This is a genomic window from Methanobrevibacter sp., from assembly GCF_017406825.1.
Lineage (GTDB): Archaea > Methanobacteriota > Methanobacteria > Methanobacteriales > Methanobacteriaceae > Methanocatella.
Genome location: NZ_JAFQXT010000027.1, coordinates 1 through 115343 on the forward strand (window position 1 = coordinate 1; position 115343 = coordinate 115343).

113 protein-coding genes and 1 tRNA gene (1 of these 114 running past the window's edge) are annotated in these 115343 nt (G+C 35.4%); 87 read left to right on the forward strand and 27 right to left on the reverse strand.

The genetic code is table 11. The features are described from left to right. The 4 genes from IJF99_RS04485 to IJF99_RS04500 form a co-directional block, all read left to right on the forward strand. Window positions 1–2472 (forward strand): ATP-dependent DNA helicase (locus IJF99_RS04485; protein ID WP_292792499.1); only part of this gene is annotated, 2472 nt, incomplete at its 5' end. A 37-nt stretch (window positions 2473–2509) separates the two neighbouring features. Beyond that, entirely contained in the window at window positions 2510–3475 is a 966-nt protein-coding gene (locus IJF99_RS04490; RefSeq protein ID WP_292792501.1) for a hypothetical protein, read from the forward strand. Window positions 3476–3647: 172 nt separating this feature from the next. Continuing rightward, window positions 3648–4850 (forward strand): DNA repair exonuclease, encoded by a 1203-nt coding sequence (locus tag IJF99_RS04495; RefSeq protein ID WP_292792503.1) that lies wholly within the window; start codon window positions 3648–3650, stop codon window positions 4848–4850. Between the two features lie 2 nt (window positions 4851–4852). Continuing rightward, window positions 4853–7600: an SMC family ATPase gene (locus tag IJF99_RS04500; protein WP_292792505.1), complete on the forward strand. Its 2748-nt coding sequence runs from the start codon at window positions 4853–4855 to the stop codon at window positions 7598–7600. A gap of 18 nt (window positions 7601–7618) precedes the next feature. On the opposite strand, the gene IJF99_RS04505 is transcribed toward IJF99_RS04500, so the two are convergent. Next, a complete protein-coding gene (locus tag IJF99_RS04505; RefSeq protein WP_292792507.1) occupies window positions 7619–8014 on the reverse strand; it encodes a nuclease in 396 nt (131 codons plus the stop codon). Window positions 8015–8111: 97 nt separating this feature from the next. On the opposite strand from IJF99_RS04505, the gene IJF99_RS04510 reads away from it, so the two are divergent. The 3 genes from IJF99_RS04510 to IJF99_RS04520 all read left to right on the forward strand — a co-directional run bounded on the left by IJF99_RS04510 (window position 8112) and on the right by IJF99_RS04520 (window position 11317). Next, window positions 8112–9392, forward strand: coding sequence for a Mur ligase family protein (locus IJF99_RS04510; RefSeq protein ID WP_292792509.1), 1281 nt, complete (start codon window positions 8112–8114; stop codon window positions 9390–9392). 65 nt (window positions 9393–9457) lie between these two features. Then, window positions 9458–10645: a hypothetical protein gene (locus tag IJF99_RS04515; RefSeq protein ID WP_292792511.1), complete on the forward strand. Its 1188-nt coding sequence runs from the start codon at window positions 9458–9460 to the stop codon at window positions 10643–10645. An 18-nt stretch (window positions 10646–10663) separates the two neighbouring features. Next, window positions 10664–11317, forward strand: coding sequence for an NTP transferase domain-containing protein (locus IJF99_RS04520; protein ID WP_292792513.1), 654 nt, complete (start codon window positions 10664–10666; stop codon window positions 11315–11317). On the opposite strand, the gene IJF99_RS04525 is transcribed toward IJF99_RS04520, so the two are convergent. The 3 genes from IJF99_RS04525 to IJF99_RS04535 are packed head-to-tail and all read right to left on the reverse strand — an operon-like array spanning window position 11309 to window position 15685. Beyond that, window positions 11309–11986: a DUF169 domain-containing protein gene (locus IJF99_RS04525; RefSeq protein ID WP_292792515.1), complete on the reverse strand. Its 678-nt coding sequence runs from the start codon at window positions 11984–11986 to the stop codon at window positions 11309–11311. The two genes, IJF99_RS04520 and IJF99_RS04525, sit on opposite strands and share 9 nt — an antisense overlap. Window positions 11987–12011: 25 nt before the next feature. Beyond that, a complete protein-coding gene (locus tag IJF99_RS04530; RefSeq protein ID WP_292792517.1) occupies window positions 12012–13232 on the reverse strand; it encodes a PD-(D/E)XK nuclease family protein in 1221 nt (406 codons plus the stop codon). A gap of 8 nt (window positions 13233–13240) precedes the next feature. Next, a complete protein-coding gene (locus tag IJF99_RS04535) occupies window positions 13241–15685 on the reverse strand; it encodes a DEAD/DEAH box helicase (RefSeq protein ID WP_292792519.1) in 2445 nt (814 codons plus the stop codon). Between the two features lie 198 nt (window positions 15686–15883). On the opposite strand from IJF99_RS04535, the gene IJF99_RS04540 reads away from it, so the two are divergent. Continuing rightward, window positions 15884–18742 (forward strand): DEAD/DEAH box helicase, encoded by a 2859-nt coding sequence (locus IJF99_RS04540; protein ID WP_292792521.1) that lies wholly within the window; start codon window positions 15884–15886, stop codon window positions 18740–18742. On the opposite strand, the gene IJF99_RS04545 is transcribed toward IJF99_RS04540, so the two are convergent. Beyond that, window positions 18739–19887, reverse strand: coding sequence for an aldo/keto reductase (locus tag IJF99_RS04545; protein WP_292792523.1), 1149 nt, complete (start codon window positions 19885–19887; stop codon window positions 18739–18741). The genes IJF99_RS04540 and IJF99_RS04545 overlap by 4 nt on opposite strands. Before the next feature lie 157 nt (window positions 19888–20044). On the opposite strand from IJF99_RS04545, the gene hypA reads away from it, so the two are divergent. The 10 genes from hypA (at window position 20045) to IJF99_RS04595 (ending at window position 26045) form a co-directional block, all read left to right on the forward strand. Beyond that, on the forward strand, window positions 20045–20422 hold the full coding sequence (gene hypA / locus IJF99_RS04550) for a hydrogenase maturation nickel metallochaperone HypA (RefSeq protein ID WP_292792525.1): 378 nt from the start codon (window positions 20045–20047) through the stop codon (window positions 20420–20422). A gap of 18 nt (window positions 20423–20440) precedes the next feature. After that, window positions 20441–21094: a hydrogenase nickel incorporation protein HypB gene (gene hypB / locus IJF99_RS04555; protein WP_292792527.1), complete on the forward strand. Its 654-nt coding sequence runs from the start codon at window positions 20441–20443 to the stop codon at window positions 21092–21094. Between the two features lie 24 nt (window positions 21095–21118). Then, a complete protein-coding gene (locus tag IJF99_RS04560) occupies window positions 21119–22150 on the forward strand; it encodes a DUF354 domain-containing protein (protein WP_292792529.1) in 1032 nt (343 codons plus the stop codon). A 53-nt stretch (window positions 22151–22203) separates the two neighbouring features. After that, window positions 22204–22276 (forward strand) — tRNA-Ala (locus tag IJF99_RS04565). Window positions 22277–22315: 39 nt separating this feature from the next. Beyond that, the gene (locus tag IJF99_RS04570; RefSeq protein WP_292792531.1) at window positions 22316–23398 is read left to right on the forward strand and encodes a hypothetical protein; all 1083 of its coding nucleotides are present in this window, start codon (window positions 22316–22318) and stop codon (window positions 23396–23398) included. Between the two features lie 13 nt (window positions 23399–23411). After that, a complete protein-coding gene (locus IJF99_RS04575; protein ID WP_292792532.1) occupies window positions 23412–23870 on the forward strand; it encodes a DUF1890 domain-containing protein in 459 nt (152 codons plus the stop codon). 1 nt (window position 23871) lies between these two features. Beyond that, entirely contained in the window at window positions 23872–24186 is a 315-nt protein-coding gene (locus IJF99_RS04580; protein ID WP_292792534.1) for a DUF1894 domain-containing protein, read from the forward strand. Then, entirely contained in the window at window positions 24183–25127 is a 945-nt protein-coding gene (locus tag IJF99_RS04585) for a methionine synthase (protein ID WP_292792536.1), read from the forward strand. Before IJF99_RS04580 ends, IJF99_RS04585 begins: the two co-directional genes overlap by 4 nt. Window positions 25128–25132: 5 nt before the next feature. Next, window positions 25133–25684, forward strand: a complete 552-nt coding sequence (locus tag IJF99_RS04590) for a zinc ribbon domain-containing protein (RefSeq protein WP_292792537.1) — start codon at window positions 25133–25135, stop codon at window positions 25682–25684. A 187-nt stretch (window positions 25685–25871) separates the two neighbouring features. Next, window positions 25872–26045: a hypothetical protein gene (locus tag IJF99_RS04595; protein ID WP_292792539.1), complete on the forward strand. Its 174-nt coding sequence runs from the start codon at window positions 25872–25874 to the stop codon at window positions 26043–26045. A 65-nt stretch (window positions 26046–26110) separates the two neighbouring features. Here the strand turns inward: IJF99_RS04595 and cobM are convergent, their stop codons facing one another. After that, complete coding sequence (gene cobM, locus IJF99_RS04600) at window positions 26111–26863, reverse strand: precorrin-4 C(11)-methyltransferase (protein WP_292792540.1); 753 nt, start codon at window positions 26861–26863, stop codon at window positions 26111–26113. A 97-nt stretch (window positions 26864–26960) separates the two neighbouring features. Between cobM and IJF99_RS04605 the strand changes: the two genes are divergently transcribed. Genes IJF99_RS04605 through IJF99_RS04620 form a run of 4 tightly spaced genes read left to right on the forward strand, consistent with a single transcriptional unit; the run spans window position 26961 to window position 28496 of the window. Continuing rightward, the gene (locus IJF99_RS04605) at window positions 26961–27353 is read left to right on the forward strand and encodes a hypothetical protein (protein WP_292792542.1); all 393 of its coding nucleotides are present in this window, start codon (window positions 26961–26963) and stop codon (window positions 27351–27353) included. Continuing rightward, window positions 27350–27847, forward strand: a complete 498-nt coding sequence (locus IJF99_RS04610; RefSeq protein ID WP_292792544.1) for a class III signal peptide-containing protein — start codon at window positions 27350–27352, stop codon at window positions 27845–27847. The genes IJF99_RS04605 and IJF99_RS04610 overlap by 4 nt, the downstream gene beginning before the upstream one ends. A 15-nt stretch (window positions 27848–27862) precedes the next feature. After that, a complete protein-coding gene (locus IJF99_RS04615) occupies window positions 27863–28243 on the forward strand; it encodes a carboxymuconolactone decarboxylase family protein (protein ID WP_292792546.1) in 381 nt (126 codons plus the stop codon). A 4-nt stretch (window positions 28244–28247) separates the two neighbouring features. Then, window positions 28248–28496: a hypothetical protein gene (locus IJF99_RS04620; protein ID WP_292792548.1), complete on the forward strand. Its 249-nt coding sequence runs from the start codon at window positions 28248–28250 to the stop codon at window positions 28494–28496. A 6-nt stretch (window positions 28497–28502) separates the two neighbouring features. On the opposite strand, the gene IJF99_RS04625 is transcribed toward IJF99_RS04620, so the two are convergent. Genes IJF99_RS04625 through mtxX form a run of 3 tightly spaced genes read right to left on the reverse strand, consistent with a single transcriptional unit; the run spans window position 28503 to window position 30755 of the window. Continuing rightward, window positions 28503–29264: a TatD family hydrolase gene (locus IJF99_RS04625; RefSeq protein ID WP_292792550.1), complete on the reverse strand. Its 762-nt coding sequence runs from the start codon at window positions 29262–29264 to the stop codon at window positions 28503–28505. Window positions 29265–29267: 3 nt separating this feature from the next. Then, window positions 29268–30032 carry a polyprenyl diphosphate synthase gene (uppS, locus tag IJF99_RS04630; protein ID WP_292792552.1) on the reverse strand — a complete coding sequence of 255 codons (765 nt, stop codon included), beginning with the start codon at window positions 30030–30032 and terminating at the stop codon, window positions 29268–29270. Window positions 30033–30041: 9 nt separating this feature from the next. Further along, window positions 30042–30755: a methanogenesis marker protein Mmp4/MtxX gene (gene mtxX / locus IJF99_RS04635; protein ID WP_292792554.1), complete on the reverse strand. Its 714-nt coding sequence runs from the start codon at window positions 30753–30755 to the stop codon at window positions 30042–30044. Window positions 30756–30868: 113 nt separating this feature from the next. Here mtxX and IJF99_RS04640 point away from each other — a divergent pair, with 113 nt between their 5' ends. From IJF99_RS04640 to IJF99_RS04650, 3 genes are read left to right on the forward strand one after another with little or no spacing between them, the layout of a single operon-like run. Continuing rightward, window positions 30869–32062, forward strand: coding sequence for a hypothetical protein (locus tag IJF99_RS04640; RefSeq protein WP_292792556.1), 1194 nt, complete (start codon window positions 30869–30871; stop codon window positions 32060–32062). 22 nt (window positions 32063–32084) lie between these two features. After that, entirely contained in the window at window positions 32085–32378 is a 294-nt protein-coding gene (locus IJF99_RS04645; RefSeq protein ID WP_292792558.1) for a hypothetical protein, read from the forward strand. Beyond that, window positions 32375–32665 carry a hypothetical protein gene (locus IJF99_RS04650; protein ID WP_292792560.1) on the forward strand — a complete coding sequence of 97 codons (291 nt, stop codon included), beginning with the start codon at window positions 32375–32377 and terminating at the stop codon, window positions 32663–32665. Before IJF99_RS04645 ends, IJF99_RS04650 begins: the two co-directional genes overlap by 4 nt. A 27-nt stretch (window positions 32666–32692) precedes the next feature. Here the strand turns inward: IJF99_RS04650 and IJF99_RS04655 are convergent, their stop codons facing one another. Together IJF99_RS04655 and IJF99_RS04660 are read right to left on the reverse strand one after the other, a co-directional pair. Beyond that, window positions 32693–33055, reverse strand: coding sequence for a hypothetical protein (locus tag IJF99_RS04655; RefSeq protein WP_292792562.1), 363 nt, complete (start codon window positions 33053–33055; stop codon window positions 32693–32695). Window positions 33056–33093: 38 nt separating this feature from the next. Continuing rightward, a complete protein-coding gene (locus tag IJF99_RS04660; protein ID WP_292792564.1) occupies window positions 33094–34185 on the reverse strand; it encodes a cation diffusion facilitator family transporter in 1092 nt (363 codons plus the stop codon). A gap of 91 nt (window positions 34186–34276) precedes the next feature. Between IJF99_RS04660 and IJF99_RS04665 the strand changes: the two genes are divergently transcribed. From IJF99_RS04665 to IJF99_RS04700, 8 genes are all read left to right on the forward strand, one after another. Further along, the gene (locus IJF99_RS04665; protein ID WP_292792566.1) at window positions 34277–34816 is read left to right on the forward strand and encodes a glutathione peroxidase; all 540 of its coding nucleotides are present in this window, start codon (window positions 34277–34279) and stop codon (window positions 34814–34816) included. A gap of 87 nt (window positions 34817–34903) precedes the next feature. Further along, window positions 34904–35332, forward strand: coding sequence for a universal stress protein (locus tag IJF99_RS04670; RefSeq protein WP_292792568.1), 429 nt, complete (start codon window positions 34904–34906; stop codon window positions 35330–35332). 8 nt (window positions 35333–35340) lie between these two features. Then, on the forward strand, window positions 35341–35727 hold the full coding sequence (locus tag IJF99_RS04675; protein WP_292792570.1) for a hypothetical protein: 387 nt from the start codon (window positions 35341–35343) through the stop codon (window positions 35725–35727). A gap of 125 nt (window positions 35728–35852) precedes the next feature. Continuing rightward, a complete protein-coding gene (locus IJF99_RS04680) occupies window positions 35853–36677 on the forward strand; it encodes a hypothetical protein (RefSeq protein WP_292792572.1) in 825 nt (274 codons plus the stop codon). Window positions 36678–36760: 83 nt separating this feature from the next. Continuing rightward, complete coding sequence (locus IJF99_RS04685) at window positions 36761–39445, forward strand: CDP-glycerol glycerophosphotransferase family protein (RefSeq protein WP_292792574.1); 2685 nt, start codon at window positions 36761–36763, stop codon at window positions 39443–39445. A 21-nt stretch (window positions 39446–39466) separates the two neighbouring features. Continuing rightward, window positions 39467–40552, forward strand: a complete 1086-nt coding sequence (locus tag IJF99_RS04690; protein WP_292792576.1) for an acyltransferase family protein — start codon at window positions 39467–39469, stop codon at window positions 40550–40552. A gap of 100 nt (window positions 40553–40652) precedes the next feature. Then, the gene (locus tag IJF99_RS04695; protein ID WP_292792578.1) at window positions 40653–41549 is read left to right on the forward strand and encodes a hypothetical protein; all 897 of its coding nucleotides are present in this window, start codon (window positions 40653–40655) and stop codon (window positions 41547–41549) included. Between the two features lie 98 nt (window positions 41550–41647). Next, the gene (locus IJF99_RS04700) at window positions 41648–42745 is read left to right on the forward strand and encodes an acyltransferase family protein (RefSeq protein ID WP_292792580.1); all 1098 of its coding nucleotides are present in this window, start codon (window positions 41648–41650) and stop codon (window positions 42743–42745) included. Between the two features lie 3 nt (window positions 42746–42748). Here IJF99_RS04700 and IJF99_RS04705 read toward each other — a convergent pair whose 3' ends face one another. After that, on the reverse strand, window positions 42749–44248 hold the full coding sequence (locus tag IJF99_RS04705; protein ID WP_292792582.1) for a glycosyltransferase: 1500 nt from the start codon (window positions 44246–44248) through the stop codon (window positions 42749–42751). 154 nt (window positions 44249–44402) lie between these two features. Here IJF99_RS04705 and IJF99_RS04710 point away from each other — a divergent pair, with 154 nt between their 5' ends. The 15 genes from IJF99_RS04710 (at window position 44403) to IJF99_RS04780 (ending at window position 62795) form a co-directional block, all read left to right on the forward strand. Continuing rightward, window positions 44403–45515 carry a glycosyltransferase gene (locus IJF99_RS04710; RefSeq protein ID WP_292792584.1) on the forward strand — a complete coding sequence of 371 codons (1113 nt, stop codon included), beginning with the start codon at window positions 44403–44405 and terminating at the stop codon, window positions 45513–45515. Window positions 45516–45535: 20 nt separating this feature from the next. Beyond that, window positions 45536–46576, forward strand: a complete 1041-nt coding sequence (locus IJF99_RS04715) for a glycosyltransferase family 2 protein (RefSeq protein ID WP_292792586.1) — start codon at window positions 45536–45538, stop codon at window positions 46574–46576. A gap of 42 nt (window positions 46577–46618) precedes the next feature. Next, a complete protein-coding gene (locus tag IJF99_RS04720) occupies window positions 46619–48004 on the forward strand; it encodes a hypothetical protein (RefSeq protein WP_292792588.1) in 1386 nt (461 codons plus the stop codon). A 10-nt stretch (window positions 48005–48014) separates the two neighbouring features. Continuing rightward, on the forward strand, window positions 48015–49109 hold the full coding sequence (locus IJF99_RS04725; RefSeq protein ID WP_292792590.1) for a glycosyltransferase: 1095 nt from the start codon (window positions 48015–48017) through the stop codon (window positions 49107–49109). 131 nt (window positions 49110–49240) lie between these two features. After that, complete coding sequence (locus tag IJF99_RS04730; RefSeq protein WP_292792592.1) at window positions 49241–50077, forward strand: amino acid ABC transporter substrate-binding protein; 837 nt, start codon at window positions 49241–49243, stop codon at window positions 50075–50077. 31 nt (window positions 50078–50108) lie between these two features. After that, window positions 50109–50759, forward strand: a complete 651-nt coding sequence (locus tag IJF99_RS04735; protein WP_292792594.1) for an amino acid ABC transporter permease — start codon at window positions 50109–50111, stop codon at window positions 50757–50759. An 8-nt stretch (window positions 50760–50767) separates the two neighbouring features. Next, window positions 50768–51451 (forward strand): amino acid ABC transporter ATP-binding protein, encoded by a 684-nt coding sequence (locus IJF99_RS04740; RefSeq protein ID WP_292792596.1) that lies wholly within the window; start codon window positions 50768–50770, stop codon window positions 51449–51451. Window positions 51452–51566: 115 nt separating this feature from the next. Beyond that, on the forward strand, window positions 51567–52220 hold the full coding sequence (locus IJF99_RS04745; protein ID WP_292792598.1) for a zinc ribbon domain-containing protein: 654 nt from the start codon (window positions 51567–51569) through the stop codon (window positions 52218–52220). 219 nt (window positions 52221–52439) lie between these two features. Beyond that, window positions 52440–53762 (forward strand): UDP-glucose/GDP-mannose dehydrogenase family protein, encoded by a 1323-nt coding sequence (locus tag IJF99_RS04750; RefSeq protein WP_292792600.1) that lies wholly within the window; start codon window positions 52440–52442, stop codon window positions 53760–53762. Beyond that, window positions 53756–54796: a LicD family protein gene (locus IJF99_RS04755; protein ID WP_292792602.1), complete on the forward strand. Its 1041-nt coding sequence runs from the start codon at window positions 53756–53758 to the stop codon at window positions 54794–54796. The genes IJF99_RS04750 and IJF99_RS04755 overlap by 7 nt, the downstream gene beginning before the upstream one ends. A 43-nt stretch (window positions 54797–54839) precedes the next feature. Then, on the forward strand, window positions 54840–56891 hold the full coding sequence (locus tag IJF99_RS04760) for a glycosyltransferase (protein ID WP_292792604.1): 2052 nt from the start codon (window positions 54840–54842) through the stop codon (window positions 56889–56891). Next, window positions 56891–59791, forward strand: coding sequence for a glycosyltransferase family 2 protein (locus IJF99_RS04765; RefSeq protein ID WP_292792606.1), 2901 nt, complete (start codon window positions 56891–56893; stop codon window positions 59789–59791). Before IJF99_RS04760 ends, IJF99_RS04765 begins: the two co-directional genes overlap by 1 nt. Window positions 59792–59800: 9 nt before the next feature. Next, complete coding sequence (locus tag IJF99_RS04770; RefSeq protein ID WP_292792608.1) at window positions 59801–59959, forward strand: hypothetical protein; 159 nt, start codon at window positions 59801–59803, stop codon at window positions 59957–59959. Window positions 59960–59988: 29 nt separating this feature from the next. Next, window positions 59989–61773: a glycosyltransferase family 39 protein gene (locus IJF99_RS04775; protein WP_292792610.1), complete on the forward strand. Its 1785-nt coding sequence runs from the start codon at window positions 59989–59991 to the stop codon at window positions 61771–61773. 50 nt (window positions 61774–61823) lie between these two features. Next, a complete protein-coding gene (locus IJF99_RS04780) occupies window positions 61824–62795 on the forward strand; it encodes a glycosyltransferase family A protein (RefSeq protein WP_292792612.1) in 972 nt (323 codons plus the stop codon). On the opposite strand, the gene IJF99_RS04785 is transcribed toward IJF99_RS04780, so the two are convergent. Together IJF99_RS04785 and IJF99_RS04790 are read right to left on the reverse strand one after the other, a co-directional pair. Further along, window positions 62776–63243, reverse strand: coding sequence for a DUF2115 family protein (locus tag IJF99_RS04785; RefSeq protein WP_292792614.1), 468 nt, complete (start codon window positions 63241–63243; stop codon window positions 62776–62778). The two genes, IJF99_RS04780 and IJF99_RS04785, sit on opposite strands and share 20 nt — an antisense overlap. Beyond that, entirely contained in the window at window positions 63240–63905 is a 666-nt protein-coding gene (locus IJF99_RS04790; RefSeq protein ID WP_292792616.1) for a histidinol phosphate phosphatase domain-containing protein, read from the reverse strand. The genes IJF99_RS04785 and IJF99_RS04790 overlap by 4 nt, the downstream gene beginning before the upstream one ends. A 64-nt stretch (window positions 63906–63969) precedes the next feature. On the opposite strand from IJF99_RS04790, the gene IJF99_RS04795 reads away from it, so the two are divergent. The 16 genes from IJF99_RS04795 to IJF99_RS04870 all read left to right on the forward strand — a co-directional run bounded on the left by IJF99_RS04795 (window position 63970) and on the right by IJF99_RS04870 (window position 77680). Beyond that, window positions 63970–65193 carry an FprA family A-type flavoprotein gene (locus IJF99_RS04795; protein ID WP_292792618.1) on the forward strand — a complete coding sequence of 408 codons (1224 nt, stop codon included), beginning with the start codon at window positions 63970–63972 and terminating at the stop codon, window positions 65191–65193. Between the two features lie 92 nt (window positions 65194–65285). Then, entirely contained in the window at window positions 65286–65795 is a 510-nt protein-coding gene (locus tag IJF99_RS04800; RefSeq protein ID WP_366931250.1) for a flavodoxin, read from the forward strand. Window positions 65796–65872: 77 nt separating this feature from the next. Continuing rightward, complete coding sequence (locus tag IJF99_RS04805; RefSeq protein ID WP_292792622.1) at window positions 65873–66718, forward strand: pantoate kinase; 846 nt, start codon at window positions 65873–65875, stop codon at window positions 66716–66718. After that, window positions 66711–67226 (forward strand): trans-aconitate 2-methyltransferase, encoded by a 516-nt coding sequence (locus IJF99_RS04810; protein WP_292792624.1) that lies wholly within the window; start codon window positions 66711–66713, stop codon window positions 67224–67226. The genes IJF99_RS04805 and IJF99_RS04810 overlap by 8 nt, the downstream gene beginning before the upstream one ends. Before the next feature lie 63 nt (window positions 67227–67289). Continuing rightward, window positions 67290–67703: a PadR family transcriptional regulator gene (locus IJF99_RS04815; RefSeq protein ID WP_292792626.1), complete on the forward strand. Its 414-nt coding sequence runs from the start codon at window positions 67290–67292 to the stop codon at window positions 67701–67703. Between the two features lie 223 nt (window positions 67704–67926). After that, on the forward strand, window positions 67927–68718 hold the full coding sequence (locus IJF99_RS04820) for a 2-amino-3,7-dideoxy-D-threo-hept-6-ulosonate synthase (protein ID WP_292792628.1): 792 nt from the start codon (window positions 67927–67929) through the stop codon (window positions 68716–68718). A 9-nt stretch (window positions 68719–68727) separates the two neighbouring features. Beyond that, window positions 68728–69858 carry a 3-dehydroquinate synthase II gene (locus IJF99_RS04825; RefSeq protein WP_292792630.1) on the forward strand — a complete coding sequence of 377 codons (1131 nt, stop codon included), beginning with the start codon at window positions 68728–68730 and terminating at the stop codon, window positions 69856–69858. A gap of 8 nt (window positions 69859–69866) precedes the next feature. Further along, window positions 69867–70424, forward strand: coding sequence for an RNA 2',3'-cyclic phosphodiesterase (thpR, locus tag IJF99_RS04830; protein WP_292792632.1), 558 nt, complete (start codon window positions 69867–69869; stop codon window positions 70422–70424). Window positions 70425–70428: 4 nt separating this feature from the next. Beyond that, on the forward strand, window positions 70429–71781 hold the full coding sequence (gene cca / locus IJF99_RS04835; protein ID WP_292792634.1) for a CCA tRNA nucleotidyltransferase: 1353 nt from the start codon (window positions 70429–70431) through the stop codon (window positions 71779–71781). Window positions 71782–71785: 4 nt separating this feature from the next. Continuing rightward, a complete protein-coding gene (locus tag IJF99_RS04840) occupies window positions 71786–73150 on the forward strand; it encodes an MATE family efflux transporter (protein ID WP_292792636.1) in 1365 nt (454 codons plus the stop codon). Window positions 73151–73154: 4 nt separating this feature from the next. Continuing rightward, window positions 73155–73499 (forward strand): hypothetical protein, encoded by a 345-nt coding sequence (locus IJF99_RS04845; RefSeq protein WP_292792638.1) that lies wholly within the window; start codon window positions 73155–73157, stop codon window positions 73497–73499. Between the two features lie 44 nt (window positions 73500–73543). Continuing rightward, window positions 73544–74095, forward strand: coding sequence for a DUF2284 domain-containing protein (locus tag IJF99_RS04850; RefSeq protein ID WP_292792640.1), 552 nt, complete (start codon window positions 73544–73546; stop codon window positions 74093–74095). Window positions 74096–74104: 9 nt separating this feature from the next. Next, window positions 74105–74788 carry an NADPH-dependent F420 reductase gene (gene npdG / locus IJF99_RS04855; protein ID WP_292792642.1) on the forward strand — a complete coding sequence of 228 codons (684 nt, stop codon included), beginning with the start codon at window positions 74105–74107 and terminating at the stop codon, window positions 74786–74788. Between the two features lie 11 nt (window positions 74789–74799). Then, window positions 74800–75276 carry a hypothetical protein gene (locus IJF99_RS04860; RefSeq protein ID WP_292792644.1) on the forward strand — a complete coding sequence of 159 codons (477 nt, stop codon included), beginning with the start codon at window positions 74800–74802 and terminating at the stop codon, window positions 75274–75276. A gap of 83 nt (window positions 75277–75359) precedes the next feature. After that, window positions 75360–76691 carry an FAD-dependent oxidoreductase gene (locus IJF99_RS04865; RefSeq protein WP_292792646.1) on the forward strand — a complete coding sequence of 444 codons (1332 nt, stop codon included), beginning with the start codon at window positions 75360–75362 and terminating at the stop codon, window positions 76689–76691. Window positions 76692–76708: 17 nt separating this feature from the next. Then, entirely contained in the window at window positions 76709–77680 is a 972-nt protein-coding gene (locus IJF99_RS04870) for an Mrp/NBP35 family ATP-binding protein (protein WP_292792648.1), read from the forward strand. On the opposite strand, the gene IJF99_RS04875 is transcribed toward IJF99_RS04870, so the two are convergent. Further along, entirely contained in the window at window positions 77672–78067 is a 396-nt protein-coding gene (locus IJF99_RS04875; RefSeq protein ID WP_292792650.1) for a hypothetical protein, read from the reverse strand. The two genes, IJF99_RS04870 and IJF99_RS04875, sit on opposite strands and share 9 nt — an antisense overlap. 508 nt (window positions 78068–78575) lie before the next feature. Beyond that, window positions 78576–79451 (reverse strand): peptide-methionine (S)-S-oxide reductase MsrA, encoded by an 876-nt coding sequence (gene msrA / locus IJF99_RS04880; RefSeq protein WP_292792652.1) that lies wholly within the window; start codon window positions 79449–79451, stop codon window positions 78576–78578. A 76-nt stretch (window positions 79452–79527) separates the two neighbouring features. On the opposite strand from msrA, the gene IJF99_RS04885 reads away from it, so the two are divergent. The 4 genes from IJF99_RS04885 (at window position 79528) to IJF99_RS04900 (ending at window position 81347) form a co-directional block, all read left to right on the forward strand. After that, window positions 79528–79722 carry a hypothetical protein gene (locus IJF99_RS04885; RefSeq protein WP_116591687.1) on the forward strand — a complete coding sequence of 65 codons (195 nt, stop codon included), beginning with the start codon at window positions 79528–79530 and terminating at the stop codon, window positions 79720–79722. 5 nt (window positions 79723–79727) lie between these two features. After that, the gene (locus tag IJF99_RS04890) at window positions 79728–79997 is read left to right on the forward strand and encodes a hypothetical protein (RefSeq protein WP_292792655.1); all 270 of its coding nucleotides are present in this window, start codon (window positions 79728–79730) and stop codon (window positions 79995–79997) included. Between the two features lie 301 nt (window positions 79998–80298). After that, window positions 80299–80751, forward strand: a complete 453-nt coding sequence (locus IJF99_RS04895; protein WP_292792657.1) for a hypothetical protein — start codon at window positions 80299–80301, stop codon at window positions 80749–80751. A gap of 23 nt (window positions 80752–80774) precedes the next feature. Next, the gene (locus tag IJF99_RS04900) at window positions 80775–81347 is read left to right on the forward strand and encodes a hypothetical protein (RefSeq protein ID WP_292792660.1); all 573 of its coding nucleotides are present in this window, start codon (window positions 80775–80777) and stop codon (window positions 81345–81347) included. A gap of 103 nt (window positions 81348–81450) precedes the next feature. On the opposite strand, the gene IJF99_RS04905 is transcribed toward IJF99_RS04900, so the two are convergent. The 4 genes from IJF99_RS04905 to IJF99_RS04920 form a co-directional block, all read right to left on the reverse strand. Continuing rightward, on the reverse strand, window positions 81451–81714 hold the full coding sequence (locus tag IJF99_RS04905; RefSeq protein ID WP_292792662.1) for a hypothetical protein: 264 nt from the start codon (window positions 81712–81714) through the stop codon (window positions 81451–81453). Next, window positions 81714–82157, reverse strand: coding sequence for a hypothetical protein (locus IJF99_RS04910; protein ID WP_292792664.1), 444 nt, complete (start codon window positions 82155–82157; stop codon window positions 81714–81716). The genes IJF99_RS04905 and IJF99_RS04910 overlap by 1 nt, the downstream gene beginning before the upstream one ends. A gap of 2 nt (window positions 82158–82159) precedes the next feature. Then, window positions 82160–82594 carry a hypothetical protein gene (locus tag IJF99_RS04915; protein ID WP_292792666.1) on the reverse strand — a complete coding sequence of 145 codons (435 nt, stop codon included), beginning with the start codon at window positions 82592–82594 and terminating at the stop codon, window positions 82160–82162. 177 nt (window positions 82595–82771) lie between these two features. Further along, the gene (locus IJF99_RS04920; protein ID WP_292792668.1) at window positions 82772–83716 is read right to left on the reverse strand and encodes a ketopantoate reductase family protein; all 945 of its coding nucleotides are present in this window, start codon (window positions 83714–83716) and stop codon (window positions 82772–82774) included. 198 nt (window positions 83717–83914) lie between these two features. On the opposite strand from IJF99_RS04920, the gene IJF99_RS04925 reads away from it, so the two are divergent. The 4 genes from IJF99_RS04925 (at window position 83915) to IJF99_RS04940 (ending at window position 97458) form a co-directional block, all read left to right on the forward strand. Beyond that, window positions 83915–88495, forward strand: a complete 4581-nt coding sequence (locus IJF99_RS04925) for a right-handed parallel beta-helix repeat-containing protein (RefSeq protein ID WP_292792670.1) — start codon at window positions 83915–83917, stop codon at window positions 88493–88495. A 14-nt stretch (window positions 88496–88509) separates the two neighbouring features. Beyond that, window positions 88510–91860, forward strand: coding sequence for a right-handed parallel beta-helix repeat-containing protein (locus IJF99_RS04930; protein WP_292792672.1), 3351 nt, complete (start codon window positions 88510–88512; stop codon window positions 91858–91860). Between the two features lie 41 nt (window positions 91861–91901). Beyond that, window positions 91902–95366, forward strand: a complete 3465-nt coding sequence (locus tag IJF99_RS04935; protein ID WP_292792674.1) for a C1 family peptidase — start codon at window positions 91902–91904, stop codon at window positions 95364–95366. 355 nt (window positions 95367–95721) lie between these two features. After that, window positions 95722–97458, forward strand: a complete 1737-nt coding sequence (locus tag IJF99_RS04940) for a Na+/H+ antiporter NhaC family protein (protein ID WP_292792676.1) — start codon at window positions 95722–95724, stop codon at window positions 97456–97458. A gap of 17 nt (window positions 97459–97475) precedes the next feature. On the opposite strand, the gene IJF99_RS04945 is transcribed toward IJF99_RS04940, so the two are convergent. From IJF99_RS04945 to IJF99_RS04955, 3 genes are read right to left on the reverse strand one after another with little or no spacing between them, the layout of a single operon-like run. After that, complete coding sequence (locus tag IJF99_RS04945; RefSeq protein ID WP_292792678.1) at window positions 97476–98183, reverse strand: PD-(D/E)XK nuclease family protein; 708 nt, start codon at window positions 98181–98183, stop codon at window positions 97476–97478. Beyond that, entirely contained in the window at window positions 98180–99205 is a 1026-nt protein-coding gene (locus tag IJF99_RS04950; protein ID WP_292792680.1) for a glycosyltransferase family 2 protein, read from the reverse strand. Before IJF99_RS04950 ends, IJF99_RS04945 begins: the two co-directional genes overlap by 4 nt. A gap of 2 nt (window positions 99206–99207) precedes the next feature. Next, on the reverse strand, window positions 99208–100329 hold the full coding sequence (locus IJF99_RS04955; RefSeq protein ID WP_292792682.1) for a glycosyltransferase: 1122 nt from the start codon (window positions 100327–100329) through the stop codon (window positions 99208–99210). A 74-nt stretch (window positions 100330–100403) separates the two neighbouring features. Here IJF99_RS04955 and IJF99_RS04960 point away from each other — a divergent pair, with 74 nt between their 5' ends. The 7 genes from IJF99_RS04960 (at window position 100404) to IJF99_RS04990 (ending at window position 106267) form a co-directional block, all read left to right on the forward strand. Beyond that, on the forward strand, window positions 100404–100946 hold the full coding sequence (locus IJF99_RS04960; protein ID WP_292792684.1) for a flavodoxin family protein: 543 nt from the start codon (window positions 100404–100406) through the stop codon (window positions 100944–100946). A gap of 92 nt (window positions 100947–101038) precedes the next feature. Continuing rightward, window positions 101039–102013, forward strand: coding sequence for an alpha/beta hydrolase (locus IJF99_RS04965; RefSeq protein WP_292792686.1), 975 nt, complete (start codon window positions 101039–101041; stop codon window positions 102011–102013). An 83-nt stretch (window positions 102014–102096) separates the two neighbouring features. After that, entirely contained in the window at window positions 102097–103542 is a 1446-nt protein-coding gene (locus IJF99_RS04970) for a sodium-dependent transporter (protein ID WP_292792688.1), read from the forward strand. An 85-nt stretch (window positions 103543–103627) separates the two neighbouring features. Next, entirely contained in the window at window positions 103628–103888 is a 261-nt protein-coding gene (locus tag IJF99_RS04975) for a 4Fe-4S binding protein (RefSeq protein WP_292792690.1), read from the forward strand. 222 nt (window positions 103889–104110) lie between these two features. Next, a complete protein-coding gene (locus IJF99_RS04980; protein WP_292792692.1) occupies window positions 104111–104803 on the forward strand; it encodes a hypothetical protein in 693 nt (230 codons plus the stop codon). 2 nt (window positions 104804–104805) lie between these two features. Beyond that, window positions 104806–105807: a GGGtGRT protein gene (locus tag IJF99_RS04985; protein ID WP_292792694.1), complete on the forward strand. Its 1002-nt coding sequence runs from the start codon at window positions 104806–104808 to the stop codon at window positions 105805–105807. Between the two features lie 46 nt (window positions 105808–105853). Beyond that, the gene (locus IJF99_RS04990; RefSeq protein ID WP_292792696.1) at window positions 105854–106267 is read left to right on the forward strand and encodes an NUDIX domain-containing protein; all 414 of its coding nucleotides are present in this window, start codon (window positions 105854–105856) and stop codon (window positions 106265–106267) included. 486 nt (window positions 106268–106753) lie between these two features. On the opposite strand, the gene IJF99_RS04995 is transcribed toward IJF99_RS04990, so the two are convergent. From IJF99_RS04995 to IJF99_RS05005, 3 genes are all read right to left on the reverse strand, one after another. Then, the gene (locus tag IJF99_RS04995; protein ID WP_292792698.1) at window positions 106754–107521 is read right to left on the reverse strand and encodes a V4R domain-containing protein; all 768 of its coding nucleotides are present in this window, start codon (window positions 107519–107521) and stop codon (window positions 106754–106756) included. 232 nt (window positions 107522–107753) lie between these two features. Further along, window positions 107754–108551 carry an amidohydrolase family protein gene (locus IJF99_RS05000; RefSeq protein WP_292792700.1) on the reverse strand — a complete coding sequence of 266 codons (798 nt, stop codon included), beginning with the start codon at window positions 108549–108551 and terminating at the stop codon, window positions 107754–107756. A gap of 14 nt (window positions 108552–108565) precedes the next feature. Then, on the reverse strand, window positions 108566–109216 hold the full coding sequence (locus tag IJF99_RS05005) for a hypothetical protein (protein WP_292792702.1): 651 nt from the start codon (window positions 109214–109216) through the stop codon (window positions 108566–108568). A 117-nt stretch (window positions 109217–109333) separates the two neighbouring features. On the opposite strand from IJF99_RS05005, the gene IJF99_RS05010 reads away from it, so the two are divergent. From IJF99_RS05010 to ung, 8 genes are all read left to right on the forward strand, one after another. Then, window positions 109334–110284, forward strand: a complete 951-nt coding sequence (locus tag IJF99_RS05010) for a malate dehydrogenase (protein ID WP_292792704.1) — start codon at window positions 109334–109336, stop codon at window positions 110282–110284. An 8-nt stretch (window positions 110285–110292) separates the two neighbouring features. Next, entirely contained in the window at window positions 110293–110733 is a 441-nt protein-coding gene (dtd, locus tag IJF99_RS05015) for a D-aminoacyl-tRNA deacylase (RefSeq protein ID WP_292792706.1), read from the forward strand. A 79-nt stretch (window positions 110734–110812) separates the two neighbouring features. Next, on the forward strand, window positions 110813–111703 hold the full coding sequence (locus tag IJF99_RS05020; protein ID WP_292792708.1) for a hypothetical protein: 891 nt from the start codon (window positions 110813–110815) through the stop codon (window positions 111701–111703). A gap of 8 nt (window positions 111704–111711) precedes the next feature. Then, entirely contained in the window at window positions 111712–112287 is a 576-nt protein-coding gene (locus tag IJF99_RS05025; RefSeq protein WP_292792710.1) for a zinc ribbon domain-containing protein, read from the forward strand. Window positions 112288–112296: 9 nt separating this feature from the next. Beyond that, window positions 112297–113436, forward strand: a complete 1140-nt coding sequence (locus IJF99_RS05030; protein WP_292792712.1) for a toxic anion resistance protein — start codon at window positions 112297–112299, stop codon at window positions 113434–113436. A gap of 1 nt (window position 113437) precedes the next feature. Beyond that, entirely contained in the window at window positions 113438–113878 is a 441-nt protein-coding gene (locus tag IJF99_RS05035) for a hypothetical protein (protein WP_292792714.1), read from the forward strand. Between the two features lie 5 nt (window positions 113879–113883). After that, on the forward strand, window positions 113884–114354 hold the full coding sequence (locus tag IJF99_RS05040; RefSeq protein WP_292792716.1) for a pyridoxamine 5'-phosphate oxidase family protein: 471 nt from the start codon (window positions 113884–113886) through the stop codon (window positions 114352–114354). A gap of 12 nt (window positions 114355–114366) precedes the next feature. Then, window positions 114367–115026, forward strand: coding sequence for a uracil-DNA glycosylase (gene ung, locus IJF99_RS05045; protein WP_292792719.1), 660 nt, complete (start codon window positions 114367–114369; stop codon window positions 115024–115026). A 2-nt stretch (window positions 115027–115028) separates the two neighbouring features. On the opposite strand, the gene IJF99_RS05050 is transcribed toward ung, so the two are convergent. Then, window positions 115029–115343, reverse strand: the 3' portion of a protein-coding gene (locus IJF99_RS05050) for a hypothetical protein (protein ID WP_292792721.1). It continues 285 nt past the right edge of the window; 315 of the gene's 600 nt are visible here — the last part of the coding sequence; its start codon lies beyond the right edge, outside the window; it ends in the stop codon at window positions 115029–115031.

Below are 115343 nucleotides of genomic sequence, written 5' to 3' on the forward strand. Positions count from 1 at the left end.
ATCAAGCAAAATCATTTTCAATGTGATGTCTATAAGGCAAGATATTTGCAGATTGCAAAATCATACCGTGATTGGATAGAGTTGATGGAGAGCGAACATGTCTGCGATCAGAACTATCTTTTGGTCAAGGCTCTGGAAATATTGTCCGATGAGAATAATCTGAAACAGGTGCAATACCGTAATGTCTTAATCGATGAATTTCAGGACACTGATGCCATTCAGATGCAGATATTTGAACTCATGAGAAGCATATCCGATACATTCACTGTCGTTGGAGATGCTGACCAAAGCATCTATTCATTCAGGGCGGCAAATCCTAAATTCTTCAATGATTATTCAGAAAATGATGAATTTGAAAATAAGATTCTTATCAACAATTACAGATCCACTTCTGACATTGTAAAGTTTAATGAGGAGTTCATTCGTGAAAAACGCGTAAACCAAAAGGATTTGAAGACAATAAATAAATCTAAAATGCCGGTTTATTTGCTTGAGAATTCACGTCCGGAAGATGAATATCGCGGAATTGCTTATATCATTAAAAACTTAAAGTCTTCCGGCAAGATATCCAAATATAGTGACGTATGCATCCTCTTTAGAAGCCATAAGGATAAGAAAGATATTCTTGAAGAGTTTGAAAAGGAAAAGATTCCATATTACCTTAAGGGAATTGATGATTTGATTTATCAGGATGAGGTGAAAGCCGTATTGGCGCTTTTATGGTACATGCTGCCATTCAATCCAACACGGATATCCTATTACGGCGACGGAGGACAGTGGATTAACCTGTCATCTTTCACGGACAAGTATTATGAGGCATCAAAAGTGTTCAAATTATCCAAAAAGACCCAGGACATATTGAATGACATAGAACTCATGTATCATGCCAATGTATTGAATATTAAAAATGACTTCGAGGCAATGGATTCATCATCAAAGTCAAATTCAATCATGGATGTCGTTCGAGACTATTCGGATGATACCTTAGATGAAATATTCAAACGGGTTGGTGTCATCGATTTAAGTTTATATTCTCGCGATGAACTTAAGTCCATTGGCATTACGGATGAACACGATTTGGACCTCTTTGAAGGATTGAATGATTTAAAATCATCTCTTAGTGAAGTTAGATTAACCTGTCTTCAGGTATTCTATGAATTAATAAAAATCACAGGCTATGCTGATGAACTGCTGTCCCGAAATGACTTTGAAGCAAAAAAGGCGGCATTGAACTTGGCATTGATTTCTGAAATAATCTCCGATTATGAAAATATCATGGGAAAATATGATTTAATAGGATTATTCAATTACATATATCGTTCACTCAAATACTATTCATGTCCAATCAATGAAGAGGAAGACAACTCACAAAAGGTCCATATCATGACTGTTCACAAGGCAAAAGGCCTGGAATATCCTGTAGTGATTACGGCGTCCATCAAGGACAGAAGCTTCCCGCTCACGTTTTCAAAACAGCGCAAAGCACATATTTTCAATAACTATCCTGTTTACCCAACGCCAAATGAATTCCTGAAGTATAAGGTATCCGAGGATAAGGAGCCTTATGAATTCAACAGGGAAGAGGAAAGAGTGATGTATGTTGCAAATACCCGTGCAGAGGAATTGCTGATATTGTCTGCGGTAATGCCCCGCACAGGCAGCAAAATACCTAAAGTCCTGCAGGACTTTGAGAATGATTTGGTTAAGATAGAGCCAACGGATGTATTTAAGATGAAAAAGGTCACTTCACACACGATTCGCGATACTAATCTGTTTAACCAAATAGACTTTGAAAGTATACTGGACGATTATCTGTTCTGTCCGTTAAGATACAATCTGGAGTCCAATCTGAAGTTCAAAAATCCAAAAAACATTAATAAATTTGTCGATTCTAAAATTAGGATAATTGTCAACCGCCTTCACAATGACAAGTTCATGACCGATTGGGACAGGGAAAGTATTGAAAATCTTGTATCGGAAGTTATCAAATCATACTCATTTTCATCAGGCGAAAAGAGCTTAAAGGAACTTTTTAATAATTTCGCTGAGTACTGGCAGGTCTATGGCAGGAACTTCGACGTTGTCAGCACTGCCCATCCGGTCAGTTTAGAGCTAAACGGCCATGACATAAACGGAGTGATCGATTTGGTTATAAACGACGGTGACGGCGTGAGTCTGGTTCACTTTATCAGGACACGTGATGAGATGAAAAACTACCATTCCTTTTATATGGAGCTTCTGAATTATTATGCATTGGCATTAAGCGAAAGGGAAGACGTCAAGGTTGAAAACCTAATATTATATGTTTTGGATGAGGGAAAACTCTATGAAAAGGAATTCATTGAAAATGAGTTCACAGTCGAGTTCTTAAGTAGTGTGGTTAAAAATATTTCAGCGGATAACTACTCCAAACATCATGTTAACTGCGACAAATGCGAATTCAATGATTTGATTTGCCAAGCCAGGAGATAATAATCTATTTATTAAACTATTTTTAAATTAATAATTAATGATTTCCAATATTCCTGACGAACTAATTTTTGAGACAATAAATAATAAAGTCAAATTCTCCCTTGGAGACATGTCGACCGGTTGGTTGGACTGTGATGATTCATTTATCCAGAGGATTGATGAAAGCAATATGAATAAGATTTTCTTAACTCAACATATTGTCAAGGAAATCGAAATTAAAAATGTTCTGGATGAGGGAATTAGTTTTTTAAAATCAGGCAAATTAATTAATGCCATAGGCAATTTCGATGAAGTGTTATTTTATGATCCTGAATATGCCAATGCATTGTTATACAAATCATTTGCTTTACGGGGCCAAAAACATTTTGTAAAAGCATTAAGACATTATAAACATGCTGTCAAATGCGATGCGGGACTCAAGGATATTGACTATCACAAAACCCTTTTAAAGGAAGCGAACAATGAAAGGGATAATTTTCCAAAGTTAAAATTGAATATCTTCGCTGGCGATGAGTACTTTGCAAAAGGGGAATATGGGAATGCGGTTGATAGTTACAATAGGGCGCTGGCAAATCCATCCAAATTCAAGGAGAAAATATTATCAAAATTATTAAACAAAAAAGCGACAGCATTGATGAAATTAGAAAACTTCAACGAAGCTTTGGATTGTTTTAAAGAGTCACAAAATGTCAGCGTTAATGATTATGCTATCTTCGGTGAAGGCGTCTGTGAGCATCAGTTGGGGATGCAGGTCTGCGATGAGTTCAAAACAAAGTTGGATATCACTAAAAAGCAGATGTTGAAGCAAATCCAAATCCTGAACAAAAACGGTTATTTCGCCGAATCTTTAGCAATCAACGATTTTTTGTTTGAAAATCATTTCATGATTGATGATTTCTATTTCAAATTGTTGAATGCTCGTAAATATGCTATGAAAGAACTGGATATGGATTTAACTAAAATTAATGAGATTATTAATCAGATTGTAGAAAAACCGCTTTAAGATAAATCTTGATATTTCTTTCTATTTTTTACACATCAAAATCAATATTGAATACTTTGCAAATGCTCTCTTGGCAAAAGGTTAAATATTATTAGGTTAGATTATTAAACATTAAATGCTTGTTAAAGTGTTTAAATTGGTTATAATACACAAAATTAAAGAAGGTAATATAATGAAATTTGCACATTTAGCAGACACTCATTTGGGTTACCGTCAATACGGTTTAATTGAACGGGAAAAGGACTTTTATGAAGTGTTTGAAAGGGTTATAGATAAAATAATCGAGGAAAATGTAGACTTTGTAATACATAGTGGGGACTTATTCGAAACCTCAAGGCCGTCACCCATTGCGCTTCTGACTTTCCAAAAGGGATTGCTGAAACTTAAAGGTGCTGGAATTCCAATGTATGCTATTGCCGGAAACCATGATGCGGTAATGCGTAAAGGATCCATTCCTCCACAGGTAATCTTTAAGAAATTAGGTCTTAAAGTAATCAGCACTATCAATCCCACTTATATGCATGATGATATATTCATTGCAGGACTGCCTTTTTTCCCGGCTTCACATGGCAAAGCTTTAAAAAGTAAATTGGCGGAGTTATCTGAAAAAGCAACACACCATGAAAAGTCAATCCTAGTTTTACACCAGGGAATAGACAAGTATTTCGGTTACAATTATGAATTGGAAATAGGAGACATTCCGGATAACTTTGACTATTATGCGATGGGCCATATTCACAAGTATGTCAATGATAAATTCGGAAAGGGCAGGCTGGTTTATCCTGGATCCAGTGAAATTTGGAAAACATCAGAAATTCCGGATTATCATGAAAACGGTAAAGGTTTTGTGGTTGTTGATTTGGACGGCTCAAAACCGATAATTAAAAGAGTAAAAATTGAAATGCCAAGGCAATTCATCAAAAAGACGATTGATTATTCTAGCTTAGAGAGTGAAATCTTATCAATAAAAGAAGCTATAAAAGATTTTGACAAAAAACCAATTCTATCTCTGGAAATAAATAATGTCGAATCCGATACTAAAGTGATTTATGAGATTATTAATGAAGAGTTAGGCGATTTGGCACTGATGATTAGGCCAAAATTCAATCTGGCAGGACAAGACCCAATACTTGATGATGAATCAAGTTCTGATATGAGCCCTGAGGCGCTATTGGTTAAACAGCTTGAAAAATATGACAATACCGATGTAAATATTCTGGCCACAGACTTATACGGTTTGTTGTCTAAAGATAAAACAGAGGAAGCCAGTGAGTTAATCAGTCAGTTTTATAATGAACATTATTCCACAGTCACTGAAGATGCTGATGAGGAACCTCCCGAAGGGGATGAACAGACAACACTTGAGGAGGATTAATAATGATTTTCAATAAATTAAAATTAAACAATTTCAAATCCCATGAACATACAGTAATAAATTTCGATAAAGGAATCAGCGTTATTGTTGGAGAGAATGGAGCTGGAAAATCAACAATCCTTGAAGCAATAAGCTTTGCATTATTCAAACAGCACACAGGTAAAAAGATAGATGATCTGGTTAGGAATAATGCTCAATCCATGTCAATTGAATTGGAATTCACATCTAGCGGTAGAGATTATAAGATTGTTCGCATGAAAAAATCAAACTTAAAATCTTCATTGTTTAAAAGAACATCTTCAGAAGGAGGATATGTACATGTCTGCACCGGGGATAAAGAGGTCGCAAATGAGATTCGCCAAATACTGGATATAGACTCAGATTTATTCCTCAATGCAATTTACATAAGACAAGGGGAAATTGCAGAACTAGTTGACAAGACTCCTGCTGAGAAAAAAGCATTAATTAATAAACTATTGGGTCTGGATTCCCTTGACAAGGCATGGAAAAATCTCTTACCATTGATTAATGATTATGAAAATCAATTAGCTGAACTAAAAGGAAAATTATACAACTCTAAAGAATTGCGTGAAGAATACGAAACTAAAAAATCAGAGTTGGATACCCTTAAACAAAAAGGCCATGAACTTGAAAGTGATATCGAAGAGGTAAATAAGGTTTTGGATGAAATGGCTGAAAGCAAACGCAATATGGAAATTGAAAAGGAGATTTTTGAAAACCAGAAGAATAGTTTGGAAGCCGAAAATAATACATTATCCAAGTTAGAAGATGAAAAGGTAAGAGTCCAAAACGATTTGGATAAGGTTCGCGAGTCTGAAGTTGAAATTGAGAGGCTTGAAAAATTTATTTCAAAACTGGATATCTACCTTGATTTTGAAAAAATTGTGGGAAAAATCAGAACATTGAAAAATCAAGAAAAGGAAATTGAAGAAAAATTAGAATCAATTGCGGCTCAAAAGGATATACTTTCAGATAAAAAAGATGGTTATAACAGTTATTTGTCATCTGAAGATGAAATCAATGAACTCAATAATCAAAAAACTGATCTTGAAAAGGAACTGGCTAAAATGGCCAAGCTTGAAACCGATAAAAAGGAATTATTGAGACAAATTGAAGATGAAAGAAATGACATAGAAAAATTCTTCTCAAAGGCAAAAGATACCTTGCAGGAAAATGGTCTGGACCAGGACGAATTGGCTGAAATCGATGACTTGAATCATCTGGAGGAATCTACAGCCAAATTCAGTGATGAGATATCTTCCAAGATAGATGATTTGTCAAAAGACATAACCTCTAAAAGCGAAGACATCGTTGTGTTCAAACAGAATATCAAAGCCTGCGAAAAACCTCTTGCCGAATTGGATGGAATTGACAATAAATGTCCTGTTTGTCAATCAGATATTGATTCAGATAAGAAGAAGGAATTGACTAAACAATATACTTCTGAGATTACTGAAAATAAGAAATTAATTGCTCAAAACGAAGAAAGTCTTCGTTTAATGACTAGGAATAAAAACAGATTTGAAGAAAAACTTGAAAGTCTTTCCGGATTATCTAAAGAGATTATTGAATATAAGCAAAAATTCCATCAGTTACAAAAAGAGTTGGTTAAACTAAATAAAATCGATGAAGACTTGGAATCTAAAGAGCATATTAGCGACAAACTCGGTGGAATAATATGGGAAATCTCCAACAAGAGATCAAAACGTGAAGTTTTCAAAGAGGACCATGATGCATATATTCAGGCCCAGGGAGCTTTGGATGCTTTAGGTGATGAAACCGAAGTTCAATATAGTCTAAAACAAATTAAAAATGAAATCGATGTTCAGGTTGCCAATATCAAATTGCTCATGGAACAGGACCCTCATTTAAGTTCCGACATCAGTGCAGAAGAACTTACAAACCGCATTGAAGATTTAAAGCAGAAGAATGAGGAGTATAACCAACACAAAGGTTTTGTTCAAAATAAACAGTCATTGATGGCTCAGATGGATTCTATTAAGGATGATATCGGAATGTCCATAAATCAAATTGACATCCTTGAAAATAAGATTAAAGCATCCGCATTTAATCAGGAAAAATATGAACAGATATTATTTAACTATGAAAGATATGAAAAAAGAAAAGAAGTGTCTTCAACTGAACTTTCAGAAATTAAAGGTCAGGCACGCGAATCAATAAAGGTCATCACTGATTTGACCAACAAAATCAGAAAGTCAAGCAAATTCGAACAGGAGTATAATGACATATCAGATTATATTGACTTATTATCTCATATTAGGAGTTTATACAGTAAAAACGGTATTCAAAAGGATTTAAGAAATATTTCAAGGCCAATGATTCAAAAACACACTAAAGAATTCTTCAATGAGTTCAATTTCAATTATTCCGATTTGACGATTGATGACGAATATGATGTGACAGTATACGGTCCTGAAGGGGAATCATCAATGACAATGGTCAGCGGTGGCGAAAAGATAGCCATTGCACTTGCTTTAAGATTGGGTATTACTCAAGCGATGGCAAATGGTGAATTGGATACTATCTTATTGGATGAGCCTACAATCCATTTGGATGCTTCAAGAAGGCATGAACTGATCAATCTATTGAAAGAGATGTCTTCCCTGCCTCAAATGATTATTGTAACTCATGAGGCTCAACTTGAGAATGCTGCCGATAATCTGATAAAAGTAGAAAAGGAAAATGGTATTTCAAGAGTAATAATGTAAATTCATTATTACTTTTTTTTACATTGTATGGTGTGCGTCTTTGACTGAATCTACAATGCAGTTGGCATTCCATCCAACGATGGTTGCAGCATTTTCTTCGAGTATTTCAGGAACTTCCTCAAGTCCGTATGGCCTTACTAAAACTATTGGTATATTATATTCTTTGCTGGCATTCAAAAGGTCTTCAAACAATTCCTTATTGTCTTCATATAATCCGGCTAACATGATTATTGCATCTATTTTGCTGTAGAATCTTTCTCCTGCTGCTGAATATGACCCTGATATTGATTCTTTCCAGAGGAATTCTACTTTTGAATATAGTTTTTCTGTAAATTGCGCATATTCATTATTTTTATCGAAACCGTTTGTGATAATTAAGTTGTAAATTTTGTCATCTCTATCATCTTCGAACATCTAAACACCTTGCTTTAATTTTAATCGTCATCTTATAAAAATATTTATTAATTCAAAAAGTTAAGATTATATTATAATTATTTAGGAATTATTTTTTATGAGAGCCGCTGTAATAGGATTGGGAGTAGAAGGTAAGAAGGCTGTTAATTCCCTTTTAAAACATGGATGGGAAGTTTATGCTACTGATTTAAATATTAACATTGATTTGAATGGTTTGAATTTGCCTTTGTTGGATATGAATATGATTGATGACAATCAAACAGTTTCCATTGTTGGGGACAATATCACTGTTGATTTAGGTTTTACTAATTCCTATGCTATTGAGGAGTGTGATGCAATAGCTTTTAGCCCTAGCATGTACGGAGGCTCTTTTGCAGAAAAGCTATTGGAAAACGGAAACCTGTTGAGTGATGTTTTAGTAAATCATAAAAGCATTTTCACTATTGGAATTACCGGAACCAACGGCAAAACCACCACTGTCCACATGTTGAAAAATATTCTGGAAAGTGCCGGCAAAAGGGTTTTGGTTGGCGGAAACGGTGGCGGAGGCTTTTCCGGATATTATGATCTTATTCTTGAAGCCGAAGAAGGCGATTATGATATTCTTCTTGTAGAGGTTTGCGATATGACTCTTGACTTTGCCAATTACTGTTTTGATTTTGATATGGTCGGACTTACTAACATTGGAAATGACCATATGGATGTGCATAAGACCATTGCGAATTATAAGAATTCATTGGTCAGGTTTTTCACAGGAAAAACTATTTTTACAGCTTTCAATCAGGATTTCAATGCCGATTTTAAGGATGTGGCTAAAAAATATGTTCCTTATTTTGCCTATCAGGATGAACTTCAGCTAATCGGTAAGTTCAATCTTCTAAATGCCGGTTTGGCCACAGCCATTGCGACTGAGCTGAAAATATCTAAAGATGTCATCAGACAAACTCTTGCTAATTTTAAGGCCGTTGTGGGTCGTTTGGATGTCTATAAAATCAATGATGCTGATGTTTATGTTGGAAAAACAGATAATTCTGATGCATTGGCTTCCGTTTTAAAGGAAAGAGATTTTTATGCATTGTTTATCGGCACTCCAAGACATAATGAAGTGCATAGGCTGGATATACTGGATGTGGCCGTCAAATATAATCCGGAGGTAATCGTACTGTTTCCGGGATTGGATGATACATTGGATATTGCAATATATAGATTACATTCCTTGGGTTATATGGGAAATATCATAACGGTTAGCACTCTTGACCAAATCATCGAATTGGTTGCGGAGTACTCTCATGAAGAGGCTATTTTCATTGGAGGCAATGGTCAAGATACGATTATAGATATTCAAGAAAGAATCAAATTAATTTCCGAAAAGTTATGATAGTCAAAAACCTTTTTATATAATGTAGAGTATATTTATATATGTGTATTAATTAGGTGTATAAAATGAAAAACGGTTGGAGAAAAATTTCTATTACAATTTTGATAGTATTAATTTTTTTATGTATATTTGTAGCTTTCACTAGTTCTGCAACTACAAATTATACCGCTGAATCCGTATCTAAAGATTATAATCTTCCTATCGGCCAGTCAATGTTTGAAAATCAATCCATTGTCGGTACAACTGAACCGATTGAAGTTCCTTTAATATCCAATGCAGGATTTTTACTTCATCAACTTTTAGCTTTAGATTTGCAGGGTATCTTGCTGGCCACTTCAACAGGAGTAGTTCCGTTTGACTTTTCAACTGTTGCTGCAGAGGGCATTGATTCTTATGGTAATGTTGTTGATGTGGACGGTCCTGGATTTTTAACCTATGCCGGTGATAAACTAACTGTTAAAGAACCTGACAATTACGTATGGGCTTATAGTGCTCCATATAAATGGTTGGAAAAAACCGAAAATGGAATAGATATTTACGAAGATGGCAAACTGGTTAAATCTGTTCCTGTAGACCAAATTAGAGAATTGGACTATAAGAATGATTATTATAATGGCACCACTATTGCAAATTGGTATAATTATGATGCTAAGGAAGGTTCTACATTCACTTTGGAAAAAGGAATGGTTGCATTTTCCGATGGAAGAAATAATATCAGTTCCGCTGACGTTACCAAAATATTCGGTAAGGATGTAGTGGATTACGCTTTTGAATATCCAACTGGTTCTCCAATCTTATTATATGTTGGAAATTACACAGAAGAAGATGGGGAAGTCTATGGTACTTCATTGGGTTCATATCCTGAATACGGTAATGCCGTTAGGGAAGTGAATGCAAGACAATTTGTGGAAGCGTGGAATGGAACTATCATTCCTCCTAAGTCAACATCAAGTGGAAAGGATTATGTTTACTTCGAATCCGCTAGCGATCCTGAAGCGCCTGGTGGAAGTGCAGCTCATGGTGTATGTCCGCCGGCTAGAGCTTTAAGGGCTGCAGTTACTTCTGAAGGATTTGACTTACCTGTAGGCATGAGCTGGGATGAAAATGCAGTAATGTTCGGTTACAATCCTGCACAGGACATAACAGTAACCAATAACCATGATTATCCTGTCAAGCTCCATATGTGGACTGAAGGCGAGGGCACAGGAATGGGCATTTATTGCCAAGTAATAAGATATATTCCGAATGATTAATTTCATTCTCTTTTTTTTATGTCAATCTCAACTATTATTACAGCGGCAGGTAAAAATTCTAGAATGAGAAAGGATCAGCTTTCCCGTGGAATTGAATTGACCAATAAACTGATTTTGCCATTCAATGGCAAGACCGTTATAGAGACAACTATAGACAATGCATTATCCTTGAATATAGATGAATGTATTGTAGTGCTTGGTCATTTTGCTAGTGAAATAAAAGAAGTTATTTTTGATAATTATAAAGGCGATGTAAAATTCATTGAAAACAATCCTGTTGATGTAGGTTTATCAGTATCATTATATAATGGTTTGTCAAATTCAACTTCCGATTTTGCATTGTGCATTACCGCAGACCAACCGACCGTCACAACAGAAACATTCAATAAAATGATTGAAGTAAGCCGTAACAGTGAAGACCCATTTAAGACCATTTCAATTCTACGTAGAAGAAAAACAGGTTTGCTGGATACCGCTGAAGGTCTGGGAATGCCTTTCGTAGCGCCCCGTGAAAACCTAATGAAATATCTTGAAAAAGAAAACGATAATCTAAATCCGATTTTGCGTAAAATTTTCGATGACGGTTATACGTTTTACGGAATAAAAGAAAAAAATGAAAAAGAGTTGTTAAACATCAATCATTATGATGATTATCTAAAACTCTTAGATTGATTCAAGTCCTGAAATAACTTCCTCGATCTTAGCCTTGCTAATGCCCACTGTCATTTCATTATCTTTAATGTCAGCTGCTTTTCTGGATCCGTCACAGCCTAAAGTGAAATTAACTCCTTCTGATAAGTAAGGATTAGCAAATGCATCACCGCATAATGACTGAATGCCTGCAAAGGACGGGTTGATTTTCTCACCAGTCTTATAAACAATACTTTGAGCGAGTTTCATTCCACCAACAGGTTCGGTTATGACCTGAATCACGTCAGCTTCAAAGTCAGCTTCATCCAATGGTGCATAAATCATTCCCCAGCTAATGTCTTCAATAATTGAAAGTTTTCCTGTAAGTTTTTTAGCGGTTTCCAAATCTTGGAATCTGCCCAATGAGAAGTATTTTTCACCGTTTGCTAATTTTTCAGGCATATCCCTAAGTCCGATGGCTCCTGCTCCTCCCAAACATAGCTGCTCATCAATTGTTGAGTAGAATTTGTTTCCTAATGAGGCTTTTCTAACCATTTCGCAATGCCTGATTTTTTCATCAATCAAATCATAGCCTTCGGGAAGGTCCTCTTCAGTTTTGATTAATTTCATTGCCACAGGTTTAGCATCAAGCTTGATTTTGCTTTCGATTACTTCACAATATTTTTTGTTTTTCTCCAAATTGTCTGCCATACAATCACCTATATTCTTATTTGTATTATGGAATTCTTATATCTTTGTTTTTAACACTGTTATTTTTACAGAATGTTCTGAAATCACAAGCACTGCAAGTTCTCTCATCTGATTCGGCCTTCCAGGCTTCCTGTATCTTACAGCCTTTCATTTCCCTGATTAATGAATCTTCTATTTTGGCAACTACACTGTCAAACTTCAAAAGGGCATCATTTTTTTCATTTTCATCAACATTTATGATTCTGATGGAACGGCTAATCTTAAACTCATCACTCAATTCAGGAGCTTTGTCTTCCTCTTCCCAATTTCTGATTAAATCAACATCTCTTTCGAATTCACATCCGACATCAGTCAGATTGTTCTCAAGTTCATCCTTGATTAAAGCCAAATCCTCTTTTGACGGAACAAGTTCATTCAAATAGAATATGATTCCGGCAACAATGGGTTTTGAATCTTCCTGTTTGGACCTGAGCCAGGAATATGTAAGAATCTGCTGTTTATGATTTTCCCAGTTGTCTTCAACATTTAAGTCAGTTACAACTGAAGGCGGCCTTTTCATTCCTTTATAATCGATTATTATCTCATAATCCTCATTATCCTTATAACCAGCTATCCTTTTTTGAAATTCAGGATCCCTTTTGAGAAATTTAATAATAAGATTGTCAAAATTGTCAAGGTTGCTCTGTTCCAAATCATTTATCTTAATTGAAGTCAGCACATCGACGACACCGTTAATTCCATAATAATTGGACCTGCTGATATTTTCATTATAGTTAGGCATCTGTCTAACTCCTTTGATAAGGAGCTCTGAAGAGTCAATTAATGGGAATAAATGTTTTCCCCATATATTAATCGCCTTTTCGGCTCTAGCACTGGCTAATTTTTTGTGGTCATGCTCGTTTAAATCATCTATTTCCGGATGATTTGACATGCTGAAAAACAAATCCTCATCATAAGGATAGAGGCCCCTGACTTGAAGCCTTAAATCGATCTGCTCTTCAATCGGCCTGATGTTTTCCAGCCAGTCCCATGGAAATTGGGTCTGTTTGTATTTCCAATCCAGAAATGCTTCTTCCAGAACTCCATGAATGAATTCTCCAAACCATCTCTGCACAGGTTTTGAAGGGGGCAATGTTCCCTTATTCTGGTATCTGTATTGTAAATTGCAAGTCAAAAATGAAAGCAGGTCTCCTGTCAGGCTATATTCCGGAATTTTATAGGGTCTAGATTTTGCAGGCAGTTTCATATTTTCACCTAAATTAAGTATATCTCCTTAAATCCAACATATTTTTCATCTCTACTCCATCCAAGAGCGATATTTGGAATATCAAAATGGTCATTTTTCTTGTTGTATCCTTCAATGGCCGAATTGAGTCCCACAAGCAGCAATACACTTTCAGCTCTTGAAAATGCAACGAAGTATAATCTTGTCAAATCATCAAATAATCTGTCTTTTTCACTTCTTTTGCTTTCTCCAAGTGAACTGTGCTGTCTTATGCTGTCTTCAATTGTCATGTTGTCTTTAATGGATTTTGGGAATCTTAAACGTTGAGTTCGAATGTCATTTGTTTTGAATCTTGAACCTACATCCACTATTACCAATGGGAATTCCAATCCCTTGGACTGGTGGATGGACAATACATTCACCCTATCGTCGGGCAAGGTCTCAAGCAGCGATTCGTCAATTCTGACCCCTCCGGTTGAAAGGGGAATGAAAATGTTCCAAATGGCTTCCAGCACGGAATCCTTTTCCTGCTTCTCGTTTCTGAATGAAATATTTGAATGATAATCATTGAAAAATCCGGTTTGGGTAATTGATTTGGTTATGGCTTCAAGGTATACAATTCCTTCAACGTCATCCTGAAGGTCTTCAATCCATGTTGTTATTTTGTAGGCAAGTTCCATTAAACTGGCGGTTTTGGGCCATTCGTCATGCCCTCGCGGTCTTCTAAGCTGCCAATAGGTCACGAATTCAGACAAAGTTATTGGTTGACGAGGTTCAGGATTCAATTTGATGTAGTCCTTGGCTTTAAGTCTCCATATGTTCATATTTCTTTTGGCTAAATTTGGAATGGTTTTATCCGAATTCTGGAAACTTGCTCCGGGGTCTATACATTCAAGCATCAGGCCGCAGAAGACTCCCACTATATCTATTTCCTGTAGGTCAATTCCTCTAGGATTGAAAATTTCGATAGGTTGTTTGAATTTTTTAAGGTTTTTCCTCAAATAATAAAGGAAGGAACGATTTCCATGATGCACTTCCCTGGGGGAATATGATAGGATGGCAATATCCGAAGCGGATCCATATTCACCATCCAATCTGAGTTTTATTTTAGGAATATGTTTTCCCAATGCCAGGTTTTCACTTCTCAACTGTTGCAGTTTGGCAATATCGATTGCACCGTTCATCTTTTCATAATATTCCTTGTTTAAAACCTGCAACACTTTCAAGTCACATTCTCCTTTATTTATCAGTTTGTTTAACAATATGGACAAGTCCCTTGCAAGCATTTCGGGGTTGTTTCTAAACATTCCCAATATAGGCATTTTATCCTTTTCAAAATCGGGAGCTATAATTTTCGGTTTGTTTTCAACTCTGGCGTTTTGATATTCGGAGTCGAGTTCTGCAAACTGATTGCAGTGAGCTATAATATTTTCAGTTGACCTGTAATTGGTCTGCAGGTTAATCTCTGCAACATCAATTCCTAGGCGTTGCCTGACACGGTTTTTGTAATCGGTGAACAAGTCCACGGTAGCTCCTCTGAAGCGATACAGGGATTGGTCGTCATCACCCACTACAGTAATGCTGCCGCCATTTTTAAGGGCGCTTTCAGCTATGGTGAAGTAAATGTCCTCCTGAATAAGGTTGGTGTCCTGATATTCGTCAATAAGGACAATTTTAATCTCATCTAAAAAGTTTTCCAGTTCACCACTTTTTAGTTTATTTAAAAATAATGATTCAAGCATTGCAAAGTCAATCGTATTCCTTTTTATTAATGTTGTTTCATAATCCCTAATGCAATCGAGCGCAATCTGCTGACCGCTTCCCTTTTCGGTTTTTTGATATAACTCATCAATGTCTACCTGATCATAATAAAGTCTATTTTTAATTTGCACAAGTATTTCACTCATTTTTGATGGTTCTTCCAGTGCAGACCTTCCACTTAACTCTTTGAGGTATTCAACTAATTCCTTTTTCAGATACTTTTCATTTTCAATAAGAATCTTCATCATGGCTGAGTTTGCAACGAATTCTTCAATCACTACAGACTGATTTTCACCGGGTTTTTTATTGTCCCGAAGCAATTCCTCAGCCACGCTGTCGGTTGTACCGATCCTGATTTGGTTGAAGTCAATTCTGTCAATTTTTAAGAGGGTGTCGAAGTTTTCTTCATCGATATTGTCTATTAGATGGGTTTTAATTTCATCTCCCCATCCAAGAATTCTGGAATGCAATTCTTCAGCCGCTTTTTTGGTGAATGTTGTTGCCAGTATCTCATTTGGATTGATGTCATCAACAAAAATGTATTTTAATATTTTAAGAACCATTACGGTGGTTTTTCCGGAACCAGGTCCTGCTACGATAAATAATGATTTATCTCCATTGGCCAATATTGCATTCTGCTGGTTCTGATTTGAAGAGATATCCCTTTTTAGCGTATTAACTATAATATCCTCAAATTCCTCATATGAAATCATTTAAGTACCTCTTAATTTAATTTATATGATTAACTTATTTAAATAATATGAGAGAGCATTTGCAAACTAATATTCTTGAAAAGAAATCTGTTGTGCGAAAGTTATTTCATAATTAATACTTATCAAATGCTCTCTCATCTGCTTTATATACAATCATTGACAAGAAATATAATCATAATTATTTAAGGGTTTGGATTTATGGATGAAGTAAGCAATATTGACATGTTTAAGAATGATGTGAGGTACAGGGAAAATATAGCTCATATTGAAACAATCCCCGCTAAAAAGGCCAGTTTCAAAAAAGTAGATAATCTAAACGAAAGGATTGTTGATTATCTCTCATCAAAGGATGTGAAGCTATACCGACATCAGGCAGATACCTATGAATCCATTCAAAACGGGGAAAATGTCATCATCACAACCCCGACCGCTTCCGGAAAGACCCTCGCCTTTAACTTGCCCATAATGGAAACAATGATAAATGATGAGGATGCAACAGCATTGTACATCTATCCTGCTAAAGCATTGTCTAATGATCAGCTGCATGTTCTGGAAAACCTGGAAAGGGAACTGGACATCAAAATCAACCCAAGGACATATGACGGCGATACGCCACGCGAAGAAAAAAGGGGAATACGCGAAAAATCAAGAATTGTTTTAACCAATCCATATCAGCTGCATCTCATTTTGGCATGGCACCATCAGTGGTCAAGGTTCTATAAAAACTTAAGATACATTGTCATTGATGAATCCCATTACTACAAGGGCGTGTTCGGTTCCAATGTGGCGTTTCTGATTAAAAGATTAAAGAGAATTGCTAATTTTTACGGGTCATATCCCCAATTCATATTGTCCTCAGCGACACTGGCAAATCCTCTGGAGCTTGCCAATCGTTTAACCGGTGAAGATTTCGTTCTTGTTGATAATGACACATCACCAAGCGGTGAAAAGGACTTCATCCTTTATAATCCATTTAAGAATTATGTGAGAAATAAAGTCAATTCCCAAAATGCCCCTTCAGTCCATATGGAAACGGAGAATATATTCATGTATATGATGTTAAAAAACATCCAGACATTATGCTTCACAGTTTCAAGGAAGACAACCGAACTGATTGCAATGTGGGCTAAAAATGACATGACTCAGGTTAAAGGAAAGCTGGCCCATAGAATTGCAGCTTACCGTGCAGGTTATCAGGCTCAGGAAAGGCGTGAAATCGAAGAGGGACTTAAAAGCGGAAAATATTTGGGAGTGACATGCACCAATGCCCTGGAATTGGGAATTAATATAGGTTCTTTGGATGCAGTAATCATTTCCGGATATCCTGGAACTATGATATCAACATGGCAACAAGCCGGAAGGGCAGGCAGAAGCAATCAGAAATCTTTAGCAGTCCTTATTGCTTTTGAAAATCAGCTGGACCAGTATTTTATGAATAATCCAAAATTCTTCTTCGATAAGGCTCATGAAAATGCAATCATCGATTTAACAAATCCTATATTGCAGGAGGCTCATCTGTTGTGCGCTGCCAAGGAATTGCCCCTTCAAAGGGGAGAGGCAGAAAAATATTTCTCAATATCCCAGGATGTAATCGACGGGTTGGTTTCCAAAAAGGACCTGCATGAAAATCACAGGGGGGATTTCATGTATCCTTATGATGACAATCCCGCAATGGACCATTCCCTTGATCAGATTTCATCACAGGAGTTTAGGGTGATGAATAACGGCAACCTTCTTGAGACTATGGAAAAATCTCAGGTTTATCGTGAAGCTCATGAGGGAGCCATTCTAATCAACAAGGGAGATACCTATGTTGTAAATAGCGTCAATTTGAAAAACGGATATGTCAACGTATCCAAACAGGCGGTTGATTATCATACGATGGTTCTAAATCAGACTGACATCAACATTAAAAGGAAATTGTCAAAAACAAAATACGGCAATCTGACAATACACTTTGGAGAGTTGACTGTCCGGGAAGATTACTTCAAATATAAGAAAATGCAATTTTCAAAAGTGATTGGAACGTATCCTTTGGATTTGCCTCCTTTGAAATTCAACACCAAGGGATTATGGTTTACGATACCTAAACAAGTCAAGGACACTCTTGATGACATGTTCCCAAATGAAGAGGAAGTGTTTGCAGGAGGATTGCACGGTGCTGAACATGCTTTAATCGGATTGTTCCCGCTCCATACAATGTGTGACAGGTTTGACATTGGAGGATTATCCACCAATTACCATGAAGATACTCAGGAAGCAACAATATTTATTTATGACGGTTATGAAGGTGGAATTGGAATATGTGAAAAAGCGGTTGACGTATTTGTTGATTTGCTTAATTCAACCATCGACCTTTTGGATAACTGTCAGTGCCAAAGCGGCTGTCCGGCTTGCATTTACTCACCGAAATGCGGAAATGACAATAAGCCTCTGCACAAAAACGCCACCAAATTTATCCTGGAATACATGTCTAAACTGATTTCAAATGAGACTATAGCTGAAAAAGAGGAGGTCAGTGTTGAGGAATCCGACGAGTTCGATGATTTCGCTGACGCATTAAAATTGTATGAAAAAGGGGATTATTCGGCTTCAAAAGATGTGTTAAATAGTGTTCTTGCCCATAACAATCAACATTCACAGGCTCTGGCTTTAATGGCTAAGATATTATATGAACAGGACCAGAGGGATATAGCATTGGTTTTTGTCAGAAAATCATTATCATGCGACAGGTCCAATGAAATGGCAAATGAGCTTGAAGTTCTGCTGTCAAATAAGCCTCAAAAGCCTGATGTTATAGTGGATTCTCTTGACGATATCGATACATTATATGAAGAGGCATATGATCTTTACGCCCAGGGAGATTTGGAAACATCTTTTGAAATATTGGAAAAACTTCTTGATTTTGATGATAAGAACTCAGAGGCACTTGCATTAATGGGCTTAATTTATTACCACTCGGGAATATTTCCAAAGGCAATTGAATATTATAAGAAAGCTTTAAAAATAAATAAAAATGGTGAAATGGTTAATGAATTAAAGATGAGGGTTTCCTAAGGGGAGCCCGCATAAGGTGAGAATCCTTCTGTAAAGTGTTCGCATACTTTTTCCAGTTCATCGGGAATTTCGATGTGTTGGGTACAATGATCAACACAAGTTCCGCAGAATGTGCAATCTTCGGCGGAAACTTTTTCATCAGCAAGTTTATCGAAGTATAGTCTGTAGATATTGGATTCCGGGCGATTTGTGCTTATGTTGTATAAACTGAAATATTCAGGAATAGGAATCATTTCGGGACAGACATCCACGCAATATCCGCATTCGCTGCACGGTACAGCAACACTGGAGTTAAGTTTTTCGGCCATCTTTTCTAAAAATTCTGTTTCTTCACCGCTCAGCGGTTCGAAATTCTCGAATGTATCGCAGTTGTCAAGCAAATCATCCATCTTGCTCATCCCACTTAACACGATTTTAACGTTTTCAAGTGATGCGCAGAATCTCAATGCAAAGCTTGCGATTGATTTTTCTGGATTGAATTCTTTAAAGTCATTCCTTATTTCGTCATTAGGGTTTACGATGACTCCCCCTTTAAGGGGTTCCATAACATAAACGTCAATGCCATGTTTTACGCATAGGTCGTAGCATTTATGGGCTTCAATTGCAGGGTCCTCCCAATCAAGATAGTTCAGTTCCAATTGGACAATATCCATCATGTCACCATATTTTTCAAGAACCTCTTCAAGTAGGCTTGCATTGTCATGGAAACTGAATCCGATTTTTCTGGCAATTCCATTTTCCTTCATTTTCCTGACATATTCGAATGTGTTGTGTTTTTCGGCAAGCTTATACCATGGGGTGTTGATGTTGTGGATGAAGAACACGTCAAAATAATCAATGCCTAACCTTTCAAGCATTTCATTGACGAATCTGTCGTTATCATCTTCGCTTGTCAATGCCCATGTCGGCATTTTGTCGCAGATCTGGTAGGATTCGCGGGGATATCTTTCAACCACAGCTTTTCTTATGGCCACTTCGCTGGTTCCATTATGATAAGCGTAAGAGGTATCGAAATAGTTGAATCCTTTATCCATGTATATGTCAACCATTTGGTTGAATAAATCCTGGTCTACTGATGTAGGGTCATTTTCATCGGTTAAGGGAAGCCTCATGCATCCGAAACCGAATTTTGATTTGTAAGTCATAATATAATCTCCTTGATATTAACTTTATATAAATTAATATATATTTGTTGTTGTTATCAACATTCAAGTATTACTTGCAATAAGGTCATATATTAAATACTTTTATAAGTAAATAAAACTAAAATGTAAGTATTAATGTTTGAATAGGTGTAAAAAAATGCACGAATTATCTATGGCACAGGGCATTATCAATGCAGTGCTGGAAACTGCAGAGGCAAATAATGCAACTGAGGTAAATGAAGTAACTGTCGAAGTAGGCAGATTAGCTATGATTAATCCAGAACAATTGGAATTCATATTAGGTGTTCTAATAGATAATACAATCATACAAGATGCGGAAATCAAATTTGAGGAAATTCCTGCTGAAATACAATGTCATGATTGTCAGTTTAACGGTGAAGCCATACTGGATGACAGTGACCATTATGCTCCGCTTGTCAAATGCCCTAAATGCGACAGTTTAAATGTAGAGACTTTAAACGGTAAAGATATTGTCGTTAAAAATATTGTTATTGAAAAACCTGATGATACTTAAAATAATTGAGGTGAAAATATGCACCAGGTAGCTGATGTTGAAGTAGCAAAAAATATTATGGATGCAAATAAAAAATTAGCAGATAAAAACTTAAAAAATTTAGAAGAAAAAGACATATTCTGTGTTGATTTTGTAGGAGCAATTGGTTCTGGTAAAACAACACTCGTAGAAGAAATAATAGATAATACTGATTATAAAATCGGCGTTTTAGCCGGAGATGTAATTTCAAAATTTGATGCAGGACGTATAGAAAAGCATAATGTTCCTGTTGTAGGTTTAAATACTGGTAAAGAATGCCACCTGGATGCTCATTTGGTAGGTCACGGCCTTGAAGACTTGCCGTTAGATGACTTGGACATGGTCATCATCGAAAATGTGGGCAACCTAATCTGTCCGGTTGACTTTGAGTTAGGTTCTCATTTAAGAATCGTTGTTGTGAGCGTCACTGAAGGTGATGACACTGTAGAAAAACATCCAATCATCTTCCAAACATCAGATGTGGTTGTCATCAACAAGGTGGATCTTGCCGATGCCGTCGGAGCCGACGCCGATAAGATGGTTGCCGATGCTCAAAAATTAAATCCTAATGTTAAAGTTATCAAATCCAGTCTTAAACAAGGCTGCGGTTTAGATGAAATTATTGAAGTCATTGAAGAAGCAATGAACAGTTAATCATTATTATAATCCGGTGGTAACATGAAAGTATGGATAGACATTTCAAACGCTCCTCACGTAAGATTTTTTAAGGATGTTATAAAATATCTGGAAGCCGAAGGCGAGGATGTAATTGTTACAGCAAGACAGTTTGGAGATATTCATAAGTTACTTGAAATGTATGAAATAGACTTCATTTCAGTCGGCAAGCATGGAGTCAGTTTATATGACAAGCTTAGGGAAAGTACCCAAAGGGTATTCAATCTTGTGGACATCATACATGGCGAAAATGTTGACGTTGCCCTTAGCAAGCATTCTATAGAGCTTCCGAGAATATCATTCGGTTTAGGAATTCCTAGCTTATATGTCCTGGATAATGAACATGCCCTTGCGGCAAATAAGCTGACACTTCCTTTATGTGACAGGATTATCACCCCGGACATAATTGATTTTTGGAAGCTGATGAAATTTGGAGCTGACCCAAATACAATCATTCCATACGATGGTACTTCCGAATTGATGCATTTTAAAAGCTTTAAATACAATGATAATGTTTTCAATGATTTAAACTTAGATTTGACTCATCCTAAAACCATTCTAATGAGGCCTGAACCTTCATTGGCATCATATCTGAATGCGGATTGCAGAAAATCAGTTTTATCTCCGATAGTTGATGAGTTAAAGAATGTCGCCAACATCTTAATCCTGCCTAGATTCAAGGAACAGGAGAACATATTTGAAGGCATTGAAAATGTCCATATACTGAAACCTCCTGTTGATACATCAAGCATTATCAAAAAATCAGACCTGGTTATTGGTGCTGGCGGAACAATGAATAGGGAAGCTGCAATCTTGCAGACTCCTGTTATTTCCTGTTATCCTGGAGAAACATTGTCTGTCGATCAGTATTATATCAATAAGGGATTGATGTATCGGTCCCATGATAGTGATGATGTCATTAATAAGGCACTTGAGTTCATTGTCAACCCTCATGAAAAAATCGATGTGAAAACTGATGATTTATTCCAGATTATTATAGATAACTTATATGATTTGGCACGTAACGGCAAATAGTTATTTATAGTAAAACTTTCATAACTTTATATGATATTCATATTTTTTTATATGGGCTGGTAGCTCAGATGGTAGATCGTCGCCTTGGCATGGCGGAGGCCCCGGGTTCAAATCCCGGTCAGTCCATTTTAAATTTTTATTAATAAACGAAACTGTGATTAGAATATGTTGTTAATCGCTCAAAACCATTTACAATTGATTGTTGAAATAGCAATAATGCTATTTGTCACATGGATATTTGTTTTAAACTTGATTCCGTTGTCACTTAGTGTTGTAACCTTTCTGTCCCTATTCATATTGGGAGGGTTTACAGTACTTTTCGGTGCGGATATTGCACTTTTGATAATATCTTCGAGTCAGGCAGAATTTACCCATCCATTTGGTCCGATTGCGCTTTTGGGAGCGGTCACCGCTCTTGCATCGCTGAAGGTGATGAAGGAATCGGGAGTGGATATTAGGCCACTTAGAAGATTTGTAATCCTGTTCATTGCAGGCATTACCGTGTTTGGAGGATTAATGCACAGGTCCTTTTTAATCTTATGGGTTTTAGGATTATTCTTCGGTTATCTGATAATTTCCAAATCCTTTAGGGAAAAATCCGTATTCACATTCAAAAGGATTTTATCATTCCTGGGAATATTGGCAGTAGGTTTCATACTTCTGGAAGTTGTTGCAAGGATAACAGGCATGACAATCTTTTCACCAATGTTAAGGTTAGGAAGGATTGAACAGTACTCCCTATCAAGTATTAAAACGGTATTGCATAACATTCAGTTAATAGGCCATAGCGCAGACGCATCATATTGGGGAGCGGAAGGAACGGCTTTCGCTGAAGGTTATATTACAATGCCTATGCAGTTGGTCTTATTCTTCGGATTACCTTTCCCAATGTTTTTCGGTATATTGGTCAACCAAAAGGATACAATCGATTATCTGCTTCCAGGTATATTTGGTTATGGATTCGACTTTGGAATATTAGGTTTAGTCGGTTTAGTGGTATTTGTGCTTGGAACCATACTAATTGGTTTTAAAGTATTGAAGATGTACCGTGAAAAAAGAGAGAAAAACAATAAAAAGTTCCTTGGTAAAGAAGTATTATTGACCGGTGCATTAGCGGCATTCTCCACACAGGCATTAATAGGCATGTTTGTATTTAACAGAACCATCAATGGTATGGCGTTATTAACATTTTTATTCTTGGGCACATTAATTTTAGCAAATGTCGTTACATTAAAAACAAGATCATAATAGAGGTATTTATATGAAGGCTTTAGTTTTACTTGGATGTCCTGAGACTCCATCTCAAACTCCAATGGCAGTTTATGTATTCAATAAGTTAACAAACTTAGGTTATGATGTAACAATAGCTGCAAACCCTGCAGCATCCAAATTAGTGAAAATATCCGACCCTGAAGGATTCTATAATCTCAATCTTGTGGATTTGGAAAGAACCTTGGGCGAAATTCAGCAGGGGGATTATGATTTATTGGTCGGTTTTGTACATAAGGATGCGGCGGCATCATTTTTCGTAACATTCGAACAAATTTTGCAATGCAAATCACTTGCACTGGTATTTTCCAGGGATGCCGATGAAGTGGCGGAATTTGTCACAATGATTGAAGAAAGCGGAAGCAATGCAATAATTGCAGCGGTCAGAGCTTTCCATAATCCTTCACCGATTAAAGTTAAATTCGACAGAGCAATAAAGGAGTTTGAATAGAATGTCTTTTTGTTTAGATACTTACCTTCAACAATCTGATAATTATGAGATACATGCTTCAAAAGCCGGTTTCAAAGACTGTGCGATGATTATAAGATTCAAGGCAGATGATTTGGTTTACATCAAACCTGGTGATGAAGTATTAGGTGTTCGCGTAATCGGAATACCTCCCATACCAATAGGCTTCGACAACGAAAAAGGAACAGTCTTTTTACCTTATACAAAGCCATGTCACGGAACTTCAGTGGTGGAACTTCCAATCACTGAAGAGGAAGTCGAAAAAATCAGAAAGTTAGATACCGGTAATAAAAAATGAAATCCACAGTAGTTGGAAGCTATCCAGTGGAACTTAAAGAGCTATCTTCCTCAAAAGACAAGCTTCTGAAATTCCTAGGAGCTCATGATACATATAAAGACGCCATCAAAAGCAGCGTCATCGCTCAGCTTGATGCAGGAGTCGATATAATCTCTGACGGTCAAGTTAGGGGAGACATGGTTTCTATTTTTACAGAATATATTCCCGGAATGAGGATTGAAGACGGAAACACCTTCATTGTTTCCAAAATCAGGAATCCCACTAAAGAAATCTCAGTAAAGGACTTGCAATATGCAAAAAAAGTCATGAGTGATTATTATGGCGGCAAGATTCCTGAAGGAAAAGGAGTTAAGGGAATAATCACAGGTCCAAATACCATTGTCCATTCTTCCAGAATTCAGGCTTTCTATAAAAACAAGGAAGATGCCATTATCGACTTGGCGCATAGTCTAAAGCATGAAGTCGATGCAATTGCAAAAAAGGCGGAACCTTCCTATATTCAGATAGATGAGCCGTTTTTATCCACAGGAATGGTTGATATGAAAACTGCCCGTGAAGCCATTGACATTCTGCGCGACGGTTTGGATGTTCCGTTGGCAATGCATGTTTGCGGAATTCTATCTCAGGCGTTTAAGGATATTTCCAGATTCAATGTTGACATTCTTGATTTTGAATTTGCCGGCAACAATGTTAATATTGGGGTTTTGGAAAAAAATGCAGATTTGATAGCCAATAAGAAAATCGGATTCGGCTGCATTGATTCATCTGTAAATACGCTAGATGATGCAAAGGATGTAGAAGAATTGGTCAAAAAAGCTATTGAAATAGTTGGAAAGGATAATCTAATTTTGGATCCTGATTGCGGTTTGAGAAGGGCCCCTAAAGATATAGCATTCGGTAAACTAAAACTGTTGAATGAAATCAAGGACAAATACAGTTGATTCCTATGGCGGAATATTGCAGTAAATGTGGCGAAAAGTTAAAGGAAGATGCAGTATTTTGCGGCAATTGCGGCGAGAGGGTTCCGGGCAAAAATAGGAAACTATCAAATAATCATATTATTTTAATCGTTGTTATTCTTGTCATTTTAGCTATTTTTTTATCGTACACTTTTCTTTTTAATCAGACTCAGGTTGTAAAGGTTGATGATGTGCAATTTGAACTGCCTGCAGATTACATCAATGAACCGTTAAGAACCGATGTAAACTATGATGCAAATGTAAAATCAAGTGCAATGGGATGGAGCAACGACAGGTATTATATAGAAATTGGAGTTACGCAAACCCCTGGTTCAGGTTTCAATAGCGAAGAGGTGGCTGCAAGTCTCGGCGGAACTCCAACAAAGATGTTTGGATATTCAGGTTATTATCTTGAATATGAAAATGAGGGCTATGCATTCATATTTGGCCTAAGAGATGAGGTATGCATGATCTATGTATCGGATTATGACGCATTTGATGATGTTAAGGTAATCGGTCAGGATATTTCGCAACGTTAGACTAGCATTCATATTTACAGTCCTTTTCATGTTTTGATTAAATATCTCTTTTTTTTTAAACTAAAAATAGAAAATTAGTTCGATAATGGCATGCAAGTGAGTGCTTACATGCGGAAATGTTTATATATGGACTGATATAAACTATAGAATAGATTTAGTTAATAAATGAACTAAAGGAAGTGAAAGGATGAATATCATTGAATCTGTTAAAAAAATCGCGACCGTTTTGGATGCTCCTCAAGTTGAACCGTACACAATCGAAAAGTTCAATAAGAAAACTGGCGAAATAGAAAAAATCCATATAATCCCAGTTTCTGCCGGTGGGGTTTCATACAATTCATACCCATCATATTTATATTAATAATCTTCTTTTACAAAGCATTGAGTTAAAAAGTAGAAATTTTGGGAAATTATTCTATTTCCCATTTAACGATATTCATGTTTAAAGTTTTTGTCATATAGCTTGGATGCATTAAAGTCACCAGGGTCTAACACATCTCCCACTACAATCATTGCAGTCTTTGTTATATTGGCATCTTTAACTTTTTGTGCAATATCCGCAAGGGTTCCTCTAATTATTTGCTGGTCTGGCCAAGTGGCTTTTTTGACAACTGCAATTGGAGTGGTCTCTTCATAACCTACAAGCAATTCATCAACCACCTTGTCAATCATACCAATCCCTAAAAAAATGCACATGGTCGCATGATGCTTTGAAAAACTGGCAATGCTTTCACCATCAGGCTTTGGAGTTCTGCCTTCAGGACGGGTTATAATAACACTTTGTGAAATCTCCGGTAAAGTTAATTCCGCTTCCAAAACACTGGCGGTTCCAAATAATGAGCTGACACCTGGAATAATCTCATAGTCAATGTCATGTTTTTTCAATTCACGAATCTGTTCGGCAATGGCTCCATAGATTGAAGGGTCTCCTGTGTGTACGCGGGCAACCAATTTGCCTTCACTAACCGCTTCAGTGATTATTGCATCGGTTTCTTCTAGATTTAGGTATGCGCTATTGTGAATTTCACAGTCTTCTTTTGCAGGGCATAATACATTTTTATTTACCAGTGAGCCCGCATATATTATTACATCAGCTTTTTCAATAACATTTCTTCCTTTGACAGTGATTAAATCAGGATCTCCAGGTCCCGCACCGACAAAAATTACTTTACCTTTCATAATGTTATTTTTACATAAAATATTATTTAATGATTTTGCATCAAAATTTATCTTTATTCAGAGCAAATTTTATTAATTTCTAAAATAATTTAAAAATATGGATAATAAAGGCTTTATTTCAATAGAATATTTATTTTCATTATTCATTGTTATAATTATTGCTTGCGGAATGTTATTTTATGCATCCTCAGCAATTTCATCAGATTTCAGTATTGAAAATAGCTTAACCCATAGGCTGATTCTTGATGATGTGGCAAATCAGATTGCTCAGGTAAACTCCAATGGCGTCGGCTATTCCAAGTATCTTGAACTTCCGGGCGACAGAGGATATTTTGAAATAACAGTTGATAAAAATAAGCTGACAATCGAATACGATGACAAAAAAGGCGAAACACTGATTCCCCTAACCCATATGAACTCAAAATATAGGCTAATTAGCGGCAGAAGCTATATTATTACAAAAACATCAGACGGGATTGTGATAACATGATGGACAATAAGGCCCAGATTTCAGCGGAATTTCTGTTTTTATTCGGCATATTGATACTGATTGTCATGTTGTCGATAATCTTTATTGCAGAGGAGCAGGAGCTGAACATTGCAATGGCAGCCGCCCGCAGCGGAGCGGTTGAAGGCGTTTCAACATCATCTGCCGCAATCTATCCGGCAGACACATATAGAGATTATTCCAATTCAAAGACAAGTTTGCTGTATCCATATTCGGTTGAAATAATAAACGTATCATATACTGAACTTGGACATGATGTCAGCTATGACAAGAAGAAAATACAATTCAGGGTCTATGCCAGAACTTCGGCTAGGTTTGATAATGAGGAACTGATTTCCATAGGGGATAGGATAAATTATAACTTAAGAAAATCTCTGGCAATCAGTTTCAACTCCACTGATTCGACAAATAAATTATACAATCCGGTCTTTTCTTCCCATTATGTTTACACAACCGCTAATGTTAAATGGGTTTAGCGATAATCATTAATTATGACTAGATATGAAAAAGGCAAAGAAACTTTAGAGAATATTCAGGAAAGGTCAGTTGAAGAAATATTCAAAGACCTGGAGGACATTGCGCCTGACCTGTCAAGATTCGTCATTGAATTTCCATATTCCGAAATCTACACACGTGAAGAACTTGATTTGAAAACCCGTGAGATATGCACTGTTGCGGCACTGACAGTTTTGGGAACCGTTGCCCAGCTCAAAGACCACATCAACGCTGCCTTGAATGTCGGAAATTCACCAAGAGAAATCGTTGAGATAATTATGCAGATGAGTGCCTATTGCGGTTTTCCAAAATCAATCAATGCAATGGTGGCTGCAAAAGAGGTATTTGCACAAAGGGAACTGCTTCCTCTGGAATGAGAATATGAGAATCGACGGGATTAACATTTCAGATACTGGCGGTGACAGGGTATGCTTGAACTGCAAGCATTGGCAAACGGATGTTCAACTGAAAGGCCCTGCCAATGGTGTCATTTGCCGTTTAACCAAAGAACATACAAATCCTACTGACACATGTAGCCAGTTTTCACCTAACAGCACCTTTGACAGCCTGCAGGATCCAAACAAGTATCATGACAAAAAGCATAAACTCAATGTCTTTAAAAGATTCTAAAATTAATCAGATTTTGAAGATTTTTCGAGCGTTTTTGGTGGTTATCTCATCAACGGCACTTATATTCATATCCTTTATCTCAGCAATTTTTGCAACGGCTTTTGCAACATTTGCAGGTTCATTTCTTTCTTCCTTTGTCATTGCTAAGTAGGGACTGTCCGTTTCAGTTAAAACATAATCCAAATCTATCTTTTCAATCAAATCCTGGTGGTGTTGGGAATAGCAGAGCATTGTTGAAAAGCTCATTACGCAATTGTCCATATTCATGATTTTTTTAGCGGTTTTCAGGCTTCCGCCATAGCAGTGGAAAACAAAATATGGAATATCTTCATATTCGGGGATTATATTGACAGCCTTTTTCTCGCAATCTCTCACATGCATCACTATAGGAACCTTATATTCATTGGCAAGTTCCAAAAATCCTTTAAAAATTTCCTGCTGTCTTTCACGCAATGCCTTGTCGGTTACATAAAAATAGTCCATTCCGACTTCGCCGACAGCAACAATGTAATCCAAATATTTTTTAATATTCTCATGGGCAATTCGGATATCCTCTTCGGTGGCATTCTGCGAACTCACAGGATGAAAACCAAATGTCGGATAAATAAAACCTTTATAATCCTTTGAAAGTTGCAATACTTCCATATTGCTGTCATTGCTGTATCCGGAAACGATTACATTGTCTAATCTGTCCTGAGCTCGTTTGATGACATCCTCACGGTCATCATCGAAATCCTTAAAATCAATATGGCAATGGGTATCTATCATGGTCTATACTCCAAACCTACGATCTCTTGCTTGATATGACCTGATTGCTCTTATAAAATCAACTTTCCTAAGTTCCGGCCATAATGTTTCACAGAAATACAATTCAGAGTAGGAGGATTGCCAAAGCAGGAATCCGCTTAAACGTTCTTCGCCGCTGGTACGGATAATCAGGTTAGGGTCATCCAACCCTCCTGTGTAGAGGTTTTTACTTACTAATTCCTCATCAACGTCATCAATTGTGATTTTGCCTGCCTGCACATCAGCAATTATTTTTTTGAATGAATCGATAATCTCCAAACGTCCGTCATATCCGATTGCTATATTGAATAATCTTTTATCGTAATGCGCTGTTGCATCTTCAGCTTCTCTTATTGCGTCGCGCACACTTTCCGGAATTAATTCAGTTCTGCCCACCACTTTCACTTTCACTTCGTTTTTGTGTATTTTTTCGTGGTCAACTAATCTTTTGAAGTTTTTAACGAACAGTTTCATTAATCCCTCAACTTCGTGTTGCGGTCTGTTGAAGTTTTCTGTTGAAAAGGCATATACGGTAATGATTTCGATTCCAAGCTCAATACTCCAATCGAGAACCTTTTCCAATGTGTCAACGCCTATCTCATGGCCTTTGACAACGTCCATGTTTCCCTGAAGTCTTGAGTATCTTCTGTTCCCGTCCATTATTATAGCGACATGTTTCGGCATTTTCTCTGGTTTCAAGTCACGAGTAATGTACCATTCATAAAGTCTATAAAGTATATTTTCTCCCATTCTTATCACTTATTCTGATAATTGGTTAGCTAATATTAAACTGCGGACATAACCATCTATGCTTTGGTCTCGGCTTGTGTCGATGTATACTCTATCGATTCCAAATGTAACGGCACCATAACTTGGCCAGGAGCTAAGTAAAACAAGTGTTCTGAAAATGATATTCCCCACCCTGCCGTTAGGTGCAATGATAATGTTGGATTTGCTGTTGATGGCTTTTTCTATTAGAATAAAGTAATTTGTAACTTCTTCGGAAGTGTTTTCTTCGATGAGTTTTGTTAATTTTTTGCTGTCTATGATGGAGTTTGAAACTTCGCTTCCCCGTCCGAAGTCATCCTCCCTTCCTTCAGCAAGAATTGCAATTTTAGGTTTTTTACCAACTTTTTTGAGAAAATCAATACAGTTCTGGGTAATTTCAAATCTTTCCTCTATGTCTTTTCCCTCATCAATTCCGACAGGAGATAACAGGAATTCATAGTCGTCTCCATTAACGTAGGTCGCTCTTGATAGATTGGGATAGTATTCTTTAAGTTCCTGCATGATATTTGATGCCGGAAGTGATCCACGAACTACTGCATCGACTTTATCATCTAAAACTGCTTTTACTAAGTCTTCATCTTTATATATTAGTTTTATGTCCGTATTTGGGTGTTTTTCTTTGAAAATATGGCATGCCTGAATAATATTTTCATTTTCACCAACACCAATAGCTATTGTTTTCATTAATTTATGTATATTATCTTTTTATAAATTAAAGTTTTCTAATTTTTGGGGTTATGTGAAAAATTTTTAAATAATTAAAATGAAAGTATTATTAACTTGTGGGGATTTTGCACATGACAAGTATAAAAGAATTATCAAAATACAGCAGAGTAGACAGGGAAAAATCCTTAATGATTGATGAAGTCTTAAAGGAATATGAAGAGCCAATGCTTGAAGAAAAGCTATTGCTAAAAGAGCTGCATGAAGATATATCATTCTCTTTTAAATTATCAAAAGTAGAATGTGATGATATATATGCTTCCAGTTCTGATAGCCTTCCATCAAAATACTGTCCGAAATGCGGTCGTGAATTTCCGGAAGGTGAAAATGTCTGTTTCGATTGTCTGGTTCATTTAAAGGAAATCTCAGATAAAGTGGATGTCAGCGAAATTAAATCAGCTCCCAAATTCATATTTAATGGAGAAAATGATTTTGAAGACTTCAATAGATTATTAAATAAGGAAAATCTCGTGAAAATCAATGAATTCGATTTCTCTATCGATGATTTTTCAGATATTGTGAAGGATATCAAGTCCCAGGCATTCAGAAATTTTGATGACCTTGTTAAAGCAAACGAGATAGATTTTGATTCACTTGACATTCTTGATAAGGTTATTCTATTTACAAAATCATTTGTCAAAGTCGAGTATAAATCATTTGGCGGGCAATTGGGTTATTTTGAAACAGGCACAATATTCATCGATGACAGACAAACCAAATCTCTTCAAATCACCACTCTGATTCATGAACTGTCCCATTTCTTAATTCAGGAAATTCTGATTCATATCCTATGCACAATATTGGATGCTTCCAGAAATTCCTTCATGGAAGTGTTGTCCTCGTTCATTTTATCATATGCACCATTCACTCAACTTATTGACGAGTATTCCGCCCATAATGTTGAGGGAAGATTCACTGTTTTTGGTTTTCAGGACTACTCATCATATAAACAGATTGAGCAAAGTCTGAATGGTGAAATGTCATTTGAGGAAATCGAAATAATAAAATCCATCGGAAACACATTCGCAATCAACATTAAGGAAATATTGGAGGCATTGATCGACAGGGATTTACGTGAGGAAATCAAAGAACAATTTTTAAGTGATGTTCTGGATAGGCCTAACTACAATGCCTTGAAAATGGAAAACTGCCAAATCCTAAACGATGAAGGATTCATCAAGGCTATCTGGCTGATTTTAAATGACGGATGTGAAGTTGCAAGCTCCAATATCGAGAAGTTGGACGAGCTCAAAGAAATATTTACATAACTTGAAGACATATACTATATGTATGAATATTGAAGAAAGAATTTTGAAATTAAATCAGGAACACGCTAACGAAACCATCGACATCAATGAGGTACTTTTAACAATCGTAACCAAATTCCAACTCTTCGAACCTTGCAGTTACTTGTCAGAGGATGAGGAATGGGTGGATGTGGTTATAGTGTCACTGGAGTCAAATGAGATGTCACAGCCATTATGCATCAAAAAAAGCGAAATAACCAGTTTCGGAATTTTTAAACGCGAAGAGATTGAAGTCGAATTCGTCACTCAAAAGGGATCTGAGGATTTATACCAATGAATGAAATTTTTTTGGATGATGATTTTGATGTTGAAAATACATCAAATCACATCAATCATATAATGTCAAAGTGGTCAATTCAGTTTCTGGACATCAACGGTCCCAATTGGGTAATCTATGATTATGATATGGAAGTGAAATACGTCTTTTTCTTCCACGTTGACTTTGAAGACATTGAAACAAGAATAAAACTGGAAGATTTGAAACTGAATGTCATACATCACATTGAATCCCTAAAGGATGAAACAAATTATAGGGATAATCTTATCAATGCAGTATTTCTCTAAAAAAAATAAAAAAAGAAAGAATTAAAATTATTTAATTCTTGTATTGTAATATCTTACGCCATCAGTGTCGTAAGTGTACCATCTGTTAAATTCATCATCGTAACCTTCACCGATTACAGTTACATATGAGTCGCTTTGAGGATTGTATACCCTGTAGGTCTGATTGGTTGTATTGGTGTCATTTCCAGTGGAATTATCGTCTACAGCAGTGTCATTAGTAACATTTCCATCTTTATCAATCATAATAACTGTATTATTTTGTGTTTTGTTTTCGATGGTGATATTTTCAACAGCATCATCATTGCCATTTGAAGCGATGTATGCACCAAGTGCTATAAGTATGATTACTAAAACGGCAATTGCAATTAAAATAATTTTATTTTTATCCATTTTTATCACCTTGGTTATATTTTAGACTAAACTACTATTTAATCGCTTACATCATAATCGTCAATCATATAGTATTCAAATTCCGGATATTTCTGTTTAATCTCATTTAATATTTTGTTTTTCACCTGTTCCCTATCTGCATCAAAGTCGACGATAATGTCGAAAGTGACAAGTTTTTGAGCTTCATAAACAATGAATCCATGTATCTCAAGCACTTCATCATATTTTGAAGCTATTTCATATAAATCGTTGCGGATAGCGTTGTATTTATCATTTCTTGCATAGATTCCAACTGTTAAAATTATGGAGAACTCTTCAAAAATCTTTTGAGAAATCTGACGGGTCAGTTTATGGATTTCAAGAGCGGTCAAGGTGTCATCAACTTCAACATGCACGGACCCTTGCATGTCTTCAGGCCCGTAATTGTGAAGGCTCAAGTCATATGCCCCGTAAATTCCCGGAATTTCACATATTGCATCTTTGATTTTGCGGGAAAGCTCTGAGTCGACCCTTGCACCGATCATGCTGTCAAGAGTCTCTTTAAGCATATCAATACTTGCCTTGATGATAACGATTGATATGATTACTCCCAATATTCCCTCAAGGGAGATATGGAAAAATATGGAGATTATTGCCGCAACCAATGTTGACAGTGATAGGATTGCATCGAAAAATGCATCGCTACCTGATGCAACAAGAGCCTGTGAATTGATATCCTCACCAACACGTTTAACGTATTGTCCCAAAACAAATTTGACAACTACCGCAACGGCAACGATGACAAGTGACACTGTAGTGTAATTTGTTACATCGGGATTGAATATCTTAGGCCATGATTCCATAAGTGCGGTTATACCTGCCCACAATACGATGGCTGCAATAATCACTGATGAGAAATATTCAATACGGCCATAACCATAAGGATGGTCCTTATCAGGTGCTTTTCCGGCCAATTTTGTTCCAATAATTGTAATGATGGATGATAAAGCATCAGTCAGGTTGTTGACTGCATCCAATGTAATCGCAATAGAATTTGTTACAATTCCAACCACTGCTTTGAAAGCAACAAGTATGAGATTGACAACAATGCCCACTATACTAGTTTTTACAATCTTTTCCTGTCGTGACATAATAATTAATATTGCGAGACATGATAATTAAAATTTTTTACAAAACTTTAAATATTTTCAATTTTAAACTAATCAAAAAGGAGGCATGTTAATGTCAATATATGATTTTGAAGTTAAAGACGGTGATGGAAACCCAGTTTCACTATCACAATACAAAGACAAAGTACTATTAATAGTAAACTCAGCAACAAAATGCGGATTCACACCGCAATACACAGAATTGAACGAAATTTACGCCGAATTCAACGAAAAAGGTTTTGAAATCCTTGATTTCCCATGCAACCAATTCGGAAAACAAGCCCCTGGAACAACTGAAGAAATCACAGAAGTCTGCAGATCAAAATGGCTGGTTCCATATACAATCTTTGACAAGATTGATGTAAATGGGGAAAACGCTTCTCCGCTATTCGAATACCTAAAACAAGAACAGCCATTCACAGGTTTGACAGGTAAAGGTGCAGGTAAATTGAAGCTTGTTGTTAAAATGATGGATAAAAACTATAAAGACAACAACGATATAAAATGGAACTTCACTAAATTTTTAGTTGACCGTGAAGGCAATGTTGTTCGCAGATTCGAACCGACCGAAGATTTGGCCGATGTAAAAGATGCTATCAAAGCTCTTTTATAACTTCTCTTTTTTTACTTTTCTATTTTTCTAAAATATTATTAACTATTAACTACAAACATTATATTACTTACATAAAGGTGCAAGTAAATGTATAAAAAAATATTATTACCGACCGACGGTTCAACCTACGCTGATGAAGAAGTGGAAAGGGTTGAAAAGCTAATCGCCGATGACGGTGAAGTAATTGTATTGTCCGTTGCAGGCAGATTAACTTCCAGTGCTTTTCAACCAAGGAGAAAAATAAAAAAAGTCAATGAAAAACTCAAAAAAGATGCTCAAAGATACGTTGATCACATGGCATCTAAATTTGATGATGATGTGAATGTTAAAAAAATGGTTTTAACAGGTTTTCCTGCTGAGACAATTAAGAAAGTAACTGAAGAGGAAGGTGTTGATTTGATTATAATCTCATCATCCGGAAAAAGTGGAATCCATAAATTCGTGATTGGAAGCGTCGCTGAAAAGGTTCTTAAAGACAGTGAAGTTGACGTGCTGTTAGTTCATAATGATGAATAGGTGGACATATGAAAGCTAAAACTTTATTGATTTTAATAATTGTGGCAATTCTGGTTATTGCAATGGGAGCATTCTTTTTCATCCAGTCCAATTCACACAACACAAAAGTAGAAATAATCAGCAATTCAACATTGAAGAATGGGGACACTGTTCAAGTTGTGTTAAAAGACGAATATAGGAATGTATATCCCAATGAAAAGATTCACATCAAAATCCTTGATGATTCCGGCTGGGCGAATAACTATGATGTTGTCACCGACAATGAAGGTGAGGCATCAGTTGTATTAACCGCATTTGAAAACGGTAACTATACCATCCATACAAATTATAACGGAACATTATTCAACAAAGCGTATCACGGTGTAAACGCATTGGTAATCGATGACGGTTACTAACTCTTTTTTTCTTTTTTTCATTAAACAATTTTATATTATATGTTGAACATATTGTTCAAATGATGAGGTTTTATATCAAATTAATTATTGTAACAATTTTTTTACTTTTTCTCACATTCAGCTATGTGTCCGCCAATGAGGATATTCCTTCAAACGGTTTCAATAGCTCTGAAGATGTAAAACTTCATAATTTCACAGAATTGAATGCAGAAATTCAAAACTTTGCAGGTGATGTGTATACGTTAAATCATGACTATTGTTATGGGGCTAATGATAGTTTGGTGATTATTGACAGGTCTATAACTATTAATGGTAATGCGCATCATTTAGATGCTAAAAATTCATCCTTATTTGAGATTAAAGCAGACAAAAATATCTCCCTCATATTAAAGAATATCACTTTTAGCAATCATGCAAACATATTCAATATCAATTCATCTAACATAACCTGTTTTGACTGTTTATTTGAAAGCGATTATGATTCTATTGTATATGCATCACTGGAATTCCCCAGTAAGTCTTCTATCTATTATGGGGGCAAACCATCAAACTTGATTAAACAAGCTGCTTTATCCATCGTTGGCAACTCTAAGGATATTGCAGCGGCCAAAAAAATTGCAGTGTGGATTAAAAGGAATATGGCATCTGAAAATAAAGCAGGTTTTTATCAAAGTCCAGATGATTCTCTAAAACGACTGAGAAGTAATTGCTGTTGTCGAAGCCTTTTGTTTTTGCAGATGTGTGAATCTATTGGTTTGACAAAGAATCATAAATTCTATCTTGTTCATGTAGGGAATATTGTATTTGGGTCTAGACATTTCTTTGTAGTTGTAGATAACATTTGTGTAGATACCAGTTTAGTTAGCCCATGGGGTAGGGGAGGATTTTTTGGAAGGAATGTTTTTTCCATCACTGAGTATCCATATTTACCACTTCCCAAAGGATATTAAAAATCTTGTTTTTGAGGAAAATCTTTTTATTGATTGGGATTAAATATAATAATGTATTTTTGATAGACTCGAGTAGGTTTTGTATGATAATAAATGATGAATCGAAAAAGTATGATATAGATGAAAAGAAATTCTCAATAGTTATCACATTTCACAATAGTGAACATCATCTTGAAGAGGCTATTGAATCTGTATTAAATCAGGATATCGGTTTTAAGGAAAATGTTCAGCTTATTTTAGTCGATGCCGCCAGTAATGATTTGTCTTTGCAGATTGCTTTGAAATATGAGAAGTTATATCCTGAAAATATATTGATTCTAACTCAAACTTTTGACAATATCCCTCTAGGTCGTAATCTAGCAAAAAAATATGTCAGAGGCAAATATGTCAACTTCTTTGAAAGCTTTGATAAATTGGGTCCTACTTGCCTGACCAAACTTGATGAGACATTTTCTAAAAAGGATGTCAATATCCTCAGATTACCTATCTGCACTTTTACAAATGAGGGAATGACTCCCAGAGCATATATAAATAAAGGAATTATAGACTTGAATGAAAATCCCGATTTATATTTGACAGAAATCTTTTCTTCATTTTTCAGATTTGAGGCAATTGAAGATTTGGAATTTGATTCAAGGATTGAAACATCACATGAACTTAAATTTATGTCTCAAGTTTTATTGAAGGATAATAGGTTTATGTTATTGGATTTTGAGGATTATTATTATTTCAGAAAGCGATTCGTTTTAAATCCGGAAATCAAGCTGGAAAAGAGATATTATGCAAAAAATATTAATTATCTAATAAACGATTTGATTAACTATTCATTACAAAAATATGGTGAAATACCATATTTCTTAAAATTCATTCTTATTAAGACAATTGTTTCTTTATCAAAGGACAATGATGTGGTTAATATTTTGGAAGATGATTTCGATGACTTTTTCGTAATGTTAAAAAACATTTTACATAAATTCACAAATCATGAAATAATTGAAATCTGCGATTATCCTTCAAATTCAGGGTTTTTCATTGCCATAAAAAATGAAGACATCACTATTGACCACATTAAGGAAAATGTTCCCAGTGACTTATTAAAATTAAAATTCGGCAAAAATGATGTTAACCTGTTGTCTAATGATGTCGTTATTGATGATTTGGCTTCACGCTCAATATTTCTTGACTTTGTAAATATGAGAGATGGTGTGTTGTCATTTTCAGGTTTTCTAAAGAGTAATTTTAATAAGGAAAATATTTCCGTAACTGCGGTTAAGGAATATAAAAACAAGGAAGTTGAACTGATTAATGCAACATTCTATGACTATCCGACACGTTCAACATCAACAATGTTAGGATATAACTGGGAATATGTGTATAATTTTGATTTGGTTGTTCCTACAAGAAACGAAAAGGAAGTTTCAAGTATTAGACTGCTTGTAAATTTTACCTATGATAATAAGAAAATATCATTAGAATGCCCTATTACTTTTAGAAAATACTGCAACATGTCATATACAAGCCATTACTATGTTAAGGAAAATAGGATAGTCATGTTCAACGGCAGATTCAATATAATGCCTTATTCCTATTTGAAAATGGCCAAATATGAAATCAGAGGTCTGATAAAATTATTGATGGATCATGATTTCTTCTTCAAGCAGGCACTCTTTTTTAGGGTGTGTCATTTATTTTTATATCCTTATATGAGACATAAGGAGATATGGATTATAATGGACAGGAAAAATGTTGCTGATGATAATGCGGAACATTTTTATAAATATGCGATACAGCAGGACGATGGAATCAAAAAGTTTTTCGCAATTTATGAGGATAGTCCGGATTATTCAAGATTACAAGAAGCCTATGGCAATGTTTTGCCGTTTGAATCAATCAAACATAGGTTTTATTATACATTTGCAGATAAGATTATTTCATCACAGGGTTCTGAATTCTATTTGAATCCATTTAGAAACAGAAGATATTATCTGACTGCAGGAATTTCCAACATTGACTTTTATTTCTTGCAGCACGGTATCATAAAGGACAACATGTCTTCATGGCTTAGAAAGTATGACAGAAACCCTAAATTGATAGTGACTTCCACCGAACTGGAGTATAAATCATTATTCGATGAGGGTTACAATTATGGCGATAAGGTAATTCAGCTTTTAGGTCTGCCTAGATATGATAATTTAAACAATAAAGGTTATAGAAAACAGATTGTTATCATGCCTTCCTGGAGAAATTTCATCACTGATGAAAAAAGCCTGCTGGAATCGGAATATTTCCACAGATTCAATTCATTAATCAACAACGAACGATTAATTAAACATGCGAAAGAGAATGGTTATGATATAATATTCAAGCCTCATCCCGAATTGGTAAGGTATCTTGATTTATTCGATGAAAATGATTATGTACATATTGACCAGTTGAAGAAATATCAGGAGATATTCAATGAATCTGCAGCTTTGGTGACAGATTACTCTTCTATATTCTTTGATTTTTCATACCTTAAAAAACCGTTGATATACTACCAATACGGAAACGATTATCACTATGATTCCGAAAATGGATATTTCCAGTATGAGACAATGGGATTCGGTCCTGTAATAAAGGATGAGGATGAACTGGTCGATAAACTGATTGAATATATGGAAAATGATTGCATAATGGAAGACAAATATAAACAAAGGGTCGATGACTTCTTCAAATATAATGATCACAATAATTCAAAGAGATGTTATGATTGGATTCATGAACATTAAACTGATGTAAGGTTGAATAAAATGGCTGATGTGAAGACTAAAAAGAGGATAATATACCTGGATTATTTGAGGGTTCTTGCGATTTTCGGCGTATTGCTTAATCACATTTCCGCAAATTGGGAAGGTGGAGAGTTAATAAATAGCTCCATAGCTTTATTATATAACTCTTTTGGAAGAATTGGAGTCCCTCTTTTCTTGATGTTAACTGGTGTTCTTCTATTAAACAATAAACTGCCAATCAAGGATTTCATTAAACGCAGATATCCGAGGGTCATCATTCCGTTCCTATTTTGGATGACATTGCTGATTCTATACATGTTATTTGTTCTTAATCCTTCTTTGCTTAATGAAAACATACTTGAATTTGCAATTGTGCATTATTTATCCGATAGATGGTATGTCTGGATGATTTTAGGTGTTTATTTAATTATTCCAATCATTGCAAGCTTTATTAAAGGCACAAAAATGGAAGGCGTTAAATATTTCCTGATAATATGGCTTATTACAACTGCATTAATCACATTATCTATGGTATTTGATTTTTCACTTCATTATCTGGATTTAGTGATATTTTCAGGCCCGATTGGATATCTGATGTTGGGATACTATCTCCATAATAAAGAGATAAGCATGTCTCCTAAAAAGGTTGTCAGCATTTCATTATTTGTGTTTATCCTTTTTACAGTAATTAAAACATTCATTTTAAGTCAGGATGTTGTTGATCCGTATGCATTCAGATATTTTATCTTCACAATGAAAAGCAGATTGGAGATTGACACTGTAAGCATTGTTCAGGTTGCCGCTTTGTTCTTAATCGTAAAATATATGCCTAAGGTGACATCAGGCATTTATCAAAAAATCACAAAGTTCTGCAATAAGGAAAAAGTCTTATTGCTGATTATTTCAATAAGTCAAGCCAGTTATGGAATATATTTGAATCATTATTTCATTACAAATACACTTAAGACATATCATTTCCCATTTGCAAGCTTGCCTTCAATAATATTTGTGCCGTTGTTGGCAATCATCGTTTTATTATTGGCATATGCCATAATAATGGTTTTAAACAGAGTTCCGGTTATCAATAAATTAACAGGATATCATTGAGGTATAAAACATGAACATAAAGAATGATTATATTAATAAAATTAATGTATTGGCTTTAATTTTTGTTTCGATATATTGCATATCAGTCATTGGATATGATATGGAATCATCCCATAAACTGATATATGTTTTAACCCGTCTCATAACTAATCTGGCGTTTCCTCTCCTGTTGATGACATTTGGTTCAGTAATGTTAACTAAAAAGGAAAATCCTTTAGAATTTGTAAAGGATACATATAAGCTTTTATTGCCTCCGTTTATACTTTGGAATATTATTTTGGGAATTCTGATTATATACTATAACGGATTCCATTTGTTTGCAACAACAATAACCCATATCAATTGGTTTATATGGATTGTAATGTCAAATGTGTTGGTTGTTCCGATATTAAGCGAATTTATAAATTTCGAAAAGGAAAACGGAATCAAATACATATTGGCATTGTTCATTTTCTCAAGTATTTTATGGTCTTTAAGCGTTCAGTTTGATTTCAGCTTGTATTACATTGACCTGGTATTCTTTGCCCAACCTTTATGTTTCATGGTATTAGGTTATTATTTGGATAACAAGGATTTCAAATATTCTTCCAATAAGATTTTTATCATTAGTTTAATTATATTATTAATCACTCTGTTTATCCGAGTCTTATTGATAATAAATGGAATTGCCGAATGGAATAGCTATTTCACACAAATCTTCGGCACAACTTTACAGATAAGCATTGATCCGTTTACAATCATTGAAGCTTCAGCAATATTCTTAATGATTAAATCCTTCGATGGTTTTCTTAACAACAATTCTCTTATAAATTTCTATTCCAAAAAGACATTCTCGATAATTTTGGCTTTGGGCATTTTTGCATTCATTTTATCGAAATTAACGTTTTCAGTAAGTTGGATTATCTTAACAGTTCTTTCAACAATTTTATTCATGATACTTATAGGAGTTTTATTTTTTGTTTTAGAAAAAATTCCTTTTTTGGATAGGTTTTTCTAATTTAATATAATTTTATTTATTTTTTCTTTATTTTACCATAAGTTTTATATACTTTTGAAAATATAAGTGATTTTAATAATTATTGGGATTAAATATTTATGACAAATGTTTCAAGTGGGAAGAAAAAATCAAAAAGAATATTTTATTTTGATGCATTAAGGGCATTAGCTATCCTCACTGTAATCACACTTCACATTTATAATAATACTGGAAGTATGGTTGCGGAACAATATGGCGTTATTCCGTCAATAAACTGGATAATTAGTTGTTTTAATGGATCATGGTTCAGATTTGGTGTAGATTTATTTTTGATGCTATCCGGAGCCCTTTCATTAGGTAGAGTTTGGGATATTAAATCATTTTTAGGCAAAAGAATTCCTCGTATCGTAATGCCGTTCTTATTTTGGGGTTTCGTTTTAAGCATGCTTTTAATAGGAATCTCCTATTATGCTCCAGATTTCTTATGCACTATCAAATCATTTGATATAATGAGCATATTGACTTATCTGTGGGATTCTTATAATGCAAGTAATATGGGATTCACACAATACTGGTTCTTCTGGATGATTTTAGGAACCTATTTGATTATGCCTATATTCAATAAATGGTTATTGCATTCCGAGTTGACTGAAGTTGAGTATTTCCTTTTCTTCTGGTTAATCACATGTATTTTTGATTTTACAATATACACACCATTCCCAATTAAATTAAGTTATTTCTCAGGACCTATCGGTATGGTTGTTTTAGGTTATTATCTAAGGCATACTGAAAGAAAAATCTTCAATAATCCATATGTCGGACCGGTTATTACAATTTTGGCATTAATTATAAATGCATATGTATTTTATATTATGTTCCCTGTTGATGGATTTAAAATCGACAGATATTCCATATTCTTAGCTTTCCAAGTAACTGGTATATTTTTATTGTTCAAAAACTTTAAGTGGGATGAACATAGATTAACCAAACCGGATGGATTATTCCGTAAAGGAGTTCAGTCAATTGCAAAATACAGTTATGGATTCTATTTAATCCATATCGTTATTTTAAAATTACTATTAACTTATCTACAACCGTTTTTACATTATAAGGCATTGACTTTCACATTGTGGATTTTAACAATTGTATTCACATGGATTGTGATGGCGGTCTGTTATAGGGTTCCATATCTAAATCAAGTTATTGGAGCTAAATAGCTCCTATCTTTTATATTTTTCTAAAGTTTCTTCTAATCTTTTCTTAAAAGGATAATCCTCTATATAAATCAAATCTTTTTCATTGAAAATCTTTTTGGATTTTTTAATTAAGTTATTGTCATTTCTGAATATTTTATCATAATCTTCAAATTTAAGATGCCCCTTGATTTCAGAATCATTGTCATTTTCGATATAATTGACAATAAAACTCAAATCAAATTCTTCTTGTTTTTCCATAGGTATCTCAAAATCAAAACAATATACATATTTCCAGTCAATACCTAAACAATTGGTTTTTCTAGACAACTCTTCATTATATTCAGCTATAAACTCCTCAGGAGATTTTTCCATATTTTTAATTGCCTTAATTTTCAAATATTCGCTTTTACAGTAACTGCTGAATTTTCCGGATATCAGCAGATTTCTCTTTTTGACATCAATGCCAGTAATCCAAAGTTTATTGTTGTTTAATTTATTTAGGACATGATCCTTTGTTTTTAAAACAACTAAATTACCTTTGACATCAATATTGAATTGACAATTGTTTTTTAAAAACAATAAAAATTTCTTTTTATCGTTAATTGGAATATATTCATGGTTTAAAATTATCTCTTCATCGATATAACCTAGAATCTCTTGAAGTTTTTTCATGAAATTTTCATATTCCTCTTCGGATAATATCTCCTTTATTTGGGATTTGCCGTAATACCACTGCAGATCATATGCGATTACATATTGGATGAATTTTGCAACATATCCGAGCTGATCTAACGAAAATTTAATTAGTTCTTCATGAAAATATCTTAATTTATCTAAATAAAATTCCTTTTTATAGCCTATATCATCTAATGTGGATGAAGAATCGTCTCTTTTCCGGTATAAATAATCTGTGGTGTTCAGAAAAGCAATATTCTTTTCATTAACTAATAGTTTATTTATAAAGACAGCATCTTCACCAAGATTTATCTGCGTATCGAATTCGTTATCATTAATGATGTTTTTGTTAAAAAAACAAGATGAAGCAGAAAGTTGAGGATAATTATAATTTTCAAAAACATTAATAATTTGTTCTTTTTCAAATTTATTGTTTAAAGGATGTTCTTTATCTTTAACATTGAAAAATTTTAATGGTATGGCAAGTATATTGATATCTTCATGGTTTTTGATGAAATTGTCAATGGTTTCCAAGGCATTTAGTGATAGTTTATCATCGCTGTCTAAAAAATTAAAATAATTTCCAGTTGCATGTTTTAAACCTAAATTACGAGCAAAAGATTGCCCTTCGTTTTCTTTTGATAGTACAATTATATTCTCAGGGAATTTTTTCTGGAAATATAAACAGATTCGTTTGGAATTATCAGAACTGCCATCATCCACTAGGATTAATTGCACGTTCTCTTTAAAACCTATTGTTTGATTAATAACAGATTCCACAGATTCATGCAAATATTTTTCAACATTATATACTGCCATAATTATTGAAAACTTAAATTCCTTAACCATTCTCTCACTTAATTTAAAAAATCATTTTTTTATGTATATTTTATGTATATTATTTTTTATAAAATATCTCTTTTAAATAATTATCTTTCTAAATGCTCATTTTTAAATAAGATTAATTAAATAAAATAGTATAGAATTATAGAGGTAAATTTTAATGGTTAAAATTTCAGTTATAGTCCCTGTTTATAATGTTAGCGAATATCTTGAAGATGCACTTTCCGGGCTTTTGAACCAGACCTTCCATGACTTTGAAGCAATTTGTGTAAATGACGGATCCAAAGATAATTCATTGGAAATCCTCAATGAATTTGCTAAAAAGGATTCCAGAATCAAGGTCATTGATAAGGAAAATGGAGGTTGTGGTTCTGCTAGAAACAGGGCTTTGGATGCAGCATCAGGCGAGTATATTTATTTCTTCGATCCGGACGATTATATTGCTCCTAACGCATTTGAAGAGTTATATGAAAATATCACAAGCAATGATTCGGATTTGGTGATATTTAAGATAGCCTGGTTTATGGAAGGAGAGCCGGTTAACTACAAGAAACCTATGTTCAATTTTGATGAAATCTTCACTGATGTCGATTTTAATAATTTCACATTCACATTTAGAGATGTTAAACGTTATGTTTTAAATGTTGCCTTCGCGCCATGGTCCAAATTATATCGAAAAGAATTTTTAGACAAGTATGATGATTTCAGATTTGATTTGGGCGTTGCATTTGATGATGTTCCATTCCATGTCAAATCAATGTTAAGGGCAACAAAGATTTCATTTGCTCCTGATTTTTACTATCATTATCGTTATGCCAATCCGAATTCAGTCAACAATACTTCATCTAACGGCATTGACATTATGAAGATTGTCGATATTGTTGAAGGATTTTTAAAATCTGAAGGATATTTCGATGAACTAGAAAAAGAATTTTATGAATTTAAGGTTAGGCAAATCTTCATGTATATGCTATCTTCACATTCGGAGGAATATTTCAGGCTTGCCCAGGAAAAACTTCTGGAAGTCAAAGAGTTTGATGTGCCGGAGGATTTAATCCAAAGATACTACTGGGCAATAAATGCGAATTCTTTTAAGGAATATGAATTGAATGTTAAGGTAGATGGATATCAAAAACGAGTCAATAAATTATCAAAGGAAAACAAATCCCTTAAAAAAGAAATCAAAAAGAACAAAAAGATAAATGATGAATTATTGTCATCTAAAAGCTGGAAAATTACAAAACCACTAAGAAAGATGAACATATTCAAGTAGCACAACAAGGATGGGTAATTTTGGTAAAAATTTCTGTTATAGTTCCGGTTTATAATGTTGAAGATTATTTAAAGGAATGTTTAGACAGCATTTTAAACCAGTCACTAAAGGAAATCGAAGTCATCTGCATTAATGACGGGTCAACTGACGGTTCATTGGAAATTCTAAAGGATTATCAAATAAACGATACTAGAGTTAAGGTTTTTTCCCAGCAAAATAAAGGCCTTGGATGTACTCGAAATGTCGGATTGGAACATGCCATTGGAGAATATGTTTTTTTCATTGATTCGGATGATTATATTATTGAAGACACTCTTTTCAATTTATATTCCCATGCCAAAGAAAAAAACGCTGATATGACATTATTTAAATTGCTTAATTTTGATAATGAAACAAGGAAAACCCAACCGATTAAGTATTTCGACATTCCATTTTTGAAAAAATATGGAGAGTCCACATTCAACTGTTCCGATTTGGGAGAAAAGTTATACGGCGTTTCAGTTACCGCACCGGGAAAATTATTTAAAAGGGAAATAATTGAAAAATTAAGGTTTCCGGAAAAACTAATTTTTGAGGACACTCCTTTCGTCGTTGAATCGATCTTTTTATGTGAACGGATGCTATTTGTAGATGAATACTATTATATGAGAAGAGTTCGCAAGGATTCCATCACTCGTTCCAATTTTTCCCGATTTTCTGATTGTATTGAGATTTTTAACATGGTAAATGATATTTCCAGGAAATATGGATATTATGATATCTATAAGGAGCTTTTATTCTCAAGAAAATACCAGAATATCTCAACAAGATTTCAGGAAGTAAATAAGCGGGATAAACAGGAATTCTTTGACAAGATTAAAAAGGATTTGATTTTAAAAGAGGATGAAGTTAAAGAACTTGATTTTGATAAGGTAAAACCTAAAGCAAAACATTTTTATCATTCAGCCGTTAATTCAAAGGATTTCAATGAATTTGAATCATCACTTAAACATGAAAAAAATCATAATAATAAAAAAACCGGTTTTAAAAAATTGATTAGTGCTTTGAAGAAGAAGATTTAGTTTTCAAAACTTTTATACTATAATAACACTAATTTAATATTGATGTGTGCTAATTGTGATGAATTGTATATTTCATGTTTATTCCCGCCTTCCGATTATGTTTCAGGAATAAACGTGCTAAAAAGGATTATTGAAAACAATAAGAATGTAGATGTATTGCATATAAAGATTAATTCATCAGATGACTCTATTTTAAATGATAAAATCGAAAAATTTGTTAACAATAGATTAATCATTGATATTGACTGCAATTATGATTGGGCAGATTGCATATTTGAAGTAATCAACAAGGGCATTCCCGCGATCAAAAACGATTATAAAAAGATTTATTCAAGGTCATGGTTAATGTCAAATCATTTTTTAGCATTTGAATATAAATTTTTATCCCCTGATGTCTTTTGGCAGGCAGAGTTTTCAGATCCATTGATTTATGATTTATCCAATAAACCTAAACGATATAGGGAAATGATAATCGATAATAAGCAATACATCGAAAAAATCAATAGTATGATTAACGACTATAATCTGGAACATGGAACTGATTTTGAGTTGGTCAAAAACAAATCTTCCGCTTATTTTATCTGCGAATACATGGCTTATCTATTTGCGGATAAGTTAATTTTTACCAATGAAAACCAGCGGGAAATAATGCTGGGCCAATTTCCAGTTGATATCAAAGACCATATAATTCACAAAACCGAAATCAAACCTCATTCGGTACTTCCTAATGAATATTACTATTTAAATGAAGCTAATTTGGATTTGGATAATGAGAACATAAATATTGCTTATTTTGGAAATGACTATTATGGAAGAAGACATTTTGAAAGCATATTCTATGCATTTGAAACATTGAACCATAAATATCTGGATAATGTCAAGTTTCATTTCTATATAAGTGATGAAAAAATCTTAAAAACATTAATTGATTCTCTAGACTCATCAGATAATTTCATAGTCAAAAAGCCATTGCCTTATCTGGAATTTTTGAATGCATGTACTCAATTTGATGTTTTGGTGGTTAGTGACAGCATAACTGAAGGCAATTATGAAATGAATCCATATCTTCCATCAAAGCTTTCCGATTATCTGGGTTCAAATAGTGACGTTTGGGCTTTATATGAAAAAGGCAGCAGCCTATCCAAATACGAATTAAAATATAAATCAGACATAACAGACTTTAACGCCTGTCGGGAAGAATTAGTTAAAATATTAAATGATTTTGGCTGCGGTGACGAAAATTATTCTGTAAATGATGAAGGTTATCTGAATAAAAGATTAACTGTTTTAAATGGTTTATATGAAGAAGAATTCCGCCGAAAAGACAATTTCAAAAATAAGGCAGACAAACTAAAGAAATTAAATGACGAGATTCTATCTTCAAATAGCTGGAAGCTAACAGGTCCTTTAAGAAAACTGAGAAAATAATGGTGTTTGAATGTGCGAAATTTCTGTCATTGTACCGGTTTATAATGTTGAGAATCATTTAAGTGCCTGTTTGGACAGTATTTTAAATCAGAGTTTCAGAGGCATTGAAGTAATCTGTGTTAATGACGGATCAAATGATAATAGCCTATCGATACTTGAGGGTTATGCCAAAAAAGATAAAAGAATTAAAATCATCACACAGGAAAATCAAGGTCTTGGAGCCAGTAGGAATAGAGGATTAAATGAATCCAAAGGAAAATATGTTTATTTCATTGATTCGGACGATTTGATTGATTTGAATGCACTTGAAAAGCTTCACAATAATGCTATTGAAAACAGTTCGGACATGGTGATGTTCAAGTACCAAACCTTCGGTGGCAATAATAAGCAGACTGGTTTCAAAATTGATAGAAACTTTGGAGATATTGATTACAGCACTTTAAAGTTCACATATTCCGATGTTAAGAATCATGTTTTGAACTCTGAATATTCTGCATGCACTAAATTATATAAAAAAAAGTTTCTGGACTCATATGATGACTTTTATTTTCCTGAAGGCGTATTATATGAGGATATTCCATTCCATGTAAAGGCAATGCTTAGGGCTTCTTCAATTTCTTTTGTTCCCGAAGAGCTATACTATTATAGGGTCAATCCAATTTCCATATCTAATTCTAACACTAGCCCTTTTGATATATTCAAAATAATCGATATGGTCGAGTCCTTTTTGAAGCAGGAGAATTATTATGAGGAGTTTGAAATTGAATTTTTCAAATTCAAAGTGGCTCAAATCTTGAGATACCTGTTTTTAACTAATTCCATTGATTATTTTAACCGCGCTAAAAATGAATTCAAAAAAATGGAAATTAAAAATGAATCCCTAATCAAAAAGGATTGGATATCTGCTTTTAAGTTGATTATATCTTCAGACGATTATGATGAATTCGTTTCAGCTTATTTTAATAATAGAATTTCAGAATTAACTGAGCTAAATGAAAAATTAAAACAGGAAAATAAGAGGTTAAATGTGGAAAATCAAAAGATTCTATCTTCAACTAGTTGGAGATTAACAAAATCTCTTAGGAATTTAAGAAAATTTCACTAATTTCAAGTTAGAATAGTAGTAATAATAATATTTTGAACATTTAATAATTACATTAATATATTTAATTAAATAAATTATATTTTAGTAGAAAAAATTCTACTATATAGTTATAACTATTTTGGTGTTTTAAAATGAATAAAAAGATAGGTATTATATTAGCTTTAGTATTAGTAGCTTTCTTAGTTATGGGTACTGCAAGCGCTGGTTTATTTGACTTTTTAGGGGGAGATAATGCCGATGATGCCATTGCAAATGATGATGACACTTTCATCGTAGGATTTGACGCAGAATTCCCACCTTACGGATATAAAGACGACAGTGGAAACTATGTTGGTTTCGACTTAGACTTAGCAAAAGAAGTTTGTGAAAGAAATAATTGGACATTTGTAGCACAACCAATCGATTGGGATGCAAAAGATGCTGAACTTGACTCCGGTTCTATCGACTGCATATGGAACGGATTCACAATCAACGGAAGGGAAGATGACTACACCTGGACTGATGCATATATTGACAACAAACAGGTAATCGTTGTCAAGTCCGATTCAGGAATTGACTCTCTCGATGATTTAGCGGGCAAAACTGTTGAAACACAAAAAGATTCATCAGCATTAGCTGCACTTCAAGGCGACAACAAAACTTTAGCTGACACCTTTGCAACATTAACCGAAGTTGCTGATTATAACACTGCATTTATGGATTTAGAATCCGGTGCTTGTGATGCAGTAGCTATAGATATTGGTGTAGCTCAATACCAAGTTAACTCTAAAGACAACTCTGATGATTATAAAATCTTAGATGATTCTATTTCATCAGAACAATATGGTGTCGGATTTAAACTTGGAAATGAGGATTTAAGAGACAAAGTACAAGCAACTTTAGATGAAATGTTTGCTGATGGAACTGTTCTTAAAATCGCTGAAAACTACAGTGATGCAGGTGTTCCAGGATCTTTAATCACAGAATAAACTAGTTTAGTTTTAGAGGGAGAATTAATAAATGATATTAAGTAATGTAATATCACAATTGCTTGGAGGTATGGTTACCTCAATAGAGATATTCTTGCTTACATTACTATTCTCTCTTCCTCTCGGTTTAGCTATTGCCGGAGGAAGAATGAGTAGTTTCGGACCACTTAGATGGTTAATGAAGATTTATATCTCAATCATGAGAGGTACTCCGCTGATGTTACAGTTAATCGTAGTATTTTTCGCCCCATACTATGTGTTCGGCATAAGCCTGTCAGCCGACTATAGGTTCATTGCAGTGATTATTGCATTCACTATGAATTATGCCGCATACTTTGCGGAGATTTATAGGGGTGGAATTGAATCTATTAACAGCGGCCAGTATGAAGCGGCTCAGGTACTCGGTTATTCCAGATTGGAAACATTCTTTATAATCATCATGCCCCAAGTGTTCAAGGTAATTCTTCCTTCTGTAACTAATGAAGTAATCACACTTGTAAAGGATACTTCACTGTCATTTGTTATTGCAATTCCGGAAATGTTCACTGTAGCTAAACAGATTGCAGCTGCAGATGCATCAATTGCGGCATTGCTTGTAGCAGGTATTTTCTATTATATATTCAATATAATTGTAGCATTTGTAATGGAACGCTTAGAGAATAGATTAGATTATTATGAATAGGTGAAAGAATGAGTTTGCTTGAAGTTAAAAATCTTAAGAAAAGTTTTGATGATAATGTAGTCTTAAAAGATATTTCCCTAAGTGTTGAAAAAGGAGAGGTTTTAGCCATTATAGGACCTTCAGGTTCCGGAAAATCCACATTACTTAGATGCATAACAGATTTGGAAACCGAAGATAGCGGCGAAATTAATTTTGACGGGACTTTCGGCCTGGTATTCCAGAATTTTAATCTGTTCCCACATCACTCCGTGATGAAAAACATTACCAATGCACCAATACGTGTTCAAAAAAGAGATAAGAAAGAAGTTTTTGAACATGCAAGAGATTTGCTTAAAAAAATGGGTCTGCAGGATAAGGAAAACGCTTATCCCTGTGAGTTGTCCGGGGGTCAGCAGCAACGTGTATCGATTGCACGCGCACTTGCAATGAATCCGGATATTCTGTTCTTTGACGAACCGACATCAGCACTTGATCCTGAATTAACCGGTGAAATCTTAACTGTCATACGTGACCTTGCAGCAGAACACATGACAATGGTAATTGTCACTCACGAAATGGCATTTGCCCGTAATGTCGCTGACAAGATTATTTTCATGGATGATGGTGTCATTGTTGAGGAAGGTTCACCTGATGAAGTCTTCTCATCTGATAATAAAAGGATGAAAGAGTTCTTAGGCAAATTTTATGATTAATTCTTTTTAATCATTTCACTTTTTTTCTATTGGAAATTTTCATACTATTCAATAAAACTTATTTAATATTGTGTATAAAATATTATTATCTTTATAGTTATTGAGGTGATAATTAATGCGCTGTCCGAATTGTGGTAATGAAAATAATGATGATGCAAAATTCTGTAAAAAATGTGGAACTCCATTGAAAAAGGAAATCAATCATAACCAGATGATTAATTCAATGGATAAAGGCAATAGCGATAATACAACTAAATACATTATTATTGCATTGGCGATTATTGCTGTGGTTCTTGCAGGTGCCTTTGTTTACATTTATGGATTCGGGTCTAATCAAAGCAATGATTCACAGCCTAACCAAATTGACAACAGTCTAAATGTCAATCAAAGCAATGATGAACCAAAAACTGCCCAGGCTTCTGAACCGGTACAGCAATCCACTCCTAGTTCAATTTCCATTCTGGGAGGAAGTTTTTCAACAGGCAGTGCCGAATCAGATAAAACCTATGCAAGAATTAATGTGGGAACCGCACATGCCGGTGAAAATGTTATTGTTCAAATTTTCTATTCAAGAGATGGCAATGCCTTAAATCATGGTAATATGGTGCCTGCTACTGTTCACAGTGATGGTTACCTTGAGATAGCCAGTGCGGATGCATATCACTATTACCCGGATTATGCAACAATCAAAATTTATGATTCAAATAGCAATCTTTTGACAACTCAAAGTGTGGCTTTAAGCCCTACAAGCGGTACTCAAACATTTTAGTTGAGTACTATTTTTCCTTTTTTTCTAATTTTTTCAGTTTAAAAAAGAATGTCATACTGTCTATTCGATAATTTTAAATAAAAAATCAATAAAAATATTATTATATCGCTAATATTGTTATTTGCAACTAAATGTTATTTTTAATATCATTTAGGTTATTAGAATTATTGCTAGATTATCATTAAACAGAATTAAAATATTGTATTCGTTGGAGAGATTATGAATATTACTGTTATTGGAACTGGATATGTTGGACTTGTTACCGGCGCATGTTTTTCTAAAATGGGAAATAAAGTCTATTGTGTTGACATTGATGAATCAAAAATTGAAGGATTAAAAAAAGGAATTTTACCAATTTTTGAACCTCATTTAGCGACAATGGTAAAAAATGGTCAGGAAAAAGGCGATTTGATATTTACAACACAAATCAAAGAGGCTCTTTATGAAACAGACATTATTTTCATTGCCGTTGGAACTCCAATGGCAAGTGATGGCTCAGCCAATCTTGATTATATTTTCTCAGCTGCAACGGATATTGCTGAAAATATCTCTCATGATTCATTGGTGGTAATCAAATCAACTGTTCCAATTGGAACAGGTTTTAAAGTTAAGGAGCATATAGAAAGAATCTTGCAGGACAATAACTCTAATGTTAAAATTGACATTGCTTCAAATCCTGAATTTCTAAAAGAAGGAAGGGCAATTGAGGATTGCATGCATCCTGACCGTGTGGTAATCGGTGCGGAAAAAGATGAAATATTTGATATATTGAAAGATTTGTATTCTTCATTCGTATTGAATCATGATAGATTTGTTTTAATGGATATAAAATCCTCTGAAATGACAAAATATGTTGCTAATGCAATGCTTGCAACAAAAATATCCTTCATGAATGAGATAGCAAATATTTGTGAAGTTACCGGTGCTAATGTCCAGCAGGTCCGTTTGGGAATCGGTTCAGATAGGCGTATAGGTTATGATTTTATTTATGCCGGCTGCGGATATGGCGGGAGTTGCTTCCCAAAGGATGTTCAGGCATTAATCAATACTGCCCAGAATGCCGGTTATGAACCTATGATTTTATCCAATGTTGAAAAGGTTAATGCAAAACAAAAAAAGGTCTTAGTAAACAAGGTAGTCGATAGGTTTGGTAGTGATTTAAACGGACGAACTTTTGGAATTTGGGGGCTTTCCTTCAAACCCGGCACTGATGATGTTCGTGAAGCTACATCACAGGTAGTAATTACATCACTTATTGACAAAGGTGCAAAAATCAAAGCATATGATCCGGAAGCTATCAATGAATTCAAAAAGGCAATTGATGATAAGTATTTGGATTCAATAGAATTTGTTGATAATAGATATTCCGCTGCAGATGAATGTGACGGATTGATTTTAATAACAGAGTGGAAAGAATTCAGAAATCCTGATTTTGAATTGTTAGGAAATAAATTAAATGAGAAAGTAATATTCGATGGACGAAATATTTATGATAAGAAAATAATTAAAAAAGGATTTGAATTATTCCAAATCGGATGTTAGAATTAGGTGAAGTGTTAATTATGCTAGGCAAGTTAAAAAATAAATTTTTGCAACATAGCGGGTCTTATAATTTCTATAAAAAAGAGCATGAAATTTTAACTAAGGATTTGGATAAAAAGATAAATCAATTGTCTAAAGAAAATAAGCAACTTAAAAGGAAAATCAATGAAAATGAAAAGATTTTAGATTCATATCATGATTTATTTGAAAACATATTTCTGAACCATGAATTAAAACCCATTAAGTTATGGGAACAGGTGCAGACTTTAGAACAAGAGTTATTAACATTTATTGATAATATCTGCAGCAAATATGGTTTGGAATACTGGCTGGATTATGGTTCGTTGCTAGGTGCAGTGAGACATGGAGGATTCATACCTTGGGATGATGATTTGGATATTGGTATGATGAGGAGGGATTTTGAAAAGTTATATCCTATTCTCGAAGAAGAGATTAAATTGCATAACTTGGAAAATGACATCGATTTAAGGCTTTATCATGTAAACATTAATGATTTTGTCATTGCTTTTATTCAATTTACTTATAGATATCCAAATTTTGGGATTACAATGAGTAACATAGATATCTTTCCTTATGATTATATAAATTCAACTGAAAATATCACTGATGAATTATATTATAAACAAAGAGATTCAATGATAAAGAAATTCAATGATAAAGTTAATCCTAAGCTCGTAATTGAAGAGTATATGGATAGTTTGGATTTAACTTATGAACATTCATCTTATATTGTTCCTGGACCTGAAGCGCCAAGAGGCAAAACACAATATAAGTTCCATATTTATGATGAAAATGTCATATTTCCATTAAAAACAATTAAGTTTAAAGATAGGATTTTTAAATGTCCTAATAATTGTGATGAACATCTTAAAGGAATTTATGATGATTATACAGTAATTCCAAAGAAAATAACTAATCATAATTTGTTAAAGGCTTTAAAAGCAACTGATAATATTGAAGAAGAGTTTGTTATAGCAATTGAGAAATTAAATAAAATAAATAATGAATTTTAGTATAAATGAATAATATTTTTAATTAACGATTTGGGAATTGAATATGAGTCTTAAAAATAATGGGGTTAAAATTTCAATTTTAATGCCGGTGTTCAATGATGAAGAGTATCTAAGCGAATCAATAGACAGTATCGTCAAACAAACATTAAAGGACATTGAGCTAATATGTGTTAATGATGGTTCAACTGACAGTTCATTAGAGATTCTTAACGATTATTCGAATAAGTATGATTTTATTAAGGTTTTCACAAAAGAAAACGAAGGATCAGGTATTGCAAGAAATTATGCTTTAACAAAAGCAACTGGTGAATTTATTGCATATTTGGATTCGGATGATATTTTCATCAATGAAAGGGCATTGGAACTAATGTATGACTCAGCAATAAAAAATAATGCTTTAATGGTTTCAGCAAACCTTCTTGGCATAAATATTAAGGGCGAACTTGTCGTCAATGATAATTTGGAAAGATTCAGCGAAGAAGGAATGATAACCCCTCAGGAATATGGAATTCCTTATTCATTTTATAAAAATATATTTAATAGAGAGTTCTTGTTAGAGAATAATATTATATTTCCGGACTTGTTGAGAGGCCAGGACCCTGTATTTTTAGCGGAAATATTCACTCTCGTTGACAAGATTCCGACCGTTCCTGTTGATTTATATGGTTTCAGATATCCTAAAACCGGAAGCCTATTAAAGATAAACACCTATCGTAAAAAATATGATTATATAAAGCATTTTAAAGAGACATTCGATATTTTGGATGAGGCTGGATTTAGCCAAATGAAGGCAAATTATGAGAAAAGGCTAGCTGAATTCATCAATGCATATCATAACAGATACACTAAAGAAATTAAGGACATTGTATATGAGGTATTTAAAGATGATGAGGATATCTTGAATTCAGTGAAAGACTTGTTCATCAACCCTAAGATTTCCGTTATAATTCCTGTTTATAATGCATCCAAATTTCTGCATGAATCTATTCCAAGCGTATTAAAACAGTCTTTGAAGGAAATAGAATTGATTTGCGTTAATGACGGATCCAAAGATGATTCGCTTGAGATTTTAAATGAATTTTACCAAAAGGATAGTAGGGTCAGGATCATCGATCAGGAAAATGCGGGCTGCGGCGCTGCAAGAAACAGGGCATTGGATGAGGCCTGCGGGGATTATATTTATTTCTTCGACCCTGATGATTATATCCAAAGAAATGCTTTTAAGGAATTATATAATAATGCAGTTAAAAACGATTCCGATTTGGTGATTTTCAAGATAGCCAGATTCAGGGAGGGTGAGGATATCGACTATTCAATTCCGGGTTTTAACCTGGAAACCGTATTCAAGGATGTTGATTTCAACGATTTCACTTTTGATTATAAGGATGTCAAGAGGTATGTTCTGAATTCATCCTTCGCGCCATGGACTAAGTTATATAAAAAAGCGTTTTTAGACAAATATGATGATTTCAGATTCCCGACAGACGTTGCTTTTGATGACACTCCGTTCCATGTCCAGTCAATGCTGAGGGCATCAAAAATGTCATTCATTCCAAAATTCTTTTATCATTACAGACTCAATCCAAATTCCATAAACAACACTTCATCAAATGGCATATTCATTTTTGACATATGCGATATTGTTGAAAGATTTTTGAAGAAAGAAAATTATTTTGATGAATTTGTAGAAGAGTTTAAACTGTTTAAGATTACTCAAATAAATAACTATATGTTGTCCACGGATTCGGAGGACTATTTCCAGCGTGCCAAAAAGGAATATTCGGCAATCGATTTAGGTGAAAATCACCTGGTCAAACCTGCATTATTAAAGAGATATAATTTTGTTCTAGAATCTGATTCCCTTGAGGAATACAAATCAAAGGAATATGAAGTGCGAATCCGAGAATATATAGTCAAAAGAGACAACCTCAAAAAGGAAAACAGAAAATTGATCGATGAAAACAATAGGCTTAAAAAGGAATTATCAAAGCAGAAAGACTTGAACAAATCAATTCTTTCATCTTCAAGCTGGAAAATAACAAAGCATTTCAGAAAGTTTACGAATGTTTTAAGAAAGATTAAAAGGAGATTATAATGATCAAAGTTTCAATAATTATCCCGGTTTATAATGCTGGAAAATATTTGTCAGAGTGTTTGGAAAGCATTATCAATCAAACATTAAAAGATATTGAAATAATTTGCGTTAATGATGGCTCAACGGATAATTCACTAGATATCCTTGAAGATTATGCAAAAAAGGATAATAGGATTAAAATAATATCTACAGAAAACTCCGGTGCAGGTCATGCCAGAAATATAGGATTGGATAATTGTCAAGGAGAATATTTATATTTTATGGATGCTGATGATTTCATTGATTCGAATACCTTAGAGGAAATTTATAAATTATCCAAAGATAAAGACCTTGAAATGTTGATGTTTCCTTTAATAAATTACGATGATGAGGAAGATGAATATTTCAACAGCGATTATTATGATATGGCCGATTTGGCCGATGTTGGAGAGAATGTCTTTAATTATGAGGATATTGATGATTTGATATTTAAGATTGCCGTTTCTCCCGTTAATAAGCTGTATAATAATGAATTTATAAACAAATTCAATGTAAGGTTTCCTGAAGGCACCATTTTCGAGGACAATATTTTCTTCTGGAATGCCTTTCTAAATGCAGAAAAGGTTTTATTTGTTAAAAAATATTATTATAAACGCAGAATTCATCATTCTTCCGTTATGAGTTCTTCAAATGCAAAATTCATTGATACGATAAAGATCCATAATATGATTTTTGACATATTCCAGGAGCATAATATCTTCAATAAGTTCAAATCAAATTTGTTCAATAAGAAGGTTAGTGGAGTCTACAATAGATTATTTGAAGTAGAAAAAAATCTCCATGAACTATTTTTCACAGAGATAAAAAAAGACTTTCAATTAATGAGTGATGAATATGGTCATGATGAAATTTTATCTTATTTAACAACTAAAAACATACAAATTTTCAATAATGCACTTATTTCTAGGACTGCAAAGGAATTTAAATTATTGATGGCTCATTTTTCTATTGGAATGAAAAATGATGAAATAAAATCTGAAAATAAAGAATTAAGGAAAGAAATAAAACGATTTAAAAAAGAAAACAATACTTTATTATCATCCAATAGTTGGAAAATCACAAAACCTTTAAGATTCATCAGAAATTTTTCAATAGGCAAATACTTTTTGAATAGAAGCAATAGTTATCTTTTTTATAAAAATGAATATGAGAAGTTAACTCATAAGAATAACAATCTTAAAAGAGATGTTAAAAAAATAGAAGCGGAAAATAAAAGATTGCTTAAAGACAAAAATCACTCGCAATCACAGTCCGATGTATACCATGGAGAAGCAACTCAATTAAATGATAAATTGAATTATATTTATGATAAAAGTTCTGAATATGATAAACTTGAGGATAAAGGTTTATTTATTAAGTTATTGGGATATAAGGACCGTCTTGATGAATTAGATAAAGATATCCGTGAGTTATATAAAAATGACATGGCAAGGATAGACCTTAGAAATTTTGGGATTAGCTCTAATGGCATTGAAATTATTGAAAATTCAGCTTCAAATCCGTTGCAAAGCTTCCCTAGAGGCTTTGTTATTAAAGAAGGTAAAAGAATCATTATAGAGGCTTGCTGCGGCAAATTGGATTTAAAAATAAGGGCTATTAATGACGGAATCTTAAACGTATTCCTTCGAAGTATTTATTATGCGAATAAAAATTTGGAAAGGGTCGATTTTTACATTGAGTATACTTCATTAATTATAAATGGGGTAAACTATTTGGATAAACCTGATTTGTATGGTCTTGACAATCCATTCATTGCTGAAAGGGAAGTCAAAGACTCTGAAATTCTGGATATACATATAGAATGGGTCACCTACGATAGAACAAATCCTTATGATGGAAATAGGGATATGGAAGAAATCTATCAGGAAATCAGAAATGATCTGATAGAATCAGACCTGCAATCAGATGCCCTTAAGAAAATGCCCTTGGAATTATATAGTTTCTATATAAGAGTCTTAAATTATGAAAGCTATTATGGATATCTTAATTTCAATAATGCTTTAAAGACAAACCATAATCACGTTAACAAAAAAGAGATGCAGCATGAAATCGATAACTTCACAGGATATGGTCTCAATACCGAGAAAAGGGATGAATCAATTGTTGTATCATTAACTTCGTTTCCAGAGCGCATGGAAGATATTCATTTCTGCTTATACTCTTTGCTAACACAGAATTTCAAGCCCGATAAAGTTATTCTATGGTTAGCTGATGAACAATTCCCCAATAAGGAAGATGATCTTCCCGAAAGTGTTTTAAAACTGAAGGAAAACGGATTAACAATCAGATGGTGTCACGATATCAAATCATACAAAAAACTGATTTTCATCTTAAAGGAAAATCCGGATGATTTCATTGTAACTGCCGATGATGATATTTATTACCATAATGACTGGCTAGAAAAGATATGGAATACCTATCTTGAAAATCCAAATACAATCATATCTTCCAGACCAAGAGTAATCGCAAAGGATGAAAATAGAATATTGGATTACTATGAATGGAAGTTATCTGATGGGTTTAAAAAGCCTTCCTATTTGAATTTCCCTACAGGTGCAGGAGGCACTATGTATTTCCCGGGCGCCTTGTGCGAAAAGGTTTTTGATGAGGATAAATTCATGAGAATATGCCCGACCGCTGACGACATCTGGTTTTGGGCTATGGCCATATTAAACAATACAAAAATAACAGGCATTGATAATCCTTATAACTTTTTAACATATGTTAATGTTGCTAGGGAAACCGGAGTTATAGATAATTATACTCTATGGAACTTAAACAAGACAGGAAAAAACGATGAACAATTAAAAGATATTTTCAAGGAGTTTCCAGAAATATTGGAAAAAATCAATAATGAGTAGGGGTTTTTTATGAGTATGAACGATTGTGATAGAAAAATTGACGAAATGGAAAAAGAGATTGGAAGATTAAGATCATTAATTGAAGAAAAAGATAAAATAATTGAAAAAAACAAAGAGTATATATTTGTTTTAGAATATGAACTTGAAAAGATGAACTCAGCAAGTTAGATTTTAAATTTAAATTAGGAGCACTATTAATGGCAATAAACTCATTTTTCAATGATATGAATTTAGATAAGGGAGATGCACCTTATCTAATTTTATTATTAGTATTTGGCCTATTTTTGGTTGTGGATATAATTCATTTTAACCAATTAAGAGGTGCTTTTAATTCAGACATTTATATATATTTAATCAATGCACTTAATTTTGCAGGAATGAATTACAACAATTTATCTAGTCCGTATTGTATGGTAAACGCTCCTGTAATTTGTTTTTTAACTTCATTATTTTTTAGGATGGGTTATGTTGATATTAATGCGATTTTCATTGTCACAGGATTTTTCAGTGTTTTAGGAATTTTCGGGATGTATACCTTTTTGAAGGTTAGGTTTTCTTCATTATTAAGTTTCACCGGCGCCATATTATACAGTAGTTTATCAATAACCTTATATTGGTTTTCAAATGGTATGGTTGACGTTCCTGCTGTTTCAGTTATTCTGTGGACATTAATATTCAGTGTTGCGGCTGTTGATAAAAATCCTAAATATTGGATTCTTGCCGCCATCTCATTTGTCATTTCATTTTTTATTAGATTTACATGTGCTTTTGTTATTTTAATAATCCTTTTGTATCTTATGAAAAAATTTGACGTTATCGGTCTAATTGATAATCTTATTTCAGATAGGCCATATTTCAAAGAGCAATTAATCTCATTTTTCCGAAGTCCGGATTTTAAATGGATTTTATATTCCTCTATTTTAGGAGCATTTCTTTTGTTATTCGGATTTTATGTAATATGGTCTTATGGCGCCCAATTGTCATTTATTGGCCAGGCATCTAATTCCGTTGTTGGATTTAAAAGCAATTTCAATGATCCAAATTACATAACAGACCGCTGGTTTTATTTTAAAAACTTTTTAAATTTTTTATCATGTAATCATATTACCTTTAATGACCGGTTGACTGAATTTTTTGAGGAACCATCATTATTTGCTTATTTGATATGCGCCATATTATCTATTGGAATTATATTAAAAGTTATCAATACTGCCAGAAGGAATTTAAAATTCGATTTTTTCAAGAATTCTTATAAAACAAAGTATTTTAATTATGTTTTGCTATTCTCCTTGGCAGTATTTTTGATTTTATCAAGATACGGATTCAGATATAATTATCTTATTTCACTTTTAGGATTGTTCTTGAGCATTTCTATAATCATATCTGTTCTTCATAAATATGATTTGAATAACACTTATTCTGTTTTCTTTATTGCAAATTTGTCGTTATTTATATTTTACATGGTCATATTTTCTTATCTGAATATAAAATGCATTAGATATATTTTACCTACAATACCTGCCTTTGTATTTTTTGTTATCTATGCATTAGAGAATATCCTAAACGTTCTTGATAATGGTTTTAATACTAAAAACTCATTAAATGATAAACAGGAATATTTTATCCCAAAAAAGTTAGTATCAAAATTAGTTCCTGTAGTTTTAATAATCATATGTTTATTTGTCATTGCCAATTATACTGATACTGTGGAAATTGCAGACAGAGGAATTGATATAATAAATGTTTGCGAGTTTATCATAGATTATGATTCTGATTACCAATCAAAGGAAATAGGTTCCTATATCAATAGATACTATGAATGGTATTTGGATAAAAATGTAAAATCATTCTATGGTGTTCCACTTAAGGATTCAAATTTCACATATATTATCTCATATGAAAAATTGCATAATCGATATTATGATAAGATATATCGCTCCGGAGGAGTATATGTTTATGAAAGAACTGCGGATTTAACTTGATGAGTTTCTTTCAAACTATTTTTTATACGAGTAAATCTATATTATTAAACATGCCAGAAATCTCAGTAATCCTGCCGGTTTACAACTCCCAGGATTATATCAAAAAAGCTATTGAAAGCGTACTTTCCCAGACATTCGCCGATTTTGAGTTGATTATCATTAATGATGGATCCACTGACAATACATTGAATATCATCAATCAGTTTGAGGATAAAAGGATTAGACTCATCACGCAGGACAATCTCGGACCGGGAGCCGCAAGAAACAACGCTTTAAAGATAGCCAAAGGAGATTATATAATGTATCTTGACTCCGACGATTGGTTTTGCTCTGAAGCACTGGAAATAGCTTACGGCGAGGCCACCAGATTCGGAACAGATTTGACATTTTTCCAGATGATCAACTGGGATGGTGAGGTTTTCTATGAAAACGACTGGTTTGACATGAAGACTTTTGATGAGTCATTTGAAAATAGGGTGTTTTCACCTACTGAGACTCCAGGTTCAATTTTTGACCTTTCTGTTGGGGTCTGCCAGAAGATATACAGAAAGGAATTCCTTAAATCAATCGATGCCAGGTTTCCCGAAGGAATATTTTTTGAGGACATGCCATTCTTTTATTATGTCTATCTTAAGGCCGATAAAATTTCCATCATCAAAAAGCATCTGTATGTCAGGCGTAAGCATACCAAGTCAATCACCAATGTCGTTGATGAGAAATTCTTCGATACCGTTCCTGCCGGACAGGTCTTGCTCGACATATTTATCAAAAATGGATGGTATGATGCATACAAGTTCGACCTGCTTGCCTATAAAATCAATGGCCCTCGTTTTGCTTTAAGGGACTTGCCATTAAAAGACAAACCTCATATGTTTGACTTAATTAAAAAGGACTATGAACAAATTAAACAGGGTCAATATTATGATGACTTTTTGGCTGAGTTGGGTCCTGTAAAAAAGAAGTTCTTTTTGGATGTTTTGAGTTCAAAAGATTATGAGGAATTTAGTAAAACATCCCACTAAATCCCACATTTTTACATACGCAGTATCTACAAAGTGATTTTTCATCATGAATTGCAGTCATACGGGTTCTGCAATAATATGTTCCGTCCTGATAATAAACGTCATCCTTTTTGTCATCTGAAAATGGATGGAGAGGTTTTTTGGCAATCAGTGCCAGGTATAAGGAGATGTTTTCAGTGAATCGTTTTGTTTCATCATCGCCGCCGGCATACCTGTCAAAGTAAAACCCGATGTCTGAGCGAATATTTTTTATTACCTTGTCCTTGATTTCAAAGTCATCAGCAATTTCAATAGAATATATCTCATCGTACACGCCGGAATTGTATTTGGCAAGCTTTTTTGTTAACGGATCCCTATATCTTGGATCAGTAACCTTATTTCTCAGATAGTCAATCGGATAGTTTTCCAAATCCTTTCTTATCATGGACAGTAATTTTGATGCTTTCATAAGATTCCTTTGCTTTTCAAAAGTTCTCTTGGATTATCGACAAGAGCTTTCATTGCTTCGTCGTGACTTAGTCCAGCACCCAATGCGATTTCATATGATTTGTCGAAGGTTATCAAATCACTTGGGGCGTGGGTATCGGTATCGACGAGCAGTCTGTTTCCAACTTCGCGTGCGATGTTTGCAACATGGCCGTTTCCCAAACAGTGGCCTTTACGTGCGGAAATTTCAAGATAAATGTCATTTTCAAGAGCGATTTCGGCTTCCTCTTTAGTGATTAAGCCAGGATGTCCGAGTATGTCCACGTTTTCGGATTCAACTGCGGCCCGGTTGGTTCCAGGGGTCACAGGTTCATTTAATGTTTCTCCGTGCACAACCACTATCTTTGCACCCAAATCCTTTGCACGTGCAGCAATTCCGTCAATTGATTCGCATGGGGCATGGGTCACTTCAGCGCCCAATACCACAGTAATGTCCCAGTTGGCGTTGATGTCGTCAATCGCATCCTGAATCGCAGGTATGGTATCCACATTTGACCAATCGACATGGTCTGTAATGGCAATCACTTCATGGTCTAGTTTCAATGCTCTTCTTGCAAGTTCGGAGGGCAGTAATTCCCCGTCGCTGAATAAACTGTGCATATGTAAATCGATTCTTTTAGTCATATAATAATTTATATAGAATATAGAATATATATTTATATAACTTAAATATTTTAGAGGTTTGAAAATGAAAGCGAAAGCAGTTAAGATTGCAGACGGTGTTTACTGGGTTGGAGTTATCCACTGGCACAGCAGAACCTTCCATGGATATGGAATTCCAGGAACCACCTACAATGCATATTTAGTATTTGGACAAGAAAAGACTGTATTGATCGATAATGTTTATCGTGGAATGTTTGAGCAGTTCGATGCAAGAGTAAAGGATGCATTCGAACAAGAGGGTAAGGAATTCAAAATCGATGTATTTGTTCAAAACCACTCTGAAATGGACCATTCCACATTCTTACGTGAAACCATTGAAAAATACAATCCTGATGCTGAAATATATGCGTCAGCCAATTGTATCAAATTCCTAGAAGCCCAATATCACAATTTCAGTAATCTGGAAATCAATGCCGTTCAAACTGGAGATGAATTGGATATCGGAGGCAGAACCTTAAAGTTCGTATCAGCCCCTATGCTTCACTGGCCGGACAGCATGTTCACTTTGCTTGCTGAAGATGGAATCCTGTTCTCAAACGATGCATTCGGACAGCACGTAGCACGTTCAAAAAGGTTCGATGAGGATTATGATTTGGAATATCTTCTTAGAGAGGCACAGAAATACTATGCCAACCTTGTTACATTAGGCTCTCCAATGCTTAGGATGAAACTGCAGGAATTGACTGACACAGGCTTAATCAATGACATCAAGATGATTGCACCATGTCACGGTCAAATCTGGAAAAACCCTGGAGCTATTGTTGAGAAATATTCCGAATGGGGATCAGGAGTATGCAAGGATAAAATCACTGTGATTTATGATACAATGCACCATTCAACCGAAAAGCTCGCTTACCAGATAGCTGAAGGTATCATGAGCGAAGGTGTTGAAGTTGCAATGTACTTCATGCAGGAAGACGGACCTGATGATGTAATCACTGACATTTTGGATTCCAAGGCCATTGCGTTGGGCGCTCCTACCATGATGAACAAGCCGTTCCCAAGAATAGGTAACATGATGTACTGGCTTGATTGTGTCAACTTCAAAGGAACCGGCAGTGAAAAGAATGCATTAATCTTTTCATCCAAAGGTTGGGGCGGAGGTGCCGTCAAAAAACTTCAGGATGAATTGGAAACTGCAGGTTTCACAGTAACCGACACAATGGATGTATTGTTTGTTCCTGATGAGGATGTTTTGGCCGAGGCGTTCGAAAAGGGTGCGGAACTCGCAAGGTCAATTAAAGAATAATTTTATTTATTCTTATTTTTTTCAAAAAAGAAATTGTTGTAAATAGCAACATTTATATGTCATATTATTTAAACAATAATTAAGGAGTTAATATTATGTCAAGTTTAGTAATTTACTTTTCAAGAAACGGTGAAAACTACTTCGGTGGGGTACTTAAAAACATCGAAAAGGGAAACACTGAAGTGATTGCCGAATACATCCAGGAATTGGATGGTGCAGACCTTTTTAAAGTAGAGCCTGCAGTGGAATACCCAGCAGATTACATGCAATGCATCGATGTTGCCAAAAAGGAACAGCAAAATGATGCAAGGCCTGAAATCAAACAGACACTGGAAAACATTGATGCATATGACACAATCTACATAGGTTTTCCTAACTGGTGGGGAACATTGCCGATGCCGATGTTCACACAGCTTGAACAGCTGGACTTTACAGGAAAAACCGTAAAGCCTTTTGTTACCCATGAGGGCTCAGGTTTCGGGTCAAGCCAAAGGGACTTGGATAAGCTATGTGCAGGAGCCGAAATCAAAAAAGGCTTGTCAATTCCGGGTGCAAGTGTTGGCAGTGCAAAGGACACAGTCAAATTATGGATTGATGAATAATACTTTTTTTTGTTTTTGTAGAAATCCCTTTGATTTCTGCAAAAAATTTTAATTAACTTGAAGACATAATTATAATCATGTCAAATTCAGTTTTCGTACCAGGCCACATTACTGGCTTTTTTACAATTGAAAACCATGAAGTTTCCCTAAAAAACGGATCTTGTGGTGCAGGCTTTCTGCTTTCCAGGGGAGTAAAGACTACAATTTCAGAATCGGACGGATTGGAAATTGATATCAATCAAGGAAAAGAAAGCGTTATCAGGCAAGTTTTGGAGATTTTAGAGATAAAACCTGATTTTAAGATTACCCAGGATATCCAGTTGCCGATTGGCGCTGGCTTTGGAACTTCAGCTGCTTCAGCATTAAGTCTGGCATTGGCCATAAACGAATTTTTGGATTTGGGTTATTCAGCTGACTTGTGCGGACAGATTGCCCATATGGCCGAGGTCAATTTGGGAGGAGGTTTGGGTGACGTCATTGCTCAAACAGGCCACGGTATGGTTTTAAGAACCCAACCCGGTGCTCCGGGTGTTGGTGAAATCAAATCATTTGAGCATGATGTCAGCATCGCCTGGAAAACTTTTGGAGGCATTAATACCACAAGCATCATTCAGGACCCTCATCACAGGCAGGTCATTTCAGATGCGGGTTTGAAATACTTGGAGTATTTTGAGGAAAAGCCCAGCCTAAGAAATTTCCTGGACTTTTCAAGGAGGTTTTCAACTGAGACAGGATTGATGTCTGCGGAAGTTAAGGAGCTTGTCGATTATTTCAATTCTCTGGATGATGTTTTGGGCAGTTCAATGGCAATGCTTGGAAATACCGTTTTCGCATTCTCATTTAATGAAGATGTCTTCAGAACCCTTGAAATTGATGGATTGCATATGGATAAACTTAACAATGTTGGGATTTCTTATGATTAGGTTAAGTTATGATGTTAAAAGATATCGCCGGGATATCCTGGATTTGATTAAACCGGATGATACGGTCATTGAACTTGGATGCCATACAGGCGGAACAACAAGGCTGCTTCCCCAAACCTGCAACGTCATAGCCCTTGACAATTCGCCGGAGGCCGGTGATGAAATGAAAAAGCTGCCTCATGTGAACTTCATCAATGCTGATGTGAGATTGCATGATGTTTTAACTGAAGTCTACAGCATCACACAATCATGTAATCTGCTTATCATAGATTTGGGTGGAGGATACCATCCTGACACTGTTTTTAAAGTATTTTATATCTGGTCCTCAACATTCAAACCGGAACACACAGTAATCAGAAACAGGGGTTTGCTGGAGTTTTTCAACTCGGCAAAAGGAAGCGGTGAGGATTATATTTCTGATAAAGGCTATCTTGAATCTTATTACGATTCAGGCATTCCACCCCAAATTAAGGAATTTGACCTGTGGACCTCTGCTTTGAAAAAATGATATGTCAAATTTTAGAATATAATTATATATTAATTTTAATATATTATTAAATAGGTAATAAGGATGACAGAAAATAAACAAAATAACTACAATGACTTCATAAAGAACAATAAAATCCTCAAATCTAATGTAAACGGTTTATACAGGTTTTTAGTCTTATGGATTATCAAATATCAAGGCAGTATACATGGCTATGGAATCATGAAGGAATTGGACAAGTTTTTCCAAAATCTAATAGAGGAGGGGGTTTTGAAAAAATCCAATCCAAGTAAGATTTATCCTATTCTAAAACAGATGGAAGAATATGAACTGATTTCTGGTGAGGAAGTCATTCCGGACGATAAGAAGGTCACATTCTATAAAATCACCGATAAAGGATTGTATTTCATACAGTATATTTTCAAAAAATTCATGCTTCACAGTGAAAATTCCCAATGGAAACTGATCTATGAAGATATGATGGAAGCTGAAGACTGAAAATCAAATATTGATTTTCTTTATTTTCAATTAGATATAATCTATTATAATTCATAATAGTTTAAATTCTTAATTTAATTTTTTTTATTATTTTGTTCAATTTATACAATAATTTTTTAATTAAATTTTTAATTAATATTAAACGCTTATCTATTTTTGTATAACTAATATTATATAGGTAAAAGGAGATAAATATAATTCATAACTAATCGAGGTTAAAAAAATGATAGGTAAAAAAATCCGTTTAGAAAGAATCATAAACAGAAATACTAAAAGAACAGTAATTGCACCAATGGACCATGGTGTTTCAAGCGGTCCGATTCCAGGAATTATCGATATGGATGAAACAGTTGAAAGCATTGTTCAAGGAGGAGCAGACGCAATACTGATGCACAAAGGAATAGTGCAACAAGGTCACCGTGGTTACGGAGAGGATATAGGTCTAATCGTACACTTATCAGCAAGTACATCCCTTGCCCCTGATCCAAATGATAAGGTAACCGTAACAAGCGTTGAAAAGGCAATCCAATTGGGTGCGGATGCAGTTTCAATACATGTAAACCTTGGTTCAGACACAGAAAGCCAAATGTTGCAGGAATTGGGTGAAATTGCCGAAACCTGTGATTACTGGGGAATGCCGCTTCTTGCAATGATGTACCCAAGAGGCCAAAAAGTCGAAAACGAACATGATGTTGAGTTTGTAAAACATGCAGCACGTGTGGGATCAGAACTTGGTGTGGATATCGTCAAAACCAACTACACAGGAGATCCGGATTCATTCAGGGAAGTTGTCGAAGGAGCAATTGTTCCTGTAGTTATTGCAGGCGGTCCGAAAATAGACACTGATGAGGAACTCTTGCAGATGGTTAAGGATTCCCTTGAAGTTGGAGGTGCAGGCGTTGCATTTGGACGTAACCTGTTCCAGGCTGAAAACCCTGGAAAAATCACCCGTGCAATTTCTGAAATCGTTCATCATGACGCTGAAGTCGATGAAGCTTTAAAATTCTTAGACTAAGGTGGCATAATGCAGAATAAATTCGCATGGATAAGCACCCCCGATGAGTTGTGGGAAGACAAAAAGGAAATGATTACCACAGCATTGGAATCAGGAATCGACCATGTGCTTGACTTGGAGGATATGGAGCAAATCAGAAAACTGGGCAATGTGAAAATCATTGCAAATTCTGATGATGCAGACATATATCTCGTGGGAATTAATGGTGAAGGTGACGGATTTGTAGAGTTAAAAGAAGACTTTACCGACTCAGTCGATATTGCAGCCGCCAAAAAAGCAAAGGCCGAAGGAAGGCAGGTATGCGCTTATGTAGTAATCACCGACAAGGCACATGAACAGTTAGCGGTGAAATTAGGTTCAATTGTTGATTATGTGATTCTTGTAGGTACAGACTGGACAATTATTCCGCTTGAAAATATCATTGCTGATTTGCAGAAGGATGATGTTGAAATAATTGCTGCAGTACGTGATTTGGATGGCGCTCGCGTTGCCCTTGAAACTCTGGAACATGGAACTGACGGCATAATATTTGAAGCAAATGACTTCAATCAAATCAAAAAAATCGCACAGGAAGTTGTTGAGGCATCACAGGCAAAATATGAACTCAAGATTGCAACAATAACCAACGTAAAACCATTGGGCTCCGGCGACAGGGTATGTGTCGATACAACAGACATGATGAAGCCGGGCGAAGGAATGCTTATCGGATCCTATTCAAAATCAATGTTTCTAGTGCATTCCGAATCACTTGAAAGCGAATATGTCGCTTCCCGTCCGTTCAGAGTTAATGCAGGTCCTGTCCAGGCTTATGTGATGGTTCCCGGAAACAAAACAAGATACCTCTCAGAATTGGTTGCCGGTGATGAAGTGTTGATTGTCAATACCGAAGGTGAAACAAGAACTGCTTATGTCGGAAGAAGCAAGATTGAAAGAAGGCCTTTGATATTGATTGAAGCCGAATATGAAGGTCAAATCATTCGCACATTGCTTCAAAATGCGGAAACAATTCGTATAGTTGACGAAAACAATGAACCATTGTCTGTAGCCGATGTAAAGATAGGAGATAAGGTAAAAGTTTACATCGATACCAGTGCACGCCACTTCGGAATAGCGATTGATGAGACAATCATTGAACAATAGGTGTGATAATGTCTGAAATAAGAGCATTTCTGGCAATAGATTTAGCCGATGATTTGAAGCCAAAGATAAATAGAATCATAAAAGAATTCAAACAAATCGATACTAAAATAAAATATGTGGAACTCACAAACCTTCATTTAACCTTGAAATTCTTTGGCGATATCGATACAAACGGTTTAGACCTACTGGAAAATGCTATCAAAAATGTTGTAGGCGAATTTGAACCTTTCAAAATTAACATTACCGGTTGCGGCGCATTTCCAAATAATAATCATATAAAGGTTATCTGGCTGGGCATCGAAGATGACACCCTCCTTAGGGATTTGCACGACAAGCTGGATAAGGAATTTGCACGAATAGGCATTGATAAGGACAGGAAATTCTCCACACATCTGACAATCGGACGCATGAAATCCGCAAAAAATAAAAATCAGGTCAAATCAACAATAGAGGAATTCGCTGATTTCGAAATTGGCGAGATGGAAGTTTCACAGATATCACTTAAAAAATCAACATTAACCCCAAGAGGGCCAATATATGAGGATATAAGCATATTTGAATTGTGATTATATGGATTATGAATCTATCTTAAAAGACATTAAACCGACAGATGAAGAAAAGGAACATGTTGAAAATGTTTCATTGAGAATAATGGACTTTCTTCAGGAAACCTGTTACAGCGAAGGGGTTGATGCAAGAGTAACATTAGTAGGTTCCGTTGCAAAAAACACTGCACTTAAAGGAAAATCCGACATAGATATTTTCATTGCTTTCCCGTTGGATACGGATAAAAAATGTTTAAAGGAAACCGGCCTTGATTTAGCCCATAAATGTTGCGATAAATTCAACACTATAGCACAACATCATTTCGCTTCACACCCATATGTCACAACCGATATTGAGGGATGTGAAGTCGATATTGTCCCATGTTATGCTATTGAAGACGGATCCCAATTGAAATCTGCAGTTGATAGAACAATATTGCATACCCGTTACGTCAAAGACAATTTAAGCAAATCACAGGAAGATGAAGTGCTGCTCTTAAAGAGATTCATGGCAATGACAGGAACGTACGGCTCAGAATTTAAAGTCGGCGGATTTGCAGGTTACTTATGCGAATTATTGATTATCAATTATGGAAATTTTGAAGACACCCTGAAAGCCGCCATCAATTGGAAATACGGTGAAATAATAAATCTGGAAAAACATGGAAAACCAAGCATCTTCAAAGATCCCTTGATAGTCATTGACCCAACCGATAAGAATCGAAACGTTGCAGCAGCATTAAGACTGGATAAAATGGCAGAATTCATCCAATCAGCGCGAAATTATATATTTTCAGGTAATAAAAAGGAGTATTTCTATCCATTGAAACGTAACTTAAACAGACAGGATATTCTAAACGAATTCAAAGACAGAAACAGTGATTTGATAGCAATAAAATTCGACATTCCGGATATGCCGTTGGATACGCTCCATCCTCAGCTTAGAAAAACATGCCAGGCACTGGAGAGAAAGTTAAACAGTGAGGAATTCAATGTCTTTAGAGCCGATTACTGGAGTGACGAAGTGGAGACATGTATAATTCTACTGGAAATGGCATCATCAAAATTGAACAATGTCAAGGTCAATGTCGGCCCTAAAGTCTTCATCACACAGGCCTGCGAGAATTTTGTGGGCAAATACGGACGTGAAAACTGTTATATTCAGGATGATTTTTTAGTTCACACTCAGGAGAGGGAATTCGCAGATGCCGTTGATTTGATATCACATATCTTCACAAAAGAGCATATAGGTTTGATAAAGGTTGGAAAAAACCTTAAAAACAATTTGATCAATACTTTCAAATTCATCGAGGTTGATGAAATCGATTTGGAGTTTCTGGATGATTTCATCAATCCCGGTCAGTATATCGTAAGGTGAATAAATGGAAAAGACTGAAGAGATTGACATAATAGTAAATCATCCGAAAAAGGCGATCAATAAGTTAGCCGTACCCATCATCATCTCTAACTTGTTCATGATGCTGAATAACGTTATTGATGGTATTTGGGTTTCCGGATTGGGACCTAATGCCCTTGCTGCAGTCGGGTTTGTAACTCCCCTGTTTTTGCTGATGGTGGGTTTTGCAAACGGTTTGGGAGCCGGTTCAAACAGCCTGATTGCAAGATATATCGGAGCCGAAGACTACCGAAATGCCGGAAACAGTGCTGTTCACTCAATGATATTAAGTGTAGTGGTGACAGTATTTGTGACTGTTTCAATGTTGTTTGCTTTAAAGCCGTTGCTTTTGCTGATGGGTGCCGGTGAGGTCATAACAGAAACAATGTCCTATGGTACTTATGTTATCGGAGGAATCTTTTCAGTATTTATCCCTGCAATGATGGCCGCTATTTTCAGGTCAGAGGGTGAAATCCGACGTGCATCATATCCTTTAATGTTTACTGCAATCATAAACATGATTCTGGATCCTATTTTTATCTATGCCTTGGGTTTGGGTATTGCCGGTGCTGCAATTGCCACAGTCCTGGCAGGTACAATCCCAATGTTTTTGATGATGTATTGGATGTTTTATCTGCAGGATAGTTTTTTAAAAGTTAAAATGAGTGAATACAAGAGAAATCTTGGAATCTACAAGGATATTCTTGTTGTGGGTATTCCAGCCAGTTTGGAACAGGTTATTCTTTCTTCAGTTTCCATTCTAATGAACTATTGGCTGACATTGCTTTCAGGAACCGTGGCAGTAGCGGCATATACTGCAACCTGGAGACTGGTTGCCCTAGGCCTTGCTCCATTGATAGGAATTGGAATGGCTGCATTAACCGTAGGGGGAGCGGCATATGGAGCACGCAATTTAACCAACTTCAAAATTGCCCTAAATTACGGTGTGAAATTGGGCTTGATTTCATCTGTTGTGATTTGTTCGTTATTATTCATTTTTGCAGAGCCGTTGTCGTTTATTTTTTCATATTCAACCGATGCTGCAGTCCTATCCGCAAGGGTAATTGAATGTATAAGGATTCTGTGTTTCTTCATATTGCTGATGCCGTTGGGAATCCTGGCGGGAAACCTTTTCCAGGCTATGGGAAAGGGAACAATTTCTCTTGGAATAACCTTTTTAAGGGCATTCATTTTAGAAATTGTTTTTGCAGGATTATTTGCCTTCGTATTTAACCTTGCAGATATTGGAATTTATCTGGGTATGGTTTGCGGAATGTCTGTTGGCGCAATTCTTGCCTATATATTTATTAACTATTATTTACATAAACATGAGGATTACTTTGTCAAGTGATATGATGGAAGAGAAAACATATATTTACGAATACGGTCCGAAAGACCTGAAAGATTTAGAGGACATTGAATTAAGAACTTTTAGGAAAGCGTCAGAGCTGAATGACAAATTGCTTGACCTTAAAATATTAATAGATGAAATCGACTATGATTGGACAGAGTTCATGGAGTATTTGGAGCATGAAAAAATCTCAAAAGTCCATGAATTCAGAGGTGGCGAATGCATTGATTTCGATGATGAACTCTTAAATGCCATTGTAAACACTTTAAAAAAGTCTTTGAATGACACCAACAGATCCATCAATTATAATATGAAAAAAATCAGTTTAAACAGGGTATTGGATGGGTAATACTATAGAAAGTTTTATTATGTAAAATTTATATATTATCAACCATGTCAGAGATTAAAAAGCTCACAGCCGATGTTGATGTTAAAGACTACTGTGAGTCCTATGTGAATTTTGAAGAGGTTTCAAAACTCTGCATAGAAGAGCAGGAAATGTTAGGATACAATTGGAACTATCCTCCATTTGATTTTGATGTGAATGATGTTTGGGACTCTTACAACAAACTTAAAATCATTGCCTTTAAGATAGATTTCAGTCCAGAAGAACTTGAACACACGTTCTCAGATCAGGAATTGGAATTTGTCCTGAAACGTTTTGAAAGAATAAAGGGCAGATTGATGAATGACATCTACATGCTGGAAGATGAAAATTCATTAGGCTTATTTTTGGGAAAATGCAACTTATGCATGAGGTGTACAAGAGAAGTGGGCATTCCATGCAAAATGCCAATTAAGATGAGATATTCTCTTGAATCATTGGGTGCATATGTCGATAAAACAGTTGAGGATATCTTCGGATATAAGATACTTTACGCTCATGACGGCAAACTACCGGAATACCTGATATTCGTTGGTGGTCTGCTTTATGATAAAAAATAGGTGATTAAAATGAAAATTAGTGTAATCGGAGGAACAGGTCCGCAAGGACTAGGTATTGCAGAAAGATTAGCTATTGCTGGTCTAGACGTTATCGTCGGATCAAGAAAAGAAGAAAAGGCATTGGACGTTGTTGCAAAAGCCAAGGAAGATTTGGCCGACTATGACCTGTCATTGGTCGGTATGGCAAATGAAGACGCGGCAAAAGAAGGTGACGTATTAATCATCACAGTGCCATTAGCTGCACAAAAACCAACAGTTGAAGGTATTAAGGAATTCTGTAAGGATAAAATCGTTATGGATGCAACAGTACCTCTCGAAACTGCAATCGGTGGAAAACCATTCCGTTTCATTGACCTAATGGAAGGTTCCGCTGCTGAAAGAACAGCTTCCATATTGGAAGGAACAGGTGCAAAAGTAATCTGCGCATTCTGTAACATTTCAAATTCCCACCTCGCAAACATTCCGGAAGACATTGACTGTGACTGTCTGATTGCAGGGGATGACAAGGAAGCAAAAGAAACCGCAGCAGAAATCATCGATCAGATTCCTGGAGTCAAAACCATTGACTGCGGTATTTTGGAAAAAGCAAGAATCATTGAAAAAATCACCCCATTGTTAATCGGATTGAACATCAAATACAAATCCCATTATGGTGGTTTGAGAATTACAGGAATTCCAGCTTTAGACAAATAGATTTGATTAATATGGATTCATTTGAACAGTTGATTGGTAAGAATATCAATGAAATTAGTTTAAATGAATCAAATAATTTTTTTTTAGCTCCTCTGGAGTATAACACCAAACTCTGCGGCAGACCATATCCATCAACCAAATACAAGCTTGCAGACATTGACTATTTTGATTTGATTTCATTTTCCGATTTGTTCAAGCATGAAGCTATTTTAATCATTTGGTACTTTGACGAAATCATCACAGGTCTGGAGATATATCATCTGAGCAATGACTTTGATGTTCTTTTTGAGGACTACTGCACCATCAAAAAGGCGATTGATGACGGCAAAGCCCATAATCTGACTGAAGGTGACACCAGATTCCTTGGAGCATCCAGACTCGATGAAAAGGTTGCTCAGCCGAACAGCGACAGGCTTGCAAACAAGAGGGAATTCGTGCTTAAAAAGAAGTATCTGCAGAAAATCATCAATGAAGTTGATTTTTTTTGATTAAATTCCATCTCTTTCATAATCTTTTTATACTGATTTTAAGAATATATAATATTGTATAAATTATATATGGTTTTGTTAAAATGAAAGTAGTAATAGTTGGTGGAGGAGCTGGAGGAATATCAACAGCTTCAAATATTCGTAAACTCGATAAGGACATCGAAATTACTGTTATCACAAGAGACAATAAAGTGGCTTATTCACCATGTGCCATTCCTTATGTACTTTCCGGTACAATCGAATCCTTTGATGATATTGTAATGAGAACTCCTGAAGATTATAAAAAGAAAAACATCAATGTTATCATTGAAGCGGAAGTGACAGCAGTCGATTCCGATAAAAAAACAGTTACTTACGTGAAAAATAATAAGGATGTAGAAATCTACTATGATAAGCTGGTTCTTGCAACCGGAGGAAATCCATTCGTGCCTCCAATGGAAGGAGTGGATTTGGACGGAGTATACAGAATCCGCAATATCGATGACGGTATCAGAGTACAGGAAGCAATGAAGGATGCCAAAAGTGCAATCGTAACCGGTGCAGGTTTAATCGGTATAGAAATCGCTTTCGCCCTTAAGAAAAAAGGTTTGAACGTTATCTTAAGTGAAATGTTGCCTCAGATAGTTCCAAGATCACTTGACAAGGACATGTCCGATATTCTAGTCGAGTATCTGGAAATGGAAGGAATCAAGGTTGTTCTCGGCAAACCTATCACCAAACTGATAGGCGAGGGCAAAGTGGAAAAGGCATGCTTCGGTGAAGAGGAGCTGTATGATGCAGATATGGTCATCATGGCAACAGGTGTAAGGGCCGAATTGGATTTGGCTAGAATGGCCGGTTGTGAAATCGGAAGATGGGCAATTCTTGTCAATGACCGAATGGAAACTTCAGTTGAGGACGTTTATGCTGTCGGGGACTGTGTCGAGTCCAAGGATTTGATTTTAGGTTCAAATACAATTTCCCAATTGGGTACCACTGCAGTTCGCGAGTCAAAAACATTGGCACGTACAATCTGCGGCAAGAAATCCAAATTCAATCCCGTTTTGAACTCAATGGTTTCAAAAGTGGGAAAACTCGAGTTCGGTGCAGTCGGATACACCACAAGCTTTGCACAGCAAAACCGTATCAGACCGGTAGTACAAAAGGTGCAGGCACTTACAAGAGCACGCTACTATCCTAATGCAAAACCGATGGATATCAAAGTTATATGTGATGGAAACGGAACCATTATCGGCTGTCAAATCATTGCAGAGGAAAGGGTGGCTGAAAGAATCGATACAATGACATTGGCCATTACCGAAGGATTGACCTGCTTTGATTTAAGCAATATGGAATTTGCTTACGCACCGCCGGTGTCAATGGTTACAGATCCGTTAATCCTTGCTGTTGAAGAAGTAAGCAAGAAATTCAGTTAAAATTGAGGTGAGAGTATATGCCAGAACATGGACATGGTCATCATGGGCATGGGGGTCAGATGACTCCCGAACAACAAATGCAAATGATACAACAAGATATAAGATTAGCAAAGAATTTAGGTCAGATTAAACATAAAATCATTGTAATGAGTGGAAAAGGAGGAGTTGGAAAATCCACTGTAGCTGCAAACATCGCCGAAACCCTGCAGGCGATGGGTTACGAAACAGGTATTCTTGATGCGGATATACATGGTCCTAACGTTCCGAAGATGCTGGGGGTTGAAATGCTTGAAGAGGAATTCAACCAATACCAATTCGACGCATTTAAAGACATCGTTGAAGACGGCTTGGACACTACATTGCCTGAAGAGGAACAGCGCGAATACATTGAAGCTAAAAGAAAGGAATATCAGCACTCTATTTTCCCGGTTAAAACCGCAAGCGGATTAAAGGTAATGTCAATGGCGTTTCTGATTGATGCGCTTGACAGGCCAATCATCTGGAGGGGACCTCAAAAAACAGGTGCAATCAAACAGCTCGTTTCAGACTGCAACTGGGGGCAACTTGACTTTTTAATCATCGACAATCCACCTGGAACCGGAGATGAACCGTTGACAGTTCTTCAAACCATTCCTGAAGCCGATTTGGTATTGATGGTCACCACACCTAATGTCGTTTCACAGGAAGACGTATTGAAATGCGTTAAAATGGTTGAAATGATGAACATAGATAATATCGGCCTTATCGAGAACATGGCATACTATATCTGCCCTCACTGCGGTGAAAAATTAAACATTTTCGGTGAAGGAAACGGCGAGAAATTCGCTGAGGAAATGGAAATTACCTATTTGGGCGATTTGCCTATTGAGGAAAGCGTTTCAGATGCACCAAATAAGGATTCAGCCATTTCAGTGCTAGACCCTGAAGATGAAGTGTCTAAACGTTTCGTTGAAATAATTGAAGACATTAAAAAAGAGTTTTTAGAGTAAGCTTGTATTGATGATATAGCTTACTGTACTTATATTTACCAGGTATCCTAAGAAATTAGGATCCTCCTTTAATTTTTTGAAATAATCAAGTTTCTCAATGATGTAGTCCTTGTTTTCATCCATCACGTTCAGTGAGAAGTACTGCATGCCCAGAACGTACTCCCTTTCATCCGTAAAGACCGGAACCACATATTCGCCGTCATTTCCGTAAGGTATTTTAACCGCTTGACTGTCTTCGATGGATAGGATGAGAGGATTATCTTTGATATATTCTTTAATTTCCTGTTCCAATTTATCAATGGCTTCTTGGTTGTTGTTTTCGCCTTGCATGTAAACTAGATTGATGTAGTTTTTTAAATCGGGATTTTTTATTTCTTCTAATTTCATTGAAGTAATATTTATTAAAAGTAGTATATAATTTTTAGATTTTAATTAAGAATGGGATTGGCCCATTCTTTTTTTACAAAATATAATCGTAGTTATATTGTGATAAATACGATTTAACATCAAAGATGTCTGAATTAATTCATGTTTTTATAGTATTTAAAGTCTTTTATTATTTATTTTTCATTTAAATCATTATCATGTCTCTAAGACAATTTTGTTTTCAAAAAAACTGCTTTAATTATATATTATGTGAAATATAAGGTCATTTCTAAACTTTTACAAAATATAAACGTGATTAAATGAATAAATATTCAGGTGATAAATATGATTGAAGATATTTGTGTAGCGATTGCCTACTTTGTGATTGCCATACATCATCTTCACTTGGCTATTCAATAGCGAATAGTTGCGGACTAAACATAGTTTCATATTTTAGACGGATGATATTAACTAATGTTAATGGACTAGTTTTCTCAAACATTCATAGTTTAGAAAGCAACTATTCTTATCATTCTTCATCAAGTTCCTCTTTTGGAATGAACCTCAATGCAGCAGAGTTTATGCAATAGCGCGGAGATCCTCCTGGCCCGTCATGGAAGAGATGGCCCAAATGCGAGTTGGCCTTTGCGCTTCTAACTTCTATGCGTGTAGTTCCATGGGAGAAATCCCTGTGCTTGATGATTGCATCTTCTGTGATGGGTTTTGAAAATGCGGGCCAGCCGCATCCTGAGTCGAATTTGTCATCTGAAGAAAAGAGAACTTCACCATTTACAGCGTCAACATACACACCATCTTCAAAAAAGTCATCATATTTTCCACTGAATGGCGGTTCTGTTAAAGAAAGCTGTGTTATTTCATACTCTTCTTTTGACAAGTGACTGAATTCTTCATCGTTTATTAAATTTAAATCAACGTGACAGTAGCCCTGTGGATTCCTTTCAAGGTACTTTTGATGATAGCCCTCCGCGGGATAGAAACTGCCTATTGCACGGGCCTCGACAACAATCCGTCTGGAGGATGACTTCTGCTTTTGCCTTAAAAAACCGATGACAATATCCCTTTGAGATTCCTCCTGCCAGTAGATTCCGGTGCGGTATTGCGTTCCGATATCCGCTCCCTGGCGGTTTCTGGTGTAGGGATCGATAATCCTGAAAAAGTTCTCTAGAATATCCTCCAGGGGGATGATTCTGGGATTGAATGTAACCTTTACAGTTTCCGCATGCCCGGTTTTGCCTGTGCAAACCTTTTCATAAGTAGGCGCCAAATCCATACCGTTTGCATAGCCCACTTCAGTATTGTTCACTCCTTTTAGACGAGAAATAAATGCTTCAACGCCCCAGAAGCAGCCTCCGGCAAGATAGATTACCTGCTGTTTTTCAAACATGATTAATTATTTGTTCCTATACATAAAATATTTTTATTACATAAAACAAAGTTCTAACTAATTAGGAGGAAATCTAATGTTTTATAGTACTATAATGAAAATTGATTCAATTGACAGATTAAGGGATATCAGGGATGCACTGCTTGTGGAACAAGGTATCAACCCTACTCGTCAAGGTGAACAAGCTATCAAGGTAGTAGTTGAAAGAATCGATGAGATTCAAGCTACTTTAGACAAATCCGCTACCAAAAACTTAAACAGAAGAAAGTGATTTGAGTGATAAGACGCGTAACAACCAGCAGACGGCTTCTTAGAAAAAGAATGTACAAGGCACCACATTCAAGACACAGAATTTCCCAATTCAAACGTGAAAACAAAAATCTTGCAAAGCCGCATCAGGAGAAATTCAGGGAAATGAACGGTCCAAGAATCAAACGCAAAAGAAGGCCAAAAAGGGAAGTCATCTCAGGTTTTAAAATGTCTTACAGATACAAATATTATCAAAAGGATAAACCAGAAGAAAAAGACGAAGAGGAATTAGAGTAGCCTTTCAACTCTTAATTTAAAACAGGTAACGTTATCCATCCGATGATATTATGAGGTTGAAAAAGCAAATCTGCAGCTACAATTACCTACAATGGCAACAATGGGTTCGTAGCATATATTAACCATTCTCTTTTTAAAATCTGACAAGACCATTACACCATTTCAACATTATTTTAACATAAAGGTATTCATTTTGCTCATGCTTGATTAGATGGCAGCACTTTCAGCAAGTTCGTAATGTAGGAATTGTTATATACATATGATTGACACAAATTATAATATAATAATCAGGGAGCATATTATGGAAAACAATAAAATTATCATTGCTTTGCTTGTGATTATTATTGTCATTTTAGCGGGCATGATATTATCAATGACAAATTTTATGAATACGGATGCAACTGTTGAGGTTAATAATGACACCACAGTTGAAGAAACTACAAGCGATCCTGTTGTGCCGGACACCATTTCAGTGGAATTGCCGGAATATGATACTAGGGTTACTAAAACTGTTGGCGAATACACTATGGAAGCAGAAAAGTGGATGGGCGGATCTGTTGGAGGATTCGAGGTTCATCTATATAAAAACGGTGAACCGGTTGACAAAGATTCTTATTTGACTAGAGCCTATTTCTACATGGATGGAGAATGGAAATGGAGTGAATGGGGCAATGGTGAAGACGGTTATGAAGGCTATCATAGATATCCAGTAGCCCAAGGTGTTGAAATCCAAGAAGTTGAAGTTAAATTTTAATTTTATTTACAAATGGGGTAAAAATGGAAAACAAAAATATAATTATAATATTGCTTGTAATAATTGTCATTCTTGCAGTGGCTATTGGAATAGCATTATTTAATCCTATAACAGCAAAGGAACCAACTAAAATTAAAATTACAAGTGATAAGGAACAGTATGAAGGTGGAGAACTGTCAATCAAATTAACTGACTTAAACAAAACTCCAATATCAAAAGAGATAGTCAACATTACAATTACCAACAGCAAAGGCAAGGTTGTTGTGGATGATGTTGTAAAAACCAATTCCAAAGGTAAAGCAAAACTTGATTTAGATTTAAAGAAAGGCAAATATAATGTCACTGTCAGTTATGGTGGAAATGAAAACTACACAGGAAACAACACAACACAGAAATTAACTATTAAAGAGGAAGTTGTTGAATTTACAGATTCATATTCTAGTGAACCAGAACAAATAGATTATAACAGTCCAGATAGTGAATATTATAGATGGGATACTGATGGCAGCTACCATAAAAAAGAAGAGGGCATGAACTATATCTATGCACAAGATGAATATACAGGAGAATGGAGTTATTGGGCAGACAAAAGTTAAAGAATATATTAATAATTTTGTAGATGCAAATTTGAATCAAGCCGTATGCATAAATGTGAAGCAAAAAAAGGGAGAGTACAGATTAACAAGTTTTTGTGAGGAATTAGAGCAATTCCTCTTTTGATATTATTTTATTTTCTGAATGAATATTCAAAATCAGACCGCTGAAAGCATCATCATTCAAAGCCAATTCATGGAATAACTCGTCTGAAACCTCAGTAGGTCCATAATCAGCCAATTCCAGATATTCAAAGCCTTTTTTAAATTCATCCAGACTGGAAAAAACAATAATCTTAAAATCATCCGGACTTCCGCTTACAAGGAAGTCCTTTTCATGATTTTCGCCGATTGTGGGACATATGTACATCAAAAATCACCGTTTTTATCGAAATTGAAGTTCTGTGAGTGGGGATTGACCACAAACCCTTCAAAATATTCATCATTTTCAGCCAGTTCAGCAATGTCTTCGGGTGTGATTACCTTCAAGTCCAATTTGTCCAGAAAGAGTTTAGATATCTTGGCGCTTCCTACAGCATATTCCCTCATATCCGTAAAGATTGGAATGATGTATTCCCTGCTGGTTTCTGTCAATGTCAATTTAACTGGCCTTTCAATCTCATCAACCAGTGTAAAGTAGATTTCTGTGGGATATGTGTCCTTGATGTTTTTCTTTACGGCTTCAAGCTCTATTGCATCTTCGCTTTTTAGCTTTTTTGCCATATCGGCATATATCCCAATATACTCTTTAAGCTGGCTTTTGGAAGCCTTAACGTTATTTTTTTGATAATCTTGGTAATCTTCTACTTTCATACCTATTCACTGCAGTCGTGTACACTTTCGGCAAAAATAACAAAGTCGCATTGCGGAGCATCAACGGCAAGACCTAAAAATTCCTCATCGTCTGAGTATGCTTCAACAATATCGCAGCCGACAGCCTTGTCAAATGCGAAATTGTTTTCACCGGATTCCTCAACAAAGGTTTCGATTGCCTTTTCGGCTTCTTCCTGTGAGGTATAGACAGGTATGAAGAACTCTTCAGCTTCATCTTCCTCATCGCTGATGATTAGAGCTACAACTTCTTCGTCTTCAGTGTCTGCATTGTATACGATGATGAACTCTTCGTTATAGACCGCGTGATCGATTTCATGGCCTAAATCATGCAATTTTTCGGCTTGCTCTTCGTTGTCTTCGTCAAAATTATCTTCAAGTTCAATATATTTTTCAATCAATTCTTTAAGTTCGCTCATAATATCACGTAAAAATAAGTTTTTAAAAACAAATGAACATTCTCTTCCTAAACACCACTAAAGGAATACAAACGAATGCTCATTTCAACCATCACCATTGTTCATATTATAAAAAAATAGTACATAACAATATGAACAATAATATTTTACTTTTCCACATATATAAAGTTTTAGTTTTCAAAAGGTAGATTCAATAGCTTTAATGAGATTATAGATAAGCTTATTGGTACTTACATCGACATTGAATTCATTACCAAGTTGGATGACTTTGCCGTTCAACGAATCGATTTCCGTAGGTATTTTCCTTTTGATGTCCTGATGCGTTGATGAATAGTGATTGTAGGTATCCGGAACAAGCTTTGAGTAGAAAATGTCCTTGTAGTCATCTGATTTTTCCCAAAGGGTTTCATATGGAGATGCATTTATCACTTCAAATATCTCATCTATGATGCCGTCCATCACTTCTAAAGTATAGGGGTTTTCGGTAAGCTGTCCGTAGGTGACGTCCAGTATCGCTCCCAGGGGGTTCAATGTGCAGTTGTAGAGCATTTTTGCCCACAGGTATTTGTCCACTTCATTTGTAACTTCACAGTTGATTCCGGATTCTGTTATCAAATCGGCGATTTCCTGAAGGCATTCGGGGTTTTCATTTTGAAGCGATCCCAAAAGGATGGGTTCGGTGTAGACCGTGACTTCGCTGATGTACCTTTCTGGCCTTGTAAAACCTGTGATGACCCTTGAAGAGAACACCTGCTTTTCGGTGAAGTATTTGAGATATGGCTCGTCGTTTCCAAATCCGTTCTGGAAAATTATGATCTTGGTAGTGTCCTTAAGGATGTCCTTGTGCAGGTTTAGGTTTTCTGCAATGTCCTCGTTTGCGGTTGTCTTTGAGGCTATGAAGATGTAGTCAAAATGATTTTTCGCTATTTCATCATATGATTCATAAACCGGCACATTTTCCAGTTCATAATGTGTGAAAAGGCCTGTTCTTTTTATTCCGTTTTCCCTAATTGCATTTGCGGTTTGGCCGCGTGCATAGATTGAGACGTCAGCGCCCTGTGAGCCGACAGATGCTGCAAGTCCTATTCCGACACCACCCGCACCTATAACTAGAATATTCATGTAATTCATTATGGATTTTATTGGTTATAACTGTTATTCATTTTTAATTTAGAAAAAAATCAAATTATATTTAAATATAATTTATTTTTAATCAAACAAAGTTTAAAATTTATATAGTATTTTTTGCAATATATTATAATATAAAGTTGAGTATTTTTTTATTTTAATTGACTTTATGAAAATGTTACAGGTGTGTTTATGAAAGTGAATAAAAAGATTTTTATTTGCGCACTGTTGGTGCTGATAATGATGTGCGTTGTCAGTACGGCAAGTGCAACAGAACCACTTAACGACAACTTGACTGCAACAGATACAGGGGGAGTAATTGGCAGCGATGTCAGTGAAAAATTGAGTATCTCGGATATTGAGGAAGAGTTAAGTGCAGAAGGCGATACCATTACAGTTGATTGTAATGGTGGCGGGGATTATACAACAATTTCTGATGCTGTTAGCGCCGCTAACGGTGGGGAAACTATTTTTATTAAGAACGGAGAATATACTGAGGCCCCTATTTCAGGGATTAGCAAACAGTTAACATTTACAGGTGAAAGCCAAAATGGAGTAATTATTAAAACAACAGGAACTACTGGATTTCTAACTACCACAGAATCCGGTTATACCTCTTTAATATTTAACAATCTAACTTTTAAAGATGTGAACGGAGGATCTGGTGCCACAATTAATATTGGTGGAAATGGAAATGTAAACATACTTAACTGTACTTTTGATAGTTGTTATTCTAGATACGGTTCAATTCGTATTTTCACATCCGGAGCTTTGTTGATTGAGGATTGTAAAATATTAAATTCACAATCTTCAACAGGTTCATATTCCAGTGCTATTGATTTAGGAGGAAGCGGAACAAATGATTATACAATAAAAAATACTGTTATCGATAATTCTTCAATCAAAAGTACAAGTGCCGCAACTTACATCTTTGGTATGATATATAATGAAGCTACTTCTCGTACTCTTACATTGGATAATGTGACATTGTCAAATTGTATTTGTGATAAAAGCAATGGATTAATATCTACAAAAGGTAATATGAAAATTAAAAATTCAAAATTGATTAACAATATTATTTCAAGAGATGGAATTTTTGGATTAATTTTCATTAGTGGAGGTAAATCTGTAACCATTGAAACTACTCAAATTACTAATAACACTGAATCAAATTATCTTTTAACATCAAATAGTGCATCTGCTTCATTTGATTTATCATATAATAATATTCAGGATAATACTTTTAAAACAGCATGGGTGAATCCTAATTATGATGCATATGTTTTAGATGCTAATTACTGGGGATCAAATTCTTTACCTGATGGAATAACCGCTTCTACCTGGATTGTTGAAGAAAATGGAGTTTACAAATTAAACACAGGTGAAGAAATCGATGTCATTATTCCAGGTTTAAATGATGAAACAGAACCTGAGCCTGAAATCGAATATGATATATATGTTGATTGCTATGCTGCTGATGGCGGTGATGGATCTAAAGAAAATCCATTCAATTCAATTTTGAATGCAATTACTGCAGCTGATGATGGAAAAACAATTTTCGTTAAAAATGGTGAATATATTGAAGATTCATTGTCATTCACCAAATCTGTTAATATCATTGGTGAAAGTAAGGATGGAGTAATTGTTAAAGCAAATGGTAATATTGCAATGTTGACTACAACTTCCACAGGTATTGTTCTATCTTTTAATAATTTGACCTTTAAAGACTCTGCCAGAACTGGTGGAAGTGGATTAATGTTCTTTGGAGGAACTGTAGATTGGAACTTTGATAATTGTAATTTTATTAATCTAAGTTCTAAATATGGTGCCATCCAAATGAATACTGCAGGCACAATAACTATCTCAAATTGTTTATTTGATAATGTAAAAGAAAAAAGTAATTCTCCAGGTGCCGGTTTAATGTATTTAAACGGTGGTGGAATAACCAATATAATTGATACTATTATTACAAACTGTGGATATGAAGCTGCATCTGGTCAAATGAATGGTCTTATTTATGTATATGGTTCTTCAAATGTTTTAAATATTGAAAGAACTGTAATCAAGAATAATAAAGGACCTGGTAATGGACTCATACGTACTGCAGGTGAAGTTAACATTAGAAATTCAAGTATTGTTAATAACACTATTGAATTGAATCCATCAGGTGGTGTAGGAGATTCATTATTCTATGTCACAAAAACATTAAATATTGAGCAATCCATTATTGCAAACAATAGTGGTCCTAAAAATCTTGTGTACTCTGGTGCTGCAGGTTCCACCACTATGAATTATAATTATATTCAGAATAATACTTTCCCATCTGGATTTAAAACAGCAAATGGTGCTTTAGATGCGGAATACAATTACTGGGGAAGCAATGACAAACCGACTGATCCTAGTGTAACTCGTTATGCTATTATGGATGGTGAAGGTCATTTCACTGACGATGAGGGAAATGCTCTTGCAAAAGAAATACCAGTACCAGGTGATGATGGCGATGAACCTCAACCTGCAGTCTTAGATATTATTTACGTATCTGACTCTACAGGAAGCGACGATAATGATGGATCAATTTCTGCTCCTGTGAAAACTATTGCAAAAGCTATTGAATTGGCTCAAAATGGTAAAGTTGTCATTTTAGTCGGCAATTACACTTTAACAGAAACATTGTCAATTGATAAGGATTTGGACATTGAAGGTAGAGGGACTGTTTTAATAAAAAGCAATTTCCAAATAATCTCAACTTCAAAAGCTCTTAATCTGACTAACATTAAATTCGATTCAACTGCCGACATCTCAGGTGCAGTTATCACAACCACCAATGATTTGAACATTGATTCTTGCGTATTCTATGCCAATACCGAATCAGGCAGTGCAATTCATGCTGATGGCGGAAACATTGTTATTGCAAATTCTGTTCTATTGAATCCAATCGGTTATGCTTTGACTGCAACTTCAAGTTCCACAGTCAACGCCAATAACAACTGGTGGGGTAAAAACCAATCTGCAAACACTGAAGTAGCTGTATCATCTTGGATTGTAATGGATGCCAGTGTAGATTTGGCTAAAATCAATCCTGGTGATGAAGTGACAATCACTGTTTCATTCAACAAGACCAATGCCGGCAGCGATTATGCAGGTACCTTGCCTGAATTCGACGTGAAAATCACAGCTTCCAGTCTTGATACAAATGCCACAGTCAAAAACAACAAGGCATCTGTAAAATACACTGTAAACGCCGATGATGAAGCAACAGTCACTTCAGGAAGCGAACAAATAGTTGTTCCTCTTAAATTATATGACCCTCCTGAAGTCATTTACGTTGACGCCCTGAACGGTGCCGACACCAATGACGGTGATGAAGCCCATCCTGTTCAAAGCATTGCAAAAGCAATTGAACTTGCGATTAAAGGAAAAATCATCATCTTGGAAGGAACATACACAATTGACAGCACTTTAATTGTGAATAATGACCTGGATATCAAAGGTCAAGGAAATGTAATCATAGACGGAAATTCAAAAAGAATCTTAAACAATAACGCTAACCTGAACATTTCAAATGTCCAGTTCACTAACGGATTTGACAGTTCAGCGGTTATTGTTAACAACGCTAACTTGACACTCAACAACACACTCTTCTATTCAAATGTCAATTTGAACGGATACGGTGCAAGCGTTGTTAGAAACAATAAGAAATTGATAGTTGACAATTCCAAATTCTACGAAAACAAGGAAAGATATGGAAATATCTACAACAATAATGGTGCAGAATTGCTGATCAACAATTCCGAATTCTATGACAATGACGTTACAGATGTCACAACCGTTGCAACAGGTATTGCACTCTACTCAGAAGGCGGAAATGCTGTAATTGAAAATTCCAAATTCTATAACAATAAAGGTAACTTTTCTGTTATCTATTTCCTGTCAAGAGATTCATTGAGTTCAACCGTCGTTAATAACTTGACCATAACAAATTGTATTTTCGACAATAACGAATTGGTAAGATATGGTGCCGTATACTCACAAAAAGCAAATACAACCATAAAAGATTCCACTTTCACAAACAATGTCGTTAAAAAATCCAGCATAGCCAACGGTGAAGGAGCTGCGATTTATGTGACAGGTGAAAAGGTAACAGTCGAAACATCAGTATTCAAAAACAACAATGCCGCTGACAGCGGTAAGGACATATATGTTTATGCTGGTGAATTGGACATTTCCGATTCAGTTTTAATCAATGAAAACGGTTATTCCATTGAAAAGGCATCAGCAGCTGTTGTAAATGCTAATGACAACTGGTGGGGTAACAATACTCCGAACACCGATATCGATGTTGAAAGATGGGTTGTAATGACCGTAAGCTCAAATGACGATGACATACAAATCGGAGACGAAATCACAATCACCGCTTCATTCGACAAGACAAATGACGGTGCCGACTACACAGGTGATTTGCCTGAAGTGTTTGACGTGACATTCACTTCTACAAGCGGAAACCTAAATGAAGTAAAAGCAGTCGAAAACAAAAAGGCCGAAGTCACATACACTGTTGATTATGCAGATAAAAAGATTACCGTAACTTCCGACAATGCCATTGAAACTTTAACCGTCAACAGAATCCTTGATATCATCTACGTATCAACTGAAGGTAGCGATGACAATGACGGTGATAGGGACGCTCCCGTCGCTACATTGGCAAAAGCAATCAGCTTGCTCAAAAAGGCCAAATCGTCATCCTTGCAGGTACTTATAAGACAGGTGATTTAGGAACCATTTCAGATATGACCTTAAACATTACCGGTGAAGGAAAAGTCATCCTTGATGCTGACAACAACAATAGAATCCTTTACGTCGGCAATGACAGCAAACTTGTTCTTAAGAATTTAATATTAATCAATGGTCTTGCTTCCGCAAGTTCTGATGAAAGTGGTGCGCTTTTAGGAAACAATGGTGATTTGACATTGATTAACTGTACCCTAGCCAATTCCACTTCACAGAAAAACGGCGGTGCAATATTCAATGCACGCAATTTAACTATTATTAATTCAACATTCGAAAACAATGTTGCTGAGAAAAACGGTGGGGCAATCTTCACTCAAAAATCAGGTGTCGGAACTCCAACATTAACCGTATCCAACTCCGTATTCAGAAACAACACCGCTAAAGGTGAATCCAATTATGGCGGCGGAGCAGTATATGTTCAAAGTGCTGCTGACGGTGTGCTATTTGAAAATTCAATATTTGAAGACAACAAATGTTACGATTATGGTGGAGGAGCAATCGAAATTGCTCAGACAAATGTCGCTTTTATCAATAACTGTACATTCATAAACAACTCTGCTAATGGTGAAGACCATAAAACCAGATCAAATTATGGTGGTGGAGCGATAAGCTTCAAAGGAGCATACGACAGTGCCCGTGAAACTTTAACAGTCACAAACTCCCTATTCATTGACAATTACGTTAACGAATGTGGTGGCGGAGCAATATATGCAATGTATTCCACAGTCGATGTCCACAATTCAGTGTTAATCAATAACAATGACAAAAACGGAGTTGCAGTATACGGAAGGGATGCAGACGTTGCACCTGCAAAAATCACCGCCAACGACAATTGGTGGGGTTCAAATGATGATCCTAAATCATCCATCAACAGAGGAACCTTGACAAGATGGGCTATCCTAACAGTTTCCAACGATACCGCAATCGCTGCTGGCGAAACAGTCAAATTGACTGTCAGCATCAACCAATACACAACCGGAAGTGAAAACGGAACATTGGCAAACACAATCAATGTCGAAAGACCTGTAACAATATACACCAATTTAGGAAATATCGAAGGAACATTGGTCAGTGGTGAATTCACAACCGATTACCTTGTACCTGAAGGTTTGAAAATAATTTCCGCAACTGTTGACAGCGAAACTCAAGTATTATATGTAGTCACTACCAAAACAACTGTTGAAATTGACAATATAACCGGTTTAATGGGTGACAGGTTGGAATACACAATTAAGGTAACGGCCAATGACGGCTCAATCGTAAACACAGGTGAAGTGATATTGCTCTTCGGCGATTCCTATATTACCACAATTCCTGTTTCAAACGGTGTGGCAAAAACCACTGTAATAATCAATCAGAAAACTGGCATTTACACAATTACCGCAAAATACATTGATCCTACAGAGGAATTTGCAGACAATCAGGCAACCGCCACTTTAAATGTAACAGGCATTGACAATATTGTAACACCGGATACAATGGATAAATTCTTCAATGACGACGGCGTCGTTAAACATGATTTGCCATTTGATGAACTTATCTTCCAAGGCGAATTCAACGATTTAGGAACTCTCACAATCAACAAACGCATTGCTGTCACAGGTGATGGCGCTTTATTCAACAACACTGCCCTTTACATAATGGGTAACGATGTTGCCGTTAAAAACATTGAATTTGTTGCAGATAAACAATTCGATAATAATGCAGTCATCTACGTTGATGGTAAAAATGCTTTAATAGAAAACAATACAATCATCTATGATGCTCCAAATACAGATGATTCATTCGCAATCTATCTGGACGGTGCAGACGGTGCTCAATTGATTGAGAATGACATTTTCTATGACGGCAAAGTGGGCGAAGGCATCAAGACCATGGCAATATATGCAATTGACAGTGACAATGTGATTGTTCGTGACAATTATGTTGAAGCTTCAATCCCATCTGTAGATGTGGGCTACGGTCCTGGACCTGATTATGCACCTATGGTTTTATCTGCAGGCGTTGACTTTGAAATATGCAATAACCTAACCTTTGAGGAAAATACTCTTATCGTTGACTATAACGAATCCGCAGGATATTCAGATACCACTTACGGATTGCTGTTTGCCGATGGCAATGACGCCAAAATCATAGGCAACGATATTGCACTCAACGGCCATGCTTATGCATACGGCGTTCAAATCAAAGGAAACAACATTGCATTTGAGGACAATTCTGTTGATGTAACATCAGATGACCATTATGCTGCCGCCATTGCTGTTCAAGCATCCACAACAGCAAACATTGAAGGAAATGATTTCACAGCTTCATCCGAAAATGTTGCATATGGTATATATGCTGACGATTGGGGAACCAAAACTTCTGATTTAACAATTAAGGACAATGTTGTCGATGTTGACTCCAATACCGCTTATGGCATGTCCATTGTAGCTAATAAAGCTGACATCAGTGATAATGAAGTTACCGCAAACGGTAATTACACTATTGCAATAGGCGTTAAAAACGCTGATGCGACAATTAAGGACAATGTCATTGTAGCCAACGGAACTAATGTCGGTGAATCTGCAGACAGTTATCCTATGGTTGACCCTGTTGAAACCTTAGGCATTTATGCAAAAGATGCAAATGTTGATATCGAGGGAAACAACGTTTCTTCAACAAGCAAAAAGACCATTTCCCTAGACGGATGCAATGGAACTATTGTAAACAACAAGTTGGTTGCTGACGGCGTTAAAGGAGATGCAAGCATCGCCTTGAACAACTCAGATGTTAAAGTCGATAACAACAAATCTTCTGAAGACCCAGTCACTCCAACAGAAGATGTCATAAAAGTAGTGGCAAGTAATGCAAACGTGGATTACGGATTTGGATATAAAGTTCGCGTCACAATAAACGGCAAATCCGTTGGCGCGGGCAAAGTCGTGACTTTAAAAATAGCTGGAAAAACATTGAAAGCAAAAACAGATAAAAACGGTTATGCTACATTCTACCTGAAAGTAAAACCTAAAAAGTACACTGCTAAAGTAACTTACAATAAGGTTTCAAAAACTGTAAAAGTTACCGTTAAAAATGTTATCAAAGCTAAAAACCAAAGCATCAAAAAATCAGCAAAAAGAGTAAGAGTTAAAGTAACCTTAAAAACATCTAAGAAAAAAGCGATTAAAGGTAAAAGGATTGTTCTTAAGATTAAAGGTAAAAAAGTAACAGCAAAAACCAACAAGAAAGGTGTTGCAACCTTTAAGATTAAGAAAAGTATACTCAATAAACTTAGAGCTGGTAAAAAATACAAATACCAAGTAATCTACGGAAAAGACACAGTTAAGAAAACTTTAAAAGTTAGAAGATAGGGATTATATAATCCCTATTTCTTTTTTCTTTTTTTGGGGGAATGAAATTGGCTAAATATCATAAAATAATCCTGATGGCATTGCTTTTGATGTTAGTAATTCCGTCATGCTACGCAATAAACGATGAAGCAAGCGACCTGAGTGAAATTGATGAAAACCAGACGGTCACTGCAATAGACAATCACGATGATACATTAACATCAAATAATGATTACTACTTCGATGCATCACTTGAAGATGACAGCGGTGATGGATCCATTCATAATCCTTATAAATACTTGACAGCAGAAAGAATTAAGGGAAATTCCAATATTCATTTGGCAAATGGGGAATATGACCTGGATTATTCCAAATCAATCGAAATGGTGAATATTATTGGAACTGACCCGACACAAACAATAATCAGATATGACGGTGTCGGATTTACAGTTAATTCCCTTCTGACATTGACAAATGTTACATTGAGGGACATGTCAATTACTAATCTTGCAACAATCAATGCAACAAACACAATCTTCAATTTTGGCTATGGAAGTGCGCCGGATAGATATGGGAACAATTACGGAGGCGCAATATACACATCTAATACAAACGAAAACTCCAAAGTCACAATCACAAACTGCACATTCGAAAACGGATATGCCGTATATGGAGGGGCAATATACATGGGCGCAGGTTACCTAAGCGTTTCAAATTCCCAATTCATAAACAACTATGCATATAACTTCGGAGGAGCCATTGCCTGTGAAAATACAGCCGATGTAACCATCTCCAGGTCAAAATTCATAAGATGTTACACCATTGACGATGCGGGAGGAGCGGTCTATATCAAATCATCTCCCCTTAAAATCGACCACAGTGATTTCATCAACTGTTCCGCGACATTTGGTGGAGCAATAACAACATTGAACAGTGATGTGACATTAAATTACAATAATCTATATAACAATTCTGCAAAATGGGATGGAGGATCAGTTTATCATATGTATGGAACTTTTGCTTCCACATATGGAGTGTTCAACAATAATTCCGCAAGAAACGGCGGAGCATTATTCATTGACAATTCTACCGATTTAGTTTTACTGTCTAATCTATTTGAAAATAACAGCGCTAAGATTCAGGCAGGTGCAATATATTCCCTTTTGAATAATCTACGTTTACCTATAAGAAATAATGCATATAAAAATAATTTTGCTCCTTTGGATAATGATTACGTTGACACAAATGATTTGAACGTCCATCTCGGTGGAGAAAACTATACAATTTATACGGTGGAGGATATTGAAATCACCGACATTCCAAGTTATTACAGTCTAATACAGGAAGGTCTTGTAACACGGGTGAAAGACCAGCAATCCAGCGGCAACTGCTGGGCATTTACAGCAATGGCAGTTCTGGAATCCTGTCTTAAAAAGGCTACAGGAATAGAATTCGACTTGTCAGAGGAAAACATGAAAAACCTGATTGCATTATATTCAGATTACGGATGGAAAATGGACACCAACGAAGGGGGATATGATTCCATGCCGTTCGGATATTTCGCAGGTTGGCTTGGTCCTGTCGATGAAATGTCAGATTTGTTTGATGACAAGTCCGTCCTGTCCCCTGTTCTGGACAGCATATTGCATATCCAGAATATACTGTTCCTGAAAAGGGACAATTATACGGATAATGATGCAATAAAAACTGCAATCCTGAAATACGGTGCCGTCGGTACTTCCATTTACTTTGATGACTATTACCTGTATAATGGGTCAAATTACTATACTTGGGCATTGTATCCTTCAAATCATGCAGTTACCATCGTCGGATGGGATGATAACTATTCAAGAGACAATTTCTATTTCGGAAGCTATGCAGATGGTGACGGCGCATGGATTGTTAAAAACAGCTGGGGTCCGAATTGGGGCGATGACGGATACTTTTATGTATCCTATTATGATGAATCATTTGCAAAACCTGGTGTTGAAGGAATCGCATATACATTTGTTTTGAATGATACAGTAAGATATGATAAGAACTATCAGTATGACATTGCAGGTAAAACTGATTATTTGCATGATAACAGGCTTGGCGTATGGTATAAGAACAAGTTTACTGCAACTGACTTTGAAATTTTGTCCGGAGTATCCACATACTTTGAAAAATTGACCAACTGGACAGTATCGGTGTATGTCAACAACGTCTTGAAATCAACCAAAAGCGGAACATCCTCTGCAGGTTATTACACATTCCATCTGGACGACATCATTCCCTTATATGAGGGCGATGTTTTTGAAATCGTATTCAATACCACAACCGATAAAATGTCAGGAGTTCCTATTTCAGAAATCGCATCACTCAACAAGGCAATCTATTTCCCTGGAATATCTTATGTTAGCTATGACGGTGAAAATTGGGAAGACCTGTTTTATCTGTCAAAAACCTATGCTCTACATACCTATAAATCTCAAGTGGCATGTATCAAGGCATTCACAGTGTTAGCCAGATATAACACAACCACTGCAATAGATATTGTTGGAAATAACTTTGTTGTAAGTGTTGTTGACCAATTCAATAATAGCGTTAAGAATGGCAGAATCGCTGTTGAATTTAACAACAGCACCCAAACATTTGATCTTACCGATGGGTGTGCATCAATTCCATTCAGTTTGGCAGACGGAATCTACAATATTTCAGCCGAGTATTATTCAGATAATTATAACGGCTCAAAAGGCAATCTAAGCTTTGAAATATTGTTAAAGATCGATTTGCCTTCTTCAGCCACATATACCTTAAATTCAGATTACAGAATCATACTGCATGACCAGTTTGGAAACAGGATTGCAAACAAAAAAGTAATTCTAAATGTCGACAATGCCGAATATGAAAAAACCAGTGACGATAACGGTGAAATATCATTCAGTATCAATTTGAATGTGGGAAACCATAAGGTTACAGTTTCAAACCCTTCCAATAATGAGAGCGTATTCCAGAATATTAGGGTGTCCGCCCGTTTAACTGATAATAGGGATATTGTCATGTATTATGGGGCGAATGACTATTATAAGGTTAAAGTATATGGAGATTTTGGAAAGCCGATTTCAGGCGAATCAATTAAAATAATAATCAATGGAAAATCATATTCCGCCAAAACTGATAAAAACGGTTTTGCATCTGTCAGATTAAACAGGTTAACTGCCAACAAATACACTGTCAGCGTTACCTATAAAGGGTTTAAGGTTTCAAATAAGATAACCGTTAAACCTACTTTGACCGCTAAAAACAAGTCAGTCAAAAAAGGAAAGACATTAACTTTCCAGGCAAAGCTGGTCAACACGAAAGGAAAGGCCCTGAAGGGCAAAAAAATTACTTTTGCAATTAAAGGTAAAAAATACAACGCCAAAACTAATAAGAGGGGTATCGCTAAAATCAGTATTAAAAAACTGAAAGTCGGCAGATATACCATTAAATCCAGTTATGGCAGATTAAGCATTTCCAATAAAATTGTGGTTAAAAGCAAATAATTAAATTAATTATTTGCATACCTTTTCTTTTTTTAACATTGTTCGGATTTTCAAGAGAAAGGTTCAAATCCTGAAGATATTCAGGGTAATAATAATAAGATGAGCATATTGTTGAAATAATTAAAGAAATCAATATGATTGTTTAAAAAAATTAATCGAATACTTTGCAAAATTATTAATTTTTTTCATTTTTCTCAATTTTCTTGTTTAATTATACAGTTTTTTAAAAATAATATTTTTATAGTATTAACAACCAATAATTAAATGTAGATAATAACGTTTGATGTGTATTATCTTGTTTATTTGAAATAATTAATTATTTTAATAAATGTATAGGAAAATGGTGTGATAATAAATGAATGACAATATGAAATTAGGTTTAGTAGCCGCTGTTTCTATTATAGCCCTTTTTGTATTATCATTATGGATTACTGCCTTGCCTGAAAATTCAGATAATGCTGTTAGATTCGGTATATTAACATTATTACCGCCTCTTGTCGCTATCGGATTAGCATTCATAACAAAAGAGACAGTTTTATCTTTATTTATTGGGGTTTTCGTTGGGGAATTCATGTTGAATATTAATGATTTGAATATCATTAACACAGCAATCAATGCGTTCCTGGATTTAGGTTCACAAATCATTGCTTGTATGGCTGATCCTTGGAATGCAGGTATTATTCTTCAATGTCTGCTTATTGGAGGAGTTATCCAACTGATTACTAAAATGGGTGGAGCACAGGCTCTTGCTGATGCATTTGCAAAAAGAGCGGACACTCCAAGAAAAGCACAGCTATTCACTTGGCTTTTAGGATTATTTGTATTCTTTGATGATTATGCAAATTCCTTAATCGTAGGTCCTATCATGAGACCTGTAATGGACAAACTTAAAGTATCTAGAGAAAAATTAGCATTTGTAGTAGATGCAACTGCGGCTCCTGTAGCTGGTATTGCAATTATTTCAACCTGGATTGGATTGGAAGTTAGTTTAATTGCAGCCGGTTTCCAATCAGTGGGAGTTAGTAACGTCACAGGATTTGGAATATTCTTGCAGACTATTCCTTACAGATTCTATAATATATTCATTCTGATATTCATTGTAATATCTGCATTGACATTATATGAATTCGGTCCAATGAAAAAAGCAGAACAAGCTGCTCGTAAAAGGAAAGAAGGAGAAGAAGTTATTGTTCCTGAAGCACCTGGTTTTGATGAAGTCAAACCTGTTGAAGGAATCAAGCTTTCAGTATGGAATGCAATCATACCTGTTGCAACATTGATTATCGGTGCACTTATTGCATTTTACTGGAGCGGATACACCACCATCTTAGGTGGAGAAGACCAAGCTCTCATTACCTTAATGCACACTGCTCCATTATCATTCAATGGAATATTTGAAGCTTTAGCAGCTTCAGATGCATCCGTTGCATTGTTCCAGGCTGCACTTCTCGCATCTATAGTGGCTATCGTGATGGCTGTCGGCCAACACATATTGACTATTGAAGATGCAATCACCGAATGGATCGGAGGTATGAAAACCATTGTTATCACCGGCGTAATCCTGCTTCTCGCATGGTCCTTAGGAAGTGTTATCGGTGATGTCGGAACTGCCGACTATCTGGTTGGAGTTTTAGGCGGAACAATTCCAGCATGGATTGTACCTGCACTGATCTTCATTTTAGGTGCATTGATTTCATTTGCTACAGGTACAGCTTATGGTACAATGAGTATCTTAATGCCATTGGCCATTCCTTTAGGTTGGGCCGTAAGTACTGGTGATATGAACTTCACAATCGTCTGTACAAGTGGAGTATTGACCGGTGCAATTTTCGGAGACCACTGTTCACCGATTTCAGATACAACAATTCTGTCATCCATGGGTACCAGTTGTAACCATATTGACCACGTTCAAACACAAATCTACTATGCGATATTCGTTGCGCTTGTAGCCGTATTCATTGGATACATCCCAGCAGGTTTAGGAGTACCGTTCTATATATCCCTGGTTGTCGGTATAATCGTACTCTTTGTTGGTCTTAGAATACTCGGTGAAAAAGTTGATTTTGACGAAGTTGAGGAAGCATCCTCATAACTTCACTTTTTTTTATTTTAAAAATAGTCACAAATATCTTTATATGTGCAGAATCTGCATAAATACTGTGGGTTTGCATCAAAGTTGCCGTTATTTATTTCATTTCTTACAAAATAGAATTTATCAATGGCTTCATCTATTTCACGGGAATGCAGAAATTTCCTTTTGTTTTCCTCATCACGCACATCAAGCAGTCTTAAACGGCCATTTCTAGTAAAGAATATTCCGACGCTTTTGACTTCCCTTTCATAAACATTTTCAACTAGAAGCTTATAGTAACACAGTTCTCTTCTGTATTTGTGAAATGAATTGGAATTGCTGGTCTTATAGTCAATAACTACCAGATTCTCATCATCATCTTCAAGGATAATGTCGCAAATCCCAGAAAAGCGATGGATTTTATCATGAAGGTATTCCTCCTGGCTGAATAGCTTGTAGTCATTGTCAACAAACACCTCTTTGAAAAACAAGCTTAAATTATCGACGTGCTCTGAAATATCATAACCGATATCCAAATCGTCAGTGATCTTAAAAAGTTCATTCTTGATATTGACGTTATCCAGCTCATCTCCGAATCGGTCTGCAAATGTTTCGGCTACGGAATGGACGTCGCTTCCAAGAATCATGTATTTATTGGGTTCGGCTTCAATCTCATCAATATATTGAAACTTAAACTCCAGTGGACATTTCAGATATGTGTTGATTTTAGATTTAGATAGTTTCATAGTAATTTTTTCCTTAATCTTTTAAATCTGCTTTCAGCTGAATAGCTGTCGACGCATGATTCGAACTCATCTGCATTTCTTGATTTTATTGCGCATTCAAAAATGTGCCTGTATCTAGGCTTCAACTCTTTTTTAAAGTAATTGTCGTTTTCCCATTTTTCCTTATTCTTCAGATAATCCTGTCTGATTCTTTCAAAGAACAATTCTTTTTGTGATTCATCAGCCCTTTTGAATAATCGATAGATGTTGTGAAAAATCCTGTAGTATAATTCCTCTTTATGGTTTTCATGATGATATTCGTCACATAAATCCAGAAGCAGGCTGGCGATATCGATAATGTCAAGGGATTTCACCGTTAAGGGGGTTGTTGTCGAATCTGTATGTTTGCGTCTGTTGTATAGGAATTCATCATAAAAGTATATCTTTTCGGCTTTAAAAAGCGCATGTGTGAAAAACACGTTATCTTCAAAGAGCAAGCCTTCCGGAAATCTGACATCTGATATGAATTCACGCCTAAAAAGATTTCCCGGAGGACATACACACAACTCCAGTGCAAAATCCTTCACGTTATTATAATTGAATGAATCCAAACCGACGCGACTTTTTAAATAAGGCATGTTGTAGTAGTCATCATCAATCAGTTTGCCTGTCTCGTCAAGGAAATTGCTTATCTTGAATATTATGAAATCAAATTCATTGTCATCTATAAACCCAATCAGTTTCTCGAAGGCATCAAAATCAAGATAATCGTCACTGTCCATAAAATAGATGCATTCCCCTGTTGCTTCGGACAATCCAATATTTCTGCTTGCTCCCGCACCCTTATTTTGCTGGTTGATGATTCTGATTCTTGAATCCCTCTTTTGATATTCATTCAGTATGTCTGAAGTGCCGTCGGTTGACCCGTCATTGACACAGATTATCTCGATATCGCCGAATGACTGGTTGACTAAACTATCAAGGGATTTCTCCAGATACTTTTCGCAATTATATACCGGCATGATGACAGATATCCTAACCATGATCAGTTCCCCTTAAGCTTTCTTAACGGTTTGGTGATTTTCCAACTTTTTGAGGATAACAGTTCCTGATTTTTTCGTTTCAACTCATTGTTTTCATGTTTAAGTTTATTGTTTTCCTCTTTAAGTGCTTCTAATTTTGTTTTTAACTGATAAAATTTCAGATAAACATCAACTTCCTCAAATCTTTGGGATTCAATAACCGCATTGAATATGTTTTTATGATACTCTTCGATTTCTTCCAATTTTAATTCAGTTTCATATTCATCCTTTTGCTCTAAAAATGATGATTTCATATGATTGTAATAATATTGCTTGCATTCAGGCTTGATTAGACTAAATCTGTAATATATGCTGTCAATCTTTCTCATGAATAGCATTTCCCGAAATTCAGGATACATGCCCTTGTCCTTGAACTTCCGATAGATGTGGTCATAGACTTCAATAATGTCAGCATGCTTTTTCGATGCCTTTGTAATGACGGAATCATTTCTGATTCTTCTGTAATAAAGTATTTCGTCTAGAAAATAGATTCTTTCGGCATCAAAAATGTAATCAATGTAGAATGCATTGTCTTCAAAAATCAAACCTTCCAGGAATCTTTTGTTTTCAACCAATTCCCTTTTGAAAAACTTGTTGCAGGGACTTACATCAACCTTAAGCAGGTCATATTTAAAATCTTGATAGCTGAACACGTCTTTACCAATATCCAATAGAAACGGCATGTTGGAATAATCATAATCCTTTTCACCGGTTTTCTCATTGAAATTCAGCAATTTGAATAACACCAAATCAAGATCATTTTCCTGTGATAGGGAATGCAGCTTATTCAGGCCGTCCAAATCCAAATAGTCATCCGAATCCATAAAATAAATATAATTGCCTTTGGAGTCGTTTAAGGCGGCATTTCTGGCGGATCCCGCTCCATGATTTTCCTGTGTGATGATTCTTATTCTTGAATCGTTATTCTGGTATTCGTTCAGGATGTCTGATGAGTTGTCGGTTGACCCGTCGTCAACGCAGATTATTTCGATATCCTTGAAACTCTGATTGACTATGCTGTCCAGACATTCTTCAAGATATTCCTCAACATTATATACAGGGATTATGACAGATATTTCAACCATTTAAACACCTAAACAATAACTTATTTAAAATTTAAAGTATATATTTTTAATTACAATTTTAGGAGATTTAAAAAATGAAAATTGTAGCACTTAACGCAAGTCCACGTGTCGGTGGAAACTGTGACGTATTAATGGATGAAATGATTAAAGGAATAGAGGAAAATGGAGGAGAAGTAGTCAAATACTACTTGGAAAAATGTGATATCGCACCTTGTAAAGCATGCATGTACTGCGCTGAAAACCCTGAATGCGTAAGGGCTGATGACGGAAACAAGATTCTTGATGATTTGGTTGCAGCTGATGGCGTAATCTTTGCAACACCAATCTATTACGGTCAGATGTCCGCTCAAGGTAAATTAATAATCGACAGATTTTATTCAATAGGCCAAAACCCTGATAAAAGCTTATCCGGTAAAGCAGCATTAATATTTACCGAAAACCAGCCTGAAGGAACATACGCAGACTATATTGAAATGACCAAGTTCTCACCTTTCACTTTCATGGGATATGAAGTGATTGGTCATGTCGATGCCGGTAGCGCAGGTCCTGCAGGTATTGTGGCCGACGAACAGGAAGAAAAGTTAAAAGAAGCTTACGAATTAGGTTTAAAATTCTAAACCTAATTAACTATTTTTTTTGTTGTTCCAATCAACATTTATATAATATTTTTAACAAAATGATTATTAACTGAAAATTTAAGTTGATAATTATGGAATGTGAAAAACTAGTTTTGTGTGATGAATGGGATAAGGTATTTCCCAAATCCGATAAGATTTATCATGAAAAGGTAACTTTTGTAAATAGATATGGAATAACATTGGCCGCAGATTTGTACAAACCATTGGATGCTGATGAAAAATTACCTGCCATAGCATGTTGTGGACCATTCGGTGCAGTCAAGGAACAGGTTTCAGGATTATATGCCCAAACTTTGGCTGAAATGGGATTTTTAACAATTGCTTTTGATCCTTCATTCACTGGTGAAAGTGGAGGCCAGCCTCGCTTTATGGCTTCACCGGACATCAACACTGAAGATTTCCAAGCTGCAGTAGACTTCTTGGCCACCAATGATGATGTGGATGCTGATAGAATTGGTATCTGCGGCATCTGCGGATGGGGAGGTATGGCTTTAAATGCAGCATCTCTGGATACCCGTATTAAGGCAACCGTGACATCCACCATGTATAACATGACACGCGTAACCGCAAAGGGCTATTATGATGCAGATGATAATGCAGATTCAAGATATGAAATGAAAGTCGCCTTAAACAATCAAAGGACAGAAGATTATAGAAATGGTGAATATGCAAGAGCAGGAGGGGTTGTAAAAGAGGTCACTGATGATTTCCCTCAATTTGTAAAAGATTATCATGACTTCTATATTGAGGAATTGGGCTATCATGAAAGGTCACCGGGCTCAAATGACGGATGGAATGCTGTAGGATGCATGTCATTCATATCCCAGCCGATAATCGCATACTCAGATGAAATCAGGTCAGCCGTTTTAATTGTTCATGGCGAAAAAGCACATTCAAGATACTTCTCAGAAGATGAATTTGCAAAATTAAAAGGTGACAATAAGGAACTAATGATTATTCCCGATGCTGTTCACACAGACCTGTACTATAAAACTGACGTAATCCCATTTGAAAAGATTGCAGAGTTTTTTAATGAAAATCTTTAAAAATCCATTATGGATTTTAACTTTTTTTTTAAATCCCGTTAATTTTATATTATTTAATACATAGTATATTTGGTGCAAAAAATATGGCAAATCAAAATCAATGGGATTCCTCACTTTCATTTTTATTGGCAATGATTGGTGCCGCTGTCGGATTAGGCAACATCTGGCGTTTCAGTTATGTTGTATACTCTAATGGAGGAGGATCATTTTTCATTCCATATCTTGTTGCTATTGCAATAATGGGCATTCCATTTCTTGTTTTGGAATATGGCATAGGCTATAACTACAAGGATTCATTTTCCAATATTTTAAAGGAAATCAATCCTAAACTTGAGTTTGTTTCTTGGATGCTGGTAATATTTGTTTTTATAGTTGTAATTTATTATGTGGTTATTTTAAGTTGGGATTTGATATATGTGGCTTCCAGCATAACTTTTCCTTGGGGAAATGACCCTGCGGCATTTTTTGTTCAAAATGTTGCGGGCGGTTCCAATTTATCCAATATGGCCATGCTAATGATTCCCACCTCAATCAGCTTGTTAATAATGGGGTTTTTGCTTTGGTTCATATCTCACAGGGATTTAAATGAGGGCATTGGTAAAGCTTCAAGGATTTTGATACCTTTACTTTTTTGCTTGATGTTTTTCATTATAGTTTATGCTTTCACACTTCCAGGTGCCGGTGTCGGTATTGTGGCATTGTTAAATCCTGATTGGAGCATGCTTTTTAATATCAACATATGGCTTGCAGCCTTTTCACAGATAATCTTCTCATTAAGCATAGGTCAGGCCATTGCACTTACTTATGCTAGCTATTTGCCTGAAGGATCTAAATTGAATGATAATGTTTTGATAGTTGTTTTAGCCAACTGCTCATTTGAAGTATTTACAGCTTTGGGAATATTTTCCATTTTGGGTTATATGTCTGCAACCGCTGGAACTCCTATTGTTCAATTGGTCAGTGAGGGAACTGGATTGGTATTTGTCGTATTCCCTATGATATTTAACGTTATGGGGCCAATAGGACATATTCTTTCACCGTTATTGTTCCTTTCAATCTTATTTGCAGGAATAACCTCCGCTGTAGCGATTTTTGAACCTATGGTTAATTCAACATTGCACAAATTTGATTGGTCACGTAAAAAAACCGTAACTGTCTTATCAGTTATAGGATGTGCATTTTCTTTATTGTTTACAACAGGCATCAGCAGTTATCTTGTTGGTGTTGTTGACGGATTTGTAAATGAATTCTGCATTCTTTTTTTGATTGTAGTTCAAAGTATAATCTTCGCATGGATATATGATCTCGATTCTTTGATACCAGTATTAAATGAAAACAGCAAATTCAAAGTCGGAAAAATTTGGAAATTTAATCTTAGATACGTTTTGCCTGTATTTGTTCTTTTAATGTGGGCGATTGGGGTATTTGAGTTAATTTCAAATTCAAATAATTTTGAAATGACAATCTATGTTGTCATTGCAGTTGCGGTTCTCATTGTTAGTGGAATTTTTTCAAAAATCAAATCTTAGGAGCAGGTGAGTTATGATCGGCCTTCTCAATTTGTTAGGCGATTATCCATATTTTTCATAGGGAAAATCCAAATAATAATAAGGCATGATTTTAATATATATTGATATGGGTTTAGGTTCACTTTTTAAAAGAGGCAAAAAGAAAGAGAAAACTGAAGAGATTGAGGATTGCCATATTGATATTAACGTTGAAGATTGTGACGGATGTGAAAAATGCACTATTGCATGTCCTAACAATGTCTTAATCATCATTGATGACGTATCTTCTGTTCGTGACTCTCAGGTTTGCAAGAGCTGTAGGGTATGTGTGGCGATTTGTCCAAATGACTGCATCACTGTAAACTGACTGAAAAGTCACCCAACAAATATTGATTTTACATTTAATAATTCTGATAGTTATTAGTCTTAACTATAATTAAATTAACTTCTTTTTAATTTTAAATAATATGCATGTAAAAAAAACATTGTTTAAATGACCATTATCTACATTAATTTAATCAAATATGCAAAAATACATTAATCAAAAAACAGAAAAATAATTCTAGAAAAAAAATTTTGGAGAAATATGATGATATATTCAACAGAAATCGAAAATATGTGTCCTGTACGAAAAGGCGCAAATCATGACCCTGCTCCAATACCTGAAGAAGGCAAATGGGTAAAAGCAAAACAGATCGGAGACATTTCCGGTTTTACTCATGGAATAGGATGGTGCGCACCTCAACAGGGATGCTGCAAATTAACATTGAATGTTAAAGAGGGCATTATTGAAGAAGCATTGGTGGAGACATTGGGATGTTCCGGAATGACCCATTCAGCCGCAATGGCCGGCGAAATACTTGTCGGAAAAACCATCCTTGAAGCATTGAACACAGATTTGGTATGTGATGCGATAAACACTGCAATGCGCGAATTATTCTTACAGATTGTTTATGGAAGAACACAATCCGCATTTTCAGAAGGAGGGCTACAAATCGGTGCAGGCCTTGAAGATTTAGGAAAAGGCCACAGAAGCCAAGTAGGAACAATCTATTCAACAAAATCAAAAGGACCAAGATATCTTGAATTGACAGAAGGCTACATTATCGAAATTGGCCTTGATGAGGATAATGAAATAATAGGATACAAATACATCAACTTAGGTGTAATGCTGGATGCAATCAAGGACGGAGTTGACCCACTTGAAGCCATTGAAAAGGCAACAGGCCAATACGGAAGATTTGATGATGCAGTAAAAAAAATAGATCCGAGGAGTGAATGAGCATGAGTTTATTTGAAAGCTATGAAAGAAGAATCGACCAGATCACTCCAGTACTTGAAAAATACGGTATTAAAGACCTCCAGGAAGCAAAGCAGATATGTCTTGATAAAGGATTTGACCCATATGATATTGTAAAAGGGGTTCAGCCGATTTGTTTTGAAAATGCATGTTGGGCATACACTCTTGGAGCTGCAATAGCCATAAAGCAGGGCTGCACAAAGGCATCCGATGCTGCAAAAGCTATTGGTGAAGGACTGCAGGCATTCTGCATTCCTGGAAGTGTTGCTGATGACAGGCAAGTCGGTTTGGGTCATGGAAATTTAGCATCAATGTTATTGAGCGATGAAAGTGAATGTTTTGCTTTTTTAGCAGGCCATGAAAGTTTCGCGGCAGCTGAAGGAGCAATAGGCATTGCCAACTCAGCAAATGAAGTTCGTGAAAAGCCATTAAGAGTAATTCTGAATGGGCTTGGAAAAGATGCCGCTTTAATCATCTCCAGAATCAACGGTTTCACACATGTTGAAACAGAATTCGATTATTTCACTGGTGAGGTGAAAATCGTTAAGGAAAAGGCATATTCAGATGGTGAAAGAGCAAAAGTAAGATGTTATGGTGCCGATGATGTTCGTGAAGGCGTAGCTATTATGCATCTTGAAGGAGTTGACGTTTCCATCACAGGTAACTCAACAAATCCTACACGTTTCCAGCATCCTGTTGCAGGAACATATAAGAAAGAATGTATTCTGCAAGGTAAAAAGTACTTCTCTGTTGCTTCAGGTGGAGGAACAGGCAGAACCTTGCATCCGGACAATATGGCGGCAGGTCCTGCATCATATGGTATGACAGATACATTAGGACGCATGCACTCAGATGCCCAGTTTGCCGGTTCTTCATCCGTACCTGCCCATGTTGAAATGATGGGTTTGATCGGTATGGGAAACAATCCTATGGTTGGAGCATCAGTTGCTGTAGCGGTCGCTGTTGAAAAGGCAATGAAACAATAAAAAGGGAACATATCCCTTTTTTTTATCTTTTTTTGGAGTTTTTCGCATGACAATGTGGGGATTAACAGTAAGAGGAATATGTGAACTTAATGAAAAGGTTTTGCTTTTAAAAATAAGGTCCCGTTCAGCTCATGATGCCGGTAGATGGGAAATTCCGGGCGGAAAAGTAAAAAAATGCGAATTTTTCGATGAAGCATTGAAAAGGGAATATCTTGAAGAAACAGGACTTGAAGTTGATGTTGATTCATTGTATAATGTTGTTAGAAACGATTATACCGCCTGTAAAACATCTGAAGAAATCAAATCCATTCAACTGATTATGAAAGTGGCTTGTGAAAGTGATGAAGTTGTTATCAGTGATGAACATGATGACTACGGATGGTTTAGTTGGGATGAAGTTAATGATATGATTTCAAAAGACCTGCTGACCGTTCCGGCAGTTAACGCTTTCAAAAAATAGTAGATGATGAATCACCTACTATTTTTCATTTAATTCATTTGCCTGCATTGCAGGACGGTATCATAAGATCTATAGGATCTCCGTATCTTGTCTGGGAATTATCAACAATCATATGGGGAGGTACTTTCAATATCGGGGGGATATCGTATATTTTGTTGCATATGTGTGGATTGACCATCTGATTGTTAAATACATCTGTCTATTCAAAACAATTGTATTCTTTTTGTTGTGGGTTTCAATTTTCGATTAATCGGTGTTGTTTTCAATTTCTCATTGAATATTGAATCCAAAATCCCATAAATCTTTATGAAAATGATTTTTCTAAGGTTTCATTAGCCAAATTGTATGATGGAGGCAGATATAATGATGGAGAATAGACGGTTCATTTCTATTTTTTTCATAAATATTGCCTCATTGTCTTTAATATTCATTGATTTGATATAAATATGGGCTTTTTAGATAAATTGTCAAGGCTGAACTGAATAATTAAGGTTCAAGCTCATACACACATCTATCATCGCCCATTGAGTAGCATTTGGTTTCTAAAATTTTCAGATTAAATTTAAAATAGTTATTGAATAATGTCTCCAACATGCCTTTTTCTAAAAAACAGGAAGGCAAACCTATTTTTGCACTGTTCATTGATTCGAAACAATCAAAACAGGTTATTTCAATATTATTTTTTATATTAAAAGATAAAACTCCCAGATTGTTATCGTACCAATATTTTGAAATGTTTTTTATGAAGACGTCCAAATCATCGTCCTTCAGCTGTTCATATAGGTATTCTCCAATATGGTTTCCGACTTTTTGAAGCACTGGTGAAATGTCCATTCCGAATTCAAATAATAATGATTTGAATGTATGGGTTAAAAGAATAATATATTCAATTTCCCCATTCTGGATAAATTCATCGATTAATAATTTGGTCTGTTCCTTTTCTGCCAGCTTGATTCTATTTGAATCGATTGATCCCAGATATTCAGAATTCAGGTAGAAAATTTTTTTTCTGTTATCCAGGGGGTCCGCTTTATATTGTACAATTCCCTCTTTTCTTAAGTCCCTGAGATGCATTGAAACACTGGCTTTGGATTTTGAAGTATTCTTCACGATGTCTTCAAAATTCATTTCATCGTGTCTTAACAGCTCTAAAATCTCATATTTCATGGGACTTTTGATAATGTCAATATCTACCATTGGATGGTTAGTCTTATTGTTGTTTAATATAATTTGTATTGGGTTTGAGATAGTCATTTTTGTGTCTCCCAAAATTTGATTAAACTGAATAGTTAATTTAATTATTAAGCTTTTAATAGTATATAAATCTTTGTTTTATTCTTTAATTTTAGTTTAGGTCAATCTTAATTATTAAAATTAATTTTTACTAATTTTAATGTTTAATTAGATTATTTCAAGTAATCTTTATAATTTTAAAAAATAGATATTGTTTAAATTTTAGTTCAAAAAAAAGTAAAACGCTAAACAATCATTCAATCTTCAATAGTTTAGCGGCATTGTCATAAAGAATTTGGGAGCGTTCCTCATCAGTGAGGTCAATCCTGTTGAAATATTCCATTTCACTTACGGACTCCCACATAGGATAATCAGTTCCCCAAAGAACCCTGTCGCTTCCATATGCATGAATCAGCCTTAAAGCAGTTTCAGGACTAAGCGCATATAGGCTAGAGCTCAAATCAACATAAAGATTATCATAACCGGATAGTTTATCTGTAGCTTCCTCCCATAAACTCCAGCCGGCAAAATGAGCCCCAATAAAAGTTATATCTGGGAACTTATCTAAAAAAGCCTTGATTTGTTCGGGATTGGAGTAGTTGTATCTGAAGTCCCCGCAGTGTACAAGCATAGGCACTCCGCCTTCGCTTACAACTTCACCTATCTTGAATGCACGTTCTTCATCCATGGCAAACTGCTGAAAATCGGGATGCAGCTTAACTCCCTTCAACCCTAATTCAATCAGATAATCAAAATCGCCCTGAATATCTTCGCTGTCAGGGTGAAGAGTTCCAAAACCTGTGAACAGATTAGGATGGCTGTCAACGGACTGAGCAATAAATTCATTAATTGACTGGACCTGCTTTGGTGTTGTAGCAACAGAATGGACAAGGTAATGTGTTACTCCAACCAGATTTCCATCTCTAATCAAATCATCCAATTTGCCGTTTAATGACATGTCCAAGTCATAGAAATCTCTAATTCCCATGACTGCCTTGTCCGCTATCTTTTCAGGATAAATATGACAATGTGCGTTAATAACTTTCTGCATATCCTAAACCACCATTAATATAATTTTTCACCGGTATATAAATTCTCTTCAGTGTAAATCCTGATTAATCTGTCAATCAAATCATCATACATTAGTCTGTGACCAACAGCTCCTCCTTTGGCTGTTTTAACATTATTCAATGACTTATTTGAATTTTCTCCGCAGTTATTGATTATGTACCACATTCCATGGGGCGTATAGATGAACAATTCCCCTTCACCATCTTCAGCACCGTTTTTAAAGCTGTCTTGGGGGTCATATATCTTGGTTGAGTGAACTTCAAGACGGGACAGGTCCTGTTCCGGACGGGTGCCGGATTTTTCAAATAGCATTTTCAGCCATTCATAAGATTGGTCAATGAGGTTTGATTTTTTAATAGGATCTTTAAAGGCTTCCTTAATCTTATTCTGTCTTTTTTCAAGAGTGTTTGTTATTCCAAGTATTTCTTCGACTTTCGGGACATCTTTTTCCAGACATCTCCATCCTTCCGGCCTTCCGGTTACCTGAACATTGCCCTCTACAAAATCCATTCTTTTGAACTTTCTGAAATAGGGCTTGACTTTTTCAAATTCCTCATCTGGTATTTTTTTGTTTAAACCGTAAAGGTAACCGTATTCGTTGGCATCGTAACATTTTGTTTCAAGTTTTAATTCTTCATTCACCATAACATCCACTCAAATAAATATATTATTAATTATCCATTAAAAATCTATCTGATTTTCAAAGTATTGTTGGAAAGCATTTTAGTAAGATATTTTTATATAGAAATACAATATTATTATATGGTAAAAGTAACTATTATCGGTTCAACTGGAATTATAGGCAAGAATGTGGCATTCACCCTTGCACGTGAAGATACAGTTGATGAGATTGTCATGTTTTCAAGACCTCAAAGTCTCGATAAAGCCAAAGGCGAAACTTATGATATGTATGATGCCCTAGCTTCACGGGATATTGATTGCAGGTTAACCCCATCATGTGATTTTAATGACATAACAGGCTCACAGATAGTGCTGATTGCGGCTGGAGTTCATAGGGAAAAGGGAATGAAAAGACTGGATCTCGCAAGTACAAATGCCGAAATCGTGTATTATTATTCCAAAAAAATTGCAGAATATTCTCCTGATTCAATCATACTGGTTGCAACAAATCCTGTTGATGTGATGACCACTGTTGCTTTGAAGGCATCAGGATTTAAAAAATCCAAAGTCATAGGGGTTGGAAACCACCTTGATTCATTGAGATTAAAGAATTATTTTTCAAGACAAATTGACATTAACAGTTCTGAAGTACATACAAGGGTAATCGGTGAACACGGAGATCATATGGTTCCACTTTTAAGTTCAACCACAATCGGAGGTATTCCTCTTAAATATTTCGTTACTTACGTTGATCTGGATGTTAGGGGACTTATTGAACAATTGAAGCATGCTGGAAATACTATTATTTCCAAGAAAGGGGCAACAGAATATGGCCCTGCATTCGCGATTTCAAATCTCATATCAACAATGATTACTGATTCGCATAGGGTTTTGACTGTCAGTAATTATCTTGAAGGTGAAATTGAAGATGTTAATGATGTTTCCCTTGGTGTTCCTGCGGTTATTAGCAAAAATGGAGTTGCAATGATTGTTCCTATTCATATGAATGAATTTGAGAAAAAGATGTTTCTTGAAGCTTCAAAAACAGTTAAAGAAGTTACCGATGATGTATTCAATCATTTAAATATATAGGTGCTTAGATGAAACTCGTAGTTCAAAGGGTAACTTCAGCCAGTGTCGAAGTCGAAGACCAGATTTGCGGTGAAATCGAAGATGGTTTGATGGTTCTGGTCGGTTTTGGAGAAAACGACACAACAGAAGAAGCCGATTATTTGGCCCGTAAACTTGCTAAACTAAGAATTTTTGAAGACGAAAACGGCAGAATGAACAAATCAGTAATGGACATTAACGGCAAACTATTGCTGGTTCCCCAATTTACTTTATATGCTCATACTAAAAAGAACAGACCTTCTTTTCACAAAGCTTTGGCTCCGGATAAGGCAACTGAATTGTTTGATTATTTTGCAGACAAGTGTCGGGAATTCGTCAATGTCGAAACAGGCGAATTCGGCGCATTCATGAAAGTCAGACTATTAAATAATGGTCCCGTTACAATTCTTTTGGAAAAGGAATTTGAATAATAATAACAAGTTAAATACAAAAATTTAAAAACCCTTACTATAATATATATCTTTACAATAATTATGGAAGTACAGTTCAATGACTATTGAAACACCAAAATCCAGTGAAATCAAAAGATTAACCACTCCCTTAAAATTTAAAGATTCCAAAGCCTACGACAGCAGTGGGAATCTTATCAAGTATAGCGAAACCCTATCTGATGTTAGACTGATTGTCGAACCGAAGGAAAATGTCCTGTCAGATGAGGAGATATTGCAGTTCGCCCCACTGTCGAAGGCCGCTTCAAGGGTCAGACTCAAACGTGGGTTTGGAAACGTTCAGGATATTTTATACATTCATGAGCCAATTCCATGGATTATAGGATTATATTATGTAATCTTAATATGCATAGCCATACCGGTCTTCTATGCGAATATGACAACACTGATGTATGTTTTGTTAATCTTATCAATCGTTCCTTTAGTTTATTTATATCACATTTTCAGATTAAACACATATCAGCAGGTTGATAAAGATAATAATGTTGATATACATCAAACACAAAATAAAATAGATGCAAAACATAGTAATGGAGTCGAGTCCCTTAAGGTATATGAAAAGGATATAAATAACTTAAAGGTGCTGTTTGATGTTAAACAGGAGGTTGCCCGTGAACTAATAAAAAAACGATTTGAGCCTCCACAAATTACTTATGATAAATTCATCGCCACAATAGACAAATCAGAAGAATTGTTCAATAAACAGGCTGAAGCTGCATCAAACATTGTTAACTTGGCTGCTGAAGACACTCCAAGAATTCAAAATGAACTGAAAAGCAAGATAGATGCCATGAAAACTATCATAAATCAGATAGAGGATTTGATAAATGAACTGGTGATAAACATCAGTGCATCTGAACAGTCAAGCGAAGACGTTAAAACGTTGTTGGAGGATATGGAAAACTTAACAACATCCGTTAAAGATTATTAGGTGATATAATGACAAAAAATTGTCCTAAATGCGGAAAAGAATTGCCCGACAATGCTAAATTTTGCATGGACTGCGGATACAGTTTTGATAATACAAAGAGTGTAGGCTCAAGTATATTTTCAAATGGATCCATATTCATAATTCTGATTGCAGCAATACTTGTCATTGGAGGAATATTCATATTAACCACAAGCATGGGAGGAAATGACTCACCGGATGATGTGGTTGATGATGTGGAACATGTTGATTTGACAATCACTGATGTAGGTGGCTGGGACAGTGACAGCGGCAAGGAAAGTTATACATTATATACTTCAGCCATATTCAATGGCATTCCGGATGATTCAAAAGGATATAATATAAAAACAACATATTTTGACAGTAAAGGTAATGAAATTGGTCATGAGACAGAAACTTTAGAAAGCGTATATTATGAAACTAATTACGATATCAGTTTCGGATTTTATACAACATATAAGTTGCCTGACCCTGACCATGTGACAGTTGACGTTATAAAAAATGGAAAAGTAATTGATTCTTATACAGAAACTATAAATAAAAACAAGATTGATTTTTTAAATTAAGGTGATATTATGGCAGAATTCTCATTAGATGTAGACGGCATTAAAGAAGACGTAGAAAATTCATTAAATGAAGAAAAAACCAAATTGGAAAATTCAAATCTCAAAAACCAGGCAGATGATAATGCTGTAGCAATATTTGATGCGGATTTGGATAATCCTCAGGAAAGAGAAAGCATTTTAAAACCGTTGGATAACTTCGGTTTGAATGAAATGTCAAAATCAGCATCCCATAATGAAATGTTGTCAACAAGATTCGTTGATTTAACAAAAGGCGGAAAAGATGCAGATAATATAGGCGAACAGCTAATCGAACTGAACAAACAGATGAAAGACCTCGACCCAAGTAAAGTCGATTTTGCAAAAAAGGGAGTCATCGGAAACTTCATGAATCCAATCAGAAAATACTTTGCGAAATATGAAAAGGCTGAAGTTGCCATCTCTGACATTGTACAATCTCTTGAAAAAAGCAGTAAAGTATTGCAGAATGACAATACCACACTTTTGAATGAAGAGAACTATCTTAGAGAAGTGACCAATAAGCTACTTGCCGACATTGAACTTGGTAAACAGATGGATGCATCCATCGAAGCGCAAATACAGACTGCTGAAATCGAAGGTGTTGACCAGAACAAAATAGATTTCGTGCGTGAAGAGGTCCTATTCCCGTTAAGGCAAAGAATCATGGACATGCAGCAGATGATTGTTGTAAACCAGCAAGGAATCGTTTCACTTAATGTTATAAGACGCAACAACAAGGAACTGATTCGTGGTGTAAACCGTGCTAAAAACGTAACCGTATCCGCTTTAAGAACAGGGGTCATGGTTGCAAGTGCATTATATGATCAGAAAATCGTCATGGAAAAAATCAACGTTTTAAACCAGACAACTGAAAACATCATAGAATCCACATCCCACATGCTTAAGGAACAGGGCAGTGAAATCCAAAAGCACAGTGCGGAGACTATGATTTCACCTGATGTATTGAAAGCGTCATTTGCCGAAGCTCTCCAAGCCATTGAGGATGTAAGCACATATAAAGTTCAGGCATTGCCTCAGATGAAGGAAACAATTGACATGTTCAGTGAAATGGCCCAGGACGGTCAGAAGGTTGTTGAAAAGATTGAAACAAACAATAATTTAATTGAATAATATGAATGTATTTGAAAAATTAATAAGATTATGGTGGGTAATCCTCTCATTTATAAGTTTCTTCAATGGGTTAGGGTTTATTTATATCGGTTCCAAACACAGCAACAGGAATTGGACTATTGAAGGAATTGCATACGAGACACCATGGTTTTTTTATTTAATTTATAGTATAATCTTTGGATTTGATATTTTTAAGTTTAATCAAACAGATTATGTTCTTATAATTGCATTGCTGTTGCAGCTGATTTGTATAGTAAGGTCCTTTTGGGTTGCAATCAAACTCTGGGATGTATATGACAATAATGATAAATATGCCCACAATCCTGTTGAGTTAATAAATCCATTCAAAAGCAAAGAAAATAATGGTCCTTCAATTCATTCTGTATGCTGCTTATGCATTGCAGTAATATTTTTCATATTTGCAATTATTGCTATTCCTTAGATATTATGTTTAGAAAGATGAGAAGACACAGACAGGAACTCACCGCTGAAGAATGTGTTGAAATACTGATTAATGAACCAAGGGGAGTTCTGGCCCTTTTGGGCGATTATGACTATCCATATGCTATTCCTATGAGTCATGTATATGTGGACGGTAAGATATACTTTCACGGAGCGATGAAAGGACATAAAAACGATGCAGTTCAAAGACATGATAAGGTATCCTATTGTGTTATGGATAAGGGAGTGAAAAATGATGACGGATGGTCATACACTTTCAAAAGCGTCATAGTGTTTGGAAAAATCAGGACATTGTCCGATGATGATGAAAAAGTCGAAAAACTAACTCACTTGGGAGACAAGTTCTTCCCCACTCATGAAGAAACAGTTGATGAAATCTCAAGACTGCTGCATAGAACAGAGGTATTTGAAATAACCATAGAACATATGAGCGGAAAAATAGTGGAGGAAAACTAATCGGGGAATAACATGATAGGAAATGACTGGGATTTAGTCTTAAAAGAGGAATTTGAAAAGGACTACTTTTTAAATATAAAAGAGTTCATTGATGAGGAATATAAGACAAAAACAGTATATCCTCCCTATGATGAAATCTTCAACGCTTTCAGATTAACACCAATAGAAAATGTAAAAGTGGTTATCCTAGGCCAGGACCCATATCATGAAAAGGGTCAGGCTCATGGACTTGCATTTTCCACACCTGACGGCAGACCGATACCAAAATCGCTTAAAAACATCTTTAAAGAAATAAATGACGAGTATGATTATCCCATTCCGGAATCAGGTTGTCTGGATTCATGGGCAAAACAGGGTGTTTTTCTATTGAACACAGTTCTTACAGTTGAAGACGGAAACGCTAATTCCCATAGCAAATGCGGATGGCAGACATTTACAGATAAAGTCATTGAGATTTTAAATAATCATTCACAACCCATTGTCTTTTTGCTTTGGGGAAAACAGGCTGAAAAGAAAAAGGAATTGATTACAAATCCAAATCACCTTGTCTTAATCACCTCTCACCCTTCACCTTTCTCTGCAAGACGCGGCTTTTTAGGCTGCAATCATTTCAAATTGGCAAACGAATATCTTGCCAGAAATGATATTGAAGAAATAAACTGGAAATTATGAGTTCATGTCATAATTCCAAAATTAACACCATTGCTTCCTAGAGATACAAAAGTATGATGGCCGCTGTCGCTTCTCGGGTAATCATATCTCTGTGATTCAATTGAATTTACAATTTTATAGTTGTGATATTCCTCATTCAATATATCATAGAATTCTTCATGGGTGTAATTGGAATCTGAAGAGCTCTTTACTACTTCTTCAATGTTTTCGGTGATGTTTGTTCCCCTCCAAGCGACATAGTAAAACTCTTCACCGGCTGAAAACCATAATTTTGAATTGTTTTTCTCATCATATCTGTCGTATGATGTAAAATGAAT

What these genes read in the sequence shown, in the direction of transcription:
- IJF99_RS05000 (WP_292792700.1), bottom strand. Translation starts at nt 108,551, where the DNA reads ATGCAGAAAGTTATTAACGCACATTGTCATATTTATCCTGAAAAGATA.
- IJF99_RS04645 (WP_292792558.1), top strand. Translation starts at nt 32,085, where the DNA reads ATGAATATTGAAGAAAGAATTTTGAAATTAAATCAGGAACACGCTAAC.
- IJF99_RS04685 (WP_292792574.1), top strand. Translation starts at nt 36,761, where the DNA reads ATGATAATAAATGATGAATCGAAAAAGTATGATATAGATGAAAAGAAA.
- IJF99_RS04505 (WP_292792507.1), bottom strand. Translation starts at nt 8,014, where the DNA reads ATGTTCGAAGATGATAGAGATGACAAAATTTACAACTTAATTATCACA.
- IJF99_RS04765 (WP_292792606.1), top strand. Translation starts at nt 56,891, where the DNA reads ATGATCAAAGTTTCAATAATTATCCCGGTTTATAATGCTGGAAAATAT.
- IJF99_RS04985 (WP_292792694.1), top strand. Translation starts at nt 104,806, where the DNA reads ATGAGTTTATTTGAAAGCTATGAAAGAAGAATCGACCAGATCACTCCA.
- IJF99_RS04735 (WP_292792594.1), top strand. Translation starts at nt 50,109, where the DNA reads ATGATATTAAGTAATGTAATATCACAATTGCTTGGAGGTATGGTTACC.
- IJF99_RS04970 (WP_292792688.1), top strand. Translation starts at nt 102,097, where the DNA reads ATGGCAAATCAAAATCAATGGGATTCCTCACTTTCATTTTTATTGGCA.
- IJF99_RS04720 (WP_292792588.1), top strand. Translation starts at nt 46,619, where the DNA reads ATGTGTGCTAATTGTGATGAATTGTATATTTCATGTTTATTCCCGCCT.
- IJF99_RS04545 (WP_292792523.1), bottom strand. Translation starts at nt 19,887, where the DNA reads ATGACTTACAAATCAAAATTCGGTTTCGGATGCATGAGGCTTCCCTTA.
- IJF99_RS04530 (WP_292792517.1), bottom strand. Translation starts at nt 13,232, where the DNA reads ATGAAACTGCCTGCAAAATCTAGACCCTATAAAATTCCGGAATATAGC.
- IJF99_RS04815 (WP_292792626.1), top strand. Translation starts at nt 67,290, where the DNA reads ATGACAGAAAATAAACAAAATAACTACAATGACTTCATAAAGAACAAT.
- IJF99_RS04500 (WP_292792505.1), top strand. Translation starts at nt 4,853, where the DNA reads ATGATTTTCAATAAATTAAAATTAAACAATTTCAAATCCCATGAACAT.
- IJF99_RS05020 (WP_292792708.1), top strand. Translation starts at nt 110,813, where the DNA reads ATGACTATTGAAACACCAAAATCCAGTGAAATCAAAAGATTAACCACT.
- IJF99_RS04730 (WP_292792592.1), top strand. Translation starts at nt 49,241, where the DNA reads ATGAATAAAAAGATAGGTATTATATTAGCTTTAGTATTAGTAGCTTTC.
- IJF99_RS04675 (WP_292792570.1), top strand. Translation starts at nt 35,341, where the DNA reads ATGAAAGCTAAAACTTTATTGATTTTAATAATTGTGGCAATTCTGGTT.
- IJF99_RS04755 (WP_292792602.1), top strand. Translation starts at nt 53,756, where the DNA reads ATGTTAGAATTAGGTGAAGTGTTAATTATGCTAGGCAAGTTAAAAAAT.
- uppS (WP_292792552.1), bottom strand. Translation starts at nt 30,032, where the DNA reads ATGGGAGAAAATATACTTTATAGACTTTATGAATGGTACATTACTCGT.
- IJF99_RS05040 (WP_292792716.1), top strand. Translation starts at nt 113,884, where the DNA reads ATGTTTAGAAAGATGAGAAGACACAGACAGGAACTCACCGCTGAAGAA.
- IJF99_RS04670 (WP_292792568.1), top strand. Translation starts at nt 34,904, where the DNA reads ATGTATAAAAAAATATTATTACCGACCGACGGTTCAACCTACGCTGAT.
- IJF99_RS04615 (WP_292792546.1), top strand. Translation starts at nt 27,863, where the DNA reads ATGACTAGATATGAAAAAGGCAAAGAAACTTTAGAGAATATTCAGGAA.
- IJF99_RS04660 (WP_292792564.1), bottom strand. Translation starts at nt 34,185, where the DNA reads ATGTCACGACAGGAAAAGATTGTAAAAACTAGTATAGTGGGCATTGTT.
- IJF99_RS04665 (WP_292792566.1), top strand. Translation starts at nt 34,277, where the DNA reads ATGTCAATATATGATTTTGAAGTTAAAGACGGTGATGGAAACCCAGTT.
- hypB (WP_292792527.1), top strand. Translation starts at nt 20,441, where the DNA reads ATGCACCAGGTAGCTGATGTTGAAGTAGCAAAAAATATTATGGATGCA.
- IJF99_RS04995 (WP_292792698.1), bottom strand. Translation starts at nt 107,521, where the DNA reads ATGACTATCTCAAACCCAATACAAATTATATTAAACAACAATAAGACT.
- IJF99_RS04515 (WP_292792511.1), top strand. Translation starts at nt 9,458, where the DNA reads ATGAAAAACGGTTGGAGAAAAATTTCTATTACAATTTTGATAGTATTA.
- IJF99_RS04845 (WP_292792638.1), top strand. Translation starts at nt 73,155, where the DNA reads ATGGAAGAGAAAACATATATTTACGAATACGGTCCGAAAGACCTGAAA.
- IJF99_RS04980 (WP_292792692.1), top strand. Translation starts at nt 104,111, where the DNA reads ATGATATATTCAACAGAAATCGAAAATATGTGTCCTGTACGAAAAGGC.
- IJF99_RS04965 (WP_292792686.1), top strand. Translation starts at nt 101,039, where the DNA reads ATGGAATGTGAAAAACTAGTTTTGTGTGATGAATGGGATAAGGTATTT.
- IJF99_RS04625 (WP_292792550.1), bottom strand. Translation starts at nt 29,264, where the DNA reads ATGATAGATACCCATTGCCATATTGATTTTAAGGATTTCGATGATGAC.
- IJF99_RS04780 (WP_292792612.1), top strand. Translation starts at nt 61,824, where the DNA reads ATGCCAGAAATCTCAGTAATCCTGCCGGTTTACAACTCCCAGGATTAT.
- dtd (WP_292792706.1), top strand. Translation starts at nt 110,293, where the DNA reads ATGAAACTCGTAGTTCAAAGGGTAACTTCAGCCAGTGTCGAAGTCGAA.
- IJF99_RS04650 (WP_292792560.1), top strand. Translation starts at nt 32,375, where the DNA reads ATGAATGAAATTTTTTTGGATGATGATTTTGATGTTGAAAATACATCA.
- IJF99_RS04655 (WP_292792562.1), bottom strand. Translation starts at nt 33,055, where the DNA reads ATGGATAAAAATAAAATTATTTTAATTGCAATTGCCGTTTTAGTAATC.
- IJF99_RS04620 (WP_292792548.1), top strand. Translation starts at nt 28,248, where the DNA reads ATGAGAATCGACGGGATTAACATTTCAGATACTGGCGGTGACAGGGTA.
- IJF99_RS04695 (WP_292792578.1), top strand. Translation starts at nt 40,653, where the DNA reads ATGGAATCATCCCATAAACTGATATATGTTTTAACCCGTCTCATAACT.
- IJF99_RS04935 (WP_292792674.1), top strand. Translation starts at nt 91,902, where the DNA reads ATGAAATTGGCTAAATATCATAAAATAATCCTGATGGCATTGCTTTTG.
- IJF99_RS04705 (WP_292792582.1), bottom strand. Translation starts at nt 44,248, where the DNA reads ATGGTTAAGGAATTTAAGTTTTCAATAATTATGGCAGTATATAATGTT.
- IJF99_RS04810 (WP_292792624.1), top strand. Translation starts at nt 66,711, where the DNA reads ATGATTAGGTTAAGTTATGATGTTAAAAGATATCGCCGGGATATCCTG.
- IJF99_RS04540 (WP_292792521.1), top strand. Translation starts at nt 15,884, where the DNA reads ATGGATGAAGTAAGCAATATTGACATGTTTAAGAATGATGTGAGGTAC.
- IJF99_RS04990 (WP_292792696.1), top strand. Translation starts at nt 105,854, where the DNA reads ATGACAATGTGGGGATTAACAGTAAGAGGAATATGTGAACTTAATGAA.
- IJF99_RS04785 (WP_292792614.1), bottom strand. Translation starts at nt 63,243, where the DNA reads ATGAAAGCATCAAAATTACTGTCCATGATAAGAAAGGATTTGGAAAAC.
- IJF99_RS04820 (WP_292792628.1), top strand. Translation starts at nt 67,927, where the DNA reads ATGATAGGTAAAAAAATCCGTTTAGAAAGAATCATAAACAGAAATACT.
- IJF99_RS04560 (WP_292792529.1), top strand. Translation starts at nt 21,119, where the DNA reads ATGAAAGTATGGATAGACATTTCAAACGCTCCTCACGTAAGATTTTTT.
- IJF99_RS05005 (WP_292792702.1), bottom strand. Translation starts at nt 109,216, where the DNA reads ATGGTGAATGAAGAATTAAAACTTGAAACAAAATGTTACGATGCCAAC.
- cobM (WP_292792540.1), bottom strand. Translation starts at nt 26,863, where the DNA reads ATGAAAGGTAAAGTAATTTTTGTCGGTGCGGGACCTGGAGATCCTGAT.
- IJF99_RS05030 (WP_292792712.1), top strand. Translation starts at nt 112,297, where the DNA reads ATGGCAGAATTCTCATTAGATGTAGACGGCATTAAAGAAGACGTAGAA.
- IJF99_RS04895 (WP_292792657.1), top strand. Translation starts at nt 80,299, where the DNA reads ATGGAAAACAATAAAATTATCATTGCTTTGCTTGTGATTATTATTGTC.
- IJF99_RS04940 (WP_292792676.1), top strand. Translation starts at nt 95,722, where the DNA reads ATGAATGACAATATGAAATTAGGTTTAGTAGCCGCTGTTTCTATTATA.
- IJF99_RS04690 (WP_292792576.1), top strand. Translation starts at nt 39,467, where the DNA reads ATGGCTGATGTGAAGACTAAAAAGAGGATAATATACCTGGATTATTTG.
- IJF99_RS04590 (WP_292792537.1), top strand. Translation starts at nt 25,133, where the DNA reads ATGGCGGAATATTGCAGTAAATGTGGCGAAAAGTTAAAGGAAGATGCA.
- IJF99_RS04495 (WP_292792503.1), top strand. Translation starts at nt 3,648, where the DNA reads ATGAAATTTGCACATTTAGCAGACACTCATTTGGGTTACCGTCAATAC.
- IJF99_RS04610 (WP_292792544.1), top strand. Translation starts at nt 27,350, where the DNA reads ATGATGGACAATAAGGCCCAGATTTCAGCGGAATTTCTGTTTTTATTC.
- IJF99_RS04725 (WP_292792590.1), top strand. Translation starts at nt 48,015, where the DNA reads ATGTGCGAAATTTCTGTCATTGTACCGGTTTATAATGTTGAGAATCAT.
- IJF99_RS04950 (WP_292792680.1), bottom strand. Translation starts at nt 99,205, where the DNA reads ATGGTTAGGATATCTGTCATCATGCCGGTATATAATTGCGAAAAGTAT.
- IJF99_RS04910 (WP_292792664.1), bottom strand. Translation starts at nt 82,157, where the DNA reads ATGAAAGTAGAAGATTACCAAGATTATCAAAAAAATAACGTTAAGGCT.
- IJF99_RS04570 (WP_292792531.1), top strand. Translation starts at nt 22,316, where the DNA reads ATGTTGTTAATCGCTCAAAACCATTTACAATTGATTGTTGAAATAGCA.
- IJF99_RS04535 (WP_292792519.1), bottom strand. Translation starts at nt 15,685, where the DNA reads ATGATTTCATATGAGGAATTTGAGGATATTATAGTTAATACGCTAAAA.
- IJF99_RS04580 (WP_292792534.1), top strand. Translation starts at nt 23,872, where the DNA reads ATGTCTTTTTGTTTAGATACTTACCTTCAACAATCTGATAATTATGAG.
- cca (WP_292792634.1), top strand. Translation starts at nt 70,429, where the DNA reads ATGGATTATGAATCTATCTTAAAAGACATTAAACCGACAGATGAAGAA.
- IJF99_RS05025 (WP_292792710.1), top strand. Translation starts at nt 111,712, where the DNA reads ATGACAAAAAATTGTCCTAAATGCGGAAAAGAATTGCCCGACAATGCT.
- IJF99_RS04945 (WP_292792678.1), bottom strand. Translation starts at nt 98,183, where the DNA reads ATGAAACTATCTAAATCTAAAATCAACACATATCTGAAATGTCCACTG.
- IJF99_RS04510 (WP_292792509.1), top strand. Translation starts at nt 8,112, where the DNA reads ATGAGAGCCGCTGTAATAGGATTGGGAGTAGAAGGTAAGAAGGCTGTT.
- IJF99_RS04875 (WP_292792650.1), bottom strand. Translation starts at nt 78,067, where the DNA reads ATGAAATTAGAAGAAATAAAAAATCCCGATTTAAAAAACTACATCAAT.
- IJF99_RS04795 (WP_292792618.1), top strand. Translation starts at nt 63,970, where the DNA reads ATGAAAGCGAAAGCAGTTAAGATTGCAGACGGTGTTTACTGGGTTGGA.
- IJF99_RS04905 (WP_292792662.1), bottom strand. Translation starts at nt 81,714, where the DNA reads ATGTACATATGTCCCACAATCGGCGAAAATCATGAAAAGGACTTCCTT.
- msrA (WP_292792652.1), bottom strand. Translation starts at nt 79,451, where the DNA reads ATGTTTGAAAAACAGCAGGTAATCTATCTTGCCGGAGGCTGCTTCTGG.
- IJF99_RS04900 (WP_292792660.1), top strand. Translation starts at nt 80,775, where the DNA reads ATGGAAAACAAAAATATAATTATAATATTGCTTGTAATAATTGTCATT.
- IJF99_RS05035 (WP_292792714.1), top strand. Translation starts at nt 113,438, where the DNA reads ATGAATGTATTTGAAAAATTAATAAGATTATGGTGGGTAATCCTCTCA.
- IJF99_RS04850 (WP_292792640.1), top strand. Translation starts at nt 73,544, where the DNA reads ATGTCAGAGATTAAAAAGCTCACAGCCGATGTTGATGTTAAAGACTAC.
- IJF99_RS04605 (WP_292792542.1), top strand. Translation starts at nt 26,961, where the DNA reads ATGGATAATAAAGGCTTTATTTCAATAGAATATTTATTTTCATTATTC.
- IJF99_RS05010 (WP_292792704.1), top strand. Translation starts at nt 109,334, where the DNA reads ATGGTAAAAGTAACTATTATCGGTTCAACTGGAATTATAGGCAAGAAT.
- IJF99_RS04805 (WP_292792622.1), top strand. Translation starts at nt 65,873, where the DNA reads ATGTCAAATTCAGTTTTCGTACCAGGCCACATTACTGGCTTTTTTACA.
- thpR (WP_292792632.1), top strand. Translation starts at nt 69,867, where the DNA reads ATGTCTGAAATAAGAGCATTTCTGGCAATAGATTTAGCCGATGATTTG.
- IJF99_RS04825 (WP_292792630.1), top strand. Translation starts at nt 68,728, where the DNA reads ATGCAGAATAAATTCGCATGGATAAGCACCCCCGATGAGTTGTGGGAA.
- IJF99_RS04575 (WP_292792532.1), top strand. Translation starts at nt 23,412, where the DNA reads ATGAAGGCTTTAGTTTTACTTGGATGTCCTGAGACTCCATCTCAAACT.
- ung (WP_292792719.1), top strand. Translation starts at nt 114,367, where the DNA reads ATGATAGGAAATGACTGGGATTTAGTCTTAAAAGAGGAATTTGAAAAG.
- IJF99_RS04750 (WP_292792600.1), top strand. Translation starts at nt 52,440, where the DNA reads ATGAATATTACTGTTATTGGAACTGGATATGTTGGACTTGTTACCGGC.
- hypA (WP_292792525.1), top strand. Translation starts at nt 20,045, where the DNA reads ATGCACGAATTATCTATGGCACAGGGCATTATCAATGCAGTGCTGGAA.
- IJF99_RS04740 (WP_292792596.1), top strand. Translation starts at nt 50,768, where the DNA reads ATGAGTTTGCTTGAAGTTAAAAATCTTAAGAAAAGTTTTGATGATAAT.
- IJF99_RS04710 (WP_292792584.1), top strand. Translation starts at nt 44,403, where the DNA reads ATGGTTAAAATTTCAGTTATAGTCCCTGTTTATAATGTTAGCGAATAT.
- mtxX (WP_292792554.1), bottom strand. Translation starts at nt 30,755, where the DNA reads ATGAAAACAATAGCTATTGGTGTTGGTGAAAATGAAAATATTATTCAG.
- IJF99_RS04490 (WP_292792501.1), top strand. Translation starts at nt 2,510, where the DNA reads ATGATTTCCAATATTCCTGACGAACTAATTTTTGAGACAATAAATAAT.
- IJF99_RS04870 (WP_292792648.1), top strand. Translation starts at nt 76,709, where the DNA reads ATGCCAGAACATGGACATGGTCATCATGGGCATGGGGGTCAGATGACT.
- IJF99_RS04840 (WP_292792636.1), top strand. Translation starts at nt 71,786, where the DNA reads ATGGAAAAGACTGAAGAGATTGACATAATAGTAAATCATCCGAAAAAG.
- IJF99_RS04975 (WP_292792690.1), top strand. Translation starts at nt 103,628, where the DNA reads ATGATTTTAATATATATTGATATGGGTTTAGGTTCACTTTTTAAAAGA.
- IJF99_RS04595 (WP_292792539.1), top strand. Translation starts at nt 25,872, where the DNA reads ATGAATATCATTGAATCTGTTAAAAAAATCGCGACCGTTTTGGATGCT.
- IJF99_RS04640 (WP_292792556.1), top strand. Translation starts at nt 30,869, where the DNA reads ATGACAAGTATAAAAGAATTATCAAAATACAGCAGAGTAGACAGGGAA.
- IJF99_RS04525 (WP_292792515.1), bottom strand. Translation starts at nt 11,986, where the DNA reads ATGGCAGACAATTTGGAGAAAAACAAAAAATATTGTGAAGTAATCGAA.
- IJF99_RS04745 (WP_292792598.1), top strand. Translation starts at nt 51,567, where the DNA reads ATGCGCTGTCCGAATTGTGGTAATGAAAATAATGATGATGCAAAATTC.
- IJF99_RS04955 (WP_292792682.1), bottom strand. Translation starts at nt 100,329, where the DNA reads ATGGTTGAAATATCTGTCATAATCCCTGTATATAATGTTGAGGAATAT.
- IJF99_RS04700 (WP_292792580.1), top strand. Translation starts at nt 41,648, where the DNA reads ATGACAAATGTTTCAAGTGGGAAGAAAAAATCAAAAAGAATATTTTAT.
- IJF99_RS04790 (WP_292792616.1), bottom strand. Translation starts at nt 63,905, where the DNA reads ATGACTAAAAGAATCGATTTACATATGCACAGTTTATTCAGCGACGGG.
- IJF99_RS04930 (WP_292792672.1), top strand. Translation starts at nt 88,510, where the DNA reads ATGACCTTAAACATTACCGGTGAAGGAAAAGTCATCCTTGATGCTGAC.
- IJF99_RS04775 (WP_292792610.1), top strand. Translation starts at nt 59,989, where the DNA reads ATGGCAATAAACTCATTTTTCAATGATATGAATTTAGATAAGGGAGAT.
- IJF99_RS04520 (WP_292792513.1), top strand. Translation starts at nt 10,664, where the DNA reads ATGTCAATCTCAACTATTATTACAGCGGCAGGTAAAAATTCTAGAATG.
- IJF99_RS04770 (WP_292792608.1), top strand. Translation starts at nt 59,801, where the DNA reads ATGAGTATGAACGATTGTGATAGAAAAATTGACGAAATGGAAAAAGAG.
- IJF99_RS04920 (WP_292792668.1), bottom strand. Translation starts at nt 83,716, where the DNA reads ATGAATATTCTAGTTATAGGTGCGGGTGGTGTCGGAATAGGACTTGCA.
- IJF99_RS04585 (WP_292792536.1), top strand. Translation starts at nt 24,183, where the DNA reads ATGAAATCCACAGTAGTTGGAAGCTATCCAGTGGAACTTAAAGAGCTA.
- npdG (WP_292792642.1), top strand. Translation starts at nt 74,105, where the DNA reads ATGAAAATTAGTGTAATCGGAGGAACAGGTCCGCAAGGACTAGGTATT.
- IJF99_RS04865 (WP_292792646.1), top strand. Translation starts at nt 75,360, where the DNA reads ATGAAAGTAGTAATAGTTGGTGGAGGAGCTGGAGGAATATCAACAGCT.
- IJF99_RS04915 (WP_292792666.1), bottom strand. Translation starts at nt 82,594, where the DNA reads ATGAGCGAACTTAAAGAATTGATTGAAAAATATATTGAACTTGAAGAT.
- IJF99_RS04760 (WP_292792604.1), top strand. Translation starts at nt 54,840, where the DNA reads ATGAGTCTTAAAAATAATGGGGTTAAAATTTCAATTTTAATGCCGGTG.
- IJF99_RS04885 (WP_116591687.1), top strand. Translation starts at nt 79,528, where the DNA reads ATGTTTTATAGTACTATAATGAAAATTGATTCAATTGACAGATTAAGG.
- IJF99_RS04860 (WP_292792644.1), top strand. Translation starts at nt 74,800, where the DNA reads ATGGATTCATTTGAACAGTTGATTGGTAAGAATATCAATGAAATTAGT.
- IJF99_RS04960 (WP_292792684.1), top strand. Translation starts at nt 100,404, where the DNA reads ATGAAAATTGTAGCACTTAACGCAAGTCCACGTGTCGGTGGAAACTGT.
- IJF99_RS04925 (WP_292792670.1), top strand. Translation starts at nt 83,915, where the DNA reads ATGAAAGTGAATAAAAAGATTTTTATTTGCGCACTGTTGGTGCTGATA.